Source organism: Sphingomonas sp. EU05-FHT14C10 (assembly GCF_058790595.1).
This window is the reverse complement of sequence record NZ_JBYTEN010000016.1, coordinates 1-91771: the sequence shown is the minus strand read 5'-3', so window position 1 is coordinate 91771 and position 91771 is coordinate 1. Positions and strand designations below refer to the sequence as shown.

The window sequence follows — 91771 nt, the reverse complement described above, 5'->3', positions numbered from 1 at the left end:
CCAGAGGCGAACGCCTGTTTCGGGGGCTAGGAGATGTGGAGAAGAGCCAGGCCCGGTTCCGCCGCCACTGCGTTTCAGCATTTCTCATATTTCCAGTGCCGGGCCTTGCCCTCGGCCAGCCATTCGACCGATTGCGCGATCCGCTTGGCCCGCGTCTCCGGGCGCTTCGCCTCGGTCACCCATTCGAGATAATCGTGGCGCTTGCCCGGCGGGAACCCCTCCCAGGTCGCTGCGGCCGCCGGCACGGCATCGATCGCGTGCTGCAAGTCGTCGGGCATGGCGATCGCGGCGCGCGGCGCATGCTTGGCCGGCCGTTTCTGCCCCGTCTCGCCCAGCGCCATCGCTTTCGCGACCATCGCGCGGAACGCAGCTTCGTCGGGCAGGTCGGCAAGGCTGGTCAGCCGCCCGAACTGCCCCATCGCGCCTTCGCCCTTTTCGCCGGCCGCCGCCTCGCCCTGCCAGAAGCCGAAGCTCGCATGCGCCTTGAACGCCGCCAACCCGGCAAGGATACGCCCCTTGTAAGTGAAGCTCGGGCTGCTCCAGCGCATCGTCTCTTCCGCCTCGGGGCAGGCGGCGTGAATCCACTCGCGCAACTGGCCAAGGATCGGCCGGGCAAATGGCGCCGCCTTTTCGATATAGGCGTCGATCCGATCGTCGCGCATCGTTTCACTCCATTTCGGCGCAGTTTTGATGCGCCGGTTTCACGTTTCCGGCAACTTGGCTTTACGCTTTGATTACGGATGCGGTTCTAAAAGGCCCTCGCGAGGGAGGGACCGTTAACCGTGCGCATTGCCGCCAGGCTTGCCGTGCAGCATGAACCGCAGGACGACCGGCGTCAGGCCGAGCGGCTTGCCGTCTGCGCGTCGGCCACGATGCGGGCGCTCGGCTATCACGGGATCGACGTCGTCCTGCGCGACATCTCAGGCGAAGGCTTCATGGCCGAGACGAGCGACGCGGTCGCACCCGGCAGCCTCGTCCGCCTGCGCATCCCCGGCCTCGGTGCGGTGCTTGCCCGCATCGTCTGGTCCAAACCTGGTCATGTCGGCGGCAGCTTCTTCAATCCGGTGAATGACGGCCAGCTACGCCGGATCGTCGGGATCGGCGCGCGGTGACGTTGGCCAGCACGATCAGGTCGAACCCGCATTGGCTGCCGGAAAACGACCCCAATATCCTGGCCGACGTGCCGGGCGAGGACGGCTGGCCGATCGTCGGCACCACCGTCCAGATGCTCAGCGACCCTCCCGCCTTCGTCCAGCGGATGCACGATCGCTACGGCAACGTCTATCGCTCGAAGAATTTCGGCGGCCGCCTCGTCACGCTGCTCGGCGCCGAGGCCAACGAGTTCGTGCTGTTCGACCGCGATCGCATCTTCTCGTCCGAGCAGGGCTGGGGCACCGTCCTCAATCTCGTCTTCCCGCGCGGGCTGATGCTGATGGACTTCGACCATCACCGCGCCGATCGCCGCATTCTCTCCGCCGCCTTCAAGCCGGAGGCGATGCGCAGCTATTGCGAGGGGCTCAACCGCGTCATCGCCACGCGCGCCGGGGAATGGCGCGGCGAGCATGTGCAGGTCTATCCCGCGGTCAAGACGCTGACGCTGGACCTTGCCGCCACCTGCTTCCTCGGCATCCCCTTCGGCCCCGAGTGCGACCGCATCAACAAGGCCTTCATCGATATGGTCGCCGCCGCCGTCGCCGTGGTGCGCGTTCCCCTTCCCGGCACCGCGATGGGGCGCGGGGTCGCCGGGCGCAGCTATCTGTCGCGCCACTTCCGCGACGCCATTCCGGAACGCCGCGCGGGCGACGGGCAGGACATCTTCAGCCAGATCTGTCGCGCGACCGACGAGGAGGGCCGCCCGCTCGACGACGGCCGGATCATCGACCACATCAATTTCCTGATGATGGCGGCGCACGACACCACCACCTCGACCATCGCCTATATGGCGATGATGCTCGCCCGCCACCGCGACTGGCAGGACAGGCTGCGCGAGGAGATGCTCGGCCTCGGGCTCGGCAGCGGCCCCATACCCTATGAACGCGTCGGCGATCTCGTCCTCACCGAATATGCGATGAAGGAATCGCTGCGCCTGATGCCGCCGGTGCCCTCGATCCCGCGCCGAGCGCTCAAGCCCTTCAGCTATGGCGGCTACGCGTTTCCGGCGGGCACCTTCGTCGGGTTGCAGACCGGCTTCACGCACCGCATGCCCGAATATTGGCCCAGCCCCAATCGCTTCGACCCGATGCGCTTCACGCCCGAAAAGGTGCGCGCGCGCCACAAATATGCCTGGGTCCCCTTCGGCGGCGGCGCGCATATGTGCCTGGGGCTGCACTTCGCCTTCATGCAGGCGAAAATCTTCTTCTATCATCTGCTGGTCAACGGCCAGCTCACGCTCGTCCGCGACAGCCGCCGCTGGCACACCTGGCCTATCCCCCGCCCGCGCGACACGCTCACCGTCCGCTACGATCCGCTCTGAGGGGCGCGGCCCCACTGGACACGCCCCCAAGCCCCGTTAATCTCACGCCAAATAGGGGCAAGGGGACAGTGCCATGATGACCACCAGACGCGCGCTGCTCGCCGGCGCGGCGGCGCTCGCCGCGACACCGGCCTTCGCGGTGATCGAGGCATCGCCCGCCCGCCTCTTCCTCCAGGCGCCCGGCAAGCGCGACTATGGCCCCGCGATCGATGCGATCCTCGCCGCCGCCCGCGCCGAGCTCGCCGCCAGCGGCCTGCCCGGCATGATCATGGCGCTGACCGATGACGAGGGCTTCTCCGCCACGCTCTGCATCGGCTGGGCAGATCTCACCGCGCGCATCCCCGTCGGCCCCGATCATCTGTTCGAGATCGGCTCGATCTCCAAGTCGCTCACCGCGCTCGCGCTCTGGCGGCTCGCGGCGGAGGGCCGGATCGATCTGGGCGCCCCCATCGCGCGCTACCTGCCGCAAGGCCTCGTCCCGCCCGAGCCGATCAGCACGCTCCAGCTTCTCGATCATGTCTCGGGGCTGCCCAATTTCGCGGCCATCCCGCCGCACACGCCCGATGGCCGGCTGTGGGTGGGGCCGAAGCCCGGCGCGCGCTTCTATTATTCCAACACCGGCTATGAGCTTGCCGGCCTGATCATCGATGCCGTCGCCGGCCGCCCGCATCCCGAGGTGATCCGCGAGACGGTGCTGCGCCCCATCGGCATGAAGCATGCCGACGCGCATATCCGCTACGCCCACCGCCCGCATATGGCGACGGGCTATGTCGCGCGCACCGATCTCACCCCCATGTTCGGCGCGCCGCTGGTCGAGGGACCGTGGACCGAGGAAGCGATGGCGGCGGGCGCCGTCGTCGCCACCGCCGACGATATGGCCGCCTATCTGCGCTACGTCATCGCGCTTGGGCGCGGCGCCGGCGGCCCGCTCTTCCCCGATGCCACGGCGAAAGCGCTGCTCGCGGACTCAGTCGAGGCCAGGGATATTGGCGGCCGCTATTCCTCGGGCTTCATGCGTCTTGCGATCGACGATCGGCCGACGCTCCACCACACCGGCGGCATGCTGCTTTTCTCCTCGTCCTTCGATGTCGATGCGCCCGCCGGCGTCGGCGCCTTCGCCAGCGTCAACGGTATCCTTGCCGAGCATCGGCCGACCGGCGTCACTGCCTTCGCCATTCGCGCGCTCCGTGCGGTGCGGGAGGGCAAGCCGCTGCCCGCAGCGCCCGATCCCTTCGCCCCGCGCCGCGTCGCGAAGCCCGATCGCTTCGCCGGCCGCTGGGTCGCCGCCGACGGCAAGTCGCTCGAGATCCGCAAGTCGGTGGGCGGCACCGGCGCCGATCTGGTCGTGGAGGGCCGCACCGGCCGGCTGGAATCGATCGGCGGCATGTTGATGACCGATCTTCCCGGCTACACCGCCTTCGCCTTCGAATTCTCGGCGAGCGGCAAGGCCGAAGACGCCCCGCTCGATCGTCTCTGGTACGGCGATCGTCTCTACGCGCGCGACGCCGCCCCCGCGCCCCAGCCCGCCGCCCCCGCGCGGCTCAAGCTGCTGGCCGGCGGCTACCGCGCGCCCAATCGCTGGGTCGGAGACTTCGATGTCGTCATCCGCGACGGCGGCCTCGCCATCCCCGGCCTCGGCGCAATGGTTGAGGACAAGCGCGGCTTCTGGCGCACCGCCGAGGACAAGGAAGGCCAGGAACGCTTCCTGTTCGACACGCTGATCGCCGGGCGGCCCTACCGGATGCTGTTCTCCGGGCAGGATTGCGTGCGGATTGATTAGGGGTGGGGCGACGAGGTTCTGCCAATTGGCGATCTTATGGGAGATCAGCGGTTATTCGTTCGCCATGCGGGCTTCCTTTCGCAATCAGGAAAATCCCTTTCATGTGCTTGGAATCATCAATCTTTCTAACTGGCGCTCGTTTCGGCGAGCTGTGAACTTTAATCCGCCGCACAATGGCGCGTCGGGTTGCCAAGATCAACGATACGTGATTCAATTCGAATTAGGGGTGACGCACTCGTGACCGCAGAAATCGCGATATTGAACAAGTCCGCCGTTGTGCTTGCAACAGACAGTGCGGTGACGATTTCTGCGGGGAATGATCAGCATAAGATATTTGATAGCGCCGACAAGCTATTTGAGCTGGCTCAAGGTGATTCCTTGGCGATCATGATTAATAACGACATGAATTTCATGGACGCCCCACTTCCCGTATTGATCAAAGAATACCGGAATGATGCGCCTCGATTCGCAAATGTTCGTGATGCTGGAGAGCATTTTTACAATACCTAGCAAATTTTTCTCATCAGTCTCCAGAACGAATAAAATTGCAGTCTTTAGAGCGGAATATTGCTCCGGCATTCCTTCATATTAATAATCAAGCCCGACAGGCGTGGTTAAACGAAATTATTGACCCAGATACCCAGGATCTTAAGGATCATTACTCCGAAAATGCGGCCGTCGGAGACATTGGCCGTGAGATGATCGACAGAGAGCTCGATACATTCCATCGAGTTATTGATTCTCTACCTGACGCACTTTTCATCGGAGATGGCCCGGTAACTTTCACAGCAAACGAGCTGCAGCTCTTTGAGCGCCTCGCGACCGATATTCTGGTTACCGCTAGCAATGAACAGCGAGCACGGGCCACGGAGATCATGCGACGTGCCCTATTGAAGCAAGGGGTGGGTCCGAGTTCCACGGGCGTAATCGTCGCAGGATTTGGTTCGGATGAGTTATTTCCAACTCTTGTTTCATATGAGCTTCAGGGTGTCGTGGGAGAGCGACTAAAATACGCTCAAACAAATCTGATCGACATTGATCGTAACGGCGTGAAGGCGCGTGTACTACCCTTTGCACAGAGAGAAATGGTCGAGCGCTTCCTCTATGGCCTCGATACACCTCTTAGAGAGAGCATCTCTATATTCTGTAGAGGTGCGATTCCTAGGATCGCCGATGAGCTACTTGGTGCTTTAGACTTATCCGAAGATGACCGAGCATTTATGAGGGCACGAGCTCAGGCCGCCGAGGACGGGTTTCTCGAAGGGTTGCATACTGAGGGCTTCGAGGCGATCCAAAAATCGTCGGAAACGGAGATTGAGGAAATGGTCGAGTTTATGCCGAAACCAGAGATGGCGCGAATGGCTGAGGCGCTCGTTAACCTGACCTCCATTAAGCGCCGTGTATCTCGTGGGTTTGAGACAGTGGGCGGCCCTATCGACGTGGCTGTCATCTCCAAGGCAGAAGGCTTTGTATGGGTTAAGCGGAAACACTATTTCCCTCGAGAGTTGAATGAGCGGTACTTCGATCGTATGCGCGATCGGCCTTAACGAGGAGGGTGACGCGATGCTGAACATAAATTCGCTCGAATGCCTTCTAGAGCGCGAAGACAAGGCATCTAGGCGCGATGAAACACACTTTGGGGACAAGGCGTTCGCCACAGCCGTAGAGATGACTCGCGCGCGAATCTCTTATGCTTTCAAAGATGTCGACAAAGTTCCAGCTAAGGTTAGAGCGTTCTGACCAGAGGGTAGCGCTGGCGCAGATTGGAGGAGGGATGATAGTCATTCCTCACCCCCAACGCGGATCGCGCGCCAGTCCCAGCCGCTTCTGCCAGTCGACCCGGCTCAGCTGCGCCAGCGATATGAGATAGGCGATCGCGATTCCGGCGCTCACCGCGCCCATCCGGTTCGCGGGGCACAGGTGCCAGGCCGACAGCACGAAGACGATGCGCATGCCCAGATGGACGAAGCCCAGCGGGTGCCCGATCGTCCATGAGAAGACCACCCAGTGGAGCGCGAAGCCGATGCCGATGCTGATCGGCAGCAGCGCGGGCGCGTAGATCCACACCGGGATGTGGATCGCCCAGGTGGAAAGCGCCATGATCCGCGCCTTGGCCGACAGGTCGAACAGCGGATTTTCCGGCGGCGATCCCATTTCCTCGCCGCGGATGCGCCCGATCAGCAGCCCCACCGGCAGGATCGCCCAGAAGCACAGCGCCAGCGTCAGATTATGCCATGGCGGCGCGACGACGAGGCTGAGCAGCGCCGCGACGCTATAGACGATCGCGCCGGTCATCGGCAGCGCCAGCGATCCCCGGCGGCGGACGATGAAATCCGCGCGCATCTCCTCGAAGCTCATCCCCGCCATTCGCCCCCTCCGCCTGCTTTGGCACAGCCTACACACATCGTAACGCCCCCGACCATCCGCCCCGCGCTTGCGCCCGGCGGCGGCGCGACGTTTACATCTTGTTAACCATATTTCTTCAGCCTTCATGCACGGAAATGGCGGGTTTATGGCCGACAGAAAATGGCCGGGCCGCCCCTTTGGTAGCGTCAATATCGGATAGCGGAGGCTTCATGGTCCGCCGATTGTCGACCGTCCGGCCATGGCCGGCGGCCCTGCTCCTTCTCCTCCTCCCCGCCTGCGCGGCGCGGCAGGAAGCGCCGGTGGTGACCGCCGACAGCGCCGGGCCGCGCCCGGTGGTCGAGGTCATGCCGGAGGACGGCGTCACCACCGCATGGCAATCGCTCATCACCGCGGCCGACAAGGATCGGCTCGCCCGCGCGCACGATGCCTGGGCGGCGGCGCGCGCCGATGTCGCGGCGGAACGGATGACGGCGGCGATGGCGGCGGAGGGCGCGGCGGTCGATCCCGATGCGGCGTTGCCGCGCGCAGCGCCTTCGCCCGGCCCCTATGAATGCCGCATGGTCCGGCTCGGTCGGCAGCGCGGCGGGGCTGGCGCCGGAAGCGGGTCGCGCGGGCGCGCCTTCACCGCCTTCAAGCCCTTCGCCTGCTATGTCGAGGCCGAGGGCAGGCTGCTCACCATCGTCAAGCAGACGGGGACGGAGCGCCCGGCCGGGCGGCTGTGGCCCGACGGCGACGATCGCATGGTGTTTCTGGGCGCGGTCGCGCGCGATGCGGAGGGGCAGCCGCCGGCCTATGGCGCCGATGCCGATCGCGACGTGGTGGGCTATGTCGAGCGCGTCGCGCCTTTCCGCTGGCGCCTCGTCATGCCCTGGCCGCACGGTGATGCGCTGCTCGACATTCTCGAGCTTTCGCCCCTCGCCGATCCCATCGCCCGCCCGCCCGCTTGACCCGCGCTCCGGATGAGCGTAACTGTGTTATATGAGCAATACACACGGGGATTAGCGTGATTCGCCTGATAACCTTGCTGGCAACCTCGTCGCTCCTCGCCGCCTGCAACAGCCACGGCGAAGGCACCAACTTCTCGCTCGACGCCACCACCGAAAGCGGCGGCAAGGTGAAGGCGGGCGTCGACGGCACGACCGGCGGCGTCACGATCGACGCCCCCGGCCTCAAGGCCGCGATCGCGCTGCCCAAGATCCAGCTCGACGCCGACGATGTCGATATCGGCGGGGTGAAGCTCTACCCGGGCTCGAAGGTCACCGGCATGAACGTCACCGCCAACGATCGCACTCACAGCGGCGGCCAGGTCCGCATCGCCTTCGACGCCCCCGCCGATGCCGCCACGGTCAAGGACTGGTTCGGCAAGGAGATGACGAAGAAGGCCTTCAAATTCTCCGCCTCCGCCGCCGGCCTTGCGGGCACCACCGACGATGGCGACGCCTTCTCGCTCGATCTCAAGCCCGGCGCGGCGGGCCACACCAGCGGCACGCTGAACGTCGACGATCAGAAATGAGCGCGACGCGGCGCTAGGCCGTTTCGGGAAGCGCCCAGTCGATCGGCTTCTGGCCATGCGCCTCGAGGAAGGCGTTGGCCTTGGAGAAATGGCGGCAGCCGAGAAAGCCGTTATGCGCGGATAGCGGCGATGGGTGCGCGGCCTTCAGCACCAGATGCCGGCTCTGGTCGACAAAGGCCGCCTTCTTCTGCGCATAGCTGCCCCACAGCATGAACACGACGGGATCGGTGCGGGCGTTGACGGCGGCGATCACTGCGTCGGTGAAGCGTTCCCACCCCTTGCCCTGATGCGACGCCGCCTGCCCCATCTCGACCGTCAGCACGCTGTTGAGCAGGAGCACGCCCTGCTTCGCCCAATGCTCGAGGAAGCCGTGGCGCGCGGGTGCGATGCCGAGGTCGCTCTGCAATTCCTTGTAGATGTTGACGAGGCTCGGCGGCGTCCGCACCCCCGGCTTCACGCTGAAGCACAGGCCATGCGCCTGCCCCGGCCCGTGATAGGGATCCTGCCCCAATATGACGACGCGCACCTTGTCGAGCGGGGTGAGGTCGAGCGCGCGAAACCATTCGCTGCCCAGCGGGAAGATGCGCTTGCCGCTTTCCTTCTCGCCGACAAGGAAAGCGCGGAGCTGGCGCATATAATCGCTCTCGAACTCGCCGCCGAGCGGCGCGAGCCAGCTTTCCCCGAGTTTGACCGCGCCGCTCATCGCCCGATCAGCGCTTCTTCACGAACTCGGCGCGCAGCACGAGCCCCTTGATCGTCTCGTGGCGGCAATCGATTTCCTGCTCGTCGCCGGTCAGGCGGATCGACTTGATGACCGTGCCGCGCTTGAGCGTCTGGCTGGTGCCCTTGACCTTCAGATCCTTGACCAAGGTCACGCTGTCGCCGTCGACGAGCAGGTTGCCGACGGCATCGCGCACTTCCACTGCAGATTGGCCGGCGCGATCACGCGCCTCGGCGGCGCTGATCCATTCGCCGCTCGCCTCGTCATAGACATAGTCTTCGTCGCTCAATGCTCTTCCTTTCGCTTGCCCGGCCGCGCCTGCCTATACCTTCGCCGGCTCCGGCCGCCAGCCCGCGCCCGCGCTTTCGCGCTCCTCGGCCAGTTTCGCGCCCGCGCCCGCAAGCATGTCGAACAGCTTGTCGGGTGCAGTGAAGCGCAGCCCGGCGACCATCGCCTCGCCGCCCTCGGCGATGATGATCTCGCGCTCGCCGGCCTCGATCCCTGCCAGCATGCGGCGGACGCATTCCCCGGCCTCCATGCCGCCGTCGATATTGGCGTCGGACGCCCCGCGCCGCGACCCGTCGGCCTGCAGCGCGTTCGCCGCCACCTGCGTCCTGACCGATCCGGGGAGCACGGTCGTCACGCGGATGCCGTAAGCCTGCTCGACCTCGGCGCGCAGCGCGTCGCAATAGCCGATCAGCCCGTGCTTGGCCGCGCAATAGGCGGTGCGCAGCACCACGCCCACGCGCCCCGCGACCGAGCTGATCCCGACGATATGCCCCCGCCGGCGCTCGGCCATGCGCGGCAGGATCAGCTGGGTGAGCCAGATGGGTGCGAGCAGATCGGTATCGACGATCGCGCGATAGACTTCGGGGCTGGTGTCGACCGCCAGGCTGCGCTGGCTGATCCCGGCATTGTTGACGAGCATGTCCACGCCGCCCCGCCAACCCCACGCGGCATCGACCGCTGGCGCAAGCGCGGCCCAGTCGGTCGCCTCGAAGGGAAGGACCAGCGTTTCGACACCAAGCTCCCCGGCCAGCGCATCGAGCGCATCACGCCGGCGCCCCGACAGGATCAGCTTCGCGCCCTGCGCCGCCAGCGCACGCGCAAGCGCCTCGCCGATCCCCGACGAAGCGCCGGTGATCCAGATCGTCTGCCCGTCGAATGCCATGTCCTTCTCCCTTATCTTATCGTCCCGGCGCCCAGTCAGCCGGCGCGAGCGTGAAACCCGAAAATTCGAAACCCGGCGCGACGATGCACGATACCAGCGCCCAGCCCCTGTCCGCCTCAGCCGCCTGCCATTCGCCCGGCGCGATCAGTTGCTGCGGCACGTCGCCCGCCAGCACGTCGGGGCCGAGCCGGACGGCGCGCGCCGGCCCGGCATCGTCCGCCGCCATCGACAGCCTGAGCGGATGCCCGGCATGCCACAGCCAGATCTCGGCGGCATCGACCTTGTGCCAATGCGATTTCTGGCCGGCTTCGAGAAGGAAATGGATCGCCGTCGCGATCGCGCGTTCGCCAGCCGCGGCCGGCGCGCGCCACGTCTCGCGATACCAGCCGCCTTCGGGATGCGGCGCGAGGCCGAGCTTCGCGACGATCGCCTGCGGGTCGCCGGTCACCACCTCGTCACTGCTCATGGTCGCGCCACCAGCCATAGGCCTCCTGCTGCAGCTCACGGACGAAGGCGCGCGCCTCCGGCCCTGTCCAGTCGCCGTCATGCCCCATCATGACGGCGCGTCCGCCCGCCCACCAGCCCTGACCGGGCAGCCCGTCGCCTTCGCGCACCACGAGCACGGCAAGCTCGGGCTCGCCGCGCGCGGCGCCGGCATCGTCGATCGCGCCGAGGGTCTTGCACAGCGCGCGCATGCGCGGGCGGGTGAAGCGCAGGCCGAGCTGGCCGAGCAGTGCGGAATAGCTGATCGTCTCTTCGGCGCGGGCGGCGGCGATCAGGATCGCGCGGACGCGCGCGACGTCGGCGATCGGGCTGTCCTCGCTCACAGCGCGTCCATGACGAGCTTCACGCCAAGCGCTATCATCAGCACATAGACGATGATGTAGAAGCTCTGGTTGTTGACGCGGCGGATGAGCCAGACGCCCCCGAGCGTCGAGGCGATCGCTACGGGCATGAGCGCGGCGGAGACGATCAGATTGGCGCGGGTGAACTGGCCGAGCGCGAGATAGGCAGGCACCTTCGCCCAGTTGATCAGCGCGAAGCAGATCGCGGCGGTGCCGACATATTCGAGATGCGGCAGCCGTTTCGGCGCGACCCACATCTGGAAGGGCGGGCTGCCGGCATGCGCGATCTGGCTGGCGAAGCCCGTCGCCACGCCGAACAGCGCCCCGACCCAGTCGGGCGATGTCGACGGCGCGGGCGACCGGCCGCCGCGTTCGAGATAGAGACGCCACAGCCCGAACAGGATCGAGATCATCCCGATCGCCCCCATCACCGCTTCCTCGCGCAGCAGCGCGGCGAAGGCCCAGCCGATGACGACGCCGACGAGCGCGCCGGGCATCATCACCATGATGATCCGCCCGTTCCAGCTGTGCCGGAAGCTCCAGACGCTGACGACATCCTGCACGATGAGGATGGGCAGCAGGATCGCGGCGGCGGTGACCGGCGGCACGACGAGCGCCAGGATCGGCGTGCCCAGCGCGCCCAGCCCCGCGAACCCACCCTTGGCGAGGCCGACGAGCGTGACGGCGATGACGGCGGCGACGATGAAGGCGGGATCGGAGACCATCGCCCCGAGGCTTAGGGCAGTTCAGCCCCCGCCGTCACGCCTTCCGTCACGTCAGCGTCCACGCAATCCGCGTCCGATCGTCCAGCGTCATTCGGACGGGCAGTTGCCGGCGCGCTTCTCGGTCCTGCCGCCGGGCAGATACCAGGTCGATTCGCCCTCGGCGCTCGCGTCATTCTGGTAGAAGCAGACCTGCGCATCCTTGCCGTCGGGCGTGATCGCGATCGTCCAGTTGTGGAAGCCGCAATTATGCGCCTCGCAGCCCCAGGCGAGCAGGCGGCCGTCCTTGAGCGCGATCGGCGCGTTGGGGCCGTTCGAGGTGAAGACGAACCTGCGCACCCCGGCGTCGCCGACGGTGGCGGCGACCGCGGCCTTCACGCTCGGCTGATCGAGGAAGGTGCGGCCCTCGACCTTGTCGAACGGATATTTGCCGACATAGGCGGACAGCAGGCCGGTGGGCGGCGGCGAGTCCGGTGCGGCGACATTGGCGGCGGCGTCATTGCCCGCATCGGGCGACGCTGCGGCAGGGTCCGCCGCATTGTCCCCGGCGTCCGTGGAGTCATTGTCCAGAGGCGCGGCGGCATTGGCATCGGCGGCCTCGGTCGGCGCCTTGCTGCAGCCGGTGACGAGCAGCAGCGCGAGCGGCGCGGCGGCGATCAACAGGCGTTGGTTCATCGGACTTTCCCTCTTTTTGTGGCCTGGACGAAAGGCATGGAAATCAGCCGGTTAGCGCGCCGAAGTTGACAAAGTTGACAGGCTGGAGCGTCGATTCTCAACTTCATGCCATGACGCGCATCGCGGCGGGCGCGACGAGGCGGAGGCGGGCAGGCGGTACGGGCATGGAGCATGCCCCGAATGAAGCAGAAAAGCCGCCTGTAGGACAGCATGTTGCACGCAGTCGCCGGGCGGATCAGGGCGCGTCGAAGCTCGGCTCGGCGGGTTCGAGCACGTCATAGTCGCGCTCCCAGCCTTCATTCTGGAGGACGAGCGTCTGGATCGCGATGGCGTTGCCGTTGGCGTCGAGATCGGGGAGCGCGTGGAACTCCGACGGCCAGCAGCGATAGATATTGTAGGCGATCACCACCTGCCCGGCCTCGTTGAAAAGCTCGAGGACCACATCCTTGCGGAAATCCTTGAGCGAGACCTCGCTGCCCAGCCCCGCGCCGAAATTATGGACCTTGTTGGCCCAATGCTCGAACTCGAGATCGTGGGTGACGCCGCGCTCGATCACCAGCGGCTCATAGACGGTCGCGCCGGGCGCGTTGCGCACGGCGGACGGATCGCCGCCCTCGCGATGCTTCACCACCTCGGTGGTGCGGCGCAGCCCGCTGACACGCGAGACGCCGACGATATAGCGCCCGTCCCATTTCAGGCGGAACTTGAAGTTCTTGTAGGGGTCGAAACGCTGCGGATTGACGGTGAACTGCGGCATGGCACGCGCCTCCCTGCGGTTGCGCGGCGAGGAGGCCGGATCGCACGCGCGGAGTCAATGCGGGGCGGCGACAAGCCCCTCCACATCAGCCTGCAATCAGGCCAGGGTCACGAAAATCTCGGCCTCGATGACCCACTGACCGTCCATCAGTCGCCACTTGGCCGTATAGACGCCCGATGCGGCCGGGGTGGCCTCGCCGTCGATGCATCCGCGCCAATCGCCCTGTTCGAGTGCGATCGGTTCGACTTTTGACATGAAGAAACGCGTCGGCGTGCGCGTGCAGGCAAGACGACGAGGCGAAGCGAATTCGCGCCGCCAGACCTGAACCTGTTCGCGACGGCCGCTGATCACCGCGCTGTCGCTGCCCGTAATCATCACGCAATCGCGCGCGAGGACCGAGCCGATGGCGGCGGCATCGCCTTCCACGATGGCGCGATTGAAGGCCGCGCGGCGGACGCGGATGGCAAGCTCTGCGGCGTCGCCCATGTTCCAAGACCTCATCTGTTCAGGGCAGCGGGTTCAGCCGGGATCGCGTCGTAGGATCGCCCAGACCGCGCTCAGGATGAAACCAAGCACGAAACCGAGCGGCCCGGTTATGAAGATGCCCAGCATCGGCCCCTGATTGGCTTCGGGCGTGAAAATCATCGGCCCGACAAATCCCGCCACGAAACCAATGAAGCCAAGCAAGCAGCCGCCGCGTGCCGCCGTATTGAGAATGCCCATCCCACACCCCCATAGCCAGTATCGACCGGAGCCCGGATATTATCCCTGTTTACGCCGGCCGCATCAGCACCTGTCACTCGCCCGCAACAAAGCGACGCTCAATCATGCTCCCGCCCGCCAGCGCCCATGTAAAGCTCGCGGCCAGTCTCGTTGTAGAGCTCGCTCATCTTGGCCATGCCGACCTCGGCTTCCTCGGCAGCGATGAACGTCTCGGGGCCGGCATTCTGCTTGGCGGCGAAGTCGCGTACTTCCTGCGTGATCTTCATCGAGCAGAACTTAGGCCCGCACATCGAGCAGAAATGCGCGGTCTTGGCGCCTTCGGCGGGGAGCGTCTGATCGTGATATTTTTCCGCCGTGTCGGGATCGAGCGACAGGTTGAACTGGTCGCGCCAGCGGAATTCGAAGCGCGCGCGGCTTAGCGCGTCGTCGCGCAGCTTGGCCGCCGGGTGGCCCTTGGCCAGATCGGCGGCGTGGGCGGCGAGCTTGTAGGTGACGACGCCGACCTTCACATCGTCGCGATCGGGCAGGCCCAGATGCTCCTTGGGCGTGACGTAGCAAAGCATCGCCGTGCCGTACCAGCCGATCATCGCGGCGCCGATGCCGCTGGTGATATGATCATAGCCCGGCGCGATATCGGTGGTCAGCGGCCCCAATGTGTAGAAAGGCGCCTCGCCGCAGGCGGCGAGCTGCTTGTCCATATTCTCCTTGATCTTGTGCATCGGCACATGGCCGGGGCCTTCGATCATCACCTGCACATCCTGTTCCCAGGCGCGCCTGGTCAGCTCGCCCAGCGTATAGAGCTCGGCGAACTGGGCTTCGTCGTTTGCGTCGGCGATCGATCCGGGGCGCAGGCCGTCGCCCAGCGAATAGGCGATGTCATAGGCCTTCATGATCTCGGTGATCTCGTCGAAGCGCTCGTAGAGGAAGCTCTCCTTGTGGTGCGCGAGGCACCATTTCGCCATGATCGATCCGCCGCGCGAGACGATGCCCGTCACGCGCTTCGCGGTGAGCGGGATATAGGGCAGGCGCACGCCGGCATGGATGGTGAAATAGTCGACGCCCTGCTCGGCCTGCTCGATCAGCGTGTCGCGGAAGATTTCCCACGTCAGATCCTCGGCGATGCCGCCGACCTTCTCCAGCGCCTGATAGATGGGCACGGTGCCGATCGGCACGGGCGAGTTGCGGATGATCCATTCGCGCGTGTCGTGGATGTTGCGGCCGGTCGACAGGTCCATCACCGTGTCGGCGCCCCAGCGGATCGACCAGACGAGCTTGTCGACCTCGCTCGCCACGTCCGACGCGACCGCCGAATTGCCGATATTGGCGTTGATCTTCACCAGGAAATTGCGGCCGATCGCCATCGGCTCGCTTTCGGGGTGGTTGATGTTCGACGGGATGATCGCGCGGCCGCGCGCCACCTCGTCACGCACGAACTCGGGCGTGACGTGATCGGGGATGCTGGCGCCCCAATCCTGCCCGTCGCGGACCAGCGCCTCCTTCAGCGCATCGCGGCCCATATTCTCGCGGATGGCGACATATTCCATCTCGGGCGTGATGATGCCGCGCCGCGCATAGTGCATCTGGCTGACATTCATCCCCGCCCTGGCGCGGAGCGGCCTGCGCCCGGTGGCGGGGAAGCGCGGGACGCCGCCCGAGCGATCCGGACCGAGCTGGCCGTTATCCTCGGGACGGACGTCGCGCCCGTCATAGCTCTCGACGTCGCCGCGCGCCTCGATCCACTGGCGGCGGTGCTGGGGGAGGCCCGCCATGATGTCGATCGTCGCGGCGGGATCGGTATAGGGGCCGCTGGTGTCGTAGACGCGAAGCGGGGGCTCGCCCGACGACGGCTCCAGATCGATCTCGCGCATCGCGACCCGGAGCGGGCCGACATGGACCTTGCGGCTGCCGCGGATCGGGCCGGTGGTGACTTTCAGCTCGGTGCGGGCAGGGATGTCGGCCATTGTCTCTCACTCCGTGTTTTCGGAATTGAGCGGCCTGCCCGATGGTCTCCCGGACCATCCGCGCTGTCCGCTCCCTCCGCCGGTGTAAACCGGATCAGGTTCAGCGGGTCGCGGCCGATCAGCCGCCTCTCAGCCGCTCGCGCGGCCCCCCGGGGATGCACGGACTGTAGGCGGCTTCGCGGGCGGTGGGAAGACTCGTCTTCGGCCGCCGGCGCCGTCCCGAAATGGAGCGGGCGGAGACGCCGATTTCCGCGCCGGCGATAAATGCGCTAACCGGGCGCGATGGACGGTTCGATGCGCTGCGACCTCGCCATACTTGGCGGCGGGCTTGCCGGCGGGTTGATCGCGCACGCGCTGAGCGTGCGGCGGCCCGATCTGTCGTTGCGGCTGATCGAGGCGCAGCCGGTGCTGGGCGGCGGGCGCGTCTGGGCCTTCCCCGCCAACGATATCGAGCCCGAGCATCGCTGGATCGTCGAGCCTTTCCTGTCGCGGACGTGGAACGGCTATGACGTCGTCTTCCCCGCGCACCGCCGGTCGCTGGGCGTCCGTTATCACGCGGTGCGCCCGGCCGAGCATGATGCGGGGCTGCGGCGCGTGCTGGCGCCCGACACACCCGTCCATGCCCGGATCGCGCGCGCATCGGCGACGCGCGTCGTGCTGGCGAACGGGCGGACGATCGACGCGGCGGGCGTCATCGACGCGCGCGGGCCGGGCGATCTGGGGCTGCTCGACATACGCTGGCGCAAATATCTGGGACGCGAGTTGCTGCTCGATCGGCCGCACGGGATCGAGATGCCGATCGTGATGGACGCGGCGGTGCCGCAGCAGGATGGCTGCCACTTCATGCAGGTGCTGCCGCTGGGTGCGCGACGGCTGTTCGTCGCCGCCTGCTATTATAGCGACCGGCGGCTGGCCGATGCGCACCAGATGCGCCGCAGGATCGACGATTATGCCGACCAGCATGGCTGGCGCGTCGGCGAGACGACGGCGGAGGAGACGGGCGTGACGCCGATGCTGCTCGACGGCGGCTTCGACGGCTATTGGGAATCGGGGGGCGAACATGCCGCCAAGGCCGGCGCGCGCGCCGCCTTGCTCCACCCCGCGACCGGCGCCGCAGTCGCCGACGCGGTGCGGCTGGCCGCCCATGTCGCCGAGCTGCCCGATCTCAGCGGCCCCGCGCTCCACGAAGCGCTGCGCGTCCATGCCGCACGCGCCTGGGGCGAGCGGAGCTTCTACCGCATGGTCGCCAAGATGCTGTTCCACGTCGCCGACGACGATGCGCGCTATCGCCTGTTCGAACGGCTTTACCGCCTGCCGCCCAGGCTGATCGATCGCTTCAACGCGATGCAGTCGACGCCTGCCGACAAGCTGCGCATCCTTGCCGGACGCCCGTCGCTGCCCCTATCGCAGACCTTCCGAGCACTGATGGGAAGCGAGCGATGAGGATTGCCGTCTATTGCGGATCGAGCCTGGGGAGCGACCCCGTCCATGCCGATGCCGCGCGTGAACTGGGCGCGCTGCTGGCGGAGGCGGGGATCGGGCTGGTCTATGGCGGCGGCAATGTCGGCCTGATGGGCGTGCTGGCGGACGCGGCGCTGGCCGGCGGCGGCGAAGTGATCGGCGTGATCCCGCAGGCGCTGGTCGACCGCGAGGTCGCGCACAAGGGCTGCAGCCAGCTCCACGTCACCGCCGACATGCACGAGCGCAAGGCGCTGATGGCGGAGAAGGCCGACGCTTTCGTCGCGCTGCCCGGCGGGATCGGCACGATGGAGGAGCTGTTCGAGGTGTGGACGTGGGGGCAGCTGGGCTGGCATCCCAAGCCGTGCGCGATCGTCAACGTCGCGGGCTATTATGACGCGCTGGTCGATTTCCTCGACGGCGCGGTGCGATCGGGCTTCCTGACGCAGGACCATCGATCGATGCTGATCGAGGTGGGCGCGGTGGCGGACCTGCTCGACCGGCTGGGCGACTATATCCCGCCACAGGTCGGCAAGTGGATCGGGCGCGAGGATCTTTAGCGCAGGGCCGCAATCGAAAGATGCGGAGCGAAATGGCGCCCGGCGGGTTTGCCCTCTAAAGGCGTCGGCGGATGTTAAGCGCCGGTCCATAAAGTGGCGCCTAAACGGAGCGGAGCCGGAACAGCGTAGCAAGCCATGAACGAACTGTCGCAATATCTGCTCGACGCGATCACGCGTTCGGCCGCGTGGAGCGGGCCGCTGATCGGCGTGCTCGCCTTCCTCGAATCGCTTGTCGTCATCGGGCTGTTCATTCCGGCGATCGCGACGATGATCGCGGTCGGCGGGCTGATCGGCGCCGGGATCGTCGATCCCGCGCCCGTGATCATCTGCGCGGTCGTCGGCGCGGTGCTGGGCGACTGGGTATCCTATGCGCTCGGCCGCGCGCTGGGGCCGGCCATCTATCGCCATCGCTGGCTGCGCGGCCACCGGCTGGGCTTTGCGCGGGCGCGGCTTTTCTTCCGCCGCTTCGGCTTCGTTTCGGTGCTGCTCGGCCGCTTCCTGGGGCCGGTCCGCTCGACCGTGCCGGTGGTGGCGGGCGTGCTCAAGATGCCCAACCTGCCCTTCCAGCTGGCCAATATCCTGTCGGCGCTGATCTGGGTGCCGGCGCTGCTCGCCCCCGGCTATTTCGCCGGCGCGCGGGCAATGGAGCTGGGGCTGAGCGCCGAGCATTTCCTGCCGCTGGCGCTTGGGCTATGCCTGCTGCCGCTGGCGCTGGGCTGGGTCGCGATCAAGCTGTTCAGCAAGCCGCGCCAGCGCGCCGCGGCGCGCGCATCGGCCTGAGGGTTCAGGATTCAGCTTCGGCACCGGCCCACTCCCCCACCCGGCCTCCCATCTAGCATATACTGAGTGGGAGGCCGGGTGGGGGAGTGGGCCGGTGCCGCCAGGCCGGCATCAATGCCCGGCGTTTGACGAGAAGAGGTTGAGGACGAGCACGCCCGCGAGGATCAGGACGATCCCGGCGATCGCGGGCCAATCGAGCCGTTGCCCGAACAGCAACAGCCCGATGACCGAAATGGCGACGATGCCGATCCCCGACCAGATCGCATAGGCGATGCCGACCGGGATCGAGCGCAGCGCCAGCGACAGGCAGTAGAAGGCGATGGCATAGCCGATGAGCGCGACCGCCGTCGGCACGGGCCGCGTAAAGCCGTCGGACGCCTTGAGCGCCGAAGTCGCGATAACTTCCACCGCGATCGCGATGATGAGCGCCGCCGTCGCGTTCATCGGCCGCACGCCGGACCAAGGGCGATGAACGAGCGGCTGGCGGCGGCGATCGGCATGATCCTGCCTATAGGCCGGGCATCGCTGCCCTTGAAAGCCCGCGATGCGCGCCCGAGAAAGGGGTGGATGAAACGACTGCTGATTCTCGCGCCGCTGCTGGCGCTCGCATCCTGCGCGACGCCCGAGACGCGGGTGCGCAACGCCCTCGAAAATGCCGGCCTGTCCCCGCGCATGTCCGAATGCATGGCGAAGAAGATGGTCGTCAAATTGTCGATCGGCCAGCTTCGCCGGCTCGGCGAGGTCGCCAAGGCGGGCAAGGCGCGCAGCGTTCAGGACTTCCTCGACGCCATCGGGGCGATCGACGACCCCCAGACGGTTTCCGTTACGACTCGCGCGGCGCTGAGCTGCAGCCTGAGGCTCTGACGGTGGCCGCACCGGCGCCGATCAGCGCGTGCACAATGCGCAACTGGCGAAAGCCGGACTTTTCTTGCGGGCCAAGCTATGCTTTAGCCGCCCGCGACTCCCTATCAACAGCGGAAGCCCCCAAATGAACATCCACGAATATCAGGCCAAGGAACTGCTTGCGAAGTTCGGCGTGCCCGTCCCGGCCGGATATGCCGCGATGAGCGTGGAGGAGGCCGTCGAAGCCTCCAGGAAGCTGCCCGGACCGCTTTATGTCGTGAAGGCGCAGATTCATGCGGGCGGCCGCGGCAAGGGCAAGTTCAAGGAGCTTCCGCCCGAGGCGAAGGGCGGCGTCCGCCTCGCCAGGACCGAGGATGAAGTGCGCGCGGCGGCGACCGACATGCTCGGCAACACGCTCGTCACCATCCAGACCGGCGAGCACGGCAAGCAGGTCAACCGCCTCTACGTGACCGACGGCGTCGACATCGCGAAGGAATTCTACCTCGCGCTCCTCGTCGACCGCGCCACCGGCCGCGTCGCGTTCGTGGTTTCGACCGAGGGCGGCATGGACATCGAGACGGTCGCGCATGACACGCCCGAGAAGATCCACACCTTCGACGTCGATCCCGCGACCGGCTTCATGCCGCATCACGGCCGCGCCGTCGCCAACGCGCTGGGGCTGACCGGCGACCTCGCCAAGCAGGCCGAGAGCCTGGCCGGCAAGGTCTACAACGCCTTTCTCGGCACCGACGCCGCGCAGATCGAGATCAACCCGCTCGCCGTCACCGACGACGGCAAGCTGATGGTGCTCGACGCCAAGGTCGGCTTCGATTCGAACGCCATGTTCCGCCACAAGGAGCTGATGGAACTGCGCGACGAGACCGAAGAGGATCCGATGGAGCTCGAGGCGTCGAAGTACGACCTCGCCTACATCAAGCTCGACGGCGACATCGGCTGCATGGTCAACGGCGCCGGCCTCGCCATGGCGACGATGGACATCATCAAGCTGAACGGCATGTTCCCGGCCAACTTCCTCGACGTCGGCGGCGGCGCGAGCAAGGAGAAGGTGACGGCGGCGTTCAAGATCATCCTGAGCGATCCGGCGGTGAAGGGCATCCTCGTCAACATCTTCGGCGGCATCATGCGCTGCGACATCATCGCCGACGGCATCGTCGCGGCGGCGAAGGAAGTGAACCTGGCCGTGCCGCTGGTCGTCCGCCTCGAGGGCACCAACGTTCAGCAAGGCAAGGACATATTGGCGAACAGCGGCCTGCCGATCGTCGCGGCCAACGATCTGGGCGACGCCGCCCAGAAGATCGTGGCGGAGGTGAAGAAGGTCGCCTGATTATTGGCGTCGCCCCGGCTTCCGGCCGGGGCCCAGCCAAGCTGGATTCCGGGCCATGGCCGGGATGACGAGAATGGAGGGAATGCAATGAAGATCCTTGTGCCCGTAAAGCGGGTCATCGATTACAATGTGAAGCCGCGGGTGAAGGCCGACGGGACCGGGGTCGACCTGGCCAACGTCAAGATGAGCATGAACCCGTTCGACGAGATCGCGGTCGAGGAAGCCATCCGCCTCAAGGAAAAGGGCGCGGCGACCGAGATCGTCGTCGTCTCGATCGGGCCGGCCAAGGCCCAGGAAACGCTGCGCACCGCGCTGGCGATGGGCGCCGACCGCGCGATCCTGATCCAGACCGACGACGAGGTCGAGCCGCTGGGCGTCGCCAAGCTGCTCGCCAAGGTCGTGGCGGAAGAGACCCCGGGCCTCGTCATCCTCGGCAAGCAGGCGATCGACGACGACAGCAACCAGACCGGCCAGATGCTGGCCGCGCTGCTCGGCTGGGCGCAGGGCACCTTCGCTTCGAAGGTCGAGATCGAGGGCGATGCCGTGAAGGTGACGCGCGAGGTCGATGGCGGCCTCGAGACCGTCAGCCTGAAGGCGCCGGCGATCATCACCACCGATCTTCGCCTCAACGAGCCGCGCTACGCCTCGCTGCCCAACATCATGAAGGCCAAGTCCAAGCCGCTCGCGACCAAGGCGCCGGCCGACTATGGCGTCGATATTTCGCCGCGCCTCAAGACGCTGAGCGTCGCCGAGCCGCCCAAGCGGACGGCGGGCGTGAAGGTGGCCGATGTTGACGAGCTGGTGGCCAAGCTCAAGGCGCTGGGAGTTGCGGCATGAAGACGCTGGTTTGGGTCGAGCATGAGGGCGGCGCCCTCAAGGACGCGACGCTGAGCGCGGTGACCGCCGCCTCGAAGCTGGGCGAAGTCCACCTGCTGGTTGCCGGCAAGGGCGTGGGCGGTGTCGCGGAAGCGGCGGCGAAGATCGCGGGCGTGGGCAAGGTGCATGTCGCCGACGACGCGGCGTTCGATCATGCGCTGGCCGAGAATGTCGCGCCGCTGATCGTCGAGCTGATGGGCCATCACGACGCCTTCGTCGCGCCCGCCACCTCGACGGCCAAGAACATCGCGCCGCGCGTCGCAGCGCTGCTCGACGTGATGCAGATTTCCGACATCCTCTCGGTCGAGAGCGCGGATACCTTCACTCGCCCGATCTATGCGGGCAATGCGATCGCCAAGGTCCAGTCGGCGGACGCGAAGAAGGTCATCACCGTGCGCGGCACCGCCTTCGAGAAGGCGGCGAAGGACGGCGGATCGGGCACGATCGAGGCTGTCGTCTCGACCGGCGACAAGGGGCTTTCGAGCTTCGTCGGCGCCGAGATCTCGAAGTCCGAGCGCCCCGAGCTGACGAGCGCCAAGGTTATCGTCTCGGGCGGCCGCGCGCTGCAGAACAGCGAGAATTTCCACACGGTCATCGAGCCGCTGGCGGACAAGCTGGGTGCTGCGGTCGGCGCGTCGCGCGCGGCGGTCGACGCCGGCTATGTGCCCAACGACTATCAGGTCGGCCAGACCGGCAAGATCGTGGCGCCGGAAGTCTATATCGCCGTCGGCATCTCGGGCGCGATCCAGCATCTCGCCGGCATGAAGGACAGCAAGACCATCATCGCCATCAACAAGGACGAGGATGCGCCGATCTTCCAGGTCGCCGACATCGGCCTGGTGGGCGACCTGTTCAAGGTCGTGCCGGAGCTGACCAGCAAGCTCTGATCCTGATCGGACCTTATAAAGATAAATAAAGATAAGGGGCGGCGTCCATAGCGGACGCCGCCCCTTTTCATGTCCGGTCTCCCGCCTGTCAGGCGAGGACGATCGCGCGGCGGCGGCGGAAGCCGGCGCCGGCGAGGCCGAAGCCCGCGATCAGCATCGCCCAGGTCGCCGGCTCGGGAACGCCGGCATTGGCGACCGGGTAGCGGCCGGGGTTGGCGAGATCGGCAGACGTGCTGGTCGCATAAACCGATCCGAACACATCGCCCATCGCGGCGTCGACGAAGCTCGTGCCGCCGACGACGAGGTTGCGGCTGATGCCGCGCGTCGTGCCGGCATAGGTCACGCTGTCGACCAGCGTCGCGGCATTCTGCACGGTCGAGCTGTAGATGTTGATCGTATCCTCGCTGCCGAGGTTCGAATTGCCGCCGATCGAGAAGACCTTCACGCTGGCCGCCAGGCCCCAGTAGCTGCGGAAGGCGTCGGCGGTCATTTCGGTCAGGATCGCCGATTCGCCGGCCGCGAGCGAGCCGAAGGCCGAGCCGAAATTGACCGGGTTGTTGGGATTGTCGTCGTTATAAGACCAGGTCGAGACATCGACGGCGGCGGTGCCGAGATTGGTGATCTCGACGAACTCGCGCGCGCCGGACGCGGCGCCCTGATACATGAATTCGGTGATCTTGACGGCGGCGCTGGCGGGCGCGGCCATGGCCATGATCGGGGCGGCGAGCAGACAAGCGAGTTGAGCAGTGCGGCGCATCATTTCCTCCTCCAATGGTGCGAGGATCGCCTATGCAGCCCGAATGACAGGCGAATGACGCCATGACGTCATTCAAAAGACAGACCTATTTCGGGTCAGGCCTATTTGGAGTCAGCGGGCAGGAAGCGCAGCAGCGCGTAGCCCGCGATCGCCGAGATGAGCGATCCGCCGAGCACGCCGATCTTCACCTGATCGCCGAGCAGCGGATCGCCGAAGGCGAGCCCGCCGATGAACAGGCTCATCGTGAAGCCGATGCCGCAGAGCAGCGCGATACCATAGATCTGCGGCCAGCTGGCGTTGCCCGGCCGCTCGGCGAGCCCGGCCGCCACCGCGAGGCGGACCGCGCCGAAGATGCCGATCTGCTTGCCGACGAACAGCCCGAGCGCGATGCCGAGCGGCAATGGCGCGAAAACCGTATCAAACCCCATGCCGGCGAAGGACACGCCGGCATTGGCGAAGCCGAAGAGCGGGACGATCAGATAGGCGACAAGCGGATGCAGGCCATGTTCGAGCCGGTGGAGCGGCGAGTCCTGCGCATCGGGCGCGCCCGGCGTCCTGTCGATCGGGATGGTCAGCGCCGCCAGCACGCCCGCGATCGTGGCGTGGACGCCCGACGACAGGATAGCGAGCCACAGCAGCAGGAATCCGGCGAGATAGGGAATGAGCGAGCGCACGCCCGCGCGGTTCATCAGCATCATGCAGGCAAGGACGAGCAGCGCGAGGCCGAGCGCGGCGAAGTTCAGCCCCTTGGTGTAGGCGATCGCGATGATCGCGACCGCGCCCATATCGTCGACGATCGCGACGGTGGTGAGGAACAGCTTGAGCGCGGCGGGCGCGCGCGAGCCGAGCAGCGCGAGCACCCCGATCGCGAAGGCGATGTCGGTCGCCGCCGGGATCGCCCAGCCGGCGGCGAGATCGGCCTGGCCGCGCGTCACCAGCAGGAAGACGATGGCGGGCATCAGCATCCCGGCCCCCGCCGCCGCCATCGGCAGCACCCGATCGCTCCAGCGCGCCAACTCGCCGTCGACGAACTCGCGCTTTATCTCGAGCCCGACGAGCAGGAAGAACAGCGCCATCAGCCCGTCGTTGATCCACAGATGGACCGTCATCGGCCCCAGCTTGTCGGCAAGCACGGGACCGGTCTCGACATGGAGCAAAGCGAAATAATCCCCGGCGACGCCGGGAATATTGGCGGCGATCAGCGCGACCAGCGCCGACAGGATAAGCAATATGCCCCCGCCCGCCTCGGTCGCCAGGAAATCGCGGAGTGCCGAATATGGCCCTTGCCGCGCCATTCCCCTTGCGCCTGCGCTCATTCGCTTTCTCCCGACTTGCCGGGTTCCGAGTGGCGCGCGCACGCGCGCGACGCAACCCCAAAGCATCGCTCCTTTGGCGGAAGCGCTTGCGCGCACAGCGGAAAGTACCGATCATTCCACCTGCGATTCGGGGGAAGCGGCAAATGGAGGCAGGCTGGGGTCTGTGGCTGCTCGACAGCGCCGTCCATGAACTTGTGCTCTTCGCCGCCGCGTTCATCCTGCTCGGCGGCATCGACGATCTCGCGACCGACCTGATCTGGATCGGGCGGACCCTGTGGCGCCGACTGTTCGTCTATTCGGTGCATCGCCGCGCCGATGCCGGCACGCTCGCGCCATCGGAAGCGCCGGGGCTGATCGCAGTCTTCGTCCCCGCATGGCGCGAGGCGGCCGTGATCGGGCCGATGATCGAAACGGCGATCGATCGCTTCGGCGATGGCGACTGGCGGCTTTATGTCGGCTGCTACCCCAACGATCCGGCGACGATCGAGGCGGTGGCGAAGATCGCCGCGATCGAGCCGCGCATCCGCCTCGTCATCGGCGGAAGGGCGGGGCCGACGACCAAGGCCGACAATCTCAACCGCATGTGGGCCGCGCTGATGCGCGACGAGGCGCGCGAGGACAGGCAGGCCAAGGCAATCGTGCTCCACGATGCGGAGGATGTCGTCCATGCGGCCGAGATTTCCCTGTTCCAGACGCTCGCCGACCGCTTCGACCTGATCCAGCTTCCGGTGATGCCGCTGATCCCCGGCGAGGGCAGCTATTGGCGGCGCTTCATTTCGGGCCACTATGCCGACGAGTTCGCCGAGGCGCATGGCAAGATGCTGGTGGTACGCGAGGCGATCGGCGCCGCCATTCCTTCCGCCGGGGTCGGCTGCGCCTTCTCGCGCCGCGCATTGGCGCGAATCGCCTTGCTTCAAAATGGCCGGCCGTTCGAGGCGGCGAGCGTCACCGAGGACTATGAGCTGGGCCTCGCCGTCTCCGCGATGCGGGGGCGCGCCGCGTTCGTCCGCCTGCCCGGGCGGCGCGGCGGCGCGGCCGTGGCGGTGCGCGCGCATTTCCCCGAGACCTGGGATGCGGCGATCCGCCAGAAGGCGCGCTGGATGACGGGCATCGCGCTCGACGGCTGGGACAGGCTGGGGTGGAGCGGCGGGCTCGCCGAGCGCTGGATGCGGCTGCGCGACCGGCGATCGGTGTTCGCCGCGATCGTGCTGCTCGCCGCCTATGTGGGCGCGCTGGGCTGGCTGATCCTCCACGCGGTCGCGCCCATGGGGCACGGCTTCATCCCCTATGGCCCGATTGCGACGATGATGTTCGCGGCGACCACGGCGCTGCTCTGCTGGCGTCTGGCGATGCGCTTCGCTTTCGTCTCCTATGTCTATGGGTTGCGCGAGGGGCTGCGATCACTGCCGCGAGTCATCGCGGCGAACGTCATCACCATCCTCGCCGCGCGCCGGGCGATGGCGCATTATGTCGCGCGGATGCGTGGCGCGCGCCTCGTCTGGGAAAAGACCGACCATATCTTCCCGGCGCGAGTGCCCGCCGAATGAAGCGGCAGGGGCGCGGACGGCCGATCCGCTTCATCATCCTCGTCACCTCGCTCTGGGCGGGCGGGCGGGCGCTGATCGTCTGGCCCGGCGTGATCGCGCCCTGGCGCGAGCCACGCCTTGCCTATGCGCCGGCCTTGGCACCAACGCCGGCCGTGGCCGGTACGGAACGAAACCGGCAGGTCGAGGCGCGCCGCTGGCCGATCGCGCCGGATGGTGCGCCGCCGCCCCTGCTTGCGCGCGCGGCACAGCCGGCACCCGAGCGCGCCGGCTATGACGGCCGGCAGTTCGCGCAGCACATCGCCTATATCCAGGGCTATGGCACGCCGCCGGCGCTGGCGCGGATGATCTTTACCGGCGGCGCCAAGGCCGGTGCGCGCGCGCTTCCCGCCGATCGCCGATTGCAGAGCGAAGGCGGCGGGCGGCTGAGCTTTTCGGGCTGGGGCATATTGCGTGGCGGCGGCGGCACCAACCTTGCCGGCGGCGCGGGGCAGCTCGGCGGATCGCAGGCCGGGCTGCGTGCCGCGCTCGCGCTCGGCCGGTCGCGCGACATGGCGCTGTTCGGCCGCGTATCGAGCCCGCTGTCGACGCCGGGCGGGCGCGAGGCGGCGCTGGGGCTGGAATGGCAGCCGCTGAAGGCCGTTCCCGTCAGGTTCGCCGCCGAACGGCGCCAGTCGATCGGCGGCGGGCGCAATGCCTTTGCGCTCGGGCTGTTCGGCGGGATCGGCCCCACGCCGCTGGCGCACGGCTTCTCGCTCGACGCCTATGGGCAGGCGGGGATGGTCGGCGCGCGGCGGCGCGACGGCTATATCGACGGCGCGCTGCGCGTCGAACGCGAGCTGGTCGGCGCGGGCACGCTGAGCATATCGGCGGGCGCGGGGGCGTGGGGCGGGATCCAGCCGGGCGTCGCGCGGCTCGACGTCGGCCCGCAGATCGTGGCGCGCGTGCCGGCCGGCGGCGCAATGCTGCGCCTCGGCTTCGAATGGCGGCAACGCATCGGCGGACATGCGCGGCCCGGCTCCGGCCCCGTCTTTTCGGTCGGGACCGATTTCTGACGCGCAAGATGTTTCCCCTCCCCGCCCAATCGATCTAGGAAGAAGGCGCCGGCCCGCGCCGGCAGGATGACCGGGGCGCACGCTTGGACCTTTATCTGCCCATCGCCAATCTGTCGGTGAACGCGCTGATGATGATCGCGCTGGGCGCGGGCGTGGGCGTGCTGGCCGGCATGTTCGGCGTCGGCGGCGGGTTCCTGACCACGCCGCTGCTCATCCTCTACGGCGTCTCGCCGACCGTCGCCGCCGCATCGGGATCGATGCAGGTGACCGGGGCGAGCGTATCGGGCGTGATCGCGCATTTCAGGCGCGACGGGGTCGATACCAAGATGGGCTGGGTGCTTGTGGCGGGCGGCATCGTCGGCTCGATGCTGGGCGCGATCATCTTCCGCCAGCTCCAGAAGCTCGGCCAGATCGATATCGTGATCGCGATCCTCTATGTGATCCTGCTCACCTCGATCGGGCTGCTAATGGCGCGCGACGGGTTGCGCGCGCTGATTGCCGAGCGACGCGGCACAGCCCCGCCAAGCCGCCCGCGCCGCCACCATCCGATGATCGCCTCGCTCCCCGGGCGCTGGCGCTTCTACGGATCGGGGCTCTACATCTCGCCGCTCGGCCCCTTCATGCTCGGCATGTTCACCGGCGTGCTGACCGTGCTGCTCGGCATCGGCGGCGGCTTCGTGCTGGTGCCGGCGATGCTCTACATCCTCGGCATGTCGGCGCGTGTCGTGGTCGGCACCTCGCTGTTCCAGAGCCTGTTCGTCAGCGCGATCGCGACGATGACGCATTCGCTGACCACGCATGCCGTCGATATGGTGCTGGCGACGCTGCTGCTGATCGGCAGCGTGGTCGGCGCGCAGATCGGCGTCCGCATCGCGCAGAAGGCGCGGCCAGACTATCTGCGCGTGCTGCTCGCCGTCCTCGTCCTCACCATCGCCATACGCATGGCGCTGGGCCTTGCCTGGCGGCCCGACGAGATCTTCACGATCCAGATGTCATGAAGCGCGCCGCCCTCCTGATCGCGGCGGCGCCGCTGCTCCTCGGCCAGGCAAAGCCGATGCTGGTGCCCGACGTGTCGCAGCGCGACATCCAGATCGTCTACAGCTTCACCGGCGCCGAATTGCTGCTGTTCGGCGCGATCATCTATCCGGGCGGGCGGGCACCTGCGAAGCCCGCCGACATCGTCGTGGTGCTGAAGGGGCCGACGCGATCGATCCTGCTGCGCGAGAAGCGCAAGATCGCCGGCATCTGGATGAACGCCGACAGCACGCGCTTCCGCTCCGCGCCCGATTTCTATGCCGTCGCCTCGTCGCGCCCGATCTCGCAGATCGTCGACGAGCGCACGGCGGCGATCTACGAGCTGGGCGTCCAGAACCTCCAGCTCTCGGCGGTCGATGCCGGCACGCCGGGCGAGACCAAGCGCTTCGAGGACGGGCTGATCGACCTCAAGACGCGCGGCGGCCTCTACATGCAGCGGCCGCGCGCGGTGGAGATCAGCGAAGGCGTTCTCTACCGTGCGCGCATCGACATTCCCGCGCGCGTGCCGGTGGGCACCTATACCGCCGAGACCTTCCTGATCCAGGACGGGCGCGTGCTCGCCGGCGCGGTGCGCGAAGTCGCGATCCGCAAATCGGGCTTCGAGCGCTTCATCGCGATGGCGGCGCGCAACTGGTCCTTCCTCTACGGCCTCGTCGCGGTCTCGATCTCCCTGTTCCTGGGCTGGGCGGCGGGCGCGGTCTTCAGGCGTATCTGAGGCGCCGGCGGACCGCGACGTCGGACCACAACCCAAATCCTTAACCGTTGATCGGGCATATTCCTGCCAAATGAGTGACGGGGGATTGCCGGCATATGGTCGATGCTACGGGTTCGTTGGGCGGGTTTCGCATGCAGGGTGAAGGCGGGGCCGAGCCGGTGGTGAGCATCGCCGCCGAGGCCAATCGCACGGTGATCGGCCATGTCGTGGGGATCGACGGATCGGCGCGCATCCAGCTCGACGCCGATGCACTCGAAAGCCTTTCCGAGCATATGGACCCCAGCATGGCGCTGACCGGGCAGGTCGGCAGCCAGCTCAAGATGAAGATCGGCGCGACCTGGGTGATCGCCAGCGTGCGGTCGCTGGCGGCACAACCCGACGGCACGATTTCCGCCATCGTCGACTTTCTGGGCGAAGGCGACGAGGAAAGGCTGACCGGGCGCATCTACGGCTTCCGCCGCGGCGTGACGCGCTTCCCGCGCCCGGGCGCGAAAATCTACCCGGTGTCGAGCGCCGACATGAAGGAAATGTACGCGGCGGAGACGCGGCCGAACATCGAGGTCGGCACCGTCTATCCGACGCGCGACGTGCGCGGCGCGCTGTTCATCGATGCGCTGCTCGGCAAGCATTTCGCGCTGCTGGGATCGACCGGCACCGGCAAATCGACATCGACCGCGCTGATCCTCCACCGCATCTGCGAGCTCGCGCCGCAGGGCCATGTGGTGATGATCGATCCGCACGGCGAATATGCCAGCGCCTTCCGCACCAACGGCGCGATCTTCGACGTCGGCAATCTCGCCATGCCCTACTGGCTGATGAACTTCGAGGAACATTGCGAGGTGCTGCTCACCTCCTATGGCGACAACCGCCAGACCGACGCCGACATCCTCGCCAAATGCCTGCTCGCCGCGCGCAGCAAGAGCCGCGGCGCCGAAGGCCTGTCGAAGCTGACGGTCGATTCGCCGGTGCCCTATCTGCTTTCGGACCTGACCAGCCTGCTCACCGCCGAGATGGGCAAGCTCGACAAGGCGACCGACAGCGCGCCCTATATGCGGCTGAAGACCAAGATCGACGAGCTGCGCAACGATCCGCGCTACGCCTTCATGTTCTCGGGCATGCTCGTCGCCGATTCGATGAGCGATTTCCTGTCGCGCATCTTCCGCCTGCCGGGCGTCGGCAAGCCGATCTCGATCATCGACATGTCGGGCGTGCCGTCGGACATCACGTCGGTGGTGGTCGCGGTGCTGAGCCGCATGGTCTTCGACTATGCGATCTGGTCACGCAACGAGCCGCAGCGCCCGATCCTCCTCGTTTGCGAGGAAGCCCATCGCTACGTTCCTTCGGACCGCGTCACGACCGGCGCGGCAGTGCGCAAGATCCTCGAGCGCATCGCCAAGGAAGGCCGTAAATATGGCGTCGCGCTGGGGCTGATCACGCAGCGTCCGTCGGACCTTGCCGAAGGCGTGCTGTCGCAGTGCGGCACGATCATCGCGATGCGCCTCAACAACGAGCGCGACCAGGCCTTCGTCCGCGCGGCGATGCCCGAAGGCGCGCGCGGCTTCCTCGACACCATCCCGGCGCTGCGCAACCGCGAGGCGATCATCTGCGGCGAAGGCGTGTCGATCCCGATCCGCGTCCAGTTCGACACGCTCGACGAAGTGAAGCGCCCGGCCTCCAACGACCCCCTCTTCTCCGAGCTGTGGAAGCAGACCGGCGGCGAGGACGAGATATTGGGCCGCGTCATCAAGCGCTGGCGCTCGCAGGGGCGGTAAACCCGTCCCGAACGCGCCTGTCCGCGCTGGCGCCCATCGTCCGTTGCCCCTAAGAGGGCGGCAAAGGAGAGATGGACATGAACGCGCATAACAGCGTCGCGCAACTGCGCTGGGACGATCCGCTGCTGCTCGACGAGCAGCTGACCGACGAGGAGCGCGCGATCCGCGACATGGCGCACGCCTATGCGCAGGAAAAGCTGCAGCCGCGCGTGATCGATGCGTTCCGCGAGGAAAAGACCGACCGTTCCATCTTCAACGAGATGGGCGAGCTCGGCCTGCTCGGCGTGACGTTGCCCGAGGATTATGGCTGCGCGGGCGCTTCCTATGTCGCCTACGGCCTCGTCGCGCGCGAGGTGGAGCGCGTCGATTCCGGCTATCGCTCGATGATGAGCGTCCAGTCCTCGCTCGTCATGTACCCGATCTATGCCTATGGCTCCGAGGATCAGCGGCGCAAATATCTGCCCAGGCTGGCGACCGGCGAATGGGTCGGCTGCTTCGGCCTGACCGAGCCCGATGCCGGATCGGACCCTGCGGGCATGCGTACGCGCTCCGAGAAGATCGACGGCGGCTATCGCATCTCGGGCTCCAAGACCTGGATTTCCAACGCGCCCTTCGCCGACGTCTTCGTCATCTGGGCGAAGTCCGACGAACATGGCGGCGCGATCCGCGGCTTCGTGCTCGAAAAGGGCGCGAAGGGGCTTTCGGCCCCCAAGATCGAAGGCAAGCTGTCGCTGCGCGCCTCGACCACGGGCATGGTGATGCTCGACGGCGTCGAGGTGGGCGAGGACGCGCTGCTGCCCAATGTGGCGGGGCTGAAGGGGCCGTTCGGCTGCCTCAACCGCGCGCGCTACGGCATTTCGTGGGGCGCGATGGGCGCGGCCGAGGATTGCTGGCACCGCGCGCGCGCCTACACGCTGGAGCGCAAGCAGTTCGGCCGTCCGCTCGCCGCGACTCAGCTTATCCAGAAGAAGCTGGCCGACATGCAGACCGAGATCGCGCTGGGGCTGCAGGCGAGCCTGCGCGTCGGCCGCCTGTTTGACGAAGGCCGGATGGCGCCCGAGATGGTCAGCCTCGTGAAGCGCAACAATTGCGGCAAGGCGCTCGATATCGCCCGCATGGCGCGCGACATGCACGGCGGCAACGGCATCGCCGAGGAATATCATGTGATGCGCCACGCGATGAACCTCGAGACGGTCAATACCTATGAAGGCGCGCACGACGTGCATGCGCTGATCCTCGGTCGCGCGATCACCGGCATCCCGGCCTTCGCTTGAAGCCCCTCGCCGGAATCCGCGTCCTCGAGCTGGCGCGCATCCTCGCCGGGCCATGGGCCGGGCAGATGCTCGCCGACCTCGGCGCCGACGTCATCAAGGTCGAGCGCCGGGGCGGCGGCGACGACACGCGCACCTGGGGCCCGCCCTTCGTCGAGGGCGCTGACGGGCAGTCGCTGGGCGCGGCCTATTTCCACAGCTGCAATCGCGGCAAGCGATCGATCCTCGCCGATTTCGACGATCCCGCCGATATCGCGCGGATCAGGGAACTGGCGGCGGACGCCGATATCGTCATCGAGAATTTCAAGGTCGGCGGACTGAAGCGCTACGGGCTCGACTGGCCGGCGCTCAAGGCGATCAACCCGCGCCTCATCTACTGCTCGATCACCGGCTTCGGGCAGACCGGGCCTTATGCCGAGCGCGCCGGCTACGACTATCTGGTGCAGGCGATGGGCGGGCTGATGTCGATCACCGGCGAGCCGGGGCGCGAGCCGCAACGCGTGGGCGTTGCCGTCGCCGATCTGTTCACCGGCGTCTATACGGCGGGCGCCGCGCTCGCCGCGCTCAACCGCCGCCACGCGACGGGCGAAGGCGCCTATGTCGACATGGCATTGATCGACGTGATGACGGGCGTTCTCGCCAATCAGGCGATGAACCTGTTCATCGGCGGCACCGTGCCGGGGCTGACGGGCAATACCCACCCCAATCTGGTGCCTTACCAGCCCTTCCCCACCGCCGACGGGCTGGCGGTGGTCGCGACGGGCAATGACCGGCAATATCAGCGCTTCTGCGCCGTGCTGGGGGTGCCCGAGCTTGGTCAGGACCCGCGTTTCCTGACCAACGCGCTGCGCATCGCCAATCGCGACGAACTGATCCCGATCCTGTCGGAACGCAGCGCGACAATGAAGCGCGACGACCTGCTCGCGGCGCTTGAGGCGCAGGGCGTGCCCGGCGGGCCGATCAACGATATCGCGCAGGCCTTCGCCGATCCGCAGGTGGTCGCGCGCGGCATGAAGGTGACGCTCGACGCCCCGCATGTGAAGGGCGGCGCGCTGCCTCAGTTGCGCGGGCCGATCGTCCTCGACGGCGAGCCGATGGTCGCCGACGCACCGCCACCCGCGCTCGGGCAGCATGATGCGGACTGGAACTGGCGCGAGAGGCCGTAACTCACCCCCGGTTCACCTCGAGCGCAGTCGAGACACGCCTCTCGACTACGCGCGAGGCGAACGGGATTTCAGCGCCGGGTCAGGGCGCCAGCAGCAGGCCGGCGAACGCCGCGCTCATCAGGTTTGCGAGCGAACCCGCCGCCAGCGCCTTCAGCCCCAGCTTGGCGATATGCGGGCGCTGGTTGGGCGCCAGGCTGCCCGTCACCGCCATCTGGATCGCGATCGAGCTGAAATTGGCGAAGCCACATAGTGCAAAGGTGACGACCGCGACGGTGTGCGCCGAAAGCCCCTCCTGCATCCTGCCCAGATCGATATAGGCGACGAACTCGTTGAGCACGATCTTCTCGCCGAACAGGCCGCCGGCCTTGAGCGCCTCGTCCCACGGCACGTTGAGCAGATACATGACGGGCGCGAAGACATAGCCGAGCAGCCCCTGAAAGGTGATGTCGGCAGGGGTGAACCAGTGGCCGATGCCGGTCAGGATGCCGTTGGCGAGCGCGACGAGCGCGACGAAGGCCAGCACCATCGCGCCGACCGCGACCGCCAGCTTCACGCCGGTCTGCGCACCCTGCGCCGCCGCCATGATGAGGTTGGCGGGCTTCTCCTCCTCATAATGCGCCTCGGACATGGCGAGCGCCTCATTCTCCGCTTCCTCGGCCGGATCGGGCGCGGGCGGCGGGGGAATGTCGGGCATGATGATCTTGGCCATCAATATGCCGCCGGGCGCCGACATGAAGGAGGCGGCGAGCAGATAATCGATGCGGATGCCCATCGAGGCATAGGCGGCGAGGATCGTCCCCGCGACGCCGGTCATGCCCGATGTCATCACCGCGAAGAGCTGCGTCTGCGAGAGCCCGGCAAGATAGGGGCGGATGACGAGCGGCGATTCGCTCTGCCCCACGAAGATATTGGCGGCGGCGCACAGCGATTCCACCTTGGAAACGCCGATCACCTTCTCGATCGCGCCGCCGATCCAGCGGACGATCTGCTGCATGATCCCCAGATAATAGAGGATGCCGACGAGCGAGGCGAAGAAGATGATGACGGGAAGCGCCGCGATCGCGAAGCTGTTGCCGCCGATCTGGGGCGAGGCGAGCGGGCCGAAGATGAAGTCCGTCCCCGCCTTGGCATAGCCCAGCAGGTTGGAGACGCCGCCCGACAGGAAGGCGAGCAGCGAACGCCCCCAGGGCACGTAAAGCACGAGCACCGCCATCCCCGCCTGCAGCGCGAAGGCCGCGCCGACCACGCGCGGCCTGATGGCGCGCCGATTGGACGAAAGCAGGAATGCGATGCCGAGGATCGCCGCGATGCCGGCAACGCCGATGAGCCACTTGGTCATTCTGAGCCGGATTCCCCCTCGCGGCGTCGGATGAGCGCCGCCGGGCGGGGCGCTTCGGGGCCGACGATACAGGCCTTTTGGAATAGGGCAATCGCCCGTTCTGCGTCGTCCTCGCTGGCGGCGTGGACGAGCGCGAGCGGCCGCCCGGCCCCCACCGCCTCGCCGACGCCGGCGACTGCCGAGAAGCCCGTCGAAACATCGATCGCATCGTCGATGCGCAGCCGCCCGCCCTTGAGCGCGATGATCGCCTCGCCGATCGCGCGCGTATCGATGGACTCGATAAAGCCTTCGGGCGCAGCCACTTCGCGGACCAGCCCGGCCTCAGCCAGATGCCGGCCGGGACGGTCGACCAGATCGGCCGGGCCGCCCTGCATCGCGACCATGCGCTGAAAGGCCTCGGCCGCGCGCCCGCTCGCCAGCGCGTCCTCGCAACGTGCGCGCGCCTCCGCATGATCGGTCGCGATGCCGCCGAGCACGAGCATTTCGGCGCAGAGCGCGATCGTCACCGCGTGCAGCCGCGCGTCGCGCGCGGCGCCGGTCAGGTGATCGATCGATTCGCGCAGTTCGAGCGCATTGCCGGCGGCGCGCCCCAGCACCTGGTTCATATCGGTGACGATCGCGGTCGCCACCATGCCCATCGCGCGCGCGGCGGCGGTGATCGCATCGCCTAGCGCCCAGGCATCGGCCTCGTCGCGCATGAAGGCGCCCGATCCGGTCTTGATGTCCATGACCAGCGCCTGCACGCCGGCCGCCGCCTTCTTCGACAGGATCGAGCCGACGATGAGCGGGGTCGATTCGATCGTCGCGGTGGCGTCGCGGATCGCGTACATCAGCCCGTCGGCCGGAGCGACGTCGGGCGTCTGGCCGATGATCGCGCACCCCGCCGCGCGCACCACCTGCCGGAAACGATCGAGACCGCAAAAGGCGTCATAGCCGGGGATGGCCGACAGCTTGTCGATCGTGCCGCCGGTATGGCCCAGCCCGCGACCCGCGACCATCGGCACAAAGCCGCCGCAGGCCGCCACGATCGGCGCGAGCAGGAAGCTGACCTTGTCGCCGACCCCGCCGGTCGAATGCTTGTCCATCGCCGGGCCGGGCAGATCCTCCGCCCGCCAGTCGATCACCGTGCCCGATCGCGCCATGGCGAGCGTGAGCGCTGCCGTCTCGCGCGCATCCATGCCGTTCAGATAGATGGCCATGGCCAGCGCCGCCGCATGCTCGACCGCGATCGACCGGTCGGCAAGCGCCGCGACCATCGCGCCGATCTGCGCGTCGCTCAGCGGCTCGCCGTCGCGCTTGGCCCGGATGATGTCCTGAATGTTCACGCGCGCCCCCATAGCGCCTCGGCGCGCCATGGGAAGCCCGCGCCGGACTCGACAGCCCGGCGCGAGAGGCGCAGAATCGGCGGACGGGGCAGGAGAGGGAAACGAACCATGCCGCAATTCGTCATCGAGAGGGACATGCCGGGCGTCGGCCGGATGGGGCCGGACGACCTGAAAGCCGCGTCGCAGGGATCGTGCAGCGTGCTGCGATCGATGGGCCCGGACATCCAGTGGGTCCACAGCTATGTGACCGACGACAAGATCTACTGCGTCTATCGCGCGCCCGATGCCGCGATGATCCGCCAGCATGCCGAGACGGCGGGCTTTCCGGCAAACAGCATCGCCGAAGTGCGCGCGACGATTGACCCGACCACGGCGGACTGAATATCCGCGCCGATAGGGACAGGATCGGGGATGACAGGCGCGTGAAGGCGATGAGCGAACGGATCACGCGGCTTGAGGATCTGGCGGCGCTGGCGGGGGTTTCCACTGCCACGGCGTCGCGCGCGCTTGCCGACAGCGGCGCGGTGGGGGCGGCGACGAAGAAGCGCGTGCTCCAGCTTGCCCGCGCGCACGGCTATCGCGGCCCGCGCGCCGACGCCGCCGAGGATGCGGGGCCGACGATCATCCTTGCCGCTGCGCCCGACGATGCGATCGCGCGCTCCTTCGCGGATGCGCTGATCGGAGCCGCCGATGCCGCACAGATCATATCGCGGCCGGCGATCGATGCCGACGAGGCCGCACGACTGGTTCGGGCGTCGCGATCGGGCGGCGCGATCTTCGTCGGCGACGCCGGGCTGCACGATGCCTTCAACAAGCTGGTCGAGGATGGCGAGCGTTTTGCCGTCTGGGGGCCCAAGCGCCCCGATCAGAATTATTGCTGCATCGGCGCCAGCGACACGCTGGCGGGGCGGCGTGCGATGCTCCATCTCGCGCGCAGGGGCCGGCGGCGCATCGCCTATATCGGCGATACCGGCGGCGAGGCGGGGATGCAGCATTATCGCGGCTGGCTCGACGCGCATGAGAGCGCGGGGCTCACGCCCGATCCCTCGCTGGTCATTGCCGAGGCATCGGGCTTCGAGGGTGGCAAGGCGGCGGTGGGCGGTCTCATCGCGCGCGGCACCGCGTTCGACGCCATGGTCGCCGCCGACGATCTGATCGCGCTGGGGGCGATGCGCGCGCTGGCGGCGGCGGGGCGCGCAGTGGGTGACGCGGTGGCGCTGATCGGCAATGGCGATCTTGCCGCCGGGCGCATGGCGACGCCGGCGCTGAGCAGCGTCGCCTGCGACGTTGCCGGGGCGGCCGCGCGGCTGATCACGGCTTTTGCGGACAATGCCCCGCTGCGCGCCGAGCGGCTGGCGGCGGACATCGTCATACGCGAAAGCTGTGGCGGCGCGGATCAGGCTGGGCTATCGGGCGCGGCATGACTGACACGCCTCCCGACCGCCTGTGCAACGATCCTGCCAGCCCTTTCTATGACGAAGCCGCGCTGTCGCGCGGGATCGGCATCCGATTCAAGGGCAGCGAGCGCCGCGATGTCGAGGAATATTGCGTGAGCGAGAGCTGGATCCGCGTCGCGCTCGGCAAGAAAGTCGATCGTCGCGGCCGGCCGCTGACGATCAAGCTCTCCGGCCCGGTCGAGCCCTATTTCGAAGCGCCGGCGCCCTCCGCCGAATAGCCTGCTTCCGACATGGCATTTCGCGCGTTAGCATCCCGCCGAGGGGCATCAGACGCCCCCCGGGGAGAGCCGCCGCGTGTCCAGTTGCTTCGTTGAAAAGCTCAACCATCATCTTCCGCTGACCGACGCCGAGAAGCGCGCGCTGGCCGTGCTCGAGGACAATCCCGAGCCGCTCGACGCGGGCGAGACGCTGGTCGAGGAAGGCGACAGCGGCGACGGGCTTTACGTGCTGCGCGAGGGGCTTCTGCTCTCGGCTTCGCTGCTGAAGGGCGGCGAGCGCCAGATCCTGCGCATCTATCATTCGGGCGATCTCGTCGGCACCACCGGCATACCCTGGCGGCGCGCGCCGGCATCGGCGACCGCGATCGTCGACTCGGTCGTCTGCCATTTCCCGCGTGCGGCGCTGCGCGAGATCTTCATCGCCCACCCCCGCCTCGCCGCGCTTTTCTATTCGATCGGCATGATCGAGAATGTCGCGCTGAGCGACCGGCTCAAATCGCTGGGCCGCACCGAAGGCAAGGCGCGCGTCGCGGCCTTCCTGCTCGAGATGCTCGGGCGGCTGCGGATCACCGACCGCAGCGTCACCAATCGCTACGAGCTGCGGCTGACACAGGCGGACATCGGCGATGCGGTGGGGCTGACCCCGGTGCATGTGAACCGCATGCTGCGCGAGCTGACCGAGGAAGGCTGCATCATCCGCGACGGCCGGGCGATCGCCATCGTCGACGAGCAGCAGCTGGCCGAATATTGCGAGTTCATCGATCGCTATCGCGACATCGACACGAGCTGGTTTCCGCCGGCATCGGCCTGAGGCGCGATCGCCGCGTCGAGCAGCGCGGCGACGGCGGCCGGGCTCTGCTTGTCCTGATCGCGATCGGCGAGGTAATTGGCGCGGCGCATCAGCTCGACCGGGATCCTGCCGATCAGGGGACGAAGCGCATTCACGAAGCGCGCGTCGCCCGCATAGCGCGGCCCGACCAGCAACAGCGCATCATAGCCCGGCAGCGCATGTCTGGTGTCGGTCATGACGACGAGCTGCTGCGCCGCGATCCGCCCGTCCGACGAAAAGGCCGAGATCGCATCGACCGCGCCGCTCTGGATCGCGCGATACATGAAAGTCGGCGCATAGGAGCGCGTGGCGGCGAAGCTGAACGGATAGGCCGCCTTCAAGGCCGCCCATTCGGGGCGCTGGAGAAATTCCAGGTCCGCACCCAGCGTCATCGTTGCGGAATGCGCGGCGAGATCGTCGAGCGTCGCCATGCCGAGCCGTTCGGCATCGGCACCGCGCACCGCGATCGCATAGGCATTCTCGAAACCCAGCGAGCCGAGCGAAAGCACCTTGTAGGTCGTCGAGGCCCATGTCGCGATCTGCGCGTCCATCGCGGGCGGCGGCGGATTGTCCGTCCGGCGCATCTCGTTCGCCCATAATGTGCCGGCATAGTCGACATAGACGTCGACATCATTGGCGGCGAGCGCGCGAAAGATGACGCTCGACCCCAGCCCGTCGCTGTAGCGCACGCGGTAGCCCGCCGCCTCGAGCCGCCGGCCGATCAGCCGCGCGAGTATATATTGCTCGGAGAAATTCTTGGCCCCGATCGTGACGGTGGGCGGTGCGGGAAGGACGGCAGGCAGCGCCGCCGCCAGCGTGCCGGCGAGGATCGGAACGAGGCCGACCGCAAGCATCCAGCGCCGGCGCAGGCGGATGCCGCGCTCGACCAGCCCGAGCAGTGCGTCGACCGCCAGCGCGAGCAGGGCGGCGGCGATGCAGCCGGTGAGCACCAGCGTCCAGTCCTGCAATTGCAGGCCGGCGAAGATCAGGTCGCCGAGGCTGGGGCAGCCGACCGTGGTCGAGAGCGTCGCCGCTCCGATCGTCCAGACCGCGGCGGTGCGGATGCCGGCCATGACCACGGGCGCGGCGAGCGGCGCTTCGACCATCCGCAGCTTCTGCGCGCGGGTCATGCCGACGCCGTCGGCCGCCTCGATCACTGCGGGATCGATGCCCGTCAGTCCGGTGACGGCGTTCCTGAGGATCGGCAGCACGGCGTAAAGCGCGAGCGCAAGCAGCGCGGGCAGGAAGCCGAGCGCCGGAATCCCGCCCCCGACCAAAGCCGAGATGCCGAGCAGGACCGGATAGAAAAGCGCGAGCAGCGCCAGCGCGGGTATCGTCTGCACGAGGCTTGCAAGGCCGAGCGCGATCCGCGCGAGCCAGGGCCGCCTTGCGGCCGCCACGGCGAGCGGCAGGCTGATCGCCAGCCCCAGCAGCAAAGCCGCGACGGAGATCAGCACATGCGCCGCGAGCAGATCGGGCAGCCGGGCCAGCGCGCTGTTCATCCGCCGCCTCTCATCCGCCGATCGCCCGCAAACGCTCCGCCTGCGCGCGCGGCACCGCGACCAGCGCATCGGCCTCCGGCCCCGCCTCCCCCGCCAGCAAGGCGCGCGGCGTCGCATCGGCGACCACGCGCCCCGCCGCCATCACCAGTACGCGGTCTGCGAGGAGCAGCGCCTCGGCCATGTCGTGCGTCACCATCAGCGTGGTCAGCCCAAGTCGATCGTGAAGCGCGCGATAGGCGGTGCCGATCTGATCGCGCGTCACCGGATCGAGCGCGCCGAACGGCTCGTCCATCAGCATCAGCCCGGGTTCGCCCGCCAGCGCACGCGCCACGCCCACGCGCTGGCGTTGTCCCCCCGACAACATAGCAGGATAGCGCGCGCCATGTTCGGGCGCGAGGCCGACAAGATCGAGCAGATCGGCGACGGGCGCGGACCGGCCTTCGAGGCGCGGCACGATCGCGACATTTTCCGCCACCGTCAGATGCGGGAAGAGCCCGACATTCTGGAAGACATAGCCGATCCGCCGCCTGAGCCCCTCGACCGGCCGGCCGCCGACCGCCGCGCCGCCAACGAGCACATGGCCCTCGTCCGGCTCCACAAGGCGGTTGATCGTCTTGAGCAGGGTCGACTTGCCCGATCCCGACGCCCCGACCAGCGCGACGAAGCTGCCGCCGGCGATCGTCAACGTGACCCCCGCCACGGCCTCGGTCGCACCGAAGCGCTTCTTCACGCCTTCCAGGCCGATGTCGGGTCCGCGCGTCACGTGCCCAGTTTACGCGAGCGTCAGCCAAGGTAAACAATATAGAAAAGGGGAGGACGACATATGCGCAAGGCGATCTTCATCACCGGCGGCGGATCGGGCATCGGGCGGGCAACGGCGATTCTGTTCGCCGGGCGCGGCTGGCTGGTCGGGCTGGGCGACGTCAACGAAGCCGGCATGATCGAGACTGCCCGGCTGATCGGGCCGGACAATGCCAGCATCCACGTGATGGACGTGCGCGACCGGGGCGACTGGCGCCGGGCGCTCGCCGATTTCACCGCGAAGAGCGGAGGGCGGCTTGACATATTGTTCAACAATGCCGGCATCGCGCGCGGCGGCCCCTTCGAGGCGGAGAGCGAAGCCGATCACGACCTGATCGTCGACATCAACTTCAAGGGCGTGATGCATGGTGCCGAGGCCGGCCTGCCCTATCTGGAGGCGACGCCCGGATCGTGCCTGCTCAACACCTCGTCGGCGGCGGGGCTTTATGGTGCGCCCAACCTTGCCGTCTATGCCGCGACCAAGTTCGCGGTGCGCGGGCTGACCGAAGCGCTGAACGGCGAATGGGAAGCACGCGGCATCAAGGTGCGCTCGATCATGCCGAGCTTCATCGACACGCCGCTGCTCAATATCCCCACCGCGGGATCGAACGCCACGGCACGCGACGGCGTGGTCGCCGCCGGGCTGGAGTTCACGCCGGTGGAAGTCGTGGCACAGGCAGCGTGGGACGCTGCGCATGGCGAGAAGGTCCACACCGTCGTCGGCAAGACCGCGAAGCGCCTCGCCTTCGCCGTCCGCTTCGCACCGTGGATGCTCAAGCGGATGCGGCGAAGGCTGGATTCACAGGAATAAGGCCTTCAGATCCTTCTTGAGGATCTTGCCGTTGGCATTGCGCGGCAGCGTATCGTCCGAAAACAGGATGCGCACCGGCACCTTGAACGCGGCGAGCCGCTCGCGCACCCAGTCCTGGAGCTCGGCCTCGGTCGCGTTCGTGCCCGGCGCGAGGTGGACGACGGCGCCCGGCTCCTCGCCCAGCGTCCGGTGCGGGATGCCGACCATGGCCGCGTCGGTCACCGCCGGATGCGCATACAGCGCATTTTCGACCTCGGCCGAATAGATATTCTCGCCGCCGCGCAGGATCATGTCCTTGGCGCGATCGACGATATAACAAAAGCCTTCCTCGTCGAGCCGGGCGAGATCGCCCGTCCGCACCCAGCCCTCGACGAAGGTCGCCGCCGTCGCATCGGGCCTGTTCCAGTAGCCGGCGACGATCTGCGGGCCGCGCGCCCAGAGTTCGCCGACCTCGCCGATGCCGAGCACGGTCACGCCGTCCTCGCCCCTGATCTCGAGGTCGGAGACCGCGACCGCCGGCCCGCAACTGTCGGGGCGGTTGAGATAATCCTCCGCCGAATGGCCGGTGACCGTCGCCATCGTTTCGGTCATGCCCCAGCCATTGCCGGGCATCGCGCCGAATTCCTCGCGAATGCGGCGCACCAGCTCTGGCGCGGCGGGCGCGCCGCCATAAGCGATCGATTCGAGGCTCGACAGGTCGAAGCGATGCCGCTCGGGATGCTCGATAAGCTGCCAAGCGATCGTCGGCACGCCACCGGTGACATGGACCCGCTCGCGCTCGATGATCGTCATCGCCTCGAGCGCATCCCAGCGCGGCATGAAGATGATCGTGTTGCCCGCCGCCACGCAGCCCATGAGCCCCGCGCTGCACGCGGTGACGTGGAAGAGCGGGATGACCGTCAGCATCGTGCGCGGCGCAGGCGCCGGCGGCGCCTCCCCCCGGCGCAGCGCGGTGCGCGCGGCATTGAAAGCAGTCGAGAAGATATTGGTGACGAGATTGCGGTGCGTGCCGAGCGCGCCCTTCGGCGCGCCGGTGGTGCCGCTGGTGTAGAAGATCGTCGCTTCGTCGTCAGGGGCGATGCCGGCGTCGGCGATCGGGCTGTCGGGAAGCGCCGCCCAGCTTGCGGGCACGCCGATCAGATGCTCCAGCGCCTCGGCGTCGCGCGGCAGATCGCCGATCGCGCGCGCGACGAGCACATGTTCGAGCGCGGGCAGATTGGCGCTGTGTGGCGCGATCCTATCCCAGCGCTGGGCATCGGCGATCAACACGCGCGCGCCCGAATCCTTGAGGCCATATTCGAGCTCCGGCCCCGTCCACCAGGCATTGAGCGGCACCGCGATCGCCCCGATCGAGACGATCGCGAAGAAGGCGACGGGCCATTCGGGCAGGTTGCGCATCGCAATCGCCACGCGGTCGCCCTTGCCGACGCCGCGTTCGCCGAGGATGCGTGCCAGCGCCGCGATCGCGCGGTGCTGCGCCTCATAGGTTACGCGCTCGTCGAGATGAATGGTCGCGAGCCGTTCGCCGTGCGAGCGCGAGAAGGCGACGAGGGCAGAGAGATTCGGTGGGGCATTCTTCCACACCCGCGTCGCAACCCCGCGAATCGGAACGCTTTCCATCTCGAACCGCTCGCCGGGCGCGCAGAGAATCTCCTCGATCCTCTGCAGCGACAATGCCGGCCATGCCGTAACGTCAGCTTCAGCCATAAGCCTCTCCACCCCCCGCGAGTCGCCCGGAAACGCACGCTTTTCCAAGGGATATTGTTGATTTGCCTCAAGCTCAAGGCGATAGTCGGCGCATAGAATGACGTGCAGGAGAAGGGCATGAAGACGATCGATCCGGCCAGCCGCGGCTTCGATGCCGGTCGGCTTGAGCGCATCGACCGGTTCATCGCCGACAGCTACATCGCGCCCGGCCGCTTCAAAGGCACCCAGCTGCTCGTCAGCCGCGACGACGACCCGATCCATTTCAATGCGCAAGGCGCACTGCGCGACGACGGCCGCCCGATGACTGCCGACGCGCTGTTCCGCATCGCATCGATGACCAAGCCGATCACCTCGGTCGCGTTCATGATGCTGGTCGAGCAGGCGAAGGTTTCGCTCGACGACCCGGTTCATCGCATCATCCCCGAGTTCAAGGGGCTGACGGTGCGCACGGGCGGCGGCGGCGGCGCGCCCTTCGCCACGCGCGCCACCGAACGGCCGATGCGGATGATCGATCTGCTGCGCCATACGTCGGGGCTCAGCTACAGCTTCCAGTATCGCAGCAACATCGACGCCGCCTATCGCGAAACCAGGCTGGAAAACTGGCACGGCCCGCACGATCTGGATTCGATGGCGGCCGAGCTGGGCAAGATTCCGCTGGAATTCTCGCCCGGCGACGAATGGAACTACTCGGTCTCGACCGACATACTCGGCCTTGTCGTCCAGCGCGTCTCGGGCCAGCCGCTCGACGCCTTCTTTCGCGATCATATCTTCGCGCCGCTCGGCATGGACGATACCGGCTTCGTGGTGCCGCAGGCGAAGATCGATCGGCTTGCCGACTGCTATACCCAGCACCCCGAAAAGGGCGTCGTCATGTACGACCGCGCCGAGGAGAGCGCCTGGCTGAAGACGCCGAAGCAGTTCTCGGGCGGCGGCGGGCTGGTGTCGAGCGCGGCCGACTATCATCGCTTCTGCCGGATGATGCTCAACGGCGGCGAGCTGGACGGGGCGCGGCTGCTTTCCCCCAAGACGGTCGCGCTGATGACGATGAACCATCTGCCGGGGAATGGCGATCTGGCGGGCATGTCAAAATCGTTGTTCAGCGAGGCGGCCAATGCCGGCACCGGCTTCGGCCTCGGCTTCGCGGTCAATATCGATGTGGCGCGGACGATGCTGCCCGGATCGGTCGGCGAATATTATTGGGGCGGCATGTTCTCGACCGCCTTCTTCATCGACCCGGTCGAGCGCCTCATCATGATCTTCATGGCCCAGCTCAGCCCGTCGAGCACATGGCCGATCCGTCGCGAACTCAAGACGATGATCTACGCGGCGCTGACCGAGACGAAAGCAGGAGAGAAGTAAGTGACCGACCTCGAAACATTCCGCGCCGAAACGCGCGCCTGGCTGGAGGCGAATTGCCCGCCGTCGATGCGCAAGCCGGTGCGCGGCGAGGACGACATCGTGTGGGGCGGCCGCAAGGCGAAGCTCGGCACCGACCAGAAGGCATGGCTCGACGCGATGGCCTCACGCGGGTGGACAGTGCCCGACTGGCCGAAGGATTATGGTGGTGGCGGCCTTTCGCCCGCCGAGACCAAGATATTGCGCGAGGAAATGGCGGCGCTGCGTTGCCGCAACCCGCTCAACAGCTTCGGCATCTCGATGCTCGGGCCGGCGCTGCTCAAATATGGCAACGAAGCGCAGAAGAAGCGCTTCCTGCCCGAGATCGCGCGGGGCGAGATCCGCTGGTGCCAGGGTTATTCAGAACCCAATGCCGGATCGGACCTTGCCAGCCTCGCGACCCGCGCGGAGGACAAAGGCGACCATTTCCTCCTCAACGGCCAGAAGGTGTGGACCAGCTATGCCGACAAGGCGGACTGGATCTTCTGCCTCGTCCGCACCGATCCGACGAACAAGCACAACGGCATCTCGTTCGTGCTGTTCGACATGGAAAGCCCAGGCGTCTCGACCAAGCCGATCCTGCTCATCTCGGGCTATTCGCCTTTCTGCGAAACCTTCTTCGACAATGTCGAAGTGCCCAAGGACCAGCTTGTCGGCGACCTCAACAAGGGCTGGGACGTCGCCAAATATCTGCTGGGGCATGAGCGCGAGATGATCTCTGGCATGGGCCTTGGCGGCGGCGGTCTGGGCAGCGGCGGCCCGGCCGCGCTTCCCGCGCAGGCCAAGGCGGCGATCGGCGTCGATGCCGAGGGACGGCTCGACGATCCGTTGCTGCGCGGCCAGATCGCGCTGTTCGAGGTGCGCGAGGCGGCGTTCCGCGCCATGTCAGAACGCTTCATCGATGAGCTGAAGGCAGGCCGGGCGCATCCGGCACAGCCCTCGATGATGAAATATTACGGCACCGAGCTGAACAAGGCGCGCTACGAGCTGGTGATGGCGGCGGGCGGCAGCCCCGCGCTCGAATGGGAAAGCGATGCGGGCAGCCACGGGGCGAAGCCCCGCGCCTGGCTGCGCACCAAGGCCAATTCGATCGAAGGCGGCACGAGCGAAGTCCAGCTCAACATCATCGCCAAGCGTATCCTCGAGCTTCCGGGAGCCTGATCCATGCCGCTTTTCCTGAATGACGAACAGGTCATGCTCCGTGACACGGCGCGCGACTTCGTGGGTGAGAATGCGCCGGTGAAGCATATGCGCGGCCTGCGCGATGCGGGCGATGCGACGGGCTTCGCGCCCGCGCTGTGGAAGCAGTTCGCCGAAATGGGCTTCACCTCGATCCTGATCGGCGAGGACGAAGGCGGGCTCGGCCTTGGTCATGTCGAAGCGGGCGTGGTGCTCGAGGAGATCGGGCGCAACCTCACGCCCTCGCCCTTGCTGTCGACCGCCGTCGCCGCCGTCACCGCGCTGAAGGGCGGATCGCAGGCCCAGCGCGATGCCTGGTTCCCGCGCATCGCGGCGGGCGATGCCGTCGCGGCGCTGGCGATCGACGAAGGCGCCAAGCATCGCCCCTCGCGCGTCGCGCTCAAGGCCGAGCGATCGGGTAACGGCTTCCGCCTCTCGGGCAGCAAGGGCTTCGTCCTCCACGGCCATGTCGCCGATCTCGTCATCGTCTCGGCACGCACCGCAGGCGGCGCTGACGAGGAAGCTGGGATCACGCTGTTCGCGGTGCCCCGCGATGCCAAGGGCCTTTCCGCCCACGCAGAGCGGCTGGCCGACGCCAGCCTTGCCGCGCGCCTCGATTTCGCGGGCGTCGAGGTCGACGCCGATGCGGTGATCGGCGAAGTCGACGGCGGCTGGGCATTGCTGGGCAAGACGCTGGCGGCCGGCCGTGCGGGTGCGGCCGCCGAGGCATTGGGCGTCGGCGGCGCCGCGGTCGACATGACCGTCGACTATCTGAAGCAGCGCAAGCAGTTCGGCGTCGCGATCGGCAGCTTCCAGGCGCTCCAGCATCGCGCGGCGCATCTCTATTCGGAGATGGAAGTGGCGCGGGCCGCCGTGCTCAAGGCGCAGCAGCTGCTTGACGCCGGGGCCGATGACGCCGATCGCGCGGCGATGGTCGCCAAGGCGATGACCGGGCTCGCGACCACGCTCGCCGTGCAGGAAGGCGTGCAGATGCACGGCGGGATCGGCATGACTGACGAATATGACATCGGCTTCTACATGAAGCGCGGCCGCGTGCTCCAGGAACTGTTCGGCGATGCCAATTACCAGGCCGATCAGCTCGCGCGCGCGGCGGGCTATTGATGGCGGAAGACGAGACGCCCGAACAGCTGGTCGCCGGGCTGACCACGCTCCTCGATGTCGAGCAGATCGATGTCGACCTGTTCCGGGGCGCGCGACGCCCCGGCGGGGAGGGGCGCGTGTTCGGCGGCCAGGTGATCGCGCAGGCGCTGGTCGCCGGCCAGCGTTCGGTCGATGCCGATCGGATCGCCCATTCGCTCCACGCCTATTTCATGCGCCCGGGCGACGAGAACCATCCGATCATCTACCGCGTGGCGCGCGACTATGACGGGGGCAGTTTCTCCACGCGGCGTGTGATCGCCTTCCAGCAGGGGCAGCCGATCCTCAACATGGCGGCATCATTCCATCGTCGGGAAGAGGGGCTGTCGCACCAGCTGCCGATGCCCGACGTGCCGCCGCCCGAGACGCTGCTCGACGAGAATGATCCGCGCCAGCCGGGGATCGAGACGATCCCGGAGCGCTTCCTGCCGATCTTCAATCGCAGGCGTCCCTTCATCCTCCGTCCCGTCGGGCCGCAGAACTGGATGCCCGAGGCGAAAGAGGTTCCCGAGCAGCGCATCTGGTTCAAGGCCGCGGGGCCGGTCGGCGACGACCCGATGCTCCACCGCGCGATGCTCGCCTATGCATCGGACATGTATCTGCTGGGCACGGCGATGCGCCCGCACGGCGTCCACTGGATGACGGGCAGGATCCAGAGCGCCAGCCTCGACCATGCGCTGTGGCTGCACGATGACTTCCGCGTCGACGACTGGCTGCTTTACGCCACCGACAGCCCTTGGGCGGGCGGCGCGCGCGGCTTCAACCGCGGGCTGATCTTCACGCGCGACGGCCGGCTGATCGCCAGCGCGGCGCAGGAAGGCCTGATCCGCCAGCGCGATCCGGCCTGAAAAACCGCTTCAATTCCCGGCCGAAAAGGTGAAGGAAGGGCGAGTTCGACTGCCCGGATCGACCGGGCCAATCAGGGGGAATGACGTGGTGCGTAACATGACCCTGCTGGCGCTGGCCTTCATGCTGGCGACGCCGGCGGATGCGGCGACAGGGCCTACGCCTGCGGCCTCCTCGACCAAAAGCCTCAGCGGCCTTCTCCCTGTCGATGTCGATCAGAAGCAGGGCAAGATCCTGTTCCGCCTGCCCGCGCCCGACAAGGACGGGATCGCCGGCCGCTTCATCTACGCCAATGCGCTGCGCACCGGGCTGGGATCGGCCAACATCATGCTCGATCGCGGGGCGAACAGCGGATCGCGGCTGCTCGTCTTCCGGCGGATCGGCAACAAGGTCGCGGCGGAATATGAGAATCCCCGCTTCCGCGCGACCGGCGTTCCCGCCGACGAGGCGCAGGCGGCACGCGACAGCTTCGCCTATTCGACGGTGTGGATCGGCAAGATCGAAAGCGACAATGCCGACGGCAGCTTCACCGTGGATATCGCGCCGATGCTCGCGGGCGACATGATGGGGATCGCCGACGCGCTCAACCGCGAGGAAAAGGGCTTCGCGCTCAACGCCGCGCTGTCTGCGGTCGATACCGGATCGGTGAAGGTGTTTCCCGACAATATCGAGATCGAGGCGCGCCAGACCTTCACATCGTCGAGCCCCGGCGCCGAGACGCGCAACATCGCGCCGGTCGACGGCAATCTCAGCTTCGTCGTCCGCCACAGCTTCGTGCGGCTGCCCGCGCCCGGCTACAAGCCGTTGCGCTTCGATCCGCGCGGCGGCGTCTTCGCGACGCAGGTGCTCGATTACGGCACGCCGCTCGGCGCGCCCGTCGTCTATGAACTAGCGAACCGCTTCCGCCTCGAAAAGACCGATCCAACTGCTGCGCGCTCGCCGGTCAGGAAGCCGATCATCTTCTATATCGATCGCGCCGCGCCCGAACCCATCCGGTCGGCGCTGGCGGACGGCGTGCGCTGGTGGGCCGACGCATTCGACAAGGCTGGCTTCATCGACGCCTTCAAGGTCGAGATCCTCCCCGAAGGCGTGGACCCGCTCGATCTGCGCTACAATATCGTCAACTGGGTCAACCGCGCGACGCGTGGCTGGTCCTACGGGCAGGCGGTGACCGATCCGCGCACGGGCGAGATCATCAAGGGCAACGTCATGCTCGGCTCGCTGCGCGTGCGGCAGGACATGCTGATCTTCGAGGGGCTGGTCGGCGCCGACAAGATCGGCACGGGCGGCCCCAATGATCCGGTGCAGGTCTCGCTCCAGCGCCTCCGCCAGCTCGCCGCGCACGAAGTCGGCCACGCTCTGGGCTTCGCGCATAATTTTGCCGCGAGCACGCAAGGACGCTTCTCGGTGATGGATTATCCCGCGCCGCGTATCGGCGTGAAGGCGGGCGTGCCCGACCTGTCCGACGCCTATGGCAACGGCACCGGCCGATGGGACGATTATGTCGTCAAATGGCTCTACGGATCGGCGAGCGAAGCGGAAGCGCAGGCGATGGCCAGTGCGGGCGTGAAGGAAGGGCTGCGCTACGCGACCGACAGCGACGCGCGTTCGCCCGACACCGGCCAGCCCTGGGGCAGCCTGTGGGACGACGGAGCCGATCCGGCCGCCGAGCTCGACCGCATGGCCGGGGTGCGGCAGGCCGCGCTCTCGCGCTTCGGGCTGAGCGCGCTTTCGCCCGGCGAGGCGGTCGCCAATCTCCGGCGCAAATTCGTGCCGATCTGGCTGCTCGACCGCTATCAGGTCGAAGCGGCAGGCAAGCTGCTGGGCGGGGTCGACTATGCCTATTCTGTGATCGGCGACGGGCGCGAGACGGCGGCCGCCGTTCCCGCCGCGATGCAGGATCATGCGCTGAACGCGCTGCTCGCGACGCTCGCTCCCGCCTCGCTCGAAGTGCCGCCGGCGCTGCTGCCGATGCTGTCGGCGGGATGGTCGGGCGACGACGACCGGCAATATGACATCGAGATATTCAAGACGGCGGGCGGGACGGTTTTCGATCCGCTGGCCGCCGCCGATGCCAAAGCGGCGCAGACGCTGATGGTGCTGCTCGCGCCGGCGCGTCTGGCGCGGCTTTCCGGCCAGCATATCAGGGACTCATCGCTGCCCGGCGTCGATGGCGTGGTCGATCGGCTGATTTCCGCGACCTTCGATGCGAAAGATGGCGGCCGGCTGGCCGCGATCCGCCGCCGCGTGGCGACGTCCACGGCGCTGGCGCTGGCGCGCGCCGCGCGCGATCCGGCGACCGCGCCTGATGCCGCCGTTGCGATCGAGGACCGGCTGACGCGGCTTTCCGCGACGCTCGCCAGGCGTCCGGGCGATGCCGGGGAGACGGCATGGGCGCGCGGGCTATCGCGCCTGCTCGCCGACCGCGAGGCGCTCGACAAGGCGGCGGCCGACAAGGGGCGCATGGCGCGCGTGCCGCCCGGCATGCCGATCGGCGCCGAGGATGACTGGATGGGAATGGAGGGCAATTGAACCCCATCGCGGCAGGACGTTAGGGCATATCCGCTTCGTGCGCGTTGCTATGGTAGCGCGCACCCGCAACTTCTGCTAAGAGGCTGGCCGCCGCTTTGAGTCGGTGCCCCCTCATCCTGGTCGCCCAGAACATAAGTTTCGGAACCTAAATGTCTTTTGATTCGGTGCCGCCGTCGCTCGGCGCTGCGCTCGCTGAGCGTGGATATAGCGACCTCACTGCGGTTCAGGCCGCGGTGCTCGCCCCCGAAGCCATGGGGCGCGACCTTCTCGTCTCCGCGCAGACCGGATCGGGCAAGACCGTCGCCTTCGGCCTCGCCATGTCCGCCATGCTGCTCGACGAGCCGCTCGATCGTCCCGGCGCCCCCCTCGCGCTGGTAATCGCGCCGACCCGCGAGCTGGCGCTGCAGGTCGAACGCGAGCTGAGCTGGCTCTACGCCAAGGTCGGTGCGCGCGTCGGCGCCTGCGTCGGCGGGATGGACGTGCGCGCCGAGGCGCGGATGCTGTCGCGCGGCGTGCACATCCTGGTCGGGACGCCCGGCCGCCTGCGCGACCATCTGGAACATGGCCGGCTCGATACCAGCGGGCTCCGCGTCGTCGTGCTCGACGAAGCCGACGAGATGCTCGACATGGGCTTCCGCGACGACCTGCAGGCGCTGCTCGAGGCCGCGCCCGAGGACCGGCGCACCCTGCTTTTCTCCGCGACCATGCCGCGCCCGATCGCGATGCTCGCACAGACCTATCAGCGCGACGCGCTGCGCATCTCGACGATCGGCGAGGCGCGCGGCCATGGCGATATCAGCTATCAGGCCGTGACCGTCGCCCCCGCCGACATCGTCAACGCCGTCGTCAACCTGCTTCGTTTCCACGAGGCGAACGGCGCGATCGTCTTCTGCGCGACGCGCGACAATGTCCGTCATCTCCATGCCAGCCTCGTCGAGCGCGGCTTCGCCGCCGTGGCGCTGTCGGGCGAGCATAGCCAGAATGAGCGCAACCATGCGCTGCAGGCGCTGCGCGACCGCCGGGCGCGCGTCTGCGTCGCGACCGACGTCGCCGCGCGCGGGCTCGACCTGCCCGACCTCAGCCTCGTCATCCACGCCGAGCTGCCGCGCGATGCCGAGACGCTTCAGCATCGCTCGGGCCGCACCGGGCGCGCGGGCAAGAAGGGCACGGCCGTGCTCGTCGTCCCCGCCGCACGCCGACGTCGGGTCGAATCGATGCTGCGCGACGCGCGGATTCCAGTCGAATGGACCGACGCGCCGAGCCCCGACGCGATCCGTGCGAAGGATCGCGAGCGCATCGTCGCAGCGCTGCTCGAACCCGTCGTCGCCGACGAGGAAGATCGCGCGATCGCCGCGAGCCTCCTCGCGCAGCGCAGCGCCGAGGATATCGCCGCCGCACTGGTCCGCGCGCACCGCGCGAGCCGGCCGCAGCCCGAGGAGCTGTCTGACCCCAATGTCCGTCGCCTGCCCGAAAAGCGCCCCGGATTCGACGACGTGACCTGGTTCAGCATCGGCGTCGGTCGCAACCAGCGCGCCGATCCCCGCTGGCTGCTGCCGCTGATCTGCCGCCGGGGCGACCTGTCGCGCGGCCAGGTCGGCGCGATCCGCATCGGCGACCGCGAGACGCATTTCCAGATTCCGCGCGACATTGCCGACAAGTTCGCGTCGGCCGTGCGGCGCAGCGCCAGCGACGATCCCGAGAGCGACGGCGGCGTCCGTATCGCGCCTTCGAACGGGCCGTCGAACGACGCGCGCGGGCCGGTTCGCCGTCCGCACCACCGCCCGATGAAGCGGCGCGCCTGACGGGACGTTACGGAACGGGTCTTTCGGGCTGGACCATGGGGCCTCGCTGCTTATAGCAGGACCCCATGGATGAAGATTTCCGCCAGGCCGCGCTCGATTATCATCGCTATCCCCGTCCCGGGAAATTGTCGGTCGAACCGACCAAGCGGATGGAGACTCAGCGCGATCTGGCGCTCGCCTATTCGCCGGGCGTCGCCGCCGCGTGCGAGGCGATCGCCGCCGATCCGCTGGCGGCAGACGATTATACCGCGCGCGCCAACCTCGTCGGCGTCATCACCAACGGCACGGCGGTGCTGGGCCTCGGCCATATCGGCGCACTCGCATCCAAGCCGGTGATGGAAGGCAAGGTCGTTCTGTTCCGCAAGTTCGGCGGACTCGACGCATTCGACATCGAGGTGGACACGACCGATCCCAAGGCCTTCTGCGACGCCGTCGCGGCGCTGGAGCCGACCTTCGGCGGGATCAACCTCGAGGATATCAAGGCGCCCGAATGCTTCGCGATCGAGGCGGAACTGCGCCAGCGGATGAAAATCCCGGTCTTCCACGACGACCAGCATGGCACCGCGATCGTCTGTGCCGCGGCCGTGCGCAACGCGCTGCTGCTGCAAGGCAAGGACATAGCCGACGTCCGCCTCGTCACGTCGGGCGCGGGCGCTGCGGCGCTGGCCTGCGTCGACCTGCTCGTCGCGATGGGGCTGCCGGTCGGGAATGTCACGCTGACCGATATCGAAGGCGTCATTCATTCGGGGCGCGCGGGGATGCTGCCCAATATGGCGCGCTATGCCCGCGACACCGATGCGCGGACGCTGGCCGAGGTGATCGAAGGCACCGACATCTTCCTCGGCCTTTCCGCGCCGCGCGTATTCAAGCCCGAATGGCTGCCGCTGCTGGCCGACAAGCCGCTGATCCTCGCCATGGCCAATCCCGATCCGGAAATCCTGCCCGAACTGGTCAAGGCGACGCGCCCCGACGCGATCGTGGCGACGGGCCGGTCGGACTATCCCAATCAGGTCAACAACGTGCTGTGCTTCCCCTACATGTTTCGGGGCGCGCTCGACGTCGGCGCGACCGAGATCAACGAGGCGATGAAGGTCGCGGCGGTCGAGGCGCTGGCGGCGCTGGCGCGCGCGACGCCCGAGGAACGCGTCGCCAATGCCTATGGCGACGAAGGGCTGATCTTCGGCCCCGAGCATATCATTCCCAAGCCCTTCGATCCGCGCCTGATCACGGAGATCGCACCCGCCGTCGCCAAGGCGGCGGGGGACAGCGGCGTCGCGCGGCGGCCGATCACCGATTTCGACGCCTATCGCAATTCGCTGTCGCGCTTCTCCTACCGTTCGACCCAGCTGATGATGCCGCTGTTCGAAGCGGCGCGGCGCGGGCCGCTGCGCAAGGTCGCCTATGCCGAGGGCGAGGCCGATCGCGTGCTGCGCGCCGCGCAGACGGTGGTCGACGAAGGGCTGGCGCGGCCGGTGCTGATCGGCCGGCAGGACCGGATCGAGGCGGCGCGCGACCGGCTGGGCCTGCGTTTCCGCGTTGGCGAGGATGTCGAGGTGTTCGACGCGCTGCGCGACGCCGAGGTGATGGAAGCGCTGGCCGAGCGCTATGTCGGCATCGTCGAGCGGCGCGGCGTTCCGCCCGCCGAGGCCGGGCGCAGGCTGCGCCGCCGGTCGACGATCATCGCCGCGATGCTGCTGGAGACGGGGCGTGTCGATGCCGCGCTGTGCGGCGGGCCGGGCGACTGGTGGACGGACATGAAGATGGTCGTCGAGATCATCCCGCGCGCCAGGGGCGTCGCGCGCGCATCGGCGCTGACCGCACTGATCACGCCGCGCGGCACCCTGTTCTTCTGCGACACGCACATGATGGTCGATCCCGACGCCGAGCAGATCGCCGAGATGACGATGCTCGCCGCCGAGCAGGTCGGGCGTTTCGGCATCACGCCCAAGGTCGCGCTCGTCTCGCATTCCAATTTCGGCGCGTCCAACTCGCCGAGCGCGCGCAAGATGCGCGAGGCGCTGGCGCTCATCCATGCCCGCGCGCCCGATCTGGAAGTCGACGGCGAGATGCATGCCGACCTGGCGCTGAGCGAAGTGCTGCGCGGCCGCGCGGTGACGAGCAGCACGCTTCAGGGGCAGGCCAACCTGCTCGTCATGCCCTCGCTCGACGCCGCCAACATAGCACTGAACCTGCTCGCCTCGGTGACCGAAGGGCTGCCGGTGGGGCCGATCCTGCTCGGCATGGCCAAGCCCGTGCATGTGCTGGTGCCGGCGACGACGACGCGCGGGATCGTCAACATGACGGCGTTCGCGGTGGCGCAGGGTTGAACTGCGTTCGGGCTGAGCCCGAACGATTGTATTTCATTCCACCGGCTTGAGCTCGCCCGCGATCGTCGGGAGCAATTCGGCGACCGTCGGATGGATATGGACCGACCGACGCAGGCGATCGGCGGGCGCACCGGCATACATCAGGTCGAGGATGCAGTGGATCGCCTCGTCGCCGCCGATGCCGAGGATGGTCGCGCCGAGGATCGCATCGCTTTCCGCGTCGACCACGATCTGCATGAAGCCCTGGCTCTCGCCCTTTTCGACCGCGCGGCCGACGCGCGTCATCGGCCGTTCGCCGACCTTGATGCGCCGACCCTGCTTCAGCGCCTCGTCACGCGACAGGCCGATGCGCGCGAGCGGGGGATCGGTGAACAGCGCGTAGCAGGAAATGCGGTCGCTCAGGCGGCGTGACGCGCCGTCGAGCAGATTTTCGGCGATGATCTCGAAATCATTATAGCTGGTATGAGTGAAGGCGCCGCGTCCGTTGCAATCGCCCATCGCCCAGATGCCCGGCACGTTGGTGCGCAGCTCGTCATCGACGACGATGTTGCCGCGGGGGTCGATCGCCACGCCCGCCGCATCCAGCCCGAGATCGTCGGTATTGGGTCGCCGGCCGACCGCGAGCAGCACGTGCGAGGCGACGACGGCGCGATCGCCGCTGTCGCAGTCGACATGGACGAGCGCCCCTTCGTCATGCGGCGCAAAGCCGATGCATTCGGCGTCGAGGCGGAAGGCGATGCCCTCGGCCTCCAATATCGCCTGGATATCGGCCGAGACGCGCTCATCCTCGCGGCCGACGATGCGCGATCCCTTCTCGATCACCGTCACCTGCGCGCCGAAGCGGCGATAGATTTGCGCATATTCGAGGCCGATATAGGAGCCGCCGATCACCGCCAGATGACGCGGCAGCTCGCCCAGCTCGAGGATCGTCGTGTTGGTCATCGTCGCGATGTCGCGGACGCCCGGCATGTCTGGCACGGTCGCGCGGCCGCCGACATTGATGAAGAATTTGCCCGCCGTCAGCGTCTCGCCATTCACTTCGATGCTGTCGGGGCTGGTGAAGCGGGCTTGGCCGTGGATGAGCGTGACGCGATCGGCGCCTTCGAGCCATTTCAGGACATTATCGTGCGCGTTATGCGCGACGGCGAGCGCGCGGGCGCGGACCTTCTCCATGTCAACGCCGACCGGACCGTCGATCACCACGCCATAGTCGGCGGCGCGGCGCGCGAGATGCGCGGCATAGGCGCTGGCGACGAGCGTCTTGGTCGGCATGCAGCCGGTGTTGACGCAGGTGCCGCCGACGAGATGGCGTTCGATGATCGCCACCTCCATCCCCGCCTTGGCGAGGCGGACAGCAAGCGGCAATCCCGCCTGCCCCGCGCCGATGACGATTGCGTCGAAACGCCGGCTCATAGCAACAGGCAGAAGATGGCGAGCCCGCCGCCGATCGCCACGGCATCCTCGATCAGCGCCGCCGGGCGATCGCTGCCGAACGCCTTCGCCAGCCCCCCGCGCACGGCCGCGCCGCCATAGGTGCCGATCACCGCTCCGACGATGCCGAGAACTACGCCGGGCCAGAGCAGGCCCGCCGAAGCGCCGACCGTACCGCCCGAAAGCCCGCCGAGCAGGATGCGCGCGCCGAATTGCTGCGGCACCTTGCGGCTGGGGGTCGCAGGCAGTTGATCGGTGACGAGCTCGACGAGGGCGAGCAGCGAGAAGATCCACGGCGTGAAGCGCCAGCCCATGAAGGCCAGCCAGCTGCCCTCGACGTTGATCCAGCCGAGATGCGCGGCCCAGCTGGTGATTGCGGGGGCCATCATGGCGCGGAGGCCGGCGACGACGCCGATCAGCAGTGCGGCGAGATAGATCATCGAACAAACCCTCCCTGTTGGAAGGGCTTATAGCTGACGATCGTCATTCTGCCGAGCAGGGATTGCGGTTGTTCTGAGCGCGCTGTGCGGCGCAGCCCGGAAATCCTCTAAACCAATTCCCGCACCAGCTCGTCGATGTCGAGCCAGCAGAAGCCGACCATCGAATCGGCGATGCCGTAAGGCAGGAACAGCTGGCGTCCGAACGTGAGCGCGCCGCAGGTATAGACGACGTTGGGGACGTAGCCCTTGCGATCGTCGTCGGCGGGCGAGAGGATCGGGCTCGGCGTGCGGCCGATCACCTTGCGTGGATTTTCCTTGTCGAGCAGCACCGCGCCGATCGAATATTTGCGCACCGCGCCGACGCCGTGGGTGATGAGCAGCCAGCCTTCGTCGATCTCGATGGGCGATCCGCAATTGCCCATCTGCACCAGTTCCCACGGATGCAGCGGGGTGATGATCCGTTCGCCCCCGTCCCAGTGCAGCAGATCGTCCGATTCGAGATAATAGATGCTCTCGCCGTCCTGCCGGCCGATCATCGCATAGCGGCCGTCGATCCGGCGCGGGAACAACGCCATGCCCTTGTTGACCGAGGCGCTGCCCGAAAGCGGCGTGAGGTCGAAGCTGTCGAAATCGCGCGTGGTGAGCAGTTCGGACTGGATCGTCGACCCCGAATAGGCGGTATAGGTGCCGTAGAAAACCGGCCCTTCGTCATTATCCTCGAAGCGGACGAGGCGGAGATCCTCCAGCCCGTTGCGCTGCGCGGGGGTGACCGGGAAAAGCACGGTGCCCGACAGCGGCGTGCGTCGTTCGCGTGCAACATGCGCGCCGTCGCCGTCGACGCGCCCCTCGGGCGCCATCGAAACGAGCGGCAGGCGGGTCAGCTCGACATTGCCCGTCGCGGACAGCACGCCCTCGCGAAACTCGACCGAGGAGATATGCCCTTCGCCGACCGCGCGCAGCGACATGACGAAGCGCATCGATCCTTCGGCCAAGCCAGACTGGTTGGGATGCGGCACCACGCTGGGGTTCATCAGCGCGGCGGCGGCATAGCTATATTCGTGGCAGAAATAGGCACCGACCAGTTCGCGCTGCTGCGCGCGCAGCCGGCCGTTGAAGCCCAGTTCCTCGGCCATCTGGCGATAGCGGCGCTCGAACACCTCGCTGATGTCGAAATGCCGGTCGCCGAAATCCTGATAGACGATGCCGAGTTCGGCGAGGCAGGTGCGCGCATCCATCTTGAGCACGCCGTCGAAGATGCGGTGCGCGCGCGAAAGTTGCGACGGATCCATCCCGCTGGGCTTCACCGGGACATGGAAGGGCCGGATCACGACCCGGGCCGCATCCGGCTGCAATCGAAGCGGCAAATGCCGCAATTTTGGCATCAAGAAACCCCCAGACGTCCTTCCGGGCGCAGAAGCTCGCCCTCTCCCTCCGACGACGCGTTGGCCGCGCGCAATTGATGCATGGCGCAGGTCGATCGGATGAATGAGATCACCGATTCCGCACCCTGATTGAGATTGACGCCTTCGGGAACGAGGCCGTCATGGCAATCACCTTCGGAGGCGATGGCGATGCTGATGCCGTGATCGTTGGCGCCGAGGAACCAGTTATAGGCGCGCCGCGCCTCCGCCGCCCATTCGCCCCCTGGATCGGCGGCGAGCGCGGCGATACACGCATCGATCGTGGCGCTCGCCTCGATCGGCTGCTGGTCGAACGGCGCCGGCGCCACGCGGCGACGGCCGAAGCCTTCGGAGCCGACGGGGCGGAAGCAGCCGTCGATCCCGGTCTGCGTGCGGCACAGCCAGCGCAGCGCCTTGAGCCCCGTCTCGATCCAGTCGCCCTCGCCGAGCAGCAGGCCGGCGCGAATCAGCGCTTCCGGAAAACGGGCATTGTCGTAGGTCAGATAATCCTCGAACCAATGCCATTCGGCATCGCTCGCCGCGACGAACATGGTGTGGAGCTCGGCGCCGATGCGCCGGGCGAGGACGAGCGCCTCGCCATCCTCGGGTCGTGCCTCGATCAGTTCGACGAGGCCGAGCAAGGCGAGCGTGCGCGCGCGCGGCGCCTCCAGCGTCGCGACGCGCGGCAGCACGCGCCGCGTCAGCCAGCGCGCCCACAACTTGAGATCAGAGGGCATGCGCGATTCGGCGATCTTCGCGACCGACCAGAAACCGCGGCCGATGCTGTCCTCTGACCCTTCATCCTCCAGCCAGTCGCGGCCATAGCCCATGAAGTTGCGGAAGCTGCCCTTCGCATCATCCCAGGCGTGATGGACGAAGGCCGCATAGACGCGCGCGAGGCGCAGCAGGCCGGCGCCGGGATCGCGGAGCGCGGCGATCTCGCCCACGGCGATCAGCGCGCGGGCATTGTCGTCGAGGCAATAGCCGTGATTGCGATCGGGGAGCGAGAAGATGCCGTGCTGCGCGATCCCGCAATCGTCGCTCAGCCGCTCGAGACCGCCCCAGGCGATGCCCGGCAGTTCGCGCGGGACGGGGTGGCGCAGGCGCACCACCTTGTCGGGCTTCTCCGTCGCCTGACGGAAGATGCGCATATAATTGTCGGCAAGCTTGCTCCAAACCATCGCGCGCCCGACTTCATAGGCGCGTTCGCCGATGGCACGGCGGCGCCTTTCATCGGTCAGCAGGGCGATCGTCTCATGGGCCAGCGCATCGGGATCGGCGAAGGGCACGAGGATGCCGCAACCTTCGCCGATCAGATCCTCGGCATGCCAGTAGGGCGTCGACAACACCGGTCGGCCGAGCGAAACCGCGAAGCTCAGCGTGCCCGACGTGATCTGCTCGCGATGCAGGTAAGGCGTCACATAAATGTCGGCGGCGGCCAGATAGGAGAGCAGCGTATCGTCATCGGCATAGCGATTGACGAAGCGGACATGATCGCTGACTCCGCGTTCGGCCGCCTGCGCGATCAGCCGTTCGCGATAGGCCTCGCCTTCGTGCGCGACGAGGTGCGGATGCGTCGCGCCCAGCACCAGATAGAGCGCGTCGGGCCGCGCCGCGACGATGCGCGGCATTGCGTCGATCATATGCTCGATGCCCTTGTTGGGCGACAGCAGGCCGAAGGTGAAGAGCAGCTCATGCCCGCCAAGGCCGAGCGCATCCTTGAAGGCCGCGCTGTCGGCAAAGGGGCGATCGGGGACGCCGTGCTGGACCACGGCGATGCGATGTGCGGGAATCGCATAGGTTTCGCGGAGGATGCCGGCGCCGCGATCTGACATCACGATCAGCCGCGAGGAACGATGGGCGAGGCCCAGCGTCACGCGCCGCTGGCTCTCATTGGGATCGGACAGCACGGTGTGGAGCGTCGTCACCACCGGCGCATCGAGCGCATCGAGGAGGTCGAGCAGCCAGGCGCCGGCCGGACCGCCGAAGATACCGAACTCATGCTGGACGCAGATCACGTCCGGCCGCATCGCGTTGATCGTCGCTGCTGCGGCGCGATAGGCGTCATGGTCATCCTGGCGGATCGTCGCCTTTACCGGCGCGGGGAAATCATAGACCGAGTCCTTGTCGAGCATCGCGACGACATCGATCTCGGCGGTCGGGAAGGCGGCCTTCAACGCATTGTGAACGCCTTCGGTGAAGGTGGATATGCCGCATTTGCGCGGCGGAAAATTGCCGATCAGGGCGATTCGGCGAATCTCCCGCTGGATGCCGGGAGCGGTCGGTTGATCGCGGCGCCATTCCATCTTCATCAACGATCATCCCGTTTGTGTTTCGGTCCCTCATCACCCCGAGTCGAAGAACGCACAGCAGGCCATAAGTTCCGCTGCATCGCAACATGATTCGCTGAAACGGGGGAAGCGCGAGGCGTGTCGAAGGTCAATTAGCGTCAACAACGCGCCGCAGCGGCGAGGTTTCCACCAAATTTCAACATCTGTCGTGCATATCGGCCATCCCGTCCGGCCGGGCGGGAAATCGTATTGCATGGCGGCGGCGCGGGTGCAGGTCTTCTTACGCCGCACGGCGGATGATATGCCGGCCACGGCCCTTGGCCGCGTACCGCGCGACGATCATCCCGACCAGCTGGCTGGTCAAACCCGCCGACGCACTGGAGAACCTTGCCCGATGGCTGTCGACGCTTCGCCTCCCCCCCCTGCCATCGCCCGGGCCGAAGGGGAGGCTGCGCCGACGCCGACCCGCCCCACGGTCAGCGTCGTCGTGCCGCATTATGGCGACCCCGCGCCGCTCGACCGCTGCCTGGCCGCGCTCGTAGCGCAGAGCTGGCCGCATGCGGATTATGAGATCGTCGTTGCCGACAATGGTTCGCCGCAGGGCCAGGAGGCCATCGCGGCCATAGTCGCGGGCCGCGCGCGGCTGGTGATGGCGACCGAACGGGGCGCCGGGCCGGCGCGCAATGCCGGCGTAGCAGCGTCGCAGGGAGCCATTCTCGCCTTCACCGATTCCGATTGCATCCCCGAAGCCGACTGGCTGGCCGAAGGCGTGAAGGCACTCGGCGCGCACGACTTCATCGGCGGTCGGATGGTGGTGACACTGGAAAGCGACGGACCGAAGAGCGGCGCCGAGGCCTTCGAGCAGGTTTTCGCCTTCGACAATGAGGATTATGTCCGCCGCAAGGGCTTCACCGTCACCGCCAACCTCTTTTGCCCGCGCGCGCTGTTCGACAAGGTCGGCGGCTTCTGCACCGGCATGTCCGAGGATCTGGAATGGTGCCTGCGCGCGCGCGCGGCGGGCTATCATATCGGCTATGCGCCGAACGCGGTCGTCGGTCATCCCGCGCGACGCGACTGGCCGGCGCTGATCGGCAAATGGCGGCGGATCAATGCCGAGACCTACACGCTATCGTCGGGCACGGTGCGGGGGCGACTGGCCTGGCTCGCCCGCGCCTGGCTGATGCCGGTGTCGATCGTGGCGCACGCCCCACGCGTCTTCGCCAGCGATCGGCTGGCGGACGGACGCGAGCGGATGGCCGCGCTCGGCACGCTCGCCCGGCTGCGGCTCTGGCGCTTCGCCGACGCACACTGGCTCTTGTTCGGGGAGCGCTGAGATCACGGAAATCCTCCACATCGCCGCCATCGCCAATCCGCGCGCGGAAGTGGCGACGGCTGATCTAATTCACTAACAATGCATATGGTTTGTGCAGCGGGGGGAGCCCATCTGCGGATATGGCCAGATGCATCGCACCGGAGAGCGTCGAAGGGATGGAAAGCGCTTTGCAACCCGAAGTCACAGTGATCATGGTCAGTTACAACACGCGCGAACTGACACTCACGGCGATCGAAACCCTGCTGCGCAATGGCGGCGACGTGTCCATGCGCGTGGTGATCTGGGATAACGCCTCAGCCGACGGGTCCGCCGACGCCATCGCGCAGCGCTTCCCCGACCTGGACCTGATCCGCTCACCCGACAATATCGGCTTTGCCGCAGCCAACAACCGGATCGCGGAAAGCGTAACCTCGGAGTGGATCCTGCTCCTCAATCCCGACACGGAGACGCACGCCAACGCCGTGGAGAATGTGCTGCGTTTCGCCAAGGATCACCCCGAAGCGGGTATTGTAGGCGGCCGAACCGTGTTTCCGGACGGATCGCTCAACATCGCATCATGCTGGAACCAGATGACGATCTGGAGCCTGTTCTGCTCGGCCGCCGGGCTTTCGCGGCTATTCTCCAATTCGCTGCTGTTCAACCATGAGGGGATTGGCGGCTGGAAGCGCGATTCGGTGCGCGAGGTGGATATCGTGGTCGGCTGCTTCTTCCTGCTGCGGACGGAATTATGGCATCGGCTGGGCGGCTTCGATCTGCGCTATTTCATGTATGGCGAGGAAAGCGACATGTGCCTGCGCGCGCGCAAGCTGGGTTTCCGCCCGATGATCACGCCCGATGCGCAGATCATGCATCTGGTAGGCGCCTCGATGAACAAGCGCGAGGACAAGGTGGTCAAGGTCCTGCGATCGAAAGCCACCCTGATCCGCGATCACTGGAGTCGTTCCGCCGCACCGGTCGGCGTCGCGCTGCTGTGGCTGTGGGTCGCCTTGCGCCGGCTGGGCTCCGGCGTCGCCGCTCCGTTTTCCAGGGACAAGACGAAAGCGCGGCGCTGGGAAGCCATCTGGCGCCAACGCAGGGACTGGCTGGGAGGATATTGAATCATGCCCGAACCCATGGCGCACAAAAAGTCACTTGGCCGGGGTGGGCGCCTCTTCCGCCTGCTCGCATCGACCCTCGATCCCCGGGCGTGGCTGCATCTCGTCAAGATCGTAAATTACTATAATTACAGCCATGTAGCGCCGCTGCGGGAGATTGCACTTGGCGCGTCTCCCAGCATCAGCCCAGACGCGGTCTTCTCCAACCCCGCGCGCATTGCGATCGGGGACCGCGTGCGGATCGGCTCGCGTTGCCACATCTGGGCAGGGCCGCGCAGCGGCTCGATCAGGATCGGCAATGATGTGCTGTTCGGGCCGGAAGTCATGCTCACGGCCGCGACCTATCATTATAATGCCGGCGCGCCGGTCACCGATCAGCCCATGCGCGAAGCCGATATCGAGATTGGCGACGACGTCTGGCTGGCAACGCGCGCCCTGGTCCTGCCCGGCTCGCGCATCGGCGACGGCGCGATTATCGCGGCGGGCGCGACCGTCAAAGGCGAAGTTCCGCCCATGGCCATCGTCGCGGGATCGCCGGCGAAGGTGGTGGGTTGGCGAAAGATCGGCGAGGGCGCCTGAATCGGGCTGCCGCTCTGCAGGTCACCCATCGACGGGGAAATTAAATGGTCGGGGAGAGAGGATTCGAACCTCCGGCCCCTGCCTCCCGAAGACAGTGCTCTACCAGGCTGAGCTACTCCCCGACCGGACCGGACGCCGCAGCGCCCGGGAGGCAAGGAGCGTGCCTATAGGGGCGGCTTGGCGTGCTGACAAGCATCAGATTGCGATTCGGCGCAGATGATCAGTCGCCGCGGGCCGCGATCATCTCCGCTATGCCGGTGAACTTCTCACGCGGGGCGCCGGCGCGGGCGCGGGCGACCTCGGCCGCCTCGATCTTCTGCCAGTCGCGGAAGGTGACGATCTCGGTCCCGCGCGCCGCCAGCAGCGCATCGAGGCCGGGCCGCCCCTGCTTGCCGCTGTCACCCTGCACATCCTCCGCGATCAGATCAACGATCGCATAGCCGTCGGGCCGGTTGGTGCCGATCGTCCCCGTCGGCCCGCGCCGCGCCCAGCCGACGCAGTAGAGCCCGGGCAATATCCGCCCGTCGACATTGGCGAAGCGCCCCCGGCCATGCTCATAAGGCACGCCCTCGATCGGCGGTGTGCGATAGCCGATGCAGCTGACGACCAGCGAGGCGGGAACGGCATAGGTCTCGCCCGTGCCGACCGAGCGGAGATCGTCGGTCAATGTCGTGCGCTCGACGATCACGCGTTCGACCCGGCCATCGCCTTCGATCGCCACGGGCATGGCAAAGAAATCGAAATCGATCGTGATCGGCTTGCCCTGCGGTGGCGTCGCGGCAAAGGCGCGCAGATGCTCGACCGCCTTGCGCATGCCGGGTTCGAGCAGCGCGTCGTCGATCGGCGGCGGAAAGTCGGCCGGGTCTGCAACCGGCTGCGCGCGTTCGAGCCGACCGAGTTCGCCCAGTTCCTTGGGGGTCATCGCGATCTGGTGCGGCCCGCGCCGCCCGAGGATGCTGATCCGCCGGATCGCGGCATGATCGAGCGCGTCGAGCGCGTGCGCCACGATGTCCGAAGCCGCGAACTCCGCGCGGCTCTTGGAAAGGATGCGCGCGACGTCGAGCGCGACATTGCCGTTGCCGACGACGACGGCGCCCGGCCCGTCGAGCGCGGGCGCGAGATCGACGAAATCGGGATGGCCGTTATACCAGCCGACGAACGCGGCGGAGCCGACGACGCCGGGCAGATCGGCGCCCGGAATCTCGAGCGGCCGATCGCGCGGCGCACCCGTCGCCAGCACTACCGCGTCGTAAAGCCGCCCAAGCTCCATGATCGAGATGTCGCCGCCTACCGAGACATTGCCGACAAAGCGGACATTGTCGGTCAGCGCCACCTGCTCGTAGCGCTTGGCGACCGCCTTGATCGACTGGTGATCGGGCGCGACGCCGAAGCGGATGAGCCCATAAGGCACGGGCAGGCGATCGATCACGTCGACGCGCACCGCGTCTCCGAACATCTTCAGGCAGGCCTCGGCGGTATAATAGCCCGCCGGCCCCGATCCGATCACCGCGACATGCCGCATGCCGATCGTCTCCCATCATTGTTCTGTTTTGCAGGAGCGATGCTAACGACAAGTCAAATAAGCGCAAGTCGGCCGCATGGGGGATGGCGCGGCGTGCGCAAGACGGGTAGGCGACCGCGCGTGAATCGGGTCGAGATCATCGCTGCCTTGTTGGGGCTCGTCAACGTCGCGCTGGTGGCGCGGCGCAGCCTGTGGAACTATCCCTTCGGCATCGCCATGGTCACCCTCTATGCCGGCATTTTCTACGAGGAGCGGCTCTACAGCGACGCGCTGCTCCAGATCTTCTTCCTCGCCGCGCAATTCTATGGCTGGTGGAACTGGTCGCGCAGCAAGGCGAGCGAAGGCGCGGTCGTCGTCGAGCAGCTGTCGGGCAGCGAACGCGCGGCCTGGGCGGGCGGCATGATTGCGCTCATCCTGCTATGGGGCACCGCGATGGCGCGACTGACCGACGCCTCCTACCCTTATTGGGATGCCAGCGCCGCCATTCCCAGCGTCGCCGCGCAGATTCTCCAGTCGCAGCGCCGGATCGAAAGCTGGGTCTTGTGGATTCTTGTCGATCTGCTCTCGATCGGCCTTTACCTCACCAAGGGACTTTATCCCACGGCTTTGCTTTACGGCATCTTCCTGGGCATGGCGGCGTGGGGTCTGATCGCATGGCGCGGCGCGGCGCGGCAGGCAGTCGCGGCATGACGCGCGGCTTCGTCCTCGGCAAGTTCATGCCCCCCCATGCCGGCCATGTGCTGCTGTGCGAGACGGCGGCGGCGCTGGCCGATCGCCTGACCATACTCGTCGCCTGGTTGCCCGACGATCCCATTCCCGGCGAACTGCGCCTCGCCTGGATGCGCCAGCTCTTCCCGCACGCCGACGTCGTCGGGCACGGCGCGGTCGCGCCGCAATCGCCCGAGGAGCATCCCAATTTCTGGCCGATCTGGAAAGGGATCGTCAAAAGCGTTCATCCCGATCCGATCGACTATGTCTTCGCGTCGGAGGATTATGGCGAGCGGCTGGCGCAGGAGCTGGGCGCGCGCTTCATTCCCGTCGATCCGGGCCGCGAGGCAATGCCGATCTCGGCGAGCATGATCCGCGACGAGCCCTGGGCGCACTGGCGGCACATCCCCGCGCCGGTCAGGCCCTATTATGCCGGGCGCATCGCGCTCCACGGCCCCGAGAGCACGGGCAAATCGACGCTCGCTTTCCGTCTGGCGCGGCATTTCGACACGCTCGTCATGCCCGAATATGGCCGCATCTGGTGCGAGCGCTACGGCACCGAGCTGACGATGGACGATCTGCTCACCATCGCCAAGACGCATGACATCATGACGCGCTCGCTGCTCGCCAAGTGCAATTGCCGGCTGATCATCGACACCGATCCGCTGATGACTGCGGCCTGGGCGGAAATGCTGCTGGGAACAAGCGATCCCTGGTTCGACGCCTGGGGCGAGACCGCCGACCTCTATCTGCTGCTTGATACCGACCTGCCGTGGCAGGACGACGGCACGCGCCTGTTCGGCGAAGCGAAGGCGCGCCAGCGCTTCATGGACATTTCGCGCGATCAGCTCGAACGGCGCGGGCTGCGCTACGCGGTGATCGGCGGCGAAGGCGAAGCGCGCTTCGAAAATGCGCTGGCCGCGATCGACGCGGCCGGGCTCGGCAAGATCTGCTGAAGGAGAAGCCGGCCGGGACGGATCGCCCCGACCAGCCTTCGCGTCCTTTACTTGGCGCGGGGCGCCGCCGCCGCCGCATTTTCGGGCAGGCCGCCGAGCTGGGTGACCAGCTTGGTATAGGCGTCGAGATAGGCAAGTACGATCACCTGGCCGATCTCGGTATTCTGGTAGCCGCCACCGCCAGCACCGGCAAAGCCGCCCCACCAGCCCGCGCCCCCGCCCCCGCCGAAGCTGAGGTCGGACTTGCGCGCATAGCCTTCGGTCAGCGCTTCTTCCTCGGTCGTGCGGGCATTGACGACAGAAAGCGTGACATTGGCCTCGCTCTTCTTGATGTTGATGCCGCCGGCCAGCGCGCCGAAGGTCGAGCGGCCGAGGAAGCCGCCGAGCACCGCGCCGACAGCGTTGCCGCCGCTATTCTTGTTCGACGAGACGATATCGGGCTGGAGGAAATAATCCGCCGCCTTCACCTGCCCGCGGCCGAGGTTCGACCCCGCCTGAAGCTCGCCCGAATCCGCCATCGCGCGTTCCATGTTGCGGCTCGCCATGCTGCGCCCGCGGTTGACGAGCGTGAAGCAGCCCGAGCGCTGCACGAAGATCTTGATGATCGCCTCGGGGCTGCCGAGGTTCAGCTCGCGCCACCACTGATTGTCGGGCTCGACGATCGCGATCGTGCCCAGCTTGCGCGTGCAGACCGGAATTTCCTGCGTGCCCTTGTCCTGCAGCTTGCGGCCCGACGAGGGCGCTGGAGCGGCGAGTGCGGGCAAGGCGGTACCGAGAAGCGCCGCAGCAGTGAAAAAAGAAATATATTTACGCACTTTATCTTCCCCCAAATAGCCTTTGGATTGGCGAATGCCGGACGCGCGATGCCCCGCCCGGCGTGAGTGGATTCAGGTGCGACCCCCGAGGCGGCATTATCCGCCAACGCAGTCGCCGGATCAAGCATATAGCGCTGTGGCGATCAGCCGCTTTGCCCTTTCCCGCGGCCCCTGCTAGGGCGGCGCGCCATGACCACCCCGCTCGACAAGATCCGCAATTTTTCGATCATCGCCCATATCGATCATGGCAAGTCGACGCTTGCCGATCGGCTGATCCAGCGCACCGGCGGCCTCTCCGAACGCGAGATGTCGGCACAGGTGCTCGACAATATGGATATCGAGAAGGAGCGCGGCATCACCATCAAGGCGCAGACCGTGCGCCTCGAGTGGAAAGGCCATGTCCTGAACCTGATGGACACGCCGGGGCATGTCGATTTCGCCTATGAAGTGTCGCGCAGCCTCGCCGCGTGCGAAGGCGCGCTGCTGGTCGTCGATGCGGCGCAGGGCGTCGAGGCGCAGACGCTCGCCAACGTCTATCAGTCGATCGAGCATGATCACGAGATCATCCCGGTCATCAACAAGATCGACCTGCCCTCGGCAGAACCCGAGAAGGTCAAGCACGAGATCGAGGAAGTCATCGGCCTCGACGCGTCCAACGCGGTGCTGGCCAGCGCCAAGGCCGGGATCGGCATCGACGAGATTCTCGACGCGATCGTCGCGCGCATCCCGGCGCCCAAGGGCGATCCCGATGCGCCGCTTAAGGCGATGCTCGTCGACAGCTGGTACGACCCCTATCTGGGCGTCGTCATCCTCGTCCGCGTGATGGACGGCGTGATCCGCAAGGGGCAGCAGGTCAAGTTCATGGCCACCGGGACGACGCACCTCGTCGACCGCGTCGGCGCTTTCCGCCCCAAGATCGAGCAGTTGCCCGATCTCGGCCCCGGCGAGATCGGCTTCATCACCGCGCAGATCAAGGAAGTGGCGCAAGCGCGCGTCGGCGACACGCTGACCGACGCCAAGCGCCCCGCCGCCGAGCCGCTGCCCGGCTTCAAGGAAGTCCAGCCCGTCGTCTTCTGCGGTCTCTTCCCCGTCGACGCCAACGACTTCGAGAAGCTGCGCGAATCGATCCACAAGCTGCGCCTGAACGACGCCTCGTTCAGCTTCGAGATGGAGACATCGGCCGCGCTCGGCTTCGGCTTCCGCTGCGGCTTCCTCGGCCTGCTGCACCTGGAGATCATCCAGGAGCGGCTGATGCGCGAATATGATCTCGATCTGATCACGACGGCGCCGTCGGTCGTCTATCGGATGCAGCTCACCAAGGCGGCCGGCGAAGCCGAGGCGCGGGTGATCGAGTTGCACAACCCCGCCGACATGCCCGATCCCAACCGGATCGAGGAGATCGAGGAACCGTGGATCCAGGCGGTTATCTACGTGCCCGACGAATATCTGGGGCCGATCCTCAAGCTCTGCCAGGACCGGCGCGGCATCCAGAAGAACCTGACCTATGTCGGCGGCCGCGCGCAGGTGACCTACGAGCTGCCGCTCAACGAAGTGGTGTTCGACTTCTACGATCGGCTTAAGTCGATCAGCCGCGGCTATGCCAGTTTCGACTATGAGCAGATCGGCTACCGCGAAGGCGATCTCGTGAAGATGTCGATCCTCGTCAACAACGAGCCGGTCGATGCGCTCAGCATGATCGTCCACCGTCAGGCGGCGGAAGCGCGCGGGCGCCATATGTGCGAGCGGCTGAAGGACCTGATCCCCCGCCACATGTTCAAGATCCCGATCCAGGCGGCGATCGGCGGCAAGGTGATCGCGCGCGAGACGATCGCCGCGCTGCGCAAGGACGTGACCGCCAAATGCTATGGCGGCGATGCGACGCGCAAGCGCAAACTTCTGGAAAAGCAGAAGGAAGGCAAAAAGCGCATGCGCGAATATGGCAATGTCCAGATTCCGCAGGAAGCCTTTATCGCCGCTTTGCGCATGGGCGACGAAAGCTAGGTTTTTCAGTCATCGCTTCAGCTTAGGTGCCCGACGTTCAGCCTGGCTTAAGCTGAACGCGAGGCGATGATGCTTTTTTGCAACGCACAACGGCGCTTTTAGGGCGCTGTCATTTATCCATTCGCGCTGTAACGCGGCCGCAATATATGAAGCCCAAGGGGCCACCGACGGCGACGAACGCCGCCTTCGAGCAATTGGCTCGCAAAGGGGAAAGTATATGAAAAATCGTCTATTTATAGGCGCCGCAGTTGCGGCGCTGATCGCTCCGGCCGCGATTCACGCGCAGGAGACCACCTCGTCGATTCGCGGTTTCGTGACGTCGGGCGGCGCCGCCGTCGCCGGCGCCAGCATCACCGTCACGCACGTCCCGTCGGGCACGCGCTCGGTCACCACGAGCAACAATGACGGTTCGTTCACCCTCTCGGGCCTGCGCATCGGCGGCCCCTACACGGTGGACATCAGCGCGCCGGGTTATGCCAGCACGCAGGTCACCGACATCATGACCAATATCGGCCAGGCCTATGACGTGCCGGTCGATCTCGCGGCCGAGGGCGGCGAGGACATCGTCGTCACCGCGACCTCGCTGAAGGGCGCCGGCTCGATCTCGCAGGGACCGGCCACGATCCTCAACGCGCAGCAGATCCAGAACATCGCCACGATCAATCGCGACATCCGCGACCTCGTGCGCCGCGATCCCTTCGCGCGCCTCGACGATTCGCCGACCGGCGGCCGCGCCGTGTCCTTCGCGGGCCAGAATGCGCGCTACAACCGCTTTTCGGTCGACGGCGTCGCGATCACCGACAATTTCGGCCTGAACACCGACGGTCTCCCCAGCCGCCGTTCGCCGATCCCGCTCGATGCGATCGCCCAGTTCCAGGCGCAGGTCGCGCCCTATGACGTTCGTCAAGGTAACTTCCAGGGCGGCGCGATCAACATCGTGCTCAAGTCGGGCACCAACGATTTCCACGGCACCGGCTTCTACTCGCGCTCGGGCGACGAGTTCGTCGGCGATCGCACCAAGGACATCAAGGTCAAGGTGCCGAATTTCGGCATCAACAACTACGGCGCCGAGCTGTCGGGTCCGATCATCAAGGACAAGCTGTTCTTCATGGTCGCCGGCGAGCGCCTCCGTGGCGGCCGCCCGATCCCCGAAGGTCCGATCGACAACAATGTCGGTACGGCCATCCCCAACCTCACCCAGGCGCAGGTCGATCAGATCACACAGATCGCGAAGTCGAAATATAATTACGACACGGGCGGCGTGCTGCACAATCTCGGCGACAAGGACGACCGTCTGGTCGCCAAGATCGACGCCAATATCTCGGACACGCAGCGCCTGTCGCTGACCTACACCTACGCCAAGGACGGCATCAACCTCCTCAACAACACCTTCTCGTCGATCGCGACGGGCAGCCCGGGGCTCGGCCTCGCATCCAACGCCTATATTCAGGGCAACAAGCTGCACACCGGCGTGGTGCAGTTGAACTCGGACTGGTCGGACAGTTTCTCGACCGAAATCCGCGGTTTCTACAAAGCCTATAAGCGCATCCAGGACCCGCTCCTCGGCCGAGGCTTCGCGCAGTTCCGCGTCTGCACCAATCCGGTCGCCAGCGTCGTCAGCGCGATCAACCCGACCGTCTCGACGACGGGCTGCGAACGTAGCTCCGCTACCGAAGTCGGTACCGACGCGGTCGTGTCGTTCGGTCCGGACAATTCGCGCCAGACCAACGAATTGCACACGGAAACCTGGGGCGGCCTCGTTCAGGCGCGCCTGACCGCCGGCGATCACGACTTCCGTGTTTTCGGCGAAATGCAGGACGTGAAGATCTTCAACGCCTTCCTGCAAAACAGCGCCGGCAACTATTATTTCGACTCGATCGCGGACTTCGCCGCCGGCCGGGCGAACCAGATCACTTATGCGAACGCCATTCCGTCGCTGGATCCGGACGATTCCGCTGCGCGCTATCGCTATCAGAGCTTCACCTTCGGCCTTCAGGACAATTGGCGCGTGTCTTCGACGCTGAATGTCAATTATGGCGTCCGCTACGATCTGTGGGCGATGGCCGACCATCCGGCGCTCAGCACGGCATTCCTCAATCGCTACATCAATGGCGCGATCGTGAACGGCAAGCTGATCTCGATGCCCGGAGGCAACACATCCAATATCAGCGGCCTTGGCCTGTTCCAGCCGCGCCTCGGCTTCGACTGGAAGCCCTTGCAGCGCCTCACCGTCCGCGGCGGCGGCGGCATCTTCGGCGCCGGTACGCCGGACGTCTATATCTCGAACAGCTTCTCCAACACCGGCGTTCTGACCAACCAGATTTCGATCACCCGCTCGACGGCGGGCGGATCGACCTACACGGGGTCGACCACCAGCGCCACGATCGGCAACGCCGCGCTGAACAATGTCACGGGCACGAGCATCCCCGGCGAGGTCAACGGCTTCCTGAGTGGAACGACGGCGGCGACCAACTCGACGGTCAATGCGCTCGATCCTCACTTCAAGGTGCCGTCGCAGTGGCGCGCGACGCTGACGGCCGAATATGACGCCAATCTCGGCTTCTTGGGCGATGGCTGGGTGTTCGGTGCGGACTTCCTCTACTCGAAGGTCCGCAATCAGGTTTACTTCACCGATATCCGTTCGGTTCCCGTGGTGAACGCTCTTAACGCGCTGACCCCTGATGGCCGCGTCCGCTATCAGAACCTGATCGACGGCCCGACCAGCACCAACACCAACACCGATATCCTGCTGACCAACACCAAGAAGGGCCGTTCGTACATCGCGGTCGCACGCTTCGACAAAACGTGGGATTTCGGCCTGAACATCAACGGCAGCTTTACCTGGCAGGATGTGAAGGATCAGTCGCCGGCGACATCGTCCACCGCCGGCTCGAACTATTCGAACGGCGCCTTCGTCGATGCGAACAATGTCGCCTACGGCATCTCGAACGATCAGGTTAAATATTTCTTCAAGTACGGCGTCACTTATGACCACGCCTTCTTCGGGGACAACAAGACCACGATCTCGCTGTTCGGCGAAAGCCGCATCGGCCGTCCGTTCAGCTATACCTTCCAGGATTTCGGCTCGAACCGTTCGGCGGTGTTCGGAACGACCGGGCGTAGCTCGGCGACCGGCACGGGCGGCAACCGCTATCTGATGTATGTGCCGACCGGGCTTAACGACCCGCTCGTCTCCTACAGTTCGGATGCCTATGCTCAGGCGCTCAATACGTTCATCGACTCTTCGGGCCTGAAGAAATATCGTGGCAAGATCGCTCCTCGTAACGCCTTCAATTCCAAGTGGTTCACCCGTCTTGATCTGCACGTCGCGCAGGATATCCCGACGGGTCTTGGACGATCGAAGCTGCAAATTTTTGCGGACGTCGAAAACTTCACCAATCTGATCAACAAGAATTGGGGTCAGATCCGCGAGTATGTGTTCCCATACAACGTCGCGGTGACGCAGGTGCAGTGCCTGACGACCAAGGGCAACGCCAATGGTGCCGGCGTCGTCGCGGCCAACACCTCGCAGGCCTGCCAGCAGTATCGCTACTCGCCGATCAACAATGGCTCGGCCTTCTCGAAGCCGACTGACACGGTTTACGTGAACCAGTCGCTCTACTCGATCCGCGTCGGCGCCCGCTTCACCTTCTGATCGGGCATCGAAGCCAGTAAAATTGGCGCCCTCTCCTTTCGGGGAGAGGGCGCCTTCTTTTTGTCCGCTATCGACCGGAGCCGATGAGGCCTAGAGCCCCTTGGCCGCCGCGACGAAACGGTCGATGTCGCGCTCGTCATGACAAAGGCCGATGCCGATGCGCAGCACGTCGCCGCGCACGTCCGTCACCACATCATCGTCGAGCAAAGCCGCCTGCCAGCGTTGCGCCTCGGGCGAACGAAGCGCGAGAAAGCGTGCCGCGCTGGCGCCGCCGGGGTTGAGCGGGGTCGCGCCGCCCAGCGGCGTTTCGCCCAGCCGCGCAGTCAGGCGCGCCTTCAGCCCCGCGACATGCGTTGCGACCATCGCCGTATCCAGCCCTTCGCGCGCCAGCATGTCGCGCACCGCGACGAAGCGATAAAGCCCCGAGGGATCGAACGTCGCGCCCATGAAGCGCCGCGCATCGGGCGCATAGCCGACGGCGCCGGGCGGCAGGCTGAGATCGTCGAAGGCGGCATACCAGCCGGTGAGCGGCGGGCGCGGCGCGAAGCCGGGCGGCGCGTGCATGAAGGCGCAGCCTTCGCCGGCCATCGCATATTTATACCCGCCGGCGACATAGAAGATCCGGTCGGCCACCGCCGACAGATCGGTCGGCACGGCCATGAAGCCGTGATAGCCGTCGACGAGCACCCACGGACCTTCCGGCCGCGCCAGCGCCGCCAGCGCTTCGATCCCGCCAAACATCGTGCCGCTGCCGAACATCACCTGGCTGACCATGATCAGGTCGTGCCCGCCTGCCTCGGCCGCCGCGACGAAGCGATCGGTGAAGCTCTCGAACGGCGCGACGGGCACCGTTTCGAGCATGACCGCCCCCTGCTCCACCCAGCGCGCGCCCTGCCGGCGGAAGCTGTGAAATTCCCCGTCGCTGGCCAGCACGCGCACGGGGCGTTTCTCGAGCGCGGCGACGAGGCGGATGAGCAGGTCGTGGGTATTGCCGGAAAAGACGATGCTCGCGGGATCGGGCAGGCCGAGTTCGGCCGCGACATGGGCCTGCGCGGCTGGCCAGATCTCGCCCATCACCCGGTCCCATTTGCGATCGGCGAGGCGCGCCGCATCGTCCCAGGCGGCCTGCTGGCCCAGCCAGCTCGCATCGGGCCAGAGATGGTGGCTGTGCGCCGCCATGTGCAGCCGGTCTGGCGCAGCGGCGAGCGCGCGCTGGAACAGCCGCTTCCAGCTCATAGTCGCGTCCTGAGCGACCACAGCTCGGGGAAGGCGCGTTTGGCGAGCGTCTTTTCCAGATAGGTGGCTCCGGCGGTGCCGCCGGTGCCGGGCTTGTTGCCGATGATCCGCGTGACCGTCAGCACATGCTTGTGCCGCCAGGTCGCCATCGCATCGTCGAGGTCGACCAGCTTCTCGGCAAGCTGATAAAGCTCCCACCAGCGTTCGGGCTCGCGATAGACGGTGGCCCAGGCCTCCTCGATCGCCTCGCTCGGTTCGTAGGGCTGCGTCCAGTCCCGCTCGAGCGCGGTCATCGGCACGTCGATTCCGGCCGTCGCCAGCGCGGCGATCGCATCGTCCCACAGGCTGGGCGCGTAAAGCGCCTCGGTCATCTTCGCCTGCGCCACCGGCCGATCTTCCTGAAAGCGCAGGAAATGCCCGTCCTTGAGACCCAGCATATATTCGATCGTGCGGAACTGGTCGGACTGGAAGCCCGAGGACCCGCCGAGCACGGCGCGGAAGCGCGTATAGTCGCTAGGCGTCATCGTGGTCAGCACATCCCACGACAAGGTCATCACCGCCTGAATGCGCGAGACGCGGGCAAGGATCTTGTAGGCGGGGACCAGACTGCCCTCGCGCACCATCGCCTTGGCCGCGTGCAGCTCGGCGATGATCTGCTTCAGCCACAATTCCTTGGTCTGGTGGATGATGATGAACAGCAGTTCGTCATGCTGGTCCGATATCGGATGCTGCGCGGCAAGGATGTCGTCGAGCGCCAGATAGCGCGCATAGGTCATGTCGGTCATGGGCGAAGTCTTAGAATCGCTTTTGGGGCGGCGCCAGTCCGCTCCCCGCCAGTCCGCGCCCCTATGCCCGCATGTCAGAGTCGCTCGGCGGTGCTCACCACGTCGGCCGCCCTCAGCGCCGCGACGATCCGTGTCAGATGTTGCAGATCGTGCACTTCGAGATCGACGAGGAAGCTGTGGAAGCCGCCGTCGCGATTGTCGAGGCGCAGGTTCAGGATGTTCGCCTTGTGCGCGCCGAATATGCCCGCCATCACGCCCAGCGATCCCGGCTCATTCTTGAGCACGACCGAAAGCCGCGCGACAGCGCCGTCGGATCCGTCGCCCCACGACAGGTCGATCCAGTCGGCATCGGCAGCCTCGGCCAGCGTCGGGCAGCCGATCGCATGCACTTCGATCGGCGCATCGGGGCGGCGCAGGCCCACGATGCGGTCGCCCGGAACGGGGTGGCAACAAGGCGCAAGGCTGAAGGCGACGCCGGGGGTCAGCCCCTTGATCGAGATGGCCTCGCGCTGCGGCGGCGCCTTTTCAAGCTCGCCCAGATCGCCGCCGGTCGATCCCGGCATCAGCGCTTCCATGAGGCGCGCGTCGCTCACCTGTCCGCGCGCGATGCCGATCATCAACGTCGGCTCATCCTCAATCTTCAGGCGTTTCAGCGCCTGAGCCAGCGCTTCCTGGCCAAGCTGCGCCGGCAAACGCGCGATAATCTCGTCGTAGAGCTTGCGGCCGAGCGAAATGCTTTCGCCGCGTTCCTTCTGGCGGACGAAGCGGCGGATCGCAGCGCGCGCCTTGCCCGTCGCGACGAAATTGATCCATTGCGGCTGCGGCTCCTGCGCCTTGGACCGCAGAATCTGGACCTGATCGCCGTTGGCGATCGGCGTGCGCAGCGGCACGACGCGGCCGTTGATCTTCGCGCCCACCGCCGTGTCGCCCAGATCGGTATGGACGGCATAGGCGAAATCGACCGGCGTCGATCCCTTGGGCAGCTGATAAAGCTCGCCCTTGGGCGTGAAGGCGAAGATGCGATCCTGATACATCGCCATGCGGGTATGCTCAAGCAGCTCCTCGGGGCTGTCGGCATTTTCGAGGATTTCGACGAGGTCGCGAATCCACCCGGCCTGGCTGTCGGGCTTATGGCTGCTCTGCTTGTAGGCCCAGTGGGCGGCGAGGCCATATTCGGCCTCGGCATGCATCGCCTCGCTCCGGATCTGGATCTCGACGCGCATATTCTCGGCGTGGATCACCGAGGTGTGAAGCGAGCGATATCCGTTGCGCTTGGGCGTCGAGATATAGTCCTTGAAGCGCCCGGGAACCATCGGCCAGCGCCGGTGAATCACCCCCAGCGCCTTGTAGCAATCCTCGGTGGTGGGCACGATCGCGCGGAAGGCCATCACGTCGGACAATTGCTCGAAGCTGATGTGGCGCTCTTGCATCTTGCGCCAGATCGAATAGGGGCGCTTGCGCCGCCCGCTGATGTCGGCATCCACGCCGCCGCGGCTGAGCAGCAGCTTCAGCCCCGACGAGATGCGTGCGATGCGGTCGCCGCCGCCTTCCTCGAGCAGCTCCAGCCGGCGCGTGATCGAGGCATAGGCCTCGGGCTCCAGCTGCTGGAAGGCCAGCGTCTGCATCTCGTTCATGAACTCGTACATGCCGATCCGCTCGGCGAGCGGGGCATAGATATCCATCGTCTCCTTGGCGATGCGCCGGCGCTTCTTCTCGTCCTTGATGAAGTGCAGCGTGCGCATGTTGTGGAGACGATCGGCGAGCTTGACGAGCAGCACGCGGATGTCGTCCGACATGGCGAGCAGGAACTTGCGCAGATTCTCGGCCGCGCGCTCGCTTTCGGTCTGCGCCTCGATCTTCGACAGCTTGGTGACGCCGTCGACCAGCCGCGCGACATTGCCGCCGAACAGCCGCTCGATATCGTCATAGGTGGCGACGGTATCCTCGATCGTGTCGTGGAGGATCGCGGTCGCGATCGTTTCGTCGTCGAGATGCAGGTCGGTCAGGATGCCGGCCACCTCGATCGGGTGGCTGTAATAGGGATCGCCCGATGCCCGCTTCTGGCTGCCATGCGCCTGCATGGAGAAGACATAGGCACGATTGATCAACGCCTCGTCGGCGTCGGGATCATAGCGTTTTACACGCTCTACAAGTTCATATTGGCGCAGCACGCGCGCAATTTGGGGTCTGGCCGGGGCGCTTTGCAACTGGTTTCACGCTGCCGCAGGCCCCGAAGCGGTGGAATTGGGGTGCCGGTCGCGATCAGGCGGTTGGGAGGATCCGCCGGGCCGCGACCGGCCCCGCGCGATTTTACTTCGCGCGGGCGTTGCACTTGTCGAGATTGGGGGCGTCGAGCGCCACGCCATTGGCGGTGAAGGCGGTGAGCTGGCCCAGCTCGCGTGCGGCGACCGCGCAGATGATCGCGGGGCGGCTTTCGCCCTGTCCTGCGGTGCACGACTGGCCGTCGCAGGTCCACACCTGGCCGCGGATCATGGTGCGGCCGGCGGCCGGCGCGCTGGCCGGGGTCGCGCTGTAATAGGCATTGGTCGGCTGGGCATAGGCCGCGCCGGCGACGAGCAGCGAGGACGTCGCGAAGGCAGCCGCGAGAGCGAGGTGACGAAGCATCGAACTATTCCTGTTGCCACTGGGGAGGGTGATTCGATATTTACAGCGTAAAGTTTACGCCGTCAAGTTTTCGGATGAAACGATATTGTCATTTTGCGATTGCGTCGCCGCGCGCTTGGACTAACCTTGGCGGCCATGGGACTTCGCGAGCCTTTGAAGCAGATTGCGCTTGAATGCAGCCTCCCCGCCGCGCTTGAGGCGATGGGGGAACGCTGGTCCTTTCTGCTGCTCCGCGCGGCCTTCAACGGCCTGCGTCATTTCGAGGAAATGCAGTCGAGCCTCGGCATCGCGCGCAACATCCTCGCCAATCGCCTGACGCGCCTCGTCGACGCCGGCATCCTCGAACGGCTGCCCTGCCCCGATGATCGGCGCAAGGTCGAGTATCGCCTGACCAGCAAGGGCGAAGCGCTGCTGCCGACGATGATCGCGCTCAGGCAATGGGGCGAGCGCTGGGAAACCAAATGCCCGTCGAACCCCGTGCTGGTCGACAAGCGCGACGGCGAGCCCGTCCAGCCGATCCGCGTCTGCGCGCATGACGGCCGCGCGCTCGAATGGGGCGATCTCTGCTTCCGCGACCGCGCCGATCTTTTGCCGCAGGCGGCGGAGTAAAAGCGCCGACCGCAAAACGGCTCTCGAAACCGGCGGGCCGGCAATGCCCAGCCCCCGTCATTGCGAGCGCAGCGAAGCAATCCAGACGATGTCGAGCGCCAGCCTGGATTGCTTCGCTGCGCTCGCAATGACGGGACAGCAGCGCAATGACGCCTGCCGGCTACATCGCGGCACGAATGCAGCTCAAACAAAAAGCCCCTCGCCTTTCGGGAGGGGCTTCGGGCCAATCACTCGTAATCGGCGCCGAGATTCTGGTTGCGCGGCGGCGCGGCGGCGGTGAGGCGAAGCGCCTCGGCCGACTGGCTGAGCGAACCGATCGCGTCGGGGGCATCCTCGTCGTCGATCTGGACGCGCTGCAGGCCCTGGATCACGGCATCGCGCAGATCCTCGGGCAGAACCGTCTCCTCGGCGATCTCGCGGAGCGCGACGACCGGGTTTTTATCGCGATCGCGGTCGAGCGTCAGATCGGCGCCGCCTGAAATCTGGCGCGCACGCTGGGCGGCGACCAGCACCAGGTCGAACCGGTTCGAAACCTTGTCGACACAATCCTCAACGGTAACGCGCGCCATAGCCGCTCCCAAGACTCAATCACGATGGACGGAAGGCGGCTCAGGTAGCGATGCACCCCGCCCATGTCAATGATGGCGGCACGGGCTTGCGTGTGCCCGCGCGTCACTCCATGCCCCGCATATGATCGACGACGCCGCGCGCACCGACGATGACAGCCATCTGATCGACGGCAATCGCCTGCGCCTGATCACTGACGGCCCCGCGCGGATAGAGGCGCTGGTCGATCTGATCGACGGTGCGAAGCAGTCGCTCCGCCTGCTCTATTACACCTTCGCCGCCGATCATTCGGGGTTGCGCATCCGCGACGCGATCGAGGCGGCGGCGCATCGCGGCGTGAAGGTTTCGCTGATCGTCGACGGTTTCGGCAGCGGCGACGCCTGCGGCAAGCATTTCTTCGCGCCGCTCGTCGCCGCCGGCGTCGATTTCTGCTGCTTCATCCCGCGCCTCGGCCGCCGCTATCTGCTCCGCAATCATCAGAAGCTCGCTTTGGCCGACAAGGCATGCGCGATCATCGGCGGCTTCAATATCGAGGATGATTATTTCCGCCGCGTCGAGGAAGGCGGCTGGCGCGATCTCGGATTGCGGATCGACGGCCCCGCCGCGCAGCCGCTCGCCAGCTATTTCGACATGCTGGCCGCCTGGTCGCGTCATCCGCGCCCGCGCATCCGCCGGCTGCGTCGCGCGCTGCGCCGGTGGGGCACCCAACAGGGCCAGGTCCACTGGCTGCTCGGCGGCCCGACGCGCCGCCTCAATCCCTGGGCGCGCGCGGTGAAGCGCGAGCTGCAGCAGGCCCGTCGCCTCGATCTCGCCGCCGCCTATTTCGCTCCCAACCCTTCGATGCTGCGGCGGATCGACCGCATCGGCACGCGCGGGACGGCGCGGATCATGACCGCCGCCAAATCGGACAACGGCACCACGATCGGCGCGGCGCGCTTCACCTACGCCGGGTTGCTGCGCAAGGGCGTGCGCGTGTTCGAATATCAGCCGACCAAGCTCCACACCAAGCTGATGATCGTCGACGATCGCGTACATGTCGGCAGCGCCAATTTCGACATGCGCAGCCTCTATCTCAACATGGAGATCATGCTCTCGGTCGAGGACGCGACCTTCGCCGCCCGCATGCGCACCTATTTCGAGGAAGAGCTGGCGCAGAGCCGCGAATGGCGACTGGCCGATGTCGCGGGGCCCGCCAACGCCTTCATGCGGCTGCGCTGGATGGGCTGTTATTTCATCGTCGCGGTGCTCGACTACAACGTCACGCGCCGGCTCAACATCGGCGTCGGCGGCGCCGGGGAATAGGCGCTGGTCAGGCGCTTGCGGGCATGATCTATATCGCGCCCATGAAAATCAGCATGCTCCTGGCGCTCAGCCTGTCCGCCTCGCTCATCCCCGCCGCCGCGCAGGCGGAGACCGAGCGTTTTTCGGTGATCTTCGGGTCGAAGGTCGTCGGTCATCTCACCTCCGACACCAATGGCGACAGGACCGCGATCGATTTCGACTATAAGAATAACGGGCGCGGGCCGACGATGAAGGAAGCGCTGACGCTCGGCAAGGACGGGCTGCCGACGAGCTGGGACATCAGCGGCACCACGACCTTCGGCAGCAAGGTGAGCGAGAGCTTCGTGCTGAAGGGCAAGGTCGCCAGCTGGAACGACGCGGTCGGCCCCGGCAAGGCGACGGTCAAGGAACCGAGCATCTATGTCGCGCAGGTCGGCAGCCCCTGGGCGCTCGGCCTCTATGCCCGCGCCTTGCTGAAGGATGCCGATCGCCAGATGCCCGCACTGCCCGGCGGCACGCTGCGGCTCGACAAGGGCGAGCCGCTAACGATCAACGGCAAGGGCGGGGCGATCACCGGCACCGTCTATACGCTAAGCGGGATCGACCTGACCCCCGACACCTTCCTGCTCGACAACAAGGGCGCGTTCATCGCCTATCTGTCGCCCAGCTTCGCGATTGTGCGCGAAGGCTATGAGGGGGAGGAAGTGCGGCTGCGCGAGCTGGCCGCCAAATGGTCGACCGACCGCTATGTCGCGATCCAGAGGGACACGGCGCATAATTACGACGCCCCCGTGCGCATCCGCAATGTCCGGCTGTTCGACCCCAGGACCTCGAAGCTGACCGATCCCGTCTCGGTATTGATCGCCGGCAAGACGATCGCCGCGGTCGAACCGATCGACGAGCCCGCCACCCCCGGCGAAGTGCTGATCGACGGCGCGGGCGGGACGCTGGTCGCCGGCATGTACGAGATGCACGGCCATCTCGGGCAGGATGATGCGCTGCTCAATCTGATGGCGGGCATCACCACGGTGCGCGACATGGGCAATGACAACGCCGTGCTCGCCAAGCTGATCGATCGGATGGACGCCGGCATCATCGGCGGCCCGCACGTGATCCGCAGCGGCTTCATCGAAGGCAAGAGCCCGTTCAGCGCGAACAACGGCATCCTCGTCAACAGCGAGCAGGAAACGATCGACGCAGTGCGCTGGTACGGCGCGCGCGGCTTCTGGCAGATCAAGAGCTACAACAGCATGAACCCGGCATGGGTGCCGGCGCTGGTCAAGGAAGCGCACCGGCTGGGGATGCGCGTCGCCGGGCATGTGCCCGCCTTCTCGACCGAGGACGCCAATATCCAGGCAGGCTTCGACGAGGTGACGCACATCAACCAGTTCATGCTGCAATGGGTGATCAAGCCCGACGAGGATACGCGCACGCTGTTCCGCCTGACCGCGCTCAAGCGCCTCCCTGCGCTCGATCTCGGCAGCGAGCGCGTGCAGACGACGATGAAGCTGATGGTCGATCACAAGACCGCGATCGACGCGACGCTGGGCATCCACGAGATGCTGCTCAAGAATCGCGACGGCCAGACCCCGCCGGGCGCGGTCGATTATATCGACAATATGCCGATCGGCTGGCAGCGCGGCGCGAAGAAAGCGCTGATCGATACCTCCGCGCCGGGCGACGATGCCGCCTATCGCGGCGCCTATGACAAGATCGTCGCGACGCTGAAGCTGCTCCACGATCAGGGGACCTTCATCGTCCCCGGCACCGATACCGGCGGCAGCTTCACCTATCACCGCGAGCTCGAACTCTATCAGAGCTTCGGCATGACGGCGCCCGAGATATTGAAGCGCGCGACATGGGATATGGCGGCCTATACCGGACAGGATCAGACGATGGGGTCGATCGAGAAAGGCAAGCTGGCCGACTTCTTCCTGATCCCCGGCGACCCCACCAGGGAGCTGAAGGCGATCAAGACGATAAGCATGGTGGTGAAGGACGGCACCGTCTATTTCCCGAGCGAGGTCTATCCGAAGTTCGGCATCAAGCCCTTCGTCGCCGCACCCAAGGTGACGCTGCCGGCCGCAAAATAAAACGATGATGTGGGAGGCCGGCGGGGTCGGCCTACCTTGTTTCACGCCCTGCACAGTTGGCGATTGACTCTAAATCTACATAGGTAGATTTAGAGTCATGATCCGCACCCGATCCCCCTCGCCCGTCGCGCGAAACGTCCTTGCCGCGCTGGCCGAGGCCGGTCCGCACTGGTCGCACGGTTATGAGCTTTGCCGCCTGGCGGGCATCAAGTCCGGCACGCTTTACCCGCTGCTCATCCGCCTCGAGCGGCAGGGGCATCTCGAGGCGCAATGGCTGCCGCCGAGCGACCCCGGCCGCCCGCCGCGACACGCCTATCGGCTGACCGCGAGCGGCCTTGCGCTGGCGCAGCAGAATCCACCGCTGCGCGCCGATACCGGCCTGATCGGGAAGCCGGCCTGATGCGCGTCCTTTCCACGGCCATCGTCCGCCTCGCCGCCTTGCTGCTGCCGGCATCGCTGCGCGACTGGGGCGTTGCGATGCGCGGCGAGATCGACGCCGTCGAAGGCGACGGCCCCGCACTGCAATTCGCACTGGGCTGCCTTGGCTGCGCGCTGCGCGAAGCGGCGCTGGCGCATATCATCCTGCCGCTGCGCCTGCCGCTCGGCACATCACTCAGCGAGGGAGACCCGACCGTGCCGATCGACACTCATCTGCTCCAAAGCCCGCGCCGCATCGCGGCGATCTGCGCGACGGGCGCGACCGGCCTCGGATTGGCCTATATGACGGCGGGCGGCGCGCCGATGCGCTATCTGGCGATCAATGCGGCGGCACTGGTCCTTGGCTTCGCGCTTGCGGCGGCCGCGCTGGCCAGCGCGCGCAGCGGACGCCTCGAACCTGGCCCGATCAATCTCGCGCTTGGCCTCGCCCTACTGCTCACCAGCCTGTTCGGCGTCACGGTCGGCGGCGCGACGCGCTGGATCTCGATCGGCGGCCTCTCCATTCAGCCCAGCCTGATCCTTCTGCCGGCGCTGGCGGTGGGTTTCGCGCGCGGCCGTGACGCGCTGTCCGCCACCGGCATCGTCATCGCGGCACTTGCACTCGCACTCCAGCCCGATCGCGCCGTGGCGGGGGCGCTGGCGGCCGGCATGGCCGCGCTTGCCATTGCGCGGCCCAAACGCAGCACGCTGGTTGCGCTCGCCGGCGCCGTGATCGGCCTGACCGTCACGCTGGCGCGCGCCGACGTCCAGCCGGCCATGCCGTTCGTCGACCGGATCTTCTATTCGTCGTTCGATGTCCACCCGCTCGCCGGGCTGGCCGTTGTCGCCGGGGCCGTGCTGATGGTCCTGCCTGCCGTCATCGGCTGGCTCCGCGACGCCGATCGCCACGACGTCTATTTGACCTTCGGTGCGGTCTGGCTGGCGACGATCGCCGCAGCGGCGTTGGGCAATTATCCCACGCCACTTGTCGGCTATGGCGGCAGCGCGATCATCGGCTACGTCCTCAGCCTCATCGGTCTGCCGCGCAGCATCGACGTCGTTGTTTCGGGTGAAAACGGGAGAATTGCGCCGGAAGCCGTGCAAGCCGATAAGCCGCACGGCTTCCCGGCCGACCTGCCCTATCTCGCCTGATCCCGCCTTCTAACGCGCGGCGACGCTGGTCGCGGCATCCGCCTGCTGCCAGCCGCCGCCAAGCGCACGGAACAGACTGACCTGCGCCGTCGCGATGCGCGCATCGGCGGCCGCCAGATCGGCCTCGGCGTCGGCGAAGGTCCGTTCCGTATCGAGCAGCTCGAGGAAGTCGATCGTGCCTTCGCGCTGGCGTGCGCGGGTGATCCGCACGGCGGACTCGGCCTCGTCGCGCGCGCTCTTCAACGCTTCGCGCCGATCGAGCTCGCGCGCATAGTTGGAGAGCGCCGTCTCGGTCTCCTCCAGCGCGCGCAGCACGGTGCCGTCGAAATCGGCGAGCGCGCCGCGCGAATCGGCCTTCGCGGCGTCGATCCGCCCGCGCACCGCTTCCTGATTGGGGAAGGACCAACTGATCAGCGGCCCGAGCAGCCAGCGCAGCGGCCCGCCCCCGAACAGGTCGCTGAAGCCGAGGCCGCTCGACCCCGCCGACCCGCCGAGCGTGATGCGCGGATAGAGATCGGCGGTCGCAACGCCGATCCGCGCCGTCGAGGCGGCAAGGCGACGCTCGGCCGCGCGCACATCGGGCCGGCGTGCCAGCAACGCTGCCCCGTCGCCGACGGGGATCGGCTGATCGAGGCGCGGCGTTGTCGTCCGCTCGGCGGCGGCGGCAGGAAGCTGTTGCGGCGCGCGACCAGTCAATGTCGCCAGGCGGAACAACGCCGCCTGCCGCTGCGCCATCAGTTGCGGGACGAGCGCCCGGCGCTGGTCGCGCAGCGCCGCGATGCGCACGACGTCGAGCTTGGTGGCGCGCCCGGCCTCGAACCTCTTGGTGGTCAGCGTCACTGACTGATCGAGCAGTTCGACGACATGCTGCGCGACGCCCAGCCGCTCGGCGGATGCCGCCGCATCGGTATAGGCGCCCACCGTCTGCGCGACGACCGAGACGCGCACGGCGTCCGCATCGCCCGCCGCCGCCGCGACATCGCCGCGCGCAGCCTCGATATTGCGCTTCACCCGGCCGAACAGGTCGACCTCATAAGCCACGTCGATGCCGACATCGACCTGCCAATCCTCGCGCTTGGCGCCGATCGGACGCTGGCTTTCGGGAAGGCGACCATAGCTGGCGCCGGCGCCGATATTGGTGCTCGGCAACCGGTCCGAACGCGTCTCGCGCAGATTGGCCTGGACCTTCTCGAGATTGGCGACGGCGACGCGAATGTCGGTATTGGCCTTCAGCGCATCCTCGATCAGCCCGTCGAGCACGGGATCGCGGTAGAGTTGCCACCAGCGGTCGCTGGCTGCGGCATCGCTGACCAGCGGCGTCGCGGAGCCCGCAAATCCGCCCGTGGCGGTCTGAGGCGGCGGCGGGGCCGCGACATAATTGGGGCCGACCGCGCAGGCCGAAAGCAGAAGCCCCGCAACGAGCGACAAGGGACGTAGGTGAGACATGGTTTCCGCTCCTATTCGGCGGGCTGCAGCGCCGCCGGTGCCGCATCGGGACGCGGGCGGTGGCGGGCCAGGCGCTCCGCGAGCGCCCGGCACACGACGTAGAAAGTCGGCGTGAAGATCAGGCCGAAGCCGGTGACGCCGATCATCCCGAAGAAGACGGCGGTGCCGAGCGCCTGGCGAAGCTCCGCGCCCGCGCCGCTCGCGATCACCAGCGGCACCGCGCCGAGGATGAAGGCGAAGCTGGTCATCAGGATCGGCCGCAGGCGGGTCTGCGCCGCGCGGACGGCGGCCTCGACCGGCGACAGCCCGTCTTCCTCCTCCGCCTGCTTGGCGAACTCGACCACGAGGATCGCGTTCTTGGCGGCAAGCGCGATGAGCACGACCAGCCCGATCTGCGTCAGCACATTATTGTCCATGCCACGCAGGTTCACGCCGGCCATCGCCGCGAGCAGGCACATGGGCACGATCAGGATGATCGCGAGCGGCAGCGTCAGGCTCTCATATTGCGCGGCGAGGACGAGGAAGACGAAGACCACCGCCATGCCGAAGACGAGTGCGGCCGTGCTGCCCGCCGCCTTCTGCTGATAGGCGATGCCCGTCCATTCGTGGCCATAGCCCTTGGGCAGCGTCGAATCCGCCAGCTTCTCCATCGTCACCAGCGACTGGCCCGAGGAATAGCCGGGCGCTGTGTCGCCATCGACCTCGACCGCCGGATAGAGATTGTAGCGCACGACGCGATATGGCCCGGTCTTGTCCTGGAAAGTCGCGACGCTGCCGATCGGAACCATCGCGCCGCTGTCGGAACGGGTCTTGAGATTGGCGATGTCGGCCGTGGTGTTGCGGAAGGGCGCATCGGCCTGCGCGGTGACGCGGTAGGTGCGCCCCAGCAGGTTGAAGTCGTTGACGAAGGCCGATCCCAGATAGACCTGGAGCGCTTCGAACACGCGCTGCGGCGGCACGCCGAGCAGATCCGCCTTGCGCCGGTCGATGTCGGCGAAGATGCGCGGCGTCGCGGTCTCGAAGAAGGTATAGACCTGCGCCAGCCCCGGGGTCTGGTTGGCCTTGCCGATCAGGTCGTAGGCGGCTTTGCCCAGCTCGACATAACCGCGTCCTTCGCGGTCCTGCACCATCAGCCGGTAGCCGCCGGCCGAGCCGATGCCCTGGATCAGCGGCGGCGGCACGATGAGCAGGCGGGCCTCGTTGATGTCGGCGGTCCGCTTGCGCGCCTCGTCCATGATCTGGGCGAAGCTGACACCCAGCTTCTCGCGTTCCTCGAACGATTTGAGCGGGAAATAGGCAGCGGCGGCGTTGGGAGCGAGCGTCTGCGAGGGGCCGTCGAAGCCCGCGAGCATCACCGCGCCCTTGATGCCTTCGACCGGCAGGATGCGCGCGGCGACCTTGCGCATCACCGCATCGGTGCGCTCGACCGACGAGCCCGGCGGCAGCTGGATCACGGTCAGGAAATAACCCTGGTCCTGCGCGGGGATGAAGCCGGTGGGCGTCACCCAGAAGACCCCCATGGTCAGCGCGATCAGGCCGCCATAGGCTAGCATCATCCGCTTCGGCCGCGTGACCAGCCGGCGGGTCAGCGCGGCATAGCCGTTGCTCAGCCGCTCGAACCCCCGGTTGAAGCGATCGCCGGCGCGCTGGAGCAACTGCTTCCAGCGCGGGGCATTCTCGTCATGCGTTTCGGCGCGCAGCAGGATCGCCGCAAGCGCGGGCGAGAGCGTGAGCGACAGCAGCAGCGAGATGACCGTCGCGGTCGAGATCGTCACCGCGAACTGCTTGTAGAAGGCGCCCGACAGGCCGGTGATGAACAGCGTCGGGACAAACACCGCGCACAGGACAAGCACGATCGCAACGAGCGCCCCCGCCACTTCGTCCATCGAGACGCGCGCGGCCTCGAGCGGGCTCAGGCCCCGCTCCAGATTGCGCTCGACATTCTCGACCACCACGATCGCGTCGTCGACGACGATGCCGATCGCCAGCACCATGCCGAACAGCGACAGGTTGTTGATCGAATAGCCGAGCGCCGCGAGCATCGTGAAGGTCCCGATCAGCGACACGGGAATCGCGACCACCGGGATGATCGCCGCCCGCCATTTCTGCAGGAAGACGAGGATCACCAGCACGACGAGCAGCACCGCCTCGAACAGCGTGTGCTTCACTGCGTCGATCGACTGCGAGATGAAGGCGGTGGGATTGTAGATGACGCTATAGTCGAGCCCCTTGGGGAAGCGCGTCTTCAGCTCGTCCATCGCCGCCGACACGCCTTGCGCGGCGGCCAGCGCGTTCGATCCCGGGCGCTGGAACACCGCGACGATGACGGTCGGCTTGCCGCTCAGATAGGTGTTGGAGCCATAATCCTGCGCGCCAAGCTCGACCCGCGCCACGTCGGACACGCGCACCTGACGCCCGTCTGCATCGGTGCGGATGACGACGTTCGCGAACTGCTGCGGGTCGACGAGGCGGCCCTGCGTCTCGACGTTGAGCTGGAAGGCATTGCCCTGCGCATAAGGCGGCTGGCCGAGCGTGCCGGCGGCGACCTGGACGTTCTGGGCGCGCAGCGCCTGGACGATGTCGCCCGCCGTCAGGTTGAGCGCGGCAGCGCGGCCCGGATCGATCCACACGCGCATCGAATAGTCGCGCGAACCGAAAAGCTGCACATCGCCCACGCCGTCGACGCGGCTCAGCCGGTCGCGCACCTGGGTCAGCGCATAGTTGGAGATATAGCCGCGATCGAGGCTGTTGTCGGGCGAGACGAGGTTCACGACCATGAGGAAGTCGGGCGACGTCTTGCGCGTCACCACGCCGAGGCGCTGGACGTCCTCGGGCAGGCGCGGCACCGCGACCGCGACGCGGTTCTGCACCAGCACCTGCGCGGCATCGAGGTCGGTGCCGATCTTGAAGGTGACGGTGATCACCAGCTTGCCGTCACCCGTCGATTGCGACGACTGGTAGAGCATGTTGTCGACGCCGTTGATTTCCTGCTCGATCGGCGCGGCGACGGTTTCCGCCACCGTCTCGGCATTGGCGCCGGGATAGTTGGCGGTGACGGTCACGGTCGGCGGCACGATGTCGGGATATTGCGACACCGGCAGCCCGAGATAGGCGATCGCACCAATGATGGTGATGATGATCGCGATCACCGCGGCGAAGATCGGCCGCGTGATGAAGAAGCGCGAGAAGCGCATGATGTTCGTCCTCTTCCGAGAGGGATCAATGGGTGGCGAAGGTCGCCTCGCCGGAGGTCGGGGTCGCCACGTCGGCGGCGGCGCTCGCCTGCGTCTGCGGCGCGATGCGGCCCGCAGTCGGGCTGACCTTGGCGCCGGGCATCGCCATCTGGACACCGACGATGACCACGCGGTCCGACGGCTTCAGTCCCGAGCGGATGATCCGCAGCCCGTCGACCACGGGGCCGAGCTGGACTTCCTTAGCCGCGACGTCGTTCTTCGCATCGACGACGAGCACTGTCTTGCGCGCCTGATCGGTCTGGATCGCGGCGTCGGGGACGAGCAGCGCCTTCACCTGCCCGCCATTGGCGAGCCGCATGTTGCCAAACATGCCGGGGGTCAGGAAATATTTGGGATTGTCGATGATCGCACGGCCGCGGATCGTGCCCGAACGCGGATCGAGCCCATTGTCGGTGAAGTCGAGCCGGCCCTTCCAACTATAACCGCTCTCGTCCTGCAGGCGGATCTCGACCGGGGCCGCCGGGCCGCCGGGCTGACGATTGCGCAGCGTCTTCAGATAGAGCGCCTCGGAGCCGTCGAAGCTGAAATAGATGGGATCGAGCGCGTTGACCGTGGTCAGCAGCGTGCCGCTGGTGCCTTCGCCGCCCGCGACCTGATTGCCCGGATCGACGCGGCGATCGGAAATGCGGCCGGCGATCGGCGCGCGCACCTGGGTGAACTCCATGTCGAGCGCACGGGTCCGGAGCCGGGCATCGGCGGCGGCGAGCGCCGCTTCGGACGCCTGGACGCGCGCGCGCAGCGCATCGACCTCGCCCGCCGAGACCGCCTCGTCGGCGATCAGGCGCTGGGCGCGGCCCAGATCGGCGCGGGCAAGCGCCAGCGCGCTGCGCGCACTGGCGACATTGGCGCGCGCCTCGGCCAGCGCGGCGGCGAAGGGACGCTGGTCGATCGTGAACAGCAACTGGCCCTGCCTGACGACGTCGCCGTCGCGGAAATGGACCGCTACGACCTCGCCCGAGACGCGCGGGCGGATCTCGACCGTCCGGCTCGGTGCGAAGCGGCCGATATAATCGTCCCACTCGCTGACCGTGCGGACCAGCGGCGTCGCCACGGTGACGGCCGGCGGCGGCGGGGGCGCGACTTCGGCGCTGGAGCGCGTGGCATAGTGCAGCCCCACGCCGGCGACGAGGACGAGGGGAGCGGCGAACAGCGCCCCGCGCTGCCAGCGCGGGAGGCGCGCCAGCCGCGATGCCGGTGCGGCCTGACCCGTCGCGTCGGCGGAATCGATTTTGGTGATCATGTTCATAGCGCGGCCCTCCGATCGGCCGTGAGCAGGTTGCCGCGAATGGCGGCGAAGAGGGTTTCGAGATGGTGCGAAAAGAAGCCGGCGCGCTCGAACGCCTCGAACTCCGAAAGCGGGAGCGACCAGCCGCGACGCCAGGCGAGCACCGCCATGCGGCGCAGCGCTTCGAGGCGCGGGTCCGCGAGGCGCGGATTGGGGCGCTTGCCGAAGAGCAACGCCCCCCAGCGTTCGAGCCTGCCTTCGGGGCGCAGGCTGGCGAGCCTGTCGCCACGGGCAAGCGAGATCACCTGCCATTCGGTGTCGTTGAACACGGGTTCCGGCGCGAGGCGGGGTGCGGCAAAGGCATCGCGGCGTGTCGGATCGAAATCGATGAAGGCCATTGGCTTTCCCCTTGGCGGAAAAGGCGAACGCCAGCGCCGTCCAGGCGCCCTGCGACGGGCGCGACGAAACACCGGCGCGAAAGCGCCCGACTATGAAATCCCTGTTGTCGAAAGAGCGGGTGATTCCGCCCCGGATCAGGCCTAGGCCATCACCGCATCGCCAATTTACCGATCTGCTGCATGACGCGTCCTCCGTGCCGAGGGCCGCACCGACGCGGCTGACCATTCAGTACCGATCGGTATATAAAATGATGCTGCGTTGCGTCAACCCTTTTTATACCGCTGGGTATAATTTTGTCGAGAGGGGTCTAAAGCGAGGCTTTAGGAGATCAGGAAACCGGCAGAAACGCGCATATCCTGCGCCACAGGCGCGGGGTTCAGCGCCCCGGCCAGATGGCGAGCGTCGTGTCGACCAGCTGGTCGAGCTGCGCGCGCGTCGCCCCGCCGCTCGCCTGCACCGAAATGCCCTGGAGGATCGCGGTCAGATAGCTGACGATCGCCTGCGGCTCGACCGTGGCGGGCAGATCGCCTTCGTCCTTCGCGCGAACGAAACGCGCGAGTAGAGCAGCGTCGGACGAGGCGCGGCGCGCGAGCACCTCTTCCTTGATGCATTCCGATTGCGGGCTGCACGACAGCGAGGCAATGACGCCGAGGCAACCCTTGGGGTCGCAACTGCTCGCCTGCATCTCGACCGCGCCGCGCATCAGCCGTTCGGCCACTCCGCGCCCGGTCGGCGCCTCGAGCGCCTTGCCAACATAAGCCAGCTTCTCGCGCTCGTAGAGATCGAGCGCCTTGCGGAACAGCGCTTCCTTGTTGCCGAAGGCGGCGTAGAGGCTGGGCTTGGTGATGCCCATCTCCGCCGTTAGCTCGGCCAGCGACGCGCCTTCATAGCCGTTGCGCCAGAAGACGCGCAGCGCAGCGCCCAACGCCTCTTCGACGTCGAACGCGCGCGGGCGCCCCTTCGGGGTCGGCAAGGTGCAGCCGCTTTCCATACCGGTCGGTACATAGTGCGTCGGGCGACGAATGTCACCCTCCAGACGCAAATCGCCTCAGGCCGCGCTTTTCGGCGTATAAAGCGTCGGGAACGCCGCCTTCAGCGCCGCGACCTTGGGCAGGTCGTTGACACGGATGTAAGTCGAGTCGGGATTGCGGTCGAGATAATTCTGGTGCCACGCCTCGGCGGGAAAGAATCCGCCCTGCTCGATCTTCGTCACGATCGGCGCCTTGAAGCTGCCACTGCGCTGGAGCTGCGCGATATAGGCGCGGGCGACCTTTGCCTGATCGGGCGTGGCCGGGAAGATCGCCGAGCGATAGCTGGGCCCGCTGTCCGGCCCCTGCCGGTTGAGCTGGGTCGGGTCGTGCGCGACGGCGAAATAGATGCGCAGCAGCGTGGCGTAGCTGACCTGCGCGGGATCATAGACGATCTTGATCGCCTCGGCATGGCCGGTGCGCTCGGTCGATACGGCGTCGTAATTGGCAGTGCGCGCCTCGCCGCCCGCATAGCCGGCGGTGACGCTCCGCACGCCGCGGACATGCTCGAACACGCCTTCCATGCCCCAGAAGCAGCCGCCGGCGAGAATCGCGGTCTGGAGGCCTTTCGCGCCGACGACATCGGCGGCGGCGGCAGGAATGGCGACTGCGGTTGCGGCGCTCACCGGCGCGAATGCGGCAGCCAGCCCGCCTGCGGCAATGCCGGCGAAAGCTGCGATGGCGAAGGGGGTCGAGCGCTTCATCGTCAAATACTCCGAACGAACATGCCCGCCTGTTCGTCAGAAGATGGGGAGGCGTTACGCCTCAGGCAATGATCCGTTCGATCGCCGTCGTCACGCGGGCGTGCGCATCGGGCACCCACAGCACGATGCCGACAAGGCCGAGCGCGAAGCCGACGAGGAAATTGCGGAAGACATCCGAACGCACGAAACTGGCCACGGTCATAATCCCATATTCTGGTCTTGGCCGTCTGACGACGCCGCGCCGCCCGACCCGCACCCTTTGCCGGGCCGCAGTGGACCGCCACGCGTTGCCCGAAGCTGAACCACGCCGTCGGGCGCGGTTCAGCTTTGCTGCTTGAGGCGCGGCGCCGGCCCGCTCCCCCACCCGGCCTCCCATCCAGGATACACTCTGTGGGAGGCCGGGTGGGGT

The 91771-nt window shown here is 66.9% G+C and carries 84 protein-coding genes, 1 tRNA gene and 1 riboswitch; of the genes, 45 read left to right on the top strand and 40 right to left on the bottom strand.

Annotation, left to right across the window (positions count from 1 at the left end; translation table 11 throughout):
* Positions 1 to 74: 74 nt before the first annotated feature.
* Positions 75 to 662: a YdeI/OmpD-associated family protein gene (locus AC3WT0_RS15015; protein ID WP_492754239.1), complete on the bottom strand. Its 588-nt coding sequence runs from the start codon at positions 660 to 662 to the stop codon at positions 75 to 77.
* A gap of 120 nt (positions 663 to 782) precedes the next feature.
* Here AC3WT0_RS15015 and AC3WT0_RS15010 point away from each other — a divergent pair, with 120 nt between their 5' ends.
* The 5 genes from AC3WT0_RS15010 (at position 783) to AC3WT0_RS14990 (ending at position 5800) form a co-directional block, all read left to right on the top strand.
* Positions 783 to 1112 (top strand): PilZ domain-containing protein, encoded by a 330-nt coding sequence (locus AC3WT0_RS15010; RefSeq protein ID WP_492754238.1) that lies wholly within the window; start codon positions 783 to 785, stop codon positions 1110 to 1112.
* Positions 1109 to 2473, top strand: coding sequence for a cytochrome P450 (locus tag AC3WT0_RS15005; RefSeq protein WP_492754237.1), 1365 nt, complete (start codon positions 1109 to 1111; stop codon positions 2471 to 2473). The genes AC3WT0_RS15010 and AC3WT0_RS15005 overlap by 4 nt, the downstream gene beginning before the upstream one ends.
* A gap of 73 nt (positions 2474 to 2546) precedes the next feature.
* A complete protein-coding gene (locus tag AC3WT0_RS15000; protein WP_492754236.1) occupies positions 2547 to 4253 on the top strand; it encodes a serine hydrolase domain-containing protein in 1707 nt (568 codons plus the stop codon).
* Positions 4254 to 4490: 237 nt separating this feature from the next.
* Positions 4491 to 4763 carry a hypothetical protein gene (locus AC3WT0_RS14995; RefSeq protein WP_492754234.1) on the top strand — a complete coding sequence of 91 codons (273 nt, stop codon included), beginning with the start codon at positions 4491 to 4493 and terminating at the stop codon, positions 4761 to 4763.
* Between the two features lie 35 nt (positions 4764 to 4798).
* A complete protein-coding gene (locus AC3WT0_RS14990; protein ID WP_492754233.1) occupies positions 4799 to 5800 on the top strand; it encodes a hypothetical protein in 1002 nt (333 codons plus the stop codon).
* A 241-nt stretch (positions 5801 to 6041) separates the two neighbouring features.
* Here the strand turns inward: AC3WT0_RS14990 and AC3WT0_RS14985 are convergent, their stop codons facing one another.
* Complete coding sequence (locus tag AC3WT0_RS14985) at positions 6042 to 6620, bottom strand: DUF7010 family protein (RefSeq protein WP_492754231.1); 579 nt, start codon at positions 6618 to 6620, stop codon at positions 6042 to 6044.
* Positions 6621 to 6829: 209 nt separating this feature from the next.
* Here AC3WT0_RS14985 and AC3WT0_RS14980 point away from each other — a divergent pair, with 209 nt between their 5' ends.
* Both AC3WT0_RS14980 and AC3WT0_RS14975 read left to right on the top strand, forming a co-directional pair.
* Positions 6830 to 7567 (top strand): DUF4893 domain-containing protein, encoded by a 738-nt coding sequence (locus tag AC3WT0_RS14980; protein ID WP_492754230.1) that lies wholly within the window; start codon positions 6830 to 6832, stop codon positions 7565 to 7567.
* 56 nt (positions 7568 to 7623) lie between these two features.
* Entirely contained in the window at positions 7624 to 8133 is a 510-nt protein-coding gene (locus AC3WT0_RS14975; RefSeq protein ID WP_492754229.1) for a hypothetical protein, read from the top strand.
* Between the two features lie 13 nt (positions 8134 to 8146).
* On the opposite strand, the gene ung is transcribed toward AC3WT0_RS14975, so the two are convergent.
* The 11 genes from ung to thiC all read right to left on the bottom strand — a co-directional run bounded on the left by ung (position 8147) and on the right by thiC (position 15708).
* Positions 8147 to 8836: a uracil-DNA glycosylase gene (gene ung / locus AC3WT0_RS14970; protein ID WP_492754227.1), complete on the bottom strand. Its 690-nt coding sequence runs from the start codon at positions 8834 to 8836 to the stop codon at positions 8147 to 8149.
* Between the two features lie 7 nt (positions 8837 to 8843).
* Positions 8844 to 9143: an alkylphosphonate utilization protein gene (locus tag AC3WT0_RS14965; RefSeq protein ID WP_492754226.1), complete on the bottom strand. Its 300-nt coding sequence runs from the start codon at positions 9141 to 9143 to the stop codon at positions 8844 to 8846.
* Between the two features lie 33 nt (positions 9144 to 9176).
* On the bottom strand, positions 9177 to 10025 hold the full coding sequence (locus AC3WT0_RS14960; RefSeq protein WP_492754225.1) for an SDR family NAD(P)-dependent oxidoreductase: 849 nt from the start codon (positions 10023 to 10025) through the stop codon (positions 9177 to 9179).
* A 16-nt stretch (positions 10026 to 10041) separates the two neighbouring features.
* Entirely contained in the window at positions 10042 to 10491 is a 450-nt protein-coding gene (locus AC3WT0_RS14955) for a cupin domain-containing protein (protein ID WP_492754223.1), read from the bottom strand.
* A complete protein-coding gene (locus AC3WT0_RS14950; protein ID WP_492754222.1) occupies positions 10481 to 10852 on the bottom strand; it encodes a ribose-phosphate pyrophosphokinase in 372 nt (123 codons plus the stop codon). Before AC3WT0_RS14950 ends, AC3WT0_RS14955 begins: the two co-directional genes overlap by 11 nt.
* Positions 10849 to 11595 carry a sulfite exporter TauE/SafE family protein gene (locus AC3WT0_RS14945; RefSeq protein WP_492754221.1) on the bottom strand — a complete coding sequence of 249 codons (747 nt, stop codon included), beginning with the start codon at positions 11593 to 11595 and terminating at the stop codon, positions 10849 to 10851. The genes AC3WT0_RS14950 and AC3WT0_RS14945 overlap by 4 nt, the downstream gene beginning before the upstream one ends.
* Positions 11596 to 11682: 87 nt before the next feature.
* The gene (locus AC3WT0_RS14940; protein ID WP_492754219.1) at positions 11683 to 12267 is read right to left on the bottom strand and encodes an Ivy family c-type lysozyme inhibitor; all 585 of its coding nucleotides are present in this window, start codon (positions 12265 to 12267) and stop codon (positions 11683 to 11685) included.
* A gap of 235 nt (positions 12268 to 12502) precedes the next feature.
* Positions 12503 to 13024: a phage tail protein gene (locus tag AC3WT0_RS14935; protein ID WP_492754218.1), complete on the bottom strand. Its 522-nt coding sequence runs from the start codon at positions 13022 to 13024 to the stop codon at positions 12503 to 12505.
* 96 nt (positions 13025 to 13120) lie between these two features.
* Complete coding sequence (locus tag AC3WT0_RS14930) at positions 13121 to 13510, bottom strand: DUF4440 domain-containing protein (RefSeq protein ID WP_492754217.1); 390 nt, start codon at positions 13508 to 13510, stop codon at positions 13121 to 13123.
* 33 nt (positions 13511 to 13543) lie between these two features.
* Positions 13544 to 13747, bottom strand: coding sequence for a hypothetical protein (locus AC3WT0_RS14925; RefSeq protein ID WP_492754216.1), 204 nt, complete (start codon positions 13745 to 13747; stop codon positions 13544 to 13546).
* A 98-nt stretch (positions 13748 to 13845) separates the two neighbouring features.
* Entirely contained in the window at positions 13846 to 15708 is a 1863-nt protein-coding gene (thiC, locus tag AC3WT0_RS14920) for a phosphomethylpyrimidine synthase ThiC (RefSeq protein WP_492754215.1), read from the bottom strand.
* A gap of 53 nt (positions 15709 to 15761) precedes the next feature.
* Positions 15762 to 15870: riboswitch (TPP riboswitch) on the bottom strand.
* Between the two features lie 132 nt (positions 15871 to 16002).
* Between thiC and crtY the strand changes: the two genes are divergently transcribed.
* From crtY to AC3WT0_RS14905, 3 genes are all read left to right on the top strand, one after another.
* Positions 16003 to 17151, top strand: a complete 1149-nt coding sequence (gene crtY / locus AC3WT0_RS14915) for a lycopene beta-cyclase CrtY (RefSeq protein ID WP_492754214.1) — start codon at positions 16003 to 16005, stop codon at positions 17149 to 17151.
* The gene (locus AC3WT0_RS14910; RefSeq protein WP_492754213.1) at positions 17148 to 17726 is read left to right on the top strand and encodes an LOG family protein; all 579 of its coding nucleotides are present in this window, start codon (positions 17148 to 17150) and stop codon (positions 17724 to 17726) included. The genes crtY and AC3WT0_RS14910 overlap by 4 nt, the downstream gene beginning before the upstream one ends.
* Before the next feature lie 135 nt (positions 17727 to 17861).
* Entirely contained in the window at positions 17862 to 18506 is a 645-nt protein-coding gene (locus tag AC3WT0_RS14905; protein ID WP_492754212.1) for a DedA family protein, read from the top strand.
* Between the two features lie 111 nt (positions 18507 to 18617).
* Here AC3WT0_RS14905 and AC3WT0_RS14900 read toward each other — a convergent pair whose 3' ends face one another.
* Positions 18618 to 18950 carry a DMT family transporter gene (locus AC3WT0_RS14900; protein WP_492754211.1) on the bottom strand — a complete coding sequence of 111 codons (333 nt, stop codon included), beginning with the start codon at positions 18948 to 18950 and terminating at the stop codon, positions 18618 to 18620.
* 123 nt (positions 18951 to 19073) lie between these two features.
* Here AC3WT0_RS14900 and AC3WT0_RS14895 point away from each other — a divergent pair, with 123 nt between their 5' ends.
* The 4 genes from AC3WT0_RS14895 to AC3WT0_RS14880 all read left to right on the top strand — a co-directional run bounded on the left by AC3WT0_RS14895 (position 19074) and on the right by AC3WT0_RS14880 (position 22457).
* On the top strand, positions 19074 to 19370 hold the full coding sequence (locus AC3WT0_RS14895) for a hypothetical protein (RefSeq protein WP_492754210.1): 297 nt from the start codon (positions 19074 to 19076) through the stop codon (positions 19368 to 19370).
* 124 nt (positions 19371 to 19494) lie between these two features.
* Positions 19495 to 20694: an ADP-forming succinate--CoA ligase subunit beta gene (sucC, locus tag AC3WT0_RS14890; protein WP_492754209.1), complete on the top strand. Its 1200-nt coding sequence runs from the start codon at positions 19495 to 19497 to the stop codon at positions 20692 to 20694.
* Between the two features lie 87 nt (positions 20695 to 20781).
* On the top strand, positions 20782 to 21531 hold the full coding sequence (locus AC3WT0_RS14885; protein WP_492754207.1) for an electron transfer flavoprotein subunit beta/FixA family protein: 750 nt from the start codon (positions 20782 to 20784) through the stop codon (positions 21529 to 21531).
* On the top strand, positions 21528 to 22457 hold the full coding sequence (locus tag AC3WT0_RS14880; RefSeq protein WP_492754206.1) for an electron transfer flavoprotein subunit alpha/FixB family protein: 930 nt from the start codon (positions 21528 to 21530) through the stop codon (positions 22455 to 22457). The genes AC3WT0_RS14885 and AC3WT0_RS14880 overlap by 4 nt, the downstream gene beginning before the upstream one ends.
* An 88-nt stretch (positions 22458 to 22545) precedes the next feature.
* On the opposite strand, the gene AC3WT0_RS14875 is transcribed toward AC3WT0_RS14880, so the two are convergent.
* Both AC3WT0_RS14875 and nhaA read right to left on the bottom strand, forming a co-directional pair.
* Positions 22546 to 23214, bottom strand: a complete 669-nt coding sequence (locus tag AC3WT0_RS14875) for a lamin tail domain-containing protein (protein WP_492754205.1) — start codon at positions 23212 to 23214, stop codon at positions 22546 to 22548.
* 101 nt (positions 23215 to 23315) lie between these two features.
* The gene (gene nhaA / locus AC3WT0_RS14870; RefSeq protein WP_492754204.1) at positions 23316 to 24530 is read right to left on the bottom strand and encodes a Na+/H+ antiporter NhaA; all 1215 of its coding nucleotides are present in this window, start codon (positions 24528 to 24530) and stop codon (positions 23316 to 23318) included.
* A gap of 143 nt (positions 24531 to 24673) precedes the next feature.
* Between nhaA and AC3WT0_RS14865 the strand changes: the two genes are divergently transcribed.
* The 7 genes from AC3WT0_RS14865 (at position 24674) to AC3WT0_RS14835 (ending at position 33088) form a co-directional block, all read left to right on the top strand.
* On the top strand, positions 24674 to 26077 hold the full coding sequence (locus tag AC3WT0_RS14865) for a glycosyl transferase family protein (protein WP_492754203.1): 1404 nt from the start codon (positions 24674 to 24676) through the stop codon (positions 26075 to 26077).
* On the top strand, positions 26074 to 27129 hold the full coding sequence (locus tag AC3WT0_RS14860; RefSeq protein WP_492754202.1) for a hypothetical protein: 1056 nt from the start codon (positions 26074 to 26076) through the stop codon (positions 27127 to 27129). Before AC3WT0_RS14865 ends, AC3WT0_RS14860 begins: the two co-directional genes overlap by 4 nt.
* Before the next feature lie 83 nt (positions 27130 to 27212).
* Complete coding sequence (locus AC3WT0_RS14855) at positions 27213 to 28127, top strand: sulfite exporter TauE/SafE family protein (protein ID WP_492754201.1); 915 nt, start codon at positions 27213 to 27215, stop codon at positions 28125 to 28127.
* On the top strand, positions 28124 to 28879 hold the full coding sequence (locus tag AC3WT0_RS14850) for a TIGR02186 family protein (RefSeq protein ID WP_492754200.1): 756 nt from the start codon (positions 28124 to 28126) through the stop codon (positions 28877 to 28879). The genes AC3WT0_RS14855 and AC3WT0_RS14850 overlap by 4 nt, the downstream gene beginning before the upstream one ends.
* Before the next feature lie 131 nt (positions 28880 to 29010).
* The gene (locus AC3WT0_RS14845; RefSeq protein WP_492754199.1) at positions 29011 to 30651 is read left to right on the top strand and encodes an ATP-binding protein; all 1641 of its coding nucleotides are present in this window, start codon (positions 29011 to 29013) and stop codon (positions 30649 to 30651) included.
* A gap of 77 nt (positions 30652 to 30728) precedes the next feature.
* Positions 30729 to 31925, top strand: coding sequence for an acyl-CoA dehydrogenase (locus tag AC3WT0_RS14840; RefSeq protein ID WP_492754198.1), 1197 nt, complete (start codon positions 30729 to 30731; stop codon positions 31923 to 31925).
* Positions 31922 to 33088: a CaiB/BaiF CoA transferase family protein gene (locus AC3WT0_RS14835; RefSeq protein WP_492754197.1), complete on the top strand. Its 1167-nt coding sequence runs from the start codon at positions 31922 to 31924 to the stop codon at positions 33086 to 33088. The genes AC3WT0_RS14840 and AC3WT0_RS14835 overlap by 4 nt, the downstream gene beginning before the upstream one ends.
* A 79-nt stretch (positions 33089 to 33167) precedes the next feature.
* On the opposite strand, the gene AC3WT0_RS14830 is transcribed toward AC3WT0_RS14835, so the two are convergent.
* Together AC3WT0_RS14830 and AC3WT0_RS14825 are read right to left on the bottom strand one after the other, a co-directional pair.
* The gene (locus AC3WT0_RS14830) at positions 33168 to 34427 is read right to left on the bottom strand and encodes a NupC/NupG family nucleoside CNT transporter (RefSeq protein ID WP_492754196.1); all 1260 of its coding nucleotides are present in this window, start codon (positions 34425 to 34427) and stop codon (positions 33168 to 33170) included.
* The gene (locus AC3WT0_RS14825; RefSeq protein ID WP_492754195.1) at positions 34424 to 35752 is read right to left on the bottom strand and encodes a thymidine phosphorylase; all 1329 of its coding nucleotides are present in this window, start codon (positions 35750 to 35752) and stop codon (positions 34424 to 34426) included. Before AC3WT0_RS14825 ends, AC3WT0_RS14830 begins: the two co-directional genes overlap by 4 nt.
* A 108-nt stretch (positions 35753 to 35860) precedes the next feature.
* Between AC3WT0_RS14825 and AC3WT0_RS14820 the strand changes: the two genes are divergently transcribed.
* The 4 genes from AC3WT0_RS14820 (at position 35861) to AC3WT0_RS14805 (ending at position 38238) form a co-directional block, all read left to right on the top strand.
* Positions 35861 to 36133 carry a DUF4242 domain-containing protein gene (locus AC3WT0_RS14820; RefSeq protein ID WP_492754194.1) on the top strand — a complete coding sequence of 91 codons (273 nt, stop codon included), beginning with the start codon at positions 35861 to 35863 and terminating at the stop codon, positions 36131 to 36133.
* Positions 36134 to 36183: 50 nt separating this feature from the next.
* The gene (locus tag AC3WT0_RS14815) at positions 36184 to 37176 is read left to right on the top strand and encodes a LacI family DNA-binding transcriptional regulator (RefSeq protein ID WP_492754193.1); all 993 of its coding nucleotides are present in this window, start codon (positions 36184 to 36186) and stop codon (positions 37174 to 37176) included.
* Positions 37173 to 37427: a DUF3297 family protein gene (locus tag AC3WT0_RS14810; RefSeq protein ID WP_492754192.1), complete on the top strand. Its 255-nt coding sequence runs from the start codon at positions 37173 to 37175 to the stop codon at positions 37425 to 37427. Before AC3WT0_RS14815 ends, AC3WT0_RS14810 begins: the two co-directional genes overlap by 4 nt.
* Before the next feature lie 76 nt (positions 37428 to 37503).
* Positions 37504 to 38238 carry a Crp/Fnr family transcriptional regulator gene (locus AC3WT0_RS14805; RefSeq protein WP_492754191.1) on the top strand — a complete coding sequence of 245 codons (735 nt, stop codon included), beginning with the start codon at positions 37504 to 37506 and terminating at the stop codon, positions 38236 to 38238.
* Here AC3WT0_RS14805 and AC3WT0_RS14800 read toward each other — a convergent pair.
* On the bottom strand, positions 38193 to 39758 hold the full coding sequence (locus AC3WT0_RS14800; RefSeq protein WP_492754189.1) for an ABC transporter permease/substrate-binding protein: 1566 nt from the start codon (positions 39756 to 39758) through the stop codon (positions 38193 to 38195). The two genes, AC3WT0_RS14805 and AC3WT0_RS14800, sit on opposite strands and share 46 nt — an antisense overlap.
* A gap of 10 nt (positions 39759 to 39768) precedes the next feature.
* A complete protein-coding gene (locus AC3WT0_RS14795) occupies positions 39769 to 40521 on the bottom strand; it encodes an ATP-binding cassette domain-containing protein (RefSeq protein WP_492754188.1) in 753 nt (250 codons plus the stop codon).
* Positions 40522 to 40581: 60 nt separating this feature from the next.
* Between AC3WT0_RS14795 and AC3WT0_RS14790 the strand changes: the two genes are divergently transcribed.
* Positions 40582 to 41370 carry an SDR family oxidoreductase gene (locus AC3WT0_RS14790; protein ID WP_492754187.1) on the top strand — a complete coding sequence of 263 codons (789 nt, stop codon included), beginning with the start codon at positions 40582 to 40584 and terminating at the stop codon, positions 41368 to 41370.
* Here AC3WT0_RS14790 and AC3WT0_RS14785 read toward each other — a convergent pair.
* The gene (locus AC3WT0_RS14785) at positions 41359 to 43077 is read right to left on the bottom strand and encodes a class I adenylate-forming enzyme family protein (protein WP_492754186.1); all 1719 of its coding nucleotides are present in this window, start codon (positions 43075 to 43077) and stop codon (positions 41359 to 41361) included. The two genes, AC3WT0_RS14790 and AC3WT0_RS14785, sit on opposite strands and share 12 nt — an antisense overlap.
* Before the next feature lie 117 nt (positions 43078 to 43194).
* On the opposite strand from AC3WT0_RS14785, the gene AC3WT0_RS14780 reads away from it, so the two are divergent.
* The 7 genes from AC3WT0_RS14780 to AC3WT0_RS14750 all read left to right on the top strand — a co-directional run bounded on the left by AC3WT0_RS14780 (position 43195) and on the right by AC3WT0_RS14750 (position 54316).
* Complete coding sequence (locus tag AC3WT0_RS14780) at positions 43195 to 44436, top strand: serine hydrolase domain-containing protein (protein ID WP_492754184.1); 1242 nt, start codon at positions 43195 to 43197, stop codon at positions 44434 to 44436.
* The gene (locus tag AC3WT0_RS14775; protein ID WP_492754183.1) at positions 44437 to 45633 is read left to right on the top strand and encodes an acyl-CoA dehydrogenase family protein; all 1197 of its coding nucleotides are present in this window, start codon (positions 44437 to 44439) and stop codon (positions 45631 to 45633) included.
* Between the two features lie 3 nt (positions 45634 to 45636).
* The gene (locus AC3WT0_RS14770; protein WP_492754182.1) at positions 45637 to 46773 is read left to right on the top strand and encodes an acyl-CoA dehydrogenase family protein; all 1137 of its coding nucleotides are present in this window, start codon (positions 45637 to 45639) and stop codon (positions 46771 to 46773) included.
* Positions 46773 to 47657, top strand: a complete 885-nt coding sequence (locus tag AC3WT0_RS14765) for an acyl-CoA thioesterase (protein WP_492754181.1) — start codon at positions 46773 to 46775, stop codon at positions 47655 to 47657. Before AC3WT0_RS14770 ends, AC3WT0_RS14765 begins: the two co-directional genes overlap by 1 nt.
* 97 nt (positions 47658 to 47754) lie before the next feature.
* Entirely contained in the window at positions 47755 to 50187 is a 2433-nt protein-coding gene (locus AC3WT0_RS14760) for a zinc-dependent metalloprotease (protein WP_492754242.1), read from the top strand.
* 149 nt (positions 50188 to 50336) lie between these two features.
* Positions 50337 to 51989, top strand: coding sequence for a DEAD/DEAH box helicase (locus tag AC3WT0_RS14755; RefSeq protein ID WP_492754180.1), 1653 nt, complete (start codon positions 50337 to 50339; stop codon positions 51987 to 51989).
* A gap of 65 nt (positions 51990 to 52054) precedes the next feature.
* Positions 52055 to 54316, top strand: a complete 2262-nt coding sequence (locus tag AC3WT0_RS14750) for an NADP-dependent malic enzyme (protein ID WP_492754179.1) — start codon at positions 52055 to 52057, stop codon at positions 54314 to 54316.
* Positions 54317 to 54349: 33 nt separating this feature from the next.
* Here the strand turns inward: AC3WT0_RS14750 and AC3WT0_RS14745 are convergent, their stop codons facing one another.
* The 4 genes from AC3WT0_RS14745 to AC3WT0_RS14730 form a co-directional block, all read right to left on the bottom strand.
* Entirely contained in the window at positions 54350 to 55729 is a 1380-nt protein-coding gene (locus AC3WT0_RS14745; RefSeq protein WP_492754178.1) for an FAD-containing oxidoreductase, read from the bottom strand.
* Complete coding sequence (locus tag AC3WT0_RS14740; protein ID WP_492754177.1) at positions 55726 to 56187, bottom strand: DUF4126 domain-containing protein; 462 nt, start codon at positions 56185 to 56187, stop codon at positions 55726 to 55728. Before AC3WT0_RS14740 ends, AC3WT0_RS14745 begins: the two co-directional genes overlap by 4 nt.
* Before the next feature lie 107 nt (positions 56188 to 56294).
* Positions 56295 to 57515: a glycoside hydrolase family 130 protein gene (locus AC3WT0_RS14735; RefSeq protein WP_492754176.1), complete on the bottom strand. Its 1221-nt coding sequence runs from the start codon at positions 57513 to 57515 to the stop codon at positions 56295 to 56297.
* A gap of 53 nt (positions 57516 to 57568) precedes the next feature.
* Positions 57569 to 59899, bottom strand: coding sequence for a glycosyltransferase family 4 protein (locus AC3WT0_RS14730; RefSeq protein WP_492754175.1), 2331 nt, complete (start codon positions 59897 to 59899; stop codon positions 57569 to 57571).
* A 373-nt stretch (positions 59900 to 60272) separates the two neighbouring features.
* On the opposite strand from AC3WT0_RS14730, the gene AC3WT0_RS14725 reads away from it, so the two are divergent.
* The 3 genes from AC3WT0_RS14725 to AC3WT0_RS14715 all read left to right on the top strand — a co-directional run bounded on the left by AC3WT0_RS14725 (position 60273) and on the right by AC3WT0_RS14715 (position 62884).
* Entirely contained in the window at positions 60273 to 61211 is a 939-nt protein-coding gene (locus AC3WT0_RS14725) for a glycosyltransferase family 2 protein (protein ID WP_492754174.1), read from the top strand.
* A 167-nt stretch (positions 61212 to 61378) separates the two neighbouring features.
* Positions 61379 to 62308 (top strand): glycosyltransferase family 2 protein, encoded by a 930-nt coding sequence (locus AC3WT0_RS14720; RefSeq protein ID WP_492754173.1) that lies wholly within the window; start codon positions 61379 to 61381, stop codon positions 62306 to 62308.
* 3 nt (positions 62309 to 62311) lie between these two features.
* Positions 62312 to 62884: an acyltransferase gene (locus AC3WT0_RS14715; protein WP_492754172.1), complete on the top strand. Its 573-nt coding sequence runs from the start codon at positions 62312 to 62314 to the stop codon at positions 62882 to 62884.
* Between the two features lie 45 nt (positions 62885 to 62929).
* Here AC3WT0_RS14715 and AC3WT0_RS14710 read toward each other — a convergent pair.
* Together AC3WT0_RS14710 and AC3WT0_RS14705 are read right to left on the bottom strand one after the other, a co-directional pair.
* Positions 62930 to 63006: transfer RNA gene (locus AC3WT0_RS14710), tRNA-Pro, on the bottom strand.
* 98 nt (positions 63007 to 63104) lie between these two features.
* Positions 63105 to 64406 (bottom strand): FAD-dependent oxidoreductase, encoded by a 1302-nt coding sequence (locus AC3WT0_RS14705; RefSeq protein WP_492754171.1) that lies wholly within the window; start codon positions 64404 to 64406, stop codon positions 63105 to 63107.
* Positions 64407 to 64526: 120 nt separating this feature from the next.
* Here AC3WT0_RS14705 and pnuC point away from each other — a divergent pair, with 120 nt between their 5' ends.
* Positions 64527 to 65096, top strand: a complete 570-nt coding sequence (pnuC, locus tag AC3WT0_RS14700; protein ID WP_492754170.1) for a nicotinamide riboside transporter PnuC — start codon at positions 64527 to 64529, stop codon at positions 65094 to 65096.
* Positions 65093 to 66070 (top strand): AAA family ATPase, encoded by a 978-nt coding sequence (locus AC3WT0_RS14695; RefSeq protein WP_492754169.1) that lies wholly within the window; start codon positions 65093 to 65095, stop codon positions 66068 to 66070. Before pnuC ends, AC3WT0_RS14695 begins: the two co-directional genes overlap by 4 nt.
* 47 nt (positions 66071 to 66117) lie before the next feature.
* Here AC3WT0_RS14695 and AC3WT0_RS14690 read toward each other — a convergent pair whose 3' ends face one another.
* Entirely contained in the window at positions 66118 to 66885 is a 768-nt protein-coding gene (locus tag AC3WT0_RS14690) for a CsgG/HfaB family protein (RefSeq protein WP_492754167.1), read from the bottom strand.
* A 189-nt stretch (positions 66886 to 67074) separates the two neighbouring features.
* Here AC3WT0_RS14690 and lepA point away from each other — a divergent pair, with 189 nt between their 5' ends.
* Both lepA and AC3WT0_RS14680 read left to right on the top strand, forming a co-directional pair.
* Positions 67075 to 68886, top strand: a complete 1812-nt coding sequence (gene lepA, locus AC3WT0_RS14685; RefSeq protein WP_492754166.1) for a translation elongation factor 4 — start codon at positions 67075 to 67077, stop codon at positions 68884 to 68886.
* A gap of 217 nt (positions 68887 to 69103) precedes the next feature.
* A complete protein-coding gene (locus AC3WT0_RS14680; protein ID WP_492754165.1) occupies positions 69104 to 72541 on the top strand; it encodes a TonB-dependent receptor in 3438 nt (1145 codons plus the stop codon).
* Positions 72542 to 72631: 90 nt separating this feature from the next.
* Here the strand turns inward: AC3WT0_RS14680 and AC3WT0_RS14675 are convergent, their stop codons facing one another.
* The 4 genes from AC3WT0_RS14675 to AC3WT0_RS14660 form a co-directional block, all read right to left on the bottom strand.
* Positions 72632 to 73777, bottom strand: coding sequence for an aminotransferase class V-fold PLP-dependent enzyme (locus AC3WT0_RS14675; RefSeq protein ID WP_492754164.1), 1146 nt, complete (start codon positions 73775 to 73777; stop codon positions 72632 to 72634).
* Positions 73774 to 74562: a tryptophan 2,3-dioxygenase gene (locus AC3WT0_RS14670; protein ID WP_492754163.1), complete on the bottom strand. Its 789-nt coding sequence runs from the start codon at positions 74560 to 74562 to the stop codon at positions 73774 to 73776. The genes AC3WT0_RS14675 and AC3WT0_RS14670 overlap by 4 nt, the downstream gene beginning before the upstream one ends.
* A gap of 74 nt (positions 74563 to 74636) precedes the next feature.
* Entirely contained in the window at positions 74637 to 76733 is a 2097-nt protein-coding gene (locus AC3WT0_RS14665; protein ID WP_492754162.1) for a RelA/SpoT family protein, read from the bottom strand.
* 139 nt (positions 76734 to 76872) lie between these two features.
* Positions 76873 to 77187 carry a CC_3452 family protein gene (locus tag AC3WT0_RS14660; RefSeq protein WP_492754161.1) on the bottom strand — a complete coding sequence of 105 codons (315 nt, stop codon included), beginning with the start codon at positions 77185 to 77187 and terminating at the stop codon, positions 76873 to 76875.
* Positions 77188 to 77322: 135 nt separating this feature from the next.
* Between AC3WT0_RS14660 and AC3WT0_RS14655 the strand changes: the two genes are divergently transcribed.
* Positions 77323 to 77796 (top strand): winged helix-turn-helix transcriptional regulator, encoded by a 474-nt coding sequence (locus AC3WT0_RS14655; RefSeq protein ID WP_492754160.1) that lies wholly within the window; start codon positions 77323 to 77325, stop codon positions 77794 to 77796.
* A gap of 227 nt (positions 77797 to 78023) precedes the next feature.
* Here AC3WT0_RS14655 and rpoZ read toward each other — a convergent pair whose 3' ends face one another.
* On the bottom strand, positions 78024 to 78365 hold the full coding sequence (gene rpoZ, locus AC3WT0_RS14650; RefSeq protein WP_492754159.1) for a DNA-directed RNA polymerase subunit omega: 342 nt from the start codon (positions 78363 to 78365) through the stop codon (positions 78024 to 78026).
* A gap of 121 nt (positions 78366 to 78486) precedes the next feature.
* Here rpoZ and AC3WT0_RS14645 point away from each other — a divergent pair, with 121 nt between their 5' ends.
* The 4 genes from AC3WT0_RS14645 (at position 78487) to AC3WT0_RS14630 (ending at position 83306) form a co-directional block, all read left to right on the top strand.
* Positions 78487 to 79665 carry a phospholipase D-like domain-containing protein gene (locus tag AC3WT0_RS14645; RefSeq protein WP_492754158.1) on the top strand — a complete coding sequence of 393 codons (1179 nt, stop codon included), beginning with the start codon at positions 78487 to 78489 and terminating at the stop codon, positions 79663 to 79665.
* 53 nt (positions 79666 to 79718) lie between these two features.
* Positions 79719 to 81737 (top strand): amidohydrolase family protein, encoded by a 2019-nt coding sequence (locus AC3WT0_RS14640; RefSeq protein WP_492754157.1) that lies wholly within the window; start codon positions 79719 to 79721, stop codon positions 81735 to 81737.
* Between the two features lie 97 nt (positions 81738 to 81834).
* Entirely contained in the window at positions 81835 to 82137 is a 303-nt protein-coding gene (locus AC3WT0_RS14635; RefSeq protein WP_492754156.1) for a PadR family transcriptional regulator, read from the top strand.
* Positions 82137 to 83306: a hypothetical protein gene (locus AC3WT0_RS14630; RefSeq protein ID WP_492754155.1), complete on the top strand. Its 1170-nt coding sequence runs from the start codon at positions 82137 to 82139 to the stop codon at positions 83304 to 83306. The genes AC3WT0_RS14635 and AC3WT0_RS14630 overlap by 1 nt, the downstream gene beginning before the upstream one ends.
* Positions 83307 to 83315: 9 nt before the next feature.
* Here the strand turns inward: AC3WT0_RS14630 and AC3WT0_RS14625 are convergent, their stop codons facing one another.
* The 7 genes from AC3WT0_RS14625 to AC3WT0_RS14595 all read right to left on the bottom strand — a co-directional run bounded on the left by AC3WT0_RS14625 (position 83316) and on the right by AC3WT0_RS14595 (position 91558).
* Positions 83316 to 84752, bottom strand: a complete 1437-nt coding sequence (locus AC3WT0_RS14625; RefSeq protein ID WP_492754154.1) for an efflux transporter outer membrane subunit — start codon at positions 84750 to 84752, stop codon at positions 83316 to 83318.
* 11 nt (positions 84753 to 84763) lie between these two features.
* A complete protein-coding gene (locus AC3WT0_RS14620) occupies positions 84764 to 87946 on the bottom strand; it encodes an efflux RND transporter permease subunit (protein ID WP_492754153.1) in 3183 nt (1060 codons plus the stop codon).
* A gap of 25 nt (positions 87947 to 87971) precedes the next feature.
* Positions 87972 to 89252, bottom strand: coding sequence for an efflux RND transporter periplasmic adaptor subunit (locus AC3WT0_RS14615; RefSeq protein WP_492754152.1), 1281 nt, complete (start codon positions 89250 to 89252; stop codon positions 87972 to 87974).
* Positions 89249 to 89629, bottom strand: coding sequence for a hypothetical protein (locus tag AC3WT0_RS14610; RefSeq protein ID WP_492754151.1), 381 nt, complete (start codon positions 89627 to 89629; stop codon positions 89249 to 89251). Before AC3WT0_RS14610 ends, AC3WT0_RS14615 begins: the two co-directional genes overlap by 4 nt.
* A gap of 377 nt (positions 89630 to 90006) precedes the next feature.
* Positions 90007 to 90621: a TetR/AcrR family transcriptional regulator gene (locus AC3WT0_RS14605; protein WP_492754241.1), complete on the bottom strand. Its 615-nt coding sequence runs from the start codon at positions 90619 to 90621 to the stop codon at positions 90007 to 90009.
* A 57-nt stretch (positions 90622 to 90678) separates the two neighbouring features.
* Complete coding sequence (gene msrA / locus AC3WT0_RS14600) at positions 90679 to 91362, bottom strand: peptide-methionine (S)-S-oxide reductase MsrA (RefSeq protein WP_492754150.1); 684 nt, start codon at positions 91360 to 91362, stop codon at positions 90679 to 90681.
* A gap of 61 nt (positions 91363 to 91423) precedes the next feature.
* Complete coding sequence (locus tag AC3WT0_RS14595) at positions 91424 to 91558, bottom strand: hypothetical protein (protein WP_492754149.1); 135 nt, start codon at positions 91556 to 91558, stop codon at positions 91424 to 91426.
* Positions 91559 to 91771 lie beyond the last annotated feature (213 nt).

What these genes read in the sequence shown, in the direction of transcription:
- AC3WT0_RS15015 (WP_492754239.1), bottom strand. Translation starts at nt 662, where the DNA reads ATGCGCGACGATCGGATCGACGCCTATATCGAAAAGGCGGCGCCATTT.
- AC3WT0_RS15000 (WP_492754236.1), top strand. Translation starts at nt 2,547, where the DNA reads ATGATGACCACCAGACGCGCGCTGCTCGCCGGCGCGGCGGCGCTCGCC.
- AC3WT0_RS14985 (WP_492754231.1), bottom strand. Translation starts at nt 6,620, where the DNA reads ATGGCGGGGATGAGCTTCGAGGAGATGCGCGCGGATTTCATCGTCCGC.
- AC3WT0_RS14980 (WP_492754230.1), top strand. Translation starts at nt 6,830, where the DNA reads ATGGTCCGCCGATTGTCGACCGTCCGGCCATGGCCGGCGGCCCTGCTC.
- ung (WP_492754227.1), bottom strand. Translation starts at nt 8,836, where the DNA reads ATGAGCGGCGCGGTCAAACTCGGGGAAAGCTGGCTCGCGCCGCTCGGC.
- AC3WT0_RS14960 (WP_492754225.1), bottom strand. Translation starts at nt 10,025, where the DNA reads ATGGCATTCGACGGGCAGACGATCTGGATCACCGGCGCTTCGTCGGGG.
- AC3WT0_RS14955 (WP_492754223.1), bottom strand. Translation starts at nt 10,491, where the DNA reads ATGAGCAGTGACGAGGTGGTGACCGGCGACCCGCAGGCGATCGTCGCG.
- AC3WT0_RS14945 (WP_492754221.1), bottom strand. Translation starts at nt 11,595, where the DNA reads ATGGTCTCCGATCCCGCCTTCATCGTCGCCGCCGTCATCGCCGTCACG.
- AC3WT0_RS14940 (WP_492754219.1), bottom strand. Translation starts at nt 12,267, where the DNA reads ATGAACCAACGCCTGTTGATCGCCGCCGCGCCGCTCGCGCTGCTGCTC.
- AC3WT0_RS14935 (WP_492754218.1), bottom strand. Translation starts at nt 13,024, where the DNA reads ATGCCGCAGTTCACCGTCAATCCGCAGCGTTTCGACCCCTACAAGAAC.
- AC3WT0_RS14930 (WP_492754217.1), bottom strand. Translation starts at nt 13,510, where the DNA reads ATGGGCGACGCCGCAGAGCTTGCCATCCGCGTCCGCCGCGCGGCCTTC.
- AC3WT0_RS14925 (WP_492754216.1), bottom strand. Translation starts at nt 13,747, where the DNA reads ATGGGCATTCTCAATACGGCGGCACGCGGCGGCTGCTTGCTTGGCTTC.
- thiC (WP_492754215.1), bottom strand. Translation starts at nt 15,708, where the DNA reads ATGGCCGACATCCCTGCCCGCACCGAGCTGAAAGTCACCACCGGCCCG.
- crtY (WP_492754214.1), top strand. Translation starts at nt 16,003, where the DNA reads ATGCGCTGCGACCTCGCCATACTTGGCGGCGGGCTTGCCGGCGGGTTG.
- AC3WT0_RS14910 (WP_492754213.1), top strand. Translation starts at nt 17,148, where the DNA reads ATGAGGATTGCCGTCTATTGCGGATCGAGCCTGGGGAGCGACCCCGTC.
- AC3WT0_RS14905 (WP_492754212.1), top strand. Translation starts at nt 17,862, where the DNA reads ATGAACGAACTGTCGCAATATCTGCTCGACGCGATCACGCGTTCGGCC.
- AC3WT0_RS14900 (WP_492754211.1), bottom strand. Translation starts at nt 18,950, where the DNA reads ATGAACGCGACGGCGGCGCTCATCATCGCGATCGCGGTGGAAGTTATC.
- AC3WT0_RS14895 (WP_492754210.1), top strand. Translation starts at nt 19,074, where the DNA reads ATGAAACGACTGCTGATTCTCGCGCCGCTGCTGGCGCTCGCATCCTGC.
- sucC (WP_492754209.1), top strand. Translation starts at nt 19,495, where the DNA reads ATGAACATCCACGAATATCAGGCCAAGGAACTGCTTGCGAAGTTCGGC.
- AC3WT0_RS14885 (WP_492754207.1), top strand. Translation starts at nt 20,782, where the DNA reads ATGAAGATCCTTGTGCCCGTAAAGCGGGTCATCGATTACAATGTGAAG.
- AC3WT0_RS14880 (WP_492754206.1), top strand. Translation starts at nt 21,528, where the DNA reads ATGAAGACGCTGGTTTGGGTCGAGCATGAGGGCGGCGCCCTCAAGGAC.
- AC3WT0_RS14875 (WP_492754205.1), bottom strand. Translation starts at nt 23,214, where the DNA reads ATGCGCCGCACTGCTCAACTCGCTTGTCTGCTCGCCGCCCCGATCATG.
- nhaA (WP_492754204.1), bottom strand. Translation starts at nt 24,530, where the DNA reads ATGAGCGCAGGCGCAAGGGGAATGGCGCGGCAAGGGCCATATTCGGCA.
- AC3WT0_RS14865 (WP_492754203.1), top strand. Translation starts at nt 24,674, where the DNA reads ATGGAGGCAGGCTGGGGTCTGTGGCTGCTCGACAGCGCCGTCCATGAA.
- AC3WT0_RS14860 (WP_492754202.1), top strand. Translation starts at nt 26,074, where the DNA reads ATGAAGCGGCAGGGGCGCGGACGGCCGATCCGCTTCATCATCCTCGTC.
- AC3WT0_RS14850 (WP_492754200.1), top strand. Translation starts at nt 28,124, where the DNA reads ATGAAGCGCGCCGCCCTCCTGATCGCGGCGGCGCCGCTGCTCCTCGGC.
- AC3WT0_RS14845 (WP_492754199.1), top strand. Translation starts at nt 29,011, where the DNA reads ATGCAGGGTGAAGGCGGGGCCGAGCCGGTGGTGAGCATCGCCGCCGAG.
- AC3WT0_RS14840 (WP_492754198.1), top strand. Translation starts at nt 30,729, where the DNA reads ATGAACGCGCATAACAGCGTCGCGCAACTGCGCTGGGACGATCCGCTG.
- AC3WT0_RS14830 (WP_492754196.1), bottom strand. Translation starts at nt 34,427, where the DNA reads ATGACCAAGTGGCTCATCGGCGTTGCCGGCATCGCGGCGATCCTCGGC.
- AC3WT0_RS14820 (WP_492754194.1), top strand. Translation starts at nt 35,861, where the DNA reads ATGCCGCAATTCGTCATCGAGAGGGACATGCCGGGCGTCGGCCGGATG.
- AC3WT0_RS14815 (WP_492754193.1), top strand. Translation starts at nt 36,184, where the DNA reads ATGAGCGAACGGATCACGCGGCTTGAGGATCTGGCGGCGCTGGCGGGG.
- AC3WT0_RS14810 (WP_492754192.1), top strand. Translation starts at nt 37,173, where the DNA reads ATGACTGACACGCCTCCCGACCGCCTGTGCAACGATCCTGCCAGCCCT.
- AC3WT0_RS14800 (WP_492754189.1), bottom strand. Translation starts at nt 39,758, where the DNA reads ATGAACAGCGCGCTGGCCCGGCTGCCCGATCTGCTCGCGGCGCATGTG.
- AC3WT0_RS14790 (WP_492754187.1), top strand. Translation starts at nt 40,582, where the DNA reads ATGCGCAAGGCGATCTTCATCACCGGCGGCGGATCGGGCATCGGGCGG.
- AC3WT0_RS14785 (WP_492754186.1), bottom strand. Translation starts at nt 43,077, where the DNA reads ATGGCTGAAGCTGACGTTACGGCATGGCCGGCATTGTCGCTGCAGAGG.
- AC3WT0_RS14780 (WP_492754184.1), top strand. Translation starts at nt 43,195, where the DNA reads ATGAAGACGATCGATCCGGCCAGCCGCGGCTTCGATGCCGGTCGGCTT.
- AC3WT0_RS14770 (WP_492754182.1), top strand. Translation starts at nt 45,637, where the DNA reads ATGCCGCTTTTCCTGAATGACGAACAGGTCATGCTCCGTGACACGGCG.
- AC3WT0_RS14765 (WP_492754181.1), top strand. Translation starts at nt 46,773, where the DNA reads ATGGCGGAAGACGAGACGCCCGAACAGCTGGTCGCCGGGCTGACCACG.
- AC3WT0_RS14760 (WP_492754242.1), top strand. Translation starts at nt 47,755, where the DNA reads ATGACCCTGCTGGCGCTGGCCTTCATGCTGGCGACGCCGGCGGATGCG.
- AC3WT0_RS14755 (WP_492754180.1), top strand. Translation starts at nt 50,337, where the DNA reads ATGTCTTTTGATTCGGTGCCGCCGTCGCTCGGCGCTGCGCTCGCTGAG.
- AC3WT0_RS14750 (WP_492754179.1), top strand. Translation starts at nt 52,055, where the DNA reads ATGGATGAAGATTTCCGCCAGGCCGCGCTCGATTATCATCGCTATCCC.
- AC3WT0_RS14745 (WP_492754178.1), bottom strand. Translation starts at nt 55,729, where the DNA reads ATGAGCCGGCGTTTCGACGCAATCGTCATCGGCGCGGGGCAGGCGGGA.
- AC3WT0_RS14740 (WP_492754177.1), bottom strand. Translation starts at nt 56,187, where the DNA reads ATGATCTATCTCGCCGCACTGCTGATCGGCGTCGTCGCCGGCCTCCGC.
- AC3WT0_RS14730 (WP_492754175.1), bottom strand. Translation starts at nt 59,899, where the DNA reads ATGAAGATGGAATGGCGCCGCGATCAACCGACCGCTCCCGGCATCCAG.
- AC3WT0_RS14725 (WP_492754174.1), top strand. Translation starts at nt 60,273, where the DNA reads ATGGCTGTCGACGCTTCGCCTCCCCCCCCTGCCATCGCCCGGGCCGAA.
- AC3WT0_RS14715 (WP_492754172.1), top strand. Translation starts at nt 62,312, where the DNA reads ATGCCCGAACCCATGGCGCACAAAAAGTCACTTGGCCGGGGTGGGCGC.
- AC3WT0_RS14705 (WP_492754171.1), bottom strand. Translation starts at nt 64,406, where the DNA reads ATGCGGCATGTCGCGGTGATCGGATCGGGGCCGGCGGGCTATTATACC.
- AC3WT0_RS14695 (WP_492754169.1), top strand. Translation starts at nt 65,093, where the DNA reads ATGACGCGCGGCTTCGTCCTCGGCAAGTTCATGCCCCCCCATGCCGGC.
- lepA (WP_492754166.1), top strand. Translation starts at nt 67,075, where the DNA reads ATGACCACCCCGCTCGACAAGATCCGCAATTTTTCGATCATCGCCCAT.
- AC3WT0_RS14680 (WP_492754165.1), top strand. Translation starts at nt 69,104, where the DNA reads ATGAAAAATCGTCTATTTATAGGCGCCGCAGTTGCGGCGCTGATCGCT.
- AC3WT0_RS14675 (WP_492754164.1), bottom strand. Translation starts at nt 73,777, where the DNA reads ATGAGCTGGAAGCGGCTGTTCCAGCGCGCGCTCGCCGCTGCGCCAGAC.
- AC3WT0_RS14670 (WP_492754163.1), bottom strand. Translation starts at nt 74,562, where the DNA reads ATGACCGACATGACCTATGCGCGCTATCTGGCGCTCGACGACATCCTT.
- AC3WT0_RS14660 (WP_492754161.1), bottom strand. Translation starts at nt 77,187, where the DNA reads ATGCTTCGTCACCTCGCTCTCGCGGCTGCCTTCGCGACGTCCTCGCTG.
- AC3WT0_RS14655 (WP_492754160.1), top strand. Translation starts at nt 77,323, where the DNA reads ATGGGACTTCGCGAGCCTTTGAAGCAGATTGCGCTTGAATGCAGCCTC.
- rpoZ (WP_492754159.1), bottom strand. Translation starts at nt 78,365, where the DNA reads ATGGCGCGCGTTACCGTTGAGGATTGTGTCGACAAGGTTTCGAACCGG.
- AC3WT0_RS14645 (WP_492754158.1), top strand. Translation starts at nt 78,487, where the DNA reads ATGATCGACGACGCCGCGCGCACCGACGATGACAGCCATCTGATCGAC.
- AC3WT0_RS14640 (WP_492754157.1), top strand. Translation starts at nt 79,719, where the DNA reads ATGCTCCTGGCGCTCAGCCTGTCCGCCTCGCTCATCCCCGCCGCCGCG.
- AC3WT0_RS14635 (WP_492754156.1), top strand. Translation starts at nt 81,835, where the DNA reads ATGATCCGCACCCGATCCCCCTCGCCCGTCGCGCGAAACGTCCTTGCC.
- AC3WT0_RS14630 (WP_492754155.1), top strand. Translation starts at nt 82,137, where the DNA reads ATGCGCGTCCTTTCCACGGCCATCGTCCGCCTCGCCGCCTTGCTGCTG.
- AC3WT0_RS14625 (WP_492754154.1), bottom strand. Translation starts at nt 84,752, where the DNA reads ATGTCTCACCTACGTCCCTTGTCGCTCGTTGCGGGGCTTCTGCTTTCG.
- AC3WT0_RS14620 (WP_492754153.1), bottom strand. Translation starts at nt 87,946, where the DNA reads ATGCGCTTCTCGCGCTTCTTCATCACGCGGCCGATCTTCGCCGCGGTG.
- AC3WT0_RS14615 (WP_492754152.1), bottom strand. Translation starts at nt 89,252, where the DNA reads ATGAACATGATCACCAAAATCGATTCCGCCGACGCGACGGGTCAGGCC.
- AC3WT0_RS14610 (WP_492754151.1), bottom strand. Translation starts at nt 89,629, where the DNA reads ATGGCCTTCATCGATTTCGATCCGACACGCCGCGATGCCTTTGCCGCA.
- AC3WT0_RS14605 (WP_492754241.1), bottom strand. Translation starts at nt 90,621, where the DNA reads ATGGAAAGCGGCTGCACCTTGCCGACCCCGAAGGGGCGCCCGCGCGCG.
- msrA (WP_492754150.1), bottom strand. Translation starts at nt 91,362, where the DNA reads ATGAAGCGCTCGACCCCCTTCGCCATCGCAGCTTTCGCCGGCATTGCC.